94 protein-coding genes and 1 pseudogene (2 of these 95 cut by a window edge) are annotated in these 115,343 nt (G+C 66.7%); 58 read left to right on the forward strand and 37 right to left on the reverse strand.

Annotated elements, in window-relative coordinates; genetic code table 11:
• The 5 genes and pseudogenes from PWS46_RS00215 to PWS46_RS00235 form a co-directional block, all read right to left on the reverse strand.
• Positions 1 to 7,228 carry the 5' portion of a hypothetical protein gene (locus tag PWS46_RS00215; RefSeq protein ID WP_434616466.1) on the reverse strand. The gene continues 2,111 nt to the left of window position 1, outside the view, so 7,228 of the gene's 9,339 nt are visible here — the first part of the coding sequence; it begins with the start codon at positions 7,226 to 7,228; its stop codon lies off the left edge, out of view.
• Positions 7,222 to 8,535: a hypothetical protein gene (locus tag PWS46_RS00220; protein ID WP_434616469.1), complete on the reverse strand. Its 1,314-nt coding sequence runs from the start codon at positions 8,533 to 8,535 to the stop codon at positions 7,222 to 7,224. The genes PWS46_RS00215 and PWS46_RS00220 overlap by 7 nt, the downstream gene beginning before the upstream one ends.
• Positions 8,536 to 9,153: 618 nt before the next feature.
• Positions 9,154 to 9,627 (reverse strand): annotated as a pseudogene (locus PWS46_RS00225) (tyrosine-type recombinase/integrase); the annotation flags it as partial.
• An 18-nt stretch (positions 9,628 to 9,645) separates the two neighbouring features.
• Complete coding sequence (locus tag PWS46_RS00230) at positions 9,646 to 10,389, reverse strand: tyrosine-type recombinase/integrase (protein ID WP_434616472.1); 744 nt, start codon at positions 10,387 to 10,389, stop codon at positions 9,646 to 9,648.
• A 697-nt stretch (positions 10,390 to 11,086) separates the two neighbouring features.
• Positions 11,087 to 11,626: a hypothetical protein gene (locus PWS46_RS00235; protein WP_434616475.1), complete on the reverse strand. Its 540-nt coding sequence runs from the start codon at positions 11,624 to 11,626 to the stop codon at positions 11,087 to 11,089.
• Between the two features lie 1,067 nt (positions 11,627 to 12,693).
• Here PWS46_RS00235 and PWS46_RS00240 point away from each other — a divergent pair.
• Positions 12,694 to 14,553 (forward strand): MobA/MobL family protein, encoded by a 1,860-nt coding sequence (locus tag PWS46_RS00240; RefSeq protein WP_434616478.1) that lies wholly within the window; start codon positions 12,694 to 12,696, stop codon positions 14,551 to 14,553.
• Positions 14,554 to 14,942: 389 nt separating this feature from the next.
• Here the strand turns inward: PWS46_RS00240 and PWS46_RS00245 are convergent, their stop codons facing one another.
• A complete protein-coding gene (locus PWS46_RS00245; RefSeq protein ID WP_434616481.1) occupies positions 14,943 to 15,356 on the reverse strand; it encodes a helix-turn-helix domain-containing protein in 414 nt (137 codons plus the stop codon).
• A gap of 602 nt (positions 15,357 to 15,958) precedes the next feature.
• On the opposite strand from PWS46_RS00245, the gene PWS46_RS00250 reads away from it, so the two are divergent.
• From PWS46_RS00250 to PWS46_RS00290, 9 genes are all read left to right on the forward strand, one after another.
• Positions 15,959 to 16,861, forward strand: coding sequence for a hypothetical protein (locus tag PWS46_RS00250; RefSeq protein WP_434616483.1), 903 nt, complete (start codon positions 15,959 to 15,961; stop codon positions 16,859 to 16,861).
• A gap of 157 nt (positions 16,862 to 17,018) precedes the next feature.
• A complete protein-coding gene (locus PWS46_RS00255) occupies positions 17,019 to 17,381 on the forward strand; it encodes a hypothetical protein (protein WP_434616485.1) in 363 nt (120 codons plus the stop codon).
• An 841-nt stretch (positions 17,382 to 18,222) separates the two neighbouring features.
• Positions 18,223 to 19,251: an SIR2 family protein gene (locus PWS46_RS00260; RefSeq protein WP_211099679.1), complete on the forward strand. Its 1,029-nt coding sequence runs from the start codon at positions 18,223 to 18,225 to the stop codon at positions 19,249 to 19,251.
• A 10-nt stretch (positions 19,252 to 19,261) separates the two neighbouring features.
• Positions 19,262 to 21,025, forward strand: coding sequence for an ATP-binding protein (locus PWS46_RS00265; RefSeq protein WP_434616488.1), 1,764 nt, complete (start codon positions 19,262 to 19,264; stop codon positions 21,023 to 21,025).
• A gap of 90 nt (positions 21,026 to 21,115) precedes the next feature.
• Entirely contained in the window at positions 21,116 to 22,732 is a 1,617-nt protein-coding gene (locus tag PWS46_RS00270; protein WP_434616491.1) for a Shedu immune nuclease family protein, read from the forward strand.
• Positions 22,733 to 23,147: 415 nt separating this feature from the next.
• Positions 23,148 to 24,212, forward strand: a complete 1,065-nt coding sequence (locus PWS46_RS00275) for an ABC-three component system protein (protein ID WP_434616494.1) — start codon at positions 23,148 to 23,150, stop codon at positions 24,210 to 24,212.
• The gene (locus PWS46_RS00280; RefSeq protein WP_085555898.1) at positions 24,205 to 24,696 is read left to right on the forward strand and encodes an ABC-three component system middle component 2; all 492 of its coding nucleotides are present in this window, start codon (positions 24,205 to 24,207) and stop codon (positions 24,694 to 24,696) included. Before PWS46_RS00275 ends, PWS46_RS00280 begins: the two co-directional genes overlap by 8 nt.
• Positions 24,693 to 26,585, forward strand: coding sequence for an AAA family ATPase (locus PWS46_RS00285; protein WP_434616498.1), 1,893 nt, complete (start codon positions 24,693 to 24,695; stop codon positions 26,583 to 26,585). Before PWS46_RS00280 ends, PWS46_RS00285 begins: the two co-directional genes overlap by 4 nt.
• A 216-nt stretch (positions 26,586 to 26,801) precedes the next feature.
• Positions 26,802 to 27,188 carry a hypothetical protein gene (locus tag PWS46_RS00290; RefSeq protein WP_434616501.1) on the forward strand — a complete coding sequence of 129 codons (387 nt, stop codon included), beginning with the start codon at positions 26,802 to 26,804 and terminating at the stop codon, positions 27,186 to 27,188.
• A 405-nt stretch (positions 27,189 to 27,593) separates the two neighbouring features.
• Here the strand turns inward: PWS46_RS00290 and PWS46_RS00295 are convergent, their stop codons facing one another.
• On the reverse strand, positions 27,594 to 29,579 hold the full coding sequence (locus PWS46_RS00295; protein ID WP_434616504.1) for a DUF6538 domain-containing protein: 1,986 nt from the start codon (positions 29,577 to 29,579) through the stop codon (positions 27,594 to 27,596).
• A gap of 507 nt (positions 29,580 to 30,086) precedes the next feature.
• Here PWS46_RS00295 and PWS46_RS00300 point away from each other — a divergent pair.
• From PWS46_RS00300 to PWS46_RS00320, 5 genes are read left to right on the forward strand one after another with little or no spacing between them, the layout of a single operon-like run.
• A complete protein-coding gene (locus tag PWS46_RS00300; RefSeq protein ID WP_434616507.1) occupies positions 30,087 to 30,623 on the forward strand; it encodes a hypothetical protein in 537 nt (178 codons plus the stop codon).
• Positions 30,620 to 31,117, forward strand: a complete 498-nt coding sequence (locus PWS46_RS00305) for a hypothetical protein (RefSeq protein ID WP_434616510.1) — start codon at positions 30,620 to 30,622, stop codon at positions 31,115 to 31,117. The genes PWS46_RS00300 and PWS46_RS00305 overlap by 4 nt, the downstream gene beginning before the upstream one ends.
• A gap of 24 nt (positions 31,118 to 31,141) precedes the next feature.
• Positions 31,142 to 31,609 (forward strand): hypothetical protein, encoded by a 468-nt coding sequence (locus PWS46_RS00310; protein WP_434616513.1) that lies wholly within the window; start codon positions 31,142 to 31,144, stop codon positions 31,607 to 31,609.
• A 13-nt stretch (positions 31,610 to 31,622) separates the two neighbouring features.
• The gene (locus PWS46_RS00315) at positions 31,623 to 32,177 is read left to right on the forward strand and encodes a hypothetical protein (protein WP_434616516.1); all 555 of its coding nucleotides are present in this window, start codon (positions 31,623 to 31,625) and stop codon (positions 32,175 to 32,177) included.
• A complete protein-coding gene (locus PWS46_RS00320) occupies positions 32,174 to 32,623 on the forward strand; it encodes a hypothetical protein (protein WP_434616518.1) in 450 nt (149 codons plus the stop codon). Before PWS46_RS00315 ends, PWS46_RS00320 begins: the two co-directional genes overlap by 4 nt.
• Positions 32,624 to 32,783: 160 nt before the next feature.
• On the opposite strand, the gene PWS46_RS00325 is transcribed toward PWS46_RS00320, so the two are convergent.
• The gene (locus PWS46_RS00325; RefSeq protein ID WP_434616521.1) at positions 32,784 to 34,790 is read right to left on the reverse strand and encodes a PPC domain-containing protein; all 2,007 of its coding nucleotides are present in this window, start codon (positions 34,788 to 34,790) and stop codon (positions 32,784 to 32,786) included.
• A 279-nt stretch (positions 34,791 to 35,069) separates the two neighbouring features.
• The gene (locus tag PWS46_RS00330; RefSeq protein WP_244560711.1) at positions 35,070 to 35,564 is read right to left on the reverse strand and encodes a MarR family winged helix-turn-helix transcriptional regulator; all 495 of its coding nucleotides are present in this window, start codon (positions 35,562 to 35,564) and stop codon (positions 35,070 to 35,072) included.
• Positions 35,565 to 35,965: 401 nt separating this feature from the next.
• On the opposite strand from PWS46_RS00330, the gene PWS46_RS00335 reads away from it, so the two are divergent.
• A complete protein-coding gene (locus PWS46_RS00335) occupies positions 35,966 to 36,649 on the forward strand; it encodes a fumarylacetoacetate hydrolase family protein (protein ID WP_434616524.1) in 684 nt (227 codons plus the stop codon).
• Positions 36,650 to 36,660: 11 nt separating this feature from the next.
• Entirely contained in the window at positions 36,661 to 37,455 is a 795-nt protein-coding gene (xth, locus tag PWS46_RS00340; RefSeq protein ID WP_434616527.1) for an exodeoxyribonuclease III, read from the forward strand.
• A gap of 23 nt (positions 37,456 to 37,478) precedes the next feature.
• Here xth and PWS46_RS00345 read toward each other — a convergent pair whose 3' ends face one another.
• From PWS46_RS00345 to PWS46_RS00355, 3 genes are all read right to left on the reverse strand, one after another.
• Positions 37,479 to 38,060 (reverse strand): histidine phosphatase family protein, encoded by a 582-nt coding sequence (locus tag PWS46_RS00345; protein WP_434616530.1) that lies wholly within the window; start codon positions 38,058 to 38,060, stop codon positions 37,479 to 37,481.
• A gap of 39 nt (positions 38,061 to 38,099) precedes the next feature.
• Positions 38,100 to 38,933 (reverse strand): YcbK family protein, encoded by an 834-nt coding sequence (locus PWS46_RS00350; protein ID WP_434616533.1) that lies wholly within the window; start codon positions 38,931 to 38,933, stop codon positions 38,100 to 38,102.
• A 204-nt stretch (positions 38,934 to 39,137) separates the two neighbouring features.
• Complete coding sequence (locus tag PWS46_RS00355) at positions 39,138 to 40,025, reverse strand: MBL fold metallo-hydrolase (protein WP_434616536.1); 888 nt, start codon at positions 40,023 to 40,025, stop codon at positions 39,138 to 39,140.
• A 259-nt stretch (positions 40,026 to 40,284) separates the two neighbouring features.
• On the opposite strand from PWS46_RS00355, the gene PWS46_RS00360 reads away from it, so the two are divergent.
• Positions 40,285 to 41,076, forward strand: coding sequence for a hypothetical protein (locus PWS46_RS00360; protein WP_434616539.1), 792 nt, complete (start codon positions 40,285 to 40,287; stop codon positions 41,074 to 41,076).
• Positions 41,077 to 41,085: 9 nt separating this feature from the next.
• Here the strand turns inward: PWS46_RS00360 and PWS46_RS00365 are convergent, their stop codons facing one another.
• Together PWS46_RS00365 and PWS46_RS00370 are read right to left on the reverse strand one after the other, a co-directional pair.
• On the reverse strand, positions 41,086 to 41,790 hold the full coding sequence (locus tag PWS46_RS00365) for a response regulator transcription factor (RefSeq protein ID WP_434616542.1): 705 nt from the start codon (positions 41,788 to 41,790) through the stop codon (positions 41,086 to 41,088).
• Between the two features lie 137 nt (positions 41,791 to 41,927).
• Positions 41,928 to 42,458, reverse strand: coding sequence for a glycosyl transferase (locus PWS46_RS00370; RefSeq protein WP_434616545.1), 531 nt, complete (start codon positions 42,456 to 42,458; stop codon positions 41,928 to 41,930).
• Between the two features lie 293 nt (positions 42,459 to 42,751).
• Between PWS46_RS00370 and ribA the strand changes: the two genes are divergently transcribed.
• The 3 genes from ribA (at position 42,752) to PWS46_RS00385 (ending at position 45,752) form a co-directional block, all read left to right on the forward strand.
• Positions 42,752 to 44,014, forward strand: coding sequence for a GTP cyclohydrolase II (gene ribA / locus PWS46_RS00375; RefSeq protein ID WP_434620029.1), 1,263 nt, complete (start codon positions 42,752 to 42,754; stop codon positions 44,012 to 44,014).
• 215 nt (positions 44,015 to 44,229) lie between these two features.
• Positions 44,230 to 45,198 carry a hypothetical protein gene (locus PWS46_RS00380; RefSeq protein ID WP_434616548.1) on the forward strand — a complete coding sequence of 323 codons (969 nt, stop codon included), beginning with the start codon at positions 44,230 to 44,232 and terminating at the stop codon, positions 45,196 to 45,198.
• Positions 45,195 to 45,752 carry a L,D-transpeptidase family protein gene (locus PWS46_RS00385; protein WP_434616551.1) on the forward strand — a complete coding sequence of 186 codons (558 nt, stop codon included), beginning with the start codon at positions 45,195 to 45,197 and terminating at the stop codon, positions 45,750 to 45,752. Before PWS46_RS00380 ends, PWS46_RS00385 begins: the two co-directional genes overlap by 4 nt.
• A 29-nt stretch (positions 45,753 to 45,781) precedes the next feature.
• Here the strand turns inward: PWS46_RS00385 and PWS46_RS00390 are convergent, their stop codons facing one another.
• Positions 45,782 to 46,525, reverse strand: coding sequence for a YggS family pyridoxal phosphate-dependent enzyme (locus tag PWS46_RS00390; RefSeq protein WP_434616554.1), 744 nt, complete (start codon positions 46,523 to 46,525; stop codon positions 45,782 to 45,784).
• Between the two features lie 159 nt (positions 46,526 to 46,684).
• Between PWS46_RS00390 and PWS46_RS00395 the strand changes: the two genes are divergently transcribed.
• Entirely contained in the window at positions 46,685 to 47,272 is a 588-nt protein-coding gene (locus PWS46_RS00395; protein ID WP_434616557.1) for a hypothetical protein, read from the forward strand.
• A gap of 76 nt (positions 47,273 to 47,348) precedes the next feature.
• On the opposite strand, the gene PWS46_RS00400 is transcribed toward PWS46_RS00395, so the two are convergent.
• The 3 genes from PWS46_RS00400 to PWS46_RS00410 form a co-directional block, all read right to left on the reverse strand.
• Positions 47,349 to 48,437, reverse strand: a complete 1,089-nt coding sequence (locus PWS46_RS00400; RefSeq protein ID WP_434616560.1) for a porin — start codon at positions 48,435 to 48,437, stop codon at positions 47,349 to 47,351.
• 351 nt (positions 48,438 to 48,788) lie between these two features.
• Positions 48,789 to 49,883 carry a porin gene (locus PWS46_RS00405; RefSeq protein WP_434616563.1) on the reverse strand — a complete coding sequence of 365 codons (1,095 nt, stop codon included), beginning with the start codon at positions 49,881 to 49,883 and terminating at the stop codon, positions 48,789 to 48,791.
• Positions 49,884 to 50,236: 353 nt separating this feature from the next.
• Complete coding sequence (locus PWS46_RS00410) at positions 50,237 to 51,397, reverse strand: porin (protein WP_434616566.1); 1,161 nt, start codon at positions 51,395 to 51,397, stop codon at positions 50,237 to 50,239.
• A gap of 334 nt (positions 51,398 to 51,731) precedes the next feature.
• On the opposite strand from PWS46_RS00410, the gene PWS46_RS00415 reads away from it, so the two are divergent.
• From PWS46_RS00415 to PWS46_RS00440, 6 genes are all read left to right on the forward strand, one after another.
• On the forward strand, positions 51,732 to 52,271 hold the full coding sequence (locus PWS46_RS00415) for a DUF3576 domain-containing protein (protein ID WP_434616569.1): 540 nt from the start codon (positions 51,732 to 51,734) through the stop codon (positions 52,269 to 52,271).
• 91 nt (positions 52,272 to 52,362) lie between these two features.
• Positions 52,363 to 54,933: a leucine--tRNA ligase gene (leuS, locus tag PWS46_RS00420; RefSeq protein WP_434616572.1), complete on the forward strand. Its 2,571-nt coding sequence runs from the start codon at positions 52,363 to 52,365 to the stop codon at positions 54,931 to 54,933.
• Complete coding sequence (locus tag PWS46_RS00425) at positions 54,920 to 55,462, forward strand: LPS assembly lipoprotein LptE (RefSeq protein WP_434616575.1); 543 nt, start codon at positions 54,920 to 54,922, stop codon at positions 55,460 to 55,462. Before leuS ends, PWS46_RS00425 begins: the two co-directional genes overlap by 14 nt.
• Before the next feature lie 18 nt (positions 55,463 to 55,480).
• Positions 55,481 to 56,506 carry a DNA polymerase III subunit delta gene (holA, locus tag PWS46_RS00430; RefSeq protein ID WP_434616578.1) on the forward strand — a complete coding sequence of 342 codons (1,026 nt, stop codon included), beginning with the start codon at positions 55,481 to 55,483 and terminating at the stop codon, positions 56,504 to 56,506.
• A gap of 36 nt (positions 56,507 to 56,542) precedes the next feature.
• Entirely contained in the window at positions 56,543 to 57,073 is a 531-nt protein-coding gene (locus PWS46_RS00435) for a tryptophan-rich sensory protein (protein ID WP_434616581.1), read from the forward strand.
• An 80-nt stretch (positions 57,074 to 57,153) separates the two neighbouring features.
• Positions 57,154 to 57,492, forward strand: a complete 339-nt coding sequence (locus PWS46_RS00440) for a GIY-YIG nuclease family protein (protein WP_434616584.1) — start codon at positions 57,154 to 57,156, stop codon at positions 57,490 to 57,492.
• A 10-nt stretch (positions 57,493 to 57,502) separates the two neighbouring features.
• On the opposite strand, the gene PWS46_RS00445 is transcribed toward PWS46_RS00440, so the two are convergent.
• A complete protein-coding gene (locus tag PWS46_RS00445) occupies positions 57,503 to 58,540 on the reverse strand; it encodes a lysine-2,3-aminomutase-like protein (protein ID WP_434616587.1) in 1,038 nt (345 codons plus the stop codon).
• A 66-nt stretch (positions 58,541 to 58,606) separates the two neighbouring features.
• On the opposite strand from PWS46_RS00445, the gene PWS46_RS00450 reads away from it, so the two are divergent.
• The 3 genes from PWS46_RS00450 (at position 58,607) to irrA (ending at position 61,647) form a co-directional block, all read left to right on the forward strand.
• Positions 58,607 to 59,350 (forward strand): glycerophosphoryl diester phosphodiesterase, encoded by a 744-nt coding sequence (locus tag PWS46_RS00450; protein WP_434616590.1) that lies wholly within the window; start codon positions 58,607 to 58,609, stop codon positions 59,348 to 59,350.
• Positions 59,351 to 59,604: 254 nt separating this feature from the next.
• A complete protein-coding gene (locus tag PWS46_RS00455; protein ID WP_434616593.1) occupies positions 59,605 to 61,002 on the forward strand; it encodes an NAD(P)H-dependent flavin oxidoreductase in 1,398 nt (465 codons plus the stop codon).
• Positions 61,003 to 61,224: 222 nt separating this feature from the next.
• Positions 61,225 to 61,647, forward strand: a complete 423-nt coding sequence (gene irrA / locus PWS46_RS00460) for an iron response transcriptional regulator IrrA (protein WP_434620031.1) — start codon at positions 61,225 to 61,227, stop codon at positions 61,645 to 61,647.
• 28 nt (positions 61,648 to 61,675) lie between these two features.
• On the opposite strand, the gene PWS46_RS00465 is transcribed toward irrA, so the two are convergent.
• Together PWS46_RS00465 and PWS46_RS00470 are read right to left on the reverse strand one after the other, a co-directional pair.
• Positions 61,676 to 61,918, reverse strand: coding sequence for a hypothetical protein (locus PWS46_RS00465; protein WP_434616596.1), 243 nt, complete (start codon positions 61,916 to 61,918; stop codon positions 61,676 to 61,678).
• The gene (locus PWS46_RS00470; protein ID WP_434616599.1) at positions 61,915 to 62,157 is read right to left on the reverse strand and encodes a hypothetical protein; all 243 of its coding nucleotides are present in this window, start codon (positions 62,155 to 62,157) and stop codon (positions 61,915 to 61,917) included. Before PWS46_RS00470 ends, PWS46_RS00465 begins: the two co-directional genes overlap by 4 nt.
• A 306-nt stretch (positions 62,158 to 62,463) precedes the next feature.
• On the opposite strand from PWS46_RS00470, the gene PWS46_RS00475 reads away from it, so the two are divergent.
• Both PWS46_RS00475 and PWS46_RS00480 read left to right on the forward strand, forming a co-directional pair.
• On the forward strand, positions 62,464 to 64,503 hold the full coding sequence (locus PWS46_RS00475; RefSeq protein ID WP_434616602.1) for an ATP-binding protein: 2,040 nt from the start codon (positions 62,464 to 62,466) through the stop codon (positions 64,501 to 64,503).
• A gap of 53 nt (positions 64,504 to 64,556) precedes the next feature.
• A complete protein-coding gene (locus PWS46_RS00480; protein ID WP_434616605.1) occupies positions 64,557 to 64,778 on the forward strand; it encodes a hypothetical protein in 222 nt (73 codons plus the stop codon).
• Positions 64,779 to 64,840: 62 nt separating this feature from the next.
• Here PWS46_RS00480 and PWS46_RS00485 read toward each other — a convergent pair whose 3' ends face one another.
• Positions 64,841 to 66,523: a cation acetate symporter gene (locus PWS46_RS00485; RefSeq protein ID WP_434616608.1), complete on the reverse strand. Its 1,683-nt coding sequence runs from the start codon at positions 66,521 to 66,523 to the stop codon at positions 64,841 to 64,843.
• Positions 66,520 to 66,843 (reverse strand): DUF485 domain-containing protein, encoded by a 324-nt coding sequence (locus PWS46_RS00490; protein WP_434616611.1) that lies wholly within the window; start codon positions 66,841 to 66,843, stop codon positions 66,520 to 66,522. Before PWS46_RS00490 ends, PWS46_RS00485 begins: the two co-directional genes overlap by 4 nt.
• A 217-nt stretch (positions 66,844 to 67,060) precedes the next feature.
• Between PWS46_RS00490 and PWS46_RS00495 the strand changes: the two genes are divergently transcribed.
• From PWS46_RS00495 to PWS46_RS00520, 6 genes are all read left to right on the forward strand, one after another.
• Entirely contained in the window at positions 67,061 to 69,850 is a 2,790-nt protein-coding gene (locus tag PWS46_RS00495; RefSeq protein WP_434616614.1) for a cache domain-containing protein, read from the forward strand.
• A gap of 78 nt (positions 69,851 to 69,928) precedes the next feature.
• Positions 69,929 to 70,651, forward strand: coding sequence for a response regulator transcription factor (locus tag PWS46_RS00500; RefSeq protein ID WP_434616617.1), 723 nt, complete (start codon positions 69,929 to 69,931; stop codon positions 70,649 to 70,651).
• Positions 70,652 to 70,821: 170 nt separating this feature from the next.
• Positions 70,822 to 72,471, forward strand: coding sequence for an acyl-CoA synthetase (locus PWS46_RS00505; protein WP_434616620.1), 1,650 nt, complete (start codon positions 70,822 to 70,824; stop codon positions 72,469 to 72,471).
• A gap of 207 nt (positions 72,472 to 72,678) precedes the next feature.
• On the forward strand, positions 72,679 to 73,428 hold the full coding sequence (locus PWS46_RS00510; protein WP_434616623.1) for an electron transfer flavoprotein subunit beta/FixA family protein: 750 nt from the start codon (positions 72,679 to 72,681) through the stop codon (positions 73,426 to 73,428).
• A gap of 169 nt (positions 73,429 to 73,597) precedes the next feature.
• On the forward strand, positions 73,598 to 74,524 hold the full coding sequence (locus tag PWS46_RS00515) for an electron transfer flavoprotein subunit alpha/FixB family protein (RefSeq protein WP_434616626.1): 927 nt from the start codon (positions 73,598 to 73,600) through the stop codon (positions 74,522 to 74,524).
• Between the two features lie 37 nt (positions 74,525 to 74,561).
• The gene (locus PWS46_RS00520) at positions 74,562 to 76,382 is read left to right on the forward strand and encodes an acyl-CoA dehydrogenase C-terminal domain-containing protein (RefSeq protein ID WP_434616629.1); all 1,821 of its coding nucleotides are present in this window, start codon (positions 74,562 to 74,564) and stop codon (positions 76,380 to 76,382) included.
• Here PWS46_RS00520 and PWS46_RS00525 read toward each other — a convergent pair.
• Positions 76,324 to 76,983, reverse strand: a complete 660-nt coding sequence (locus tag PWS46_RS00525; RefSeq protein WP_434616632.1) for a pseudouridine synthase — start codon at positions 76,981 to 76,983, stop codon at positions 76,324 to 76,326. The two genes, PWS46_RS00520 and PWS46_RS00525, sit on opposite strands and share 59 nt — an antisense overlap.
• A gap of 80 nt (positions 76,984 to 77,063) precedes the next feature.
• On the opposite strand from PWS46_RS00525, the gene PWS46_RS00530 reads away from it, so the two are divergent.
• Positions 77,064 to 77,990 carry a 2-hydroxyacid dehydrogenase gene (locus PWS46_RS00530; RefSeq protein ID WP_434616635.1) on the forward strand — a complete coding sequence of 309 codons (927 nt, stop codon included), beginning with the start codon at positions 77,064 to 77,066 and terminating at the stop codon, positions 77,988 to 77,990.
• A 76-nt stretch (positions 77,991 to 78,066) separates the two neighbouring features.
• Here the strand turns inward: PWS46_RS00530 and ubiB are convergent, their stop codons facing one another.
• Complete coding sequence (ubiB, locus tag PWS46_RS00535; protein WP_434616638.1) at positions 78,067 to 79,605, reverse strand: 2-polyprenylphenol 6-hydroxylase; 1,539 nt, start codon at positions 79,603 to 79,605, stop codon at positions 78,067 to 78,069.
• Positions 79,606 to 79,611: 6 nt separating this feature from the next.
• The gene (locus PWS46_RS00540; protein WP_434616641.1) at positions 79,612 to 80,415 is read right to left on the reverse strand and encodes a class I SAM-dependent methyltransferase; all 804 of its coding nucleotides are present in this window, start codon (positions 80,413 to 80,415) and stop codon (positions 79,612 to 79,614) included.
• 463 nt (positions 80,416 to 80,878) lie between these two features.
• On the opposite strand from PWS46_RS00540, the gene PWS46_RS00545 reads away from it, so the two are divergent.
• From PWS46_RS00545 to PWS46_RS00580, 8 genes are all read left to right on the forward strand, one after another.
• On the forward strand, positions 80,879 to 81,838 hold the full coding sequence (locus PWS46_RS00545) for a tyrosine-type recombinase/integrase (protein ID WP_434616644.1): 960 nt from the start codon (positions 80,879 to 80,881) through the stop codon (positions 81,836 to 81,838).
• 36 nt (positions 81,839 to 81,874) lie between these two features.
• Positions 81,875 to 82,870: a hypothetical protein gene (locus PWS46_RS00550; RefSeq protein WP_434616647.1), complete on the forward strand. Its 996-nt coding sequence runs from the start codon at positions 81,875 to 81,877 to the stop codon at positions 82,868 to 82,870.
• A gap of 1,337 nt (positions 82,871 to 84,207) precedes the next feature.
• Positions 84,208 to 84,408: a 50S ribosomal protein L35 gene (gene rpmI, locus PWS46_RS00555; RefSeq protein WP_012975158.1), complete on the forward strand. Its 201-nt coding sequence runs from the start codon at positions 84,208 to 84,210 to the stop codon at positions 84,406 to 84,408.
• A gap of 35 nt (positions 84,409 to 84,443) precedes the next feature.
• On the forward strand, positions 84,444 to 84,815 hold the full coding sequence (gene rplT, locus PWS46_RS00560) for a 50S ribosomal protein L20 (protein ID WP_012975157.1): 372 nt from the start codon (positions 84,444 to 84,446) through the stop codon (positions 84,813 to 84,815).
• 133 nt (positions 84,816 to 84,948) lie between these two features.
• Positions 84,949 to 86,016, forward strand: coding sequence for a phenylalanine--tRNA ligase subunit alpha (pheS, locus tag PWS46_RS00565; protein ID WP_434616652.1), 1,068 nt, complete (start codon positions 84,949 to 84,951; stop codon positions 86,014 to 86,016).
• 38 nt (positions 86,017 to 86,054) lie between these two features.
• Positions 86,055 to 86,624 (forward strand): hypothetical protein, encoded by a 570-nt coding sequence (locus PWS46_RS00570; protein ID WP_434616655.1) that lies wholly within the window; start codon positions 86,055 to 86,057, stop codon positions 86,622 to 86,624.
• Between the two features lie 22 nt (positions 86,625 to 86,646).
• A complete protein-coding gene (gene pheT, locus PWS46_RS00575) occupies positions 86,647 to 89,058 on the forward strand; it encodes a phenylalanine--tRNA ligase subunit beta (RefSeq protein ID WP_434620035.1) in 2,412 nt (803 codons plus the stop codon).
• A gap of 370 nt (positions 89,059 to 89,428) precedes the next feature.
• Complete coding sequence (locus tag PWS46_RS00580) at positions 89,429 to 89,842, forward strand: response regulator (RefSeq protein WP_434616658.1); 414 nt, start codon at positions 89,429 to 89,431, stop codon at positions 89,840 to 89,842.
• A 45-nt stretch (positions 89,843 to 89,887) separates the two neighbouring features.
• Here PWS46_RS00580 and PWS46_RS00585 read toward each other — a convergent pair whose 3' ends face one another.
• The 3 genes from PWS46_RS00585 to PWS46_RS00595 all read right to left on the reverse strand — a co-directional run bounded on the left by PWS46_RS00585 (position 89,888) and on the right by PWS46_RS00595 (position 93,601).
• Complete coding sequence (locus PWS46_RS00585) at positions 89,888 to 91,636, reverse strand: DUF3369 domain-containing protein (protein ID WP_434616661.1); 1,749 nt, start codon at positions 91,634 to 91,636, stop codon at positions 89,888 to 89,890.
• Between the two features lie 61 nt (positions 91,637 to 91,697).
• Complete coding sequence (locus PWS46_RS00590; protein ID WP_434616663.1) at positions 91,698 to 92,663, reverse strand: SH3 domain-containing protein; 966 nt, start codon at positions 92,661 to 92,663, stop codon at positions 91,698 to 91,700.
• The gene (locus PWS46_RS00595; RefSeq protein ID WP_434616666.1) at positions 92,660 to 93,601 is read right to left on the reverse strand and encodes a LysR substrate-binding domain-containing protein; all 942 of its coding nucleotides are present in this window, start codon (positions 93,599 to 93,601) and stop codon (positions 92,660 to 92,662) included. Before PWS46_RS00595 ends, PWS46_RS00590 begins: the two co-directional genes overlap by 4 nt.
• A gap of 174 nt (positions 93,602 to 93,775) precedes the next feature.
• Between PWS46_RS00595 and PWS46_RS00600 the strand changes: the two genes are divergently transcribed.
• Together PWS46_RS00600 and PWS46_RS00605 are read left to right on the forward strand one after the other, a co-directional pair.
• A complete protein-coding gene (locus PWS46_RS00600; RefSeq protein ID WP_434616669.1) occupies positions 93,776 to 93,982 on the forward strand; it encodes a hypothetical protein in 207 nt (68 codons plus the stop codon).
• Between the two features lie 51 nt (positions 93,983 to 94,033).
• The gene (locus tag PWS46_RS00605) at positions 94,034 to 95,122 is read left to right on the forward strand and encodes an asparaginase (RefSeq protein ID WP_434616672.1); all 1,089 of its coding nucleotides are present in this window, start codon (positions 94,034 to 94,036) and stop codon (positions 95,120 to 95,122) included.
• Between the two features lie 54 nt (positions 95,123 to 95,176).
• Here PWS46_RS00605 and PWS46_RS00610 read toward each other — a convergent pair whose 3' ends face one another.
• Positions 95,177 to 95,812 carry a hypothetical protein gene (locus PWS46_RS00610; protein WP_434616675.1) on the reverse strand — a complete coding sequence of 212 codons (636 nt, stop codon included), beginning with the start codon at positions 95,810 to 95,812 and terminating at the stop codon, positions 95,177 to 95,179.
• A 242-nt stretch (positions 95,813 to 96,054) separates the two neighbouring features.
• Between PWS46_RS00610 and PWS46_RS00615 the strand changes: the two genes are divergently transcribed.
• Positions 96,055 to 96,657 carry a hypothetical protein gene (locus PWS46_RS00615; RefSeq protein WP_434616678.1) on the forward strand — a complete coding sequence of 201 codons (603 nt, stop codon included), beginning with the start codon at positions 96,055 to 96,057 and terminating at the stop codon, positions 96,655 to 96,657.
• 53 nt (positions 96,658 to 96,710) lie between these two features.
• Here the strand turns inward: PWS46_RS00615 and lepA are convergent, their stop codons facing one another.
• Positions 96,711 to 98,513, reverse strand: coding sequence for a translation elongation factor 4 (gene lepA, locus PWS46_RS00620; protein ID WP_434616681.1), 1,803 nt, complete (start codon positions 98,511 to 98,513; stop codon positions 96,711 to 96,713).
• Positions 98,514 to 98,714: 201 nt separating this feature from the next.
• Between lepA and PWS46_RS00625 the strand changes: the two genes are divergently transcribed.
• Positions 98,715 to 99,269, forward strand: coding sequence for a DUF4760 domain-containing protein (locus PWS46_RS00625; RefSeq protein ID WP_434616684.1), 555 nt, complete (start codon positions 98,715 to 98,717; stop codon positions 99,267 to 99,269).
• A 15-nt stretch (positions 99,270 to 99,284) separates the two neighbouring features.
• On the opposite strand, the gene glgA is transcribed toward PWS46_RS00625, so the two are convergent.
• Both glgA and glgC read right to left on the reverse strand, forming a co-directional pair.
• Positions 99,285 to 100,805, reverse strand: coding sequence for a glycogen synthase GlgA (gene glgA / locus PWS46_RS00630; protein ID WP_434616687.1), 1,521 nt, complete (start codon positions 100,803 to 100,805; stop codon positions 99,285 to 99,287).
• A 136-nt stretch (positions 100,806 to 100,941) separates the two neighbouring features.
• Entirely contained in the window at positions 100,942 to 102,213 is a 1,272-nt protein-coding gene (glgC, locus tag PWS46_RS00635) for a glucose-1-phosphate adenylyltransferase (RefSeq protein WP_434616690.1), read from the reverse strand.
• Between the two features lie 649 nt (positions 102,214 to 102,862).
• Here glgC and PWS46_RS00640 point away from each other — a divergent pair.
• From PWS46_RS00640 to PWS46_RS00650, 3 genes are all read left to right on the forward strand, one after another.
• On the forward strand, positions 102,863 to 104,272 hold the full coding sequence (locus PWS46_RS00640; RefSeq protein WP_434616693.1) for an ammonium transporter: 1,410 nt from the start codon (positions 102,863 to 102,865) through the stop codon (positions 104,270 to 104,272).
• Between the two features lie 177 nt (positions 104,273 to 104,449).
• Positions 104,450 to 105,307 (forward strand): pirin family protein, encoded by an 858-nt coding sequence (locus PWS46_RS00645; protein ID WP_434616696.1) that lies wholly within the window; start codon positions 104,450 to 104,452, stop codon positions 105,305 to 105,307.
• A gap of 126 nt (positions 105,308 to 105,433) precedes the next feature.
• Positions 105,434 to 105,979 carry a hypothetical protein gene (locus PWS46_RS00650; RefSeq protein ID WP_434616699.1) on the forward strand — a complete coding sequence of 182 codons (546 nt, stop codon included), beginning with the start codon at positions 105,434 to 105,436 and terminating at the stop codon, positions 105,977 to 105,979.
• 98 nt (positions 105,980 to 106,077) lie between these two features.
• Here the strand turns inward: PWS46_RS00650 and PWS46_RS00655 are convergent, their stop codons facing one another.
• Positions 106,078 to 107,217, reverse strand: a complete 1,140-nt coding sequence (locus PWS46_RS00655) for a catalase family protein (RefSeq protein WP_434616702.1) — start codon at positions 107,215 to 107,217, stop codon at positions 106,078 to 106,080.
• A 371-nt stretch (positions 107,218 to 107,588) separates the two neighbouring features.
• Here PWS46_RS00655 and PWS46_RS00660 point away from each other — a divergent pair, with 371 nt between their 5' ends.
• Positions 107,589 to 110,618: an EAL domain-containing protein gene (locus PWS46_RS00660; RefSeq protein WP_434616705.1), complete on the forward strand. Its 3,030-nt coding sequence runs from the start codon at positions 107,589 to 107,591 to the stop codon at positions 110,616 to 110,618.
• Positions 110,619 to 110,651: 33 nt separating this feature from the next.
• On the opposite strand, the gene PWS46_RS00665 is transcribed toward PWS46_RS00660, so the two are convergent.
• The 3 genes from PWS46_RS00665 to PWS46_RS00675 all read right to left on the reverse strand — a co-directional run bounded on the left by PWS46_RS00665 (position 110,652) and on the right by PWS46_RS00675 (position 113,885).
• Positions 110,652 to 112,169 carry a diguanylate cyclase domain-containing protein gene (locus tag PWS46_RS00665; protein ID WP_434616708.1) on the reverse strand — a complete coding sequence of 506 codons (1,518 nt, stop codon included), beginning with the start codon at positions 112,167 to 112,169 and terminating at the stop codon, positions 110,652 to 110,654.
• A 269-nt stretch (positions 112,170 to 112,438) separates the two neighbouring features.
• Positions 112,439 to 112,855, reverse strand: a complete 417-nt coding sequence (locus tag PWS46_RS00670; protein WP_109448598.1) for a hypothetical protein — start codon at positions 112,853 to 112,855, stop codon at positions 112,439 to 112,441.
• 115 nt (positions 112,856 to 112,970) lie between these two features.
• Positions 112,971 to 113,885, reverse strand: coding sequence for a pseudouridine-5'-phosphate glycosidase (locus PWS46_RS00675; RefSeq protein ID WP_434616711.1), 915 nt, complete (start codon positions 113,883 to 113,885; stop codon positions 112,971 to 112,973).
• 39 nt (positions 113,886 to 113,924) lie between these two features.
• Here PWS46_RS00675 and PWS46_RS00680 point away from each other — a divergent pair, with 39 nt between their 5' ends.
• Both PWS46_RS00680 and PWS46_RS00685 read left to right on the forward strand, forming a co-directional pair.
• On the forward strand, positions 113,925 to 115,001 hold the full coding sequence (locus PWS46_RS00680; protein WP_434616714.1) for a ligase-associated DNA damage response exonuclease: 1,077 nt from the start codon (positions 113,925 to 113,927) through the stop codon (positions 114,999 to 115,001).
• Positions 114,998 to 115,343: the beginning of a cisplatin damage response ATP-dependent DNA ligase gene (locus PWS46_RS00685; RefSeq protein ID WP_434616717.1), read on the forward strand. It continues 1,244 nt past the right edge of the window; 346 of the gene's 1,590 nt are visible here — the first part of the coding sequence; its start codon is at positions 114,998 to 115,000; the stop codon falls past the right edge of the window. Before PWS46_RS00680 ends, PWS46_RS00685 begins: the two co-directional genes overlap by 4 nt.

The following is a 115,343-nucleotide window of genomic DNA, read 5'->3' on the forward strand; positions in this document are numbered from 1 at the left end:
CGACGGCGCGGGCGATCCTTATGCCGGCCACGGTCGTCTCGAAGGCTTCGGCGAACCGGCGCCAAGCATCGTCCGTATCCCCGGTGACCGCGGGGGACACCACCGACGCGACGGCGTGGACCTTCGTCGCGCCCACCGCCGTCGCTTCCGGGTGCACAAGCTCCGGCCGGCGGTTCACCAAGACGGTGGCGACCAAGGCGGACACCGGTCGTCCGACGCCGGCAAGGGCGCTCACATCCACGGACGCGCACACCGGCGGTGGGGCGTGTCCCGATCCCAGGGCCGCGATCACGCCTTCCACAAACGTCACCAGCGTGTTTATTGGAATTGGCGCCGACGCCCTGAGGACATCCTTGCCGTCGAACAGGTCCTGCGCCCGAACCTCGGCCGCAACGCTCACCCCGGGAGCCCGCAGGACGTGCACGACGTGCCGCAGCGATCCGATGGCAGCCTCGATGCGGGCCAGACGAGCCCGCGGGTCGGGCTCGCCGGCCGGGGGATCCGCCCAGCCTTTGGCGAACGCGAGGCAAACCTCGATCCGCCCGGCGCGCGCTGGGTCGGGCCGGTAGGACAGGGCGACCGCGGGCCATTCCGCCGGGGCGGGGATCTCGTCGGTGTACAGAACGGTGATGGTGGTTGTGGCCGTCGCGTCGGCGATGTCCAGCCGGTTGCCGTAGCAATCCCGCAGCCCCAACCGGATGGTCGCCGTCTCGCCGATGGCCGCGTAGGGCGACACGTCGGCACGCGGCTTCCCGGCGTTCGCTGCGGCAAAGCGGTAGAGCGGGATGGACAGCCGGTAGCGCCAGCGGCCCGCGGCCGGAGGTCCGGCATCGGTCGGGCCGAACGGCAGGATCTCATCGGGCGGGACCGCCTGGAAGGCGGCGCTGCCTGCGATCGCGAAGTCGAGGAGGTTGAACTGCGCCGCGAGCGCCTCGTTCTCCGATGCGGCCGGATTGGGCTCGGTCCGCTCGACCCTGAGGGTGAGGCACCCCGGTTCCACCGCCGCCGCACTGGTGCTCTGCTCGGGCAGAACCGCGACGAGCGACCGTCCGGCGTCGGGCTCTGCGGCGAACACCGCGTCGAAGACGCCGCGCGCCCGCTCGGTTCCGCCGGCGTACTCGATGAGAAGCTGGATGGAGGCGCGCTCGCCCCCGGCATCCCGCAGCAGGTCGTCGAGCGGTGTCGTGCCGCGTACCGCATAGCGGAGGGTGAAGCCCGGTGCGTTGGTGACGCTGCATTCCCGAACCAGCCTCAAGAAGCCGGCGGCCGAGGTGATCGCCGCCGCGTCGTCCGCCGCGTCCACGGCGGCGAACCCCGGCGCGCCGGTGTCGACCGGCGGCAGGGTCTTCGGCGAAAGGTTCGTCTTGACCAGCAGAACGCCGGGATCCGCGTCATCGACCGTGAGCTGCGTGTCCTTGGCTTTTCGATAGGCCACCCGCAGCGTCGCGTCCTGGAGCAGCGCGCGGTCCTCGCCGAGGAGGCGCTCCAGAACGAGCCGGCTGCGCGTGTCGGTCCCGACGAGTTCGTACAGGCCGGGGAGCGCGCGCCGCGTGCCGGTCTCGGGAGCGTTGCCGAACACCGGCCGCACCCCGAGTTCGATCCGCGTTGCCCAGGTCCAGCCTCCGACCACCACGGCGCGTTCCGGCGCGCCCGGCCGGGCGTGTTCGACGGCGGTCAACTGGAACGCCGTGCCCGACCAGCCGGTTCGCAGTTCCTCGACCAGCGGAGCCGGCAACGGCCACAGGCTCCGTCCCGACGGTACCCCCGCGGTCTGCAGCCTGTCCCGCATCGCCAAGCGCACGCTGCGAGGGCGCGTCTCGAACACGGGCAGAGGTGCGAAGACCTTGATTCCGGGATCCGGCGCGAGCGCCTGGGCGGCGGCGATCTTGGCGACCTCGACCGTATGGACGAGGGGTCCGGCGGTGCGGAACCAGCCAACCCCGTGTCGTGCCTCCAGGCGCACGTCGTACGCCGTGTCGCCAGCGGGAAGCGTGCGTGGGACGCCGGGGATCTGTTGGCCCAGGAGATCGAACAGCGCCGCGCACCCGGGTGCTCCGTCCCTCGGCGGCCGCAGCCCGTGCAGGAAGAAGCGGGCCGCCATGTCCAGCAGGGCGCCGGCTTCCGCATCGCCGATCTTTCCCATGATCTCGCCGAGCGGGGCGGCTGTGCGCCGCCAGTCGCCGCCGGCGGTGGTCTGGGCTTCCAGGATGGAGCGCGCCCGGTCCACCACGCCCTTCACCAGCATGGCGACCCAGTCTTCGAAGGCGATCGTGGCCAGTGTCCTTCTGCTGCTGACCGCCGCCATCGCCGGGTGGGCCCGCAGTTCCAGGGTCGTCATCATCTTCTGGAAGAAGTCGCGCACTTGGCGCTCGTAACCGTCGTCGTGCGTGGGGGTGTGGCCGTCATCCCAGAAGGCGACGCTCTGCAGGACGCTCGCGGGGTCGCCGTCGCGGCTCAGGACCAGGGTGGCGTCCGGGAGCATCGGCACGAAGGTGCCCAGGTGCTTGCCCTCCCGGGGTGTCGGCGCCACCGAGACGTCGAAGTTGTCGGCCAGGAAGGCGGTGATCCGCCCGTAGTCGAGCGGCGCCAGCCCGGCGCGGGACAGCGAGCCGGCGTCCAGCCTTTCGGCCAGCCGTGCAAGCTGCCCGCCCGTGACCGTCCAGTCGAGCGGGGAGTGCCCCTGGTCGCCGATCCCCATGGCGACAGCAAAGGCTAGTAGCGCGTGGACCAAGTCGCGCTCGGCCGCGCGGGGGCCGTCGGCAGGGCGCAACAGGACCAGCAGGGGCACGACGCGCGATTCGATCCGTCCGCTCTCCGTCGCCTGGGTGACGTCGAGGGTGAAGGCGAGGGACAGGGCCGCCTTGGGCCTTCCAATCTTTTGGAAATAGGGGAAGGCGCCCCACGCGATCACGTCGGACGCCGCGGCCAGGGCCGCCCCGCGTTCGGGCAGCTCCCAGCGGTAGCTGATCTGGGTCGAGAAGCCGAAGCTGATGCTGATCTCGATGGTGGCGCCCCAGATGCGGATGCGGCCAATCACCACCGTGACCGACACGCTGACGCCCGCCTCGATCCAGAGAACGAGCGAGCGGTTCTGTTCGTAATCGACGCCGATTTCCGCGAAGGCGCGCGCCACGACGGCGGCCTTGATGATCCCGAAATCGACCGCGCCGAAGATCTCTGCCAACACGCCGGCGCGACCGATCAGGCGGAAGTGGGTCTGCGACCCCGCGGCCTCGCGGGCGAACGCCCCCTCGAGGACGCCGTAGACGGTCAGCGAGGCGCCGGCGTGGAAGGGGCCGCGCCGGATCTCCTTGCCGAGCCCAACCCGAAACGCCAGCCCGACCTCGATGACCGGATCGTACCCTGGCTTGGTGATCAGGGCCGAGGTCGCCGACGTTTTCCGCGCGAAGTAGGCGCCGCCGTAGCCGATGAACGGCAGCACCTGGACGTTGAAGGAGCGTGAGAAATCCTGCCCCTTTGGGAAGCCCAGTTCCAGCTTCCAGTTGCCGTTGGAGTAGGCCTCGATGCCGAGATTGCCGAGGATCACCGACGCCGCGCCCAGTTCGAGCGTCCGGAACGTGTCCGGGGGCTGGATGTCCGCGGCGAAGACGCCGATCTCGTCGGTGATGCGGCGGTAGATGACATCGATGTCGAACAGCGCCGGGGCGCCCTCTCCCGGAATTCGGACGCGCAGACCGTAGAGCGCCGGCGGGCGGTCGATCAGAACGAGCTCGACGGTTGCCGCTGTGCCGAGCGCGGCGCTGAGCGCCACGGTCCATCCGGCGTCGGCGTCGAACTTGATCTTATCGGGCGTGATGTCCTTGGCCGCCTTGATCTCGCCAAAGGCCTTGCGCATGGCCGCCACCACCGCGTGGGTGGATCCGGTGAACTCACGTTTCGGATCGGGATCGACCCGCTGGCCCAGCGCCAGATAGTCGAGGCGGAGCGGCGCCCCTCCGGCGCCCAGAAGGCTGCCGAACCAGCCGAACTTTTCCGGCTGCTTGGGCGGGGCGAAGAAGATCACGTTGAGCGTGCCGGCCTCGGGCAGCTTCCGCCCGAGCGCTTCCAGGACGCAATCCACCAGCACGAGCCGGTAGTCCGAGCCGCCGGTGTCGAGCAAGACGTCACGGGCGCTCAGCTTCAGGATACCCTGCAGCCCGATGTCCAGCGGCCCCGAACCGCCGTCGAGCTTGAAGCCCAACGCCAAGGGGAATCCGCTCGGCACGGGTGGCTTGTTGAAGTCCGGCCAGCCGATCACCACGCGGGCGCCGAGGCGCTTGGCGGCGCTGATCAGGCTGCCGAGCGACCCGAGATCCAGCTTGAACTCAAGCCCGAAATGGAAGGCCGGGACCTCCGGCAAGCCGAAGCCCAACGGTACGTAGCCGAGATCGGGCATGGTGAGGCGGCCGTCCCCCGCGCCCGGCCACAGGAAGCCGCTCAATTTGAAAGGGAGCCTGGACAACAGGCCATCGCGCAGGTCGCCGACCTGCGCGTCCACCGACATGGAGGCCAGATCGACCCCGAACGTCAGCCCCTTTACCGCCTTGCCGCTGACGGTGAAGCCGGCGGTGACGGCGGCATCGCCGAACGTCAGGGACTTGAGCGACAACAGATCGGCCGACGGACCGCCCAGTTGGCTGAATTCAATCCCCCCCCAAAGCCCGAACCGGGCCTTCACGGACTGCTCCTCGCCTGTCGGGCCGGGCGTCACGACCGCGCCGAGCTGGAGGCGCGACACGGTAAGCGCTTTTATGACCGGAAAGCTCTTGAAGGTGACCGTGTGCGGCTGCTCGTTGAGGAAGGTGTAGGTGCCGGTTCCGCCCCGATCCTCGTAGTATCCCTTCAGCAGGAGCCGCGATGTTTCCGCGCTCGTGCGGCCCCCAAAGATCGAGCCAATGTGGAATTCAATCTCGCTGTCGAATTTGACGATCTTCGAGTTGTCGAGCAGCACCGAAAGGTAGGTGACCACGTACTCGTAGTCGCCGGTCGGCGGTGGGCGGTTCTCCGGCGCCCTGTAGTGGATCAACCCGAAAAGGGAGCTGCGCTCCATGTCGAGGCTGCCTTCGGCGCGGATGCGGTTGTAGTCAACACCGAAGTAGCGGCAGCGGAAGCGGTCCAGTTCCTTGAGGCCGGCAGCCAGGACGACGGCCTCCTTGGGGAAGCCCGATGGCTCGACGTTGAGTGCCAGCACGCCGTTCCACGCGGGATCCTCCAGCCGGTCGAACAGCGGCGCGTAGATGGCGGCCGGTCCATCCGCTTTGTACCGGTCGAGCAGCGCCTGGATCGAGGCCGCCTGGGCTTCGGGGGAGTCGTTGAAGCTCTTCGCCCGCGCCCATGTCGCTGGGTCGTTCAGCAGATCGCGCGCCGCGCCGTCGCGGAACTTGAACACCAGCGTGGGAGCCACGGCGACGCCAGTCCCGGTTCCTCCAGCCGAACCAAGGTCGATCTTGACCCTCCACCCCGCGACGGTGGTTTCCAGGTAGACGGTGCCGAGGTCTTCTGCTTTCAAGCGCGAGACGACCAGGAAGACCCGGTCCCGCTGAAGCGCGTCCTCCAGGATCCAGTCCGTGACCGGCGGGCGCTCGATCCGCAGAAACGAACGCCTGTCCGTGTTCGCGTCCGTGTTCGCCGCCTGGTCGGGCTCGCCCACGGCGATTTTGATCTCTTGCCAGCGGTTGTCCACGATCCGGACGAGGAAGCCCTGCGGCGTGGTGACCCAGCGCCCCGTCTCCGCGGCGAAACCCGGTTGCGAGGCACGGTTTGCCGCGCGCATCAACTTGCGGCGTGCGCCGGCGAGGACCGAGCGCTCCCACCGCACGGCCTCCTCGAAGCGCGCCGCCGCCCCGGCGACGGACGCGAGCGGAAGAAGTGGCACCAGGGGCGTGCTCGTCGGGCTCTGCAGGAGCGGCACCTTCGAGAACGGCAGCAGCGCCGGGCCTTCCGCGGCCAGTCCGGGACCTTCGGCGTGACCGAACAGCGGCGCGTCCTCGGGCTGGGCCACGTAGGCCGCCTTGCGGCTGCCATGGCGCTGCAGCCCCGCCCAGGCCGTGCGGGCGATCCCGGACAGCGCGGTGCCGGGGGCATTCGGATCGTCGTCCGAAGCGAGCGCCGGCAGGCTCGGGTCGGAGTCGCGCAGGAACGCCGGATTGTTGGGGTCGAAGACAAGGTGATCGCCCGGCGCGTCGGGGCGCTCCGGGACAAAGGGCATGAATTCCGTCCCGAGGTTGCCGGTGACGAGCAGGTGCTCCTCCGGCCATCCCGGGCTCCCGTCGTCGCCCGGTACGTGCAGAGCGAAGGCCCCGCTGAACGTGGCAGCGAATCCGGGGCGGTCAACCGGCTGTGCGGTCGAGGCTTTGTAGGTGCGCAGCGACGGCACGAAGACGATGGCGCTGCCGTCGTCCACGGACCGCAGGTTGACCCGGTGCCCGTGCGCCGTCGCAAAGGCGGTCGGCACGCCCGAATCGTCCTTGGCGTGCACCAGGCGCAATCGCGAGCGCGCGTGGTCCTCGACATCCAGCGGGTCCAGGACCGCCTGGACGTCGAGACTCGCGGTGGCGTCCAGCACCGGAAAGCGCAGGGCCCTGGCGCGGGCGATGCGTGGATCATCGATGTCGCTGCCGTGCTTCACGAAATAGCGGATGTCGATGCGCAGGGCGGTGAGAGCGTCAGCGTCCAGTGTCGCCCTGAAGGCGCAGCAGCCGGCCATCGGCCCGTCGGCCAGAATCTCCAGCCCCACCGCCCCGGTGTCGGTCTGCAGATCGATGCGGCTTTCGACGCCGGTATCGTCCCCGCCGGCGATCAGGCGCACGGCGCCGAAGGTGGGCGTCGCCGGGTCCTGCGTGAACCGGATGCGGTCGTCGAGAACCTCCACGCGGGCGCGGTCGCCCAGGTACAGAGAGAGATTGCGCATGGCCAGGACGGCGTCGGTCGCGGTCCGGTCCGCCTGCGGCGTCAGGAGGAGCTCGGCCAGACGGCTGTCGTCGCGCGCGAACCAGCGCAGGCTGGATTTGCGGTCCGGGCGCGGCGGCCCCATCAGCCCCTCGATCTGCGCGGGCGTTCGCCCCTCGGCGCGCGGCCGGACGACGGCGTAGCGCCCCTTTCCCGCCGTGTCTTTCAGGGACAGGGAACTGGGTGGGGCGTCGGCGTCGTGAATGAAGTAGAAGCGCGGGGCGGTGGCGCCGTCCGCGGCAAACACGCGGCTGGTGCCGAGCTTGACGAGCGTCACCATGCGACGTCATCGCCAATGGCGAGTGGCAGCGCCAGAATGGCGAGCGCGCGCGCGCGGGCCGCCTCTGGCGTGAGGTCGACGGTGTCCGGGGCAAGGCGGGTTTCGCCGAACGGCGTCCGCCGGGTGAGCGTAACGCGCGACAAGTCCTCGACCGCCGAGCCGTGCAGGACGCCAGCACGCTCCAGCAGGTGGCCCAGGCGTTCTCCCGCGGCCGCCATTTCACTACGCCCCTGAACCCGGATCGGGATGCGCACGAGCGGGACGGCGCGTGGCGGCAAGTAGATGCATTCCCGGAAGGCGGTGCAGGAGTTGCCAACGGCCGGCGCCTGGCAGATCTGTGTGAGGCTGTCGCGGCTGCGGTTCGACGCGTCATCGAGCGTCGTCCGGGACCCCGCGAAGACCAGCACGGCTTGCGATACCGCGGACGGTGGGGGCGCTGGATCGGGGACGGGGGTGCGGTCTGGGATGGAGGTCGGATAGAACAGCCGGCCATGACGGCGGCACGGCTGGTCGCCGAGCAGATCCACCAGATGCGTCAACTCCACTCCTTGGCTCTTCGCGGCCGCCACGTCGGTGGATCGGCTCACCGCAACACCCAAGGTGTCCAGCACCGGCTGGAAGCTGAGATAGGGTTCTTCCCCCGGAAGGGAGGAGACGTGGAAACTTTGCGGCGCGGCGGCCACGTACACCAGCTCGCTGGCACTCCGGCCAATCGTCGCGCCGGCGATCAGCATTTCCATCCCCGGCGCGAGATCGACCTGACCGCGAGCCGAGCCGCCGAGGACGGGGCCTCCAGTCAGGCCGAACCGCATCTTCAGGTCGGCGCTTGGGGACCTGGGGAGCGCCGCCACCACCGCTGCGGCCGCCTCGGCGCGCAGCCGCTCGTCCGGAATGCAGGCCTCCAGGTTATCTTTAAAACCGTCGGCCACGAACCGCACCGCCTCGGTTGGCTCCGGAGGGGCGGTCCAGTCCACCCGGACGGCCAGCGGCCGGTCGCCGTCGCCAATCCGCACCCACGTAACCCGATTCAGTTCAATGGTGAGGTCTCCTGGTGCCTCCTGGTCCTCTGATGCTTTCTGGTCCTTCGGCGCGATGGTCTGGCCCGTTGGGCAGCGATCCATGTTCAGGCTTGACCAATCCACGGGGAGCACGATCGAGACGGAGGAACGATCAGGCCTTCCCGCGAACGCCGGCACGCGCTTTGGCACGATGGGGTAGATCAAGGGCTCTCCCCTAGCTGGCACGACGTCGAGCACCTTCGGCGCGGCGTGCTGACAACCGGGCAGCGCGGCGGCGAGAAGCAGCATGGAAATTGCGCGAGTGCGACGTCTCCCTGGACGCATATCGAGCTCCGGCTCGGTTGGGCGCAGTAAGAAGAGCCATGCAAGGCGCAATCAATCGGACCGGCCTGCGTGGCTGGTGTCAGTCGATACGAGAGTTATCGATGCAGTCGGGCGCCTTTGGCCAGGAGCCCGTGAGTCATCATGGGAACATCGTCAGGTATGCGAACTATCTCATCGATGACCGATGTGTTCAATACTCTTTTTTGTCGCCATATGCCATGAGCCAAGCAAACTAATACCAATGGGTGAGCTGAGAACAGGCAATTTAATTGCGCGACTTGTGATGCATACTGGAGTATGTGTGGATCGTAGCCGCTCGATCTCATTTGGTTGCTTAAAAAAGCATTGCTGCGTACTTGCTTCGTGGCCGACCGGTAATGATGCCACGGCTGGTCATTCGGATCGACTGGGCTCGGCGCGACATCGAAATCAAGGGTCGTGGCGGATGGTGCCGTGCTGAGGCATTTCCCGGCGGGGCGTGGCTCTGCGTGCGCGCCAAGAGGTCGGGTCTCCAGCTCGGCGATCCCTGCCGCGTGCAACCGGGCCGTCACTCGCCGTGCCGCCACGCTAGTGGGGCGGCGTTCACGGCCGTCCGTTCAGCTTGCTCCCTGCCGGTTGGTCCTTTGCGGGGATCGCGGCACCGGCGCAATGTATCGCCCACTGTTCCATAAGTGTGCGCCGCTTTTCCAGGAGGTCCGAGCGCCGGTAGGCGGCCTCGACCTTGCTCTCCAGCGCGTGGGCCAGGGCGGCTTCAGCGACCTCGCGTGGCGCGTCGGTCGTCTCGGCGCACCAGTCGCGGAAGGTGGAGCGGAAGCCGTGCACGGTGGCGTTCACCGCGAGGCGCCGCAGCACCATGGTCAGCGTCATGTCGGACATCGGCCTGCCCGAGCGTTCACCGGGAAACACCAGGGCCGCTGGGTCGCTGCTGGTGCGCGCGCGGGCGGCCTCGGCCAGCACGGCAAGGGCGCGCGGGGCGAGCGGCACCGCGTGCGGCTTGCCCGTCTTCATCCGCTCGGCTGGGACCGTCCACAGCGTCGCGGCAAGGTCGAACTCGCTCCACCGCGCGCCGCGGGCCTAGCCGCTGCGCACCGCGGTCAGCACGACGAACTCGAGGAGCCGCTTGACCGTGGGACTGATCATCGCCGAGTCGCGCAGCCGGGCGAGGAATGCGGGAACCTCGGCGTAGGGCAGCGCCGCGAAATGCGTCGTCTGGTTCTTCTGCTTGGGCAGGCCCTTGGTGACGGAGCGTACCGGGTTCTCGCCCTCGCGGAACCCCTTGGCCGCCGCCCAGTCCAGCACGGTCCCGATCCGCTGGCGCACCCGGCGGGCGGTCTCCGGCTTCTCGAGCCAGATCGGCAACAGGCAATCGCGCACCTCCGGCGTGCCGATCCGGTCCACCGTCAGGGTGCCGATGACCGGGAAGACGTGGGCGTCCAGGGTGGCGAGCCATTGGTCCGCGTGCTTGCCGTTCTTCCAGGAGTCCTTGTGCTCGGCGTGGCAGGTGCGCGCCGCGGTCTCGAAGGTCGGCACGACGCGCTGGGCCTTGCGCCGCTCAGCTAGGGGATCCCCGCCGGCGCGCGCCACCTTGCGCATGGCGAGCGCCGTGTCGCGCGCCTCGGCCAGCGACACCAGCGCGGTGGAGCCAAGCCCAATGTCATGCCGCTTGCCCTGGATCACCAGGCGCAGCAGCCAGCGCCGCGCGCCGGATGGGTCCACCACCAGGTACAGGCCGTTGCCGTCCGCGTGCCGGCCGGGCTTGGCAGTGCGCACGAAGACGGCGGACAGTGCTTTCTCCGGGTGCCGGCCAGTTCGCTTCACCAGTTCTAATCCCTGTCTTTCTCACCCCACACCTCACCCCACATCATATATTGGGTGGAGGCGAAAGACAACGGACGTTGGTGAATGTTGATGGATTGATGATGTATGTGTATCAATGAGATAGCGGACGGTGCCGAACAGTAAAAACGCTGGCGAATACTTGTTCGATTCCCTCTCCCTCCGCCATATATCTTAGGGCCAGCTATCTGGCCCCTTCCGCCGGCGGCGGAAACAGTGTCCAAAGCCAGTGTGTACTGGATCTGTGTGCCGACGCAAGCCCAAGTCATGACGGGCGTTTGTCGCGGTTCAGTTGCAGAGCAGTCCACCGCTCTTCCGAAGCATTCTCGCTATTCGTTAGTGGCTTGATGTCGCCGGCATCGTAAGGTGCCGGTCCACGCCGATCCCTTACCAATCGCGGGGGCGTCGCCAAGCGGGACGTCAGAGCGAAGGGTGACCACATGCCGCGCGTGGCGCCCCGGCGCGCCGGCTCTCATTTGCACTCAGCACGGATTCAGTACCGGCCGACGATCGCGGCTGCTCGGTCCTGTGTACACCCCGCTTTGCAGGCGCCCGAGGTGGTCGGCGACCAACGCTTACCACGGTGAAACGATCCACCGGGTCCGCTCCGACCAGAGCCCCGAGGACAAATGGTTTGACGGCCGATTTGCGGCGCCGCAAGTCGGCCGGCGCGTCAGCTTCAATCGTTCATGTCGCGCAACAGCGACCCCATGAGCGGCCCCATAACGTCGCGTGCGTGACGGTGAGCGTGCCTCTCCAGGCGCTGCCACTCGACAGCCGTCAGCGGCCGGCCGATCAAGCGTTCGAGCTGCTTACGGATGTTCGGCACGACGGACGCAGACACGGGAGCACCGGCGTCCGCCAAGGCCTTGTCGGAGGAGAGCGCTGCCCAGAGCCGGTGCAGCGTGCCGCGCGGGCCGTCGAGAAGGCCGGCGATTTCATAGCCGAGGTCGCGCTGCGATGCGTTCCAGCCGTCCAGGATCTCGTCGAGCTGCGGGGACCAGCGCTTACGCTCCTCGATCAGGGCGACGGCGTCCTGATGCAGGTCGTCGAGAATGTCGGGCGTCATGGACGCATGGCAGGCCTGCTCCCACGTTTTGACAGCCGCATCCAGGCGCGTCTGAGCGTCCGGTGCGTCGGGATGATCGATCTGATGGACAAAGGCGTCGATGACACCAGCGACGACGTCGTCATTGATGCGCAGGATGTCGTCGATCATCTTCATCACGCCGAGCGAATGAGCGCTCTCAGGGTGGTCGACGGATCCTTCGATAGCGCGTTCGAAAATATTCTCTGACTGCCTACCTGCCATTATGTCCTCCTGGTGTGTGGCCTCCCCGTCTATATGGTCCACTTCCGGACAACTCTGACAAAATCTGCAGCAGGCCGTGTGAGATGGCGATGGCCGGAGACCTCGTGGTCGTCCGCTGGCGGGTGCAGCCGGGCGACGGCGTGCCCGGAGCGTCAGCGCCAAGATGACAGGTCCAATGGTCGACTTGCGGCGCCACAAGTGACGTGCCGGTGTGATCGCGCGCGAATCCTCATGGCGTGAGCCGACGGCGGCCCGCCGCACCGATGTCCTGGGCAGCGCCTCCGTAGTGGACCCGGCCGGCTGCGGGCAAGAGGATGCCGTGTGCGCCCGCGCGGTACGCATGGCGCTCAAGGGTTGTGATACGGAAGTGATCCGATCGACCGATTCACGCGACCAGCGGCCGGTCAGCGGATCTTAGTGAGGGTCTTCGCCTGCACGGGAACTCACCGAAGCGGATGTTCGGGCGCTATGGGGGCCGCCGCGCCCGAGCCAGTTGCGCGGCGAAGCCGCGCCGGATCGTAGCGTTGAGGGGATGCGGAGCATCCCCCGGAACGTTGCATCAAGAGGGGTGAGGAAGACACTGCGACCCGCAGGGCGGGGAGCCGAACGGCCGCCGCAGGGCGCCGACTGCGCCAATCGGGAGCGTGATAGTCGGCCGACCGGAGGGAGGCCGGCGCGCCGTTCCGGCGCCGGAGCCTGGGGTGTGATCCCTGAATCTGTTCTTGATGCGGGCCTGCGGCGCTCTCCGATCCGCCCCTCTCCTGAAAACTTTCCCGCCGTGATCTGTTGGCTGACCCCTTGTTATAACCTCTGATTGCGAACAGTCTCCTCTTTGTGAGCGCACCCTATCGACATGTTGTTACTTGGGGTTGCGCACTTAGCCGATAAGCCCCCCGCTTGCGGGGGGACGTGGCCCTCCGGGCCACTCTTATCGGCGACCGACGAGCCTTGTCCCGTCCGGGAAGGAGACCCAGATGAGCCCTCCGCGCACCCTCTGGCTGAGCTTCAAGATCAGCGCGTTCGACGGCGCCCCACAGGCGCTCGAGCACCTCAAATACAACACCCGCGCTGACGCCGTGCAGGGCGCCGACCTGATGCACGTCGGGTTCGACGTGCCCGCCGAGGCGCCGCGCGAGACGGTGCTGGCGACCGCGCGGAAGGCGATCCGCGACGAGTTCGCCCCGCTCGACGCAAAGGACGAGGAGGAGCGACGCGGCCTAGTCCGCCAGCTGATCATCGCGCTGCCCCGGGGCATCTCCGAGGAGCAGCAGCGTGAACTCGTGCGGCGCTACATCGGCGACCTTACGAAGGGGCGCGCCCGCGCCATCGTCGGCATCCACCGCGACAGCGCTGCAAAGGACGGGTTGGGCAATCCGCACGCCCACATCCTCTTGATCGACCGGCAGGAAACCGAGCACTTGGCGAAGAAGCGCGCCGCCGAGCGGGCCAGGGAAACCGGCAAGAAGACCCGAGCTAGGCGTGAGTATGTGATGCAGATCTTCACCGCGCGAGAGGGCAAGCGCGCCGTGCGGCGGCACTGGCGCGACTTGGCCAATGGCTATCTGGAGGCGGTCGGTGCGCCAGTGCGGCTGGAGGTGGACTCCTTCCGGTCGCTGGGCATCGAGCGCGAGGCGACGATGCATGAGGGGCCGGGGCGGGCGCAGGCTGCGGCGGCGGGCCGGCCGTACAAGGGCAAGGACAAGCCGCCGCCCGAGCGCGTCAACGAGCGTATACGCCGGATCAACGAGCGGGCCGAGGAGGTCGACCACCTGATGACGGAGGTGGCCCGCCTTGAGGGCGAGAACCGCGACCTGCAGCGGGCGTTGGAGATCGACCGCACACAGCTGCAGCGTGACATCGAGGAGAACGACGCCGCGATGGAGCGCATGGCTACCGAACGCGACTTGGCGAAGGTCCGCGCGGCGACCGCTGAGAAGGCGATCGCCGGCTACCAGCAGTCTGCGCTCGACGCGACCGCCCGGGCCAACGCGGCTGATGCGGCGCTGGAGCCGACCAAGCGCCGGGCCGACGACCTGGAGCGCGCCGTTGCGGACATCGAGCGCTACCTGGAGGTCGAGCTGGGCCCGGACCTGTCGGTGGCCAAGCGTGTCGAGACGCTGCGCGAGGCGGCCGAGCGCCGGCGCCGGGAGGACGCCGAGGACTCGCGGAAGGAGATCGACCAGCTGACCACGGCGCTGACCGCAGCCCAGGATCTGGCGGAGAAGGAGGCGAAGCGCGCCGACGGCGAGAGGAAGCGGGCGGACGCGGCCGAGGCCCTGCTGCGGCGCAGTTGGGATCTGGCGCGGCGCGTGGCGCTCGCCCTGGCCGAGCGTGTCGAGGCGATGGTGAAGGGCGGAATCCTGGCGCTTGTCGGTAAGATCCTGCCGCAGGAGCCCGAGGCGATCCGGCCGAATGTCGAAGATGGCGTTCAGAAGCTGCGGAAGCTGCTCGCCCAGGAGGGCGCTGCGGAAGAGGCGCGCACCAAGCAGCCAACTCCGCCGGCACCCCGGCCGAAGCTGGCCCCCGCCCCAATCAACGTCGTTCCGCTCGACGCGGAAGAGCGCCGCTTGGAGGCCGCGGCGAAGATGCCGCCTCGCGTGCCAGAGACAGTGATCGTGCGCTTCGCGAACAAAGGCGAGGTGTTCGGGTCCATTGAGGAGGCCGAGCTGTGGGTGCATCGGCAAGTCAAGCAGCACGGATCGATCGCCAAGTACGCTGTCGAGTACGGCCGCGGCGGCGGCGTCAGCAAGCACACCGACTTGGCGGCGGCGCGGGCCGAGCGGGCGTACCGCGACCGGCCGTTGGGGCTGCCGGATATCATCGCGGTCCGCTGACCGACAGCCAGCGCAACAACGACAGAAGGCTACCGTATGGAGAACTGGACAAGCCGCGTAGACCCTGTGGTCCTCTGGGCTCGGGGGCGCGTGGCCTGCTCTCCAACCAGCCAGCGGCATAGGTCACCGACCTTGCCGCGACTGGTGCCAAGCGGCGGATCGCACCCTAGAACATCGCCATCGGACCGAGATGGCGGGCGTCATGCTCCTTCAACCCGACCGCGCGCCCGATGGGCGCGCGCATTACCTGTTGCGTTCTGTTCAGTGGGTTCTTGTCCTGATATGTCTTTCGGATGGCGTGTCCGCCAAGGCCCCCCGTGTCTGCGGCACTATGGCGGGCTTGTTTGCCTAGGCAAGAGGGGGATGTCGCGTGAGACAACCGGAGTCGCCTAAGCCGCGACGTCCTCATCGTTGACGGCGGCGGTCGCGGCCGCCGTGATCCGCGCGGTTTCCCGCGTTGCCCCCTCGACGCTCCGGATTCTCTGCGCTTCGGCTTGGAAGCGCTCGCGCTGATCTGGATTGAAGTTCACCCTGTAGAGCCTGCGGTCTTCGCCGATGTTTTTCTTGTGCGTCTGCCGCTTAGAGACGAGCACGCCCGCTGCTTCGAGCTCGTGGAGTGCGCGCGTGAGGTTCGAGCGGTCGATACCCCAGTCCCGCGCCATGCGGCCGAGCGACGGCCATGCCTGCTCGTCCCGATTGAGATGAGCGCAGATCTCGATCAGCAACCGCCAAGCGGTGGCTGTGAGCTTCAAAGTGGCGACCCAGGCTGGAACACGGGCAAAGCGGTTTGGTGCCTTCGTCATTCGTGAACTCCGCTGGAGGATGTGGCCCAATATCTGGACCTCGCCGCCAGACGAGGAAGGCTTGAATCGAGCCTTTGTACACAGCGGTGTGGTTTTCCCGACCCCAATCCGCTCGATACCGGCCGAAGCAGGGCTGGAGAAGGCGCCCATCGTGCCGGTTGGGACCGTCACCGTGAAGCTGAGCGCACTTCCTACGTCCCTTGGAATCCCGAGACGCTGCGAGTGTCAACGTAGAGACACTGACGGGTTCGTCACGCTCCGGCGCGCGTTGAACCGTGGGGCACGACCTGGGTCTGGGATGCGGAGGTAGAGCGGCGTCGGCGTGCTAGTGGCAACAGGGAAGCCGGCAACCCCTGCGCGTCAAGCGCATGGCTGATCTGCGCTGGTTAGTGTTGCTTGGGATGGGGTTGAGCCAAATCCGACCGTGGCGGCGCGCGGTGCCTGCCCTGGTCCTGATGACCGGCAACAACGAGTAGGAAAGCCCCGTTCAGCATGCACCTCCTGATTCCGATTGTCGTGACGTACCTCGTTTACGGCGCGCCCACCCGCTCGGCTCTCCAGTACCCCGTCGCCGCGGCCGACACCCTGTTCAACAACGCGGCGTGAGCATCGCCATGAAGCCGACACATGCCCACCATCTCTGCGATGCCCTGCTTCAGGCGTCGAAGCGAATGATCAACGCCTCTAAGTTGAACGATCAGTACTTCCTGCTCGAGAGCACGGTCCTAGGCTACACCTTTTGGGAAAGGCCGCTGTACGTGCTGCAGGATGACCTCGGCGCCTGTTGGGACCCCGCGCTTTTTGAGACGGCGATGGAGATGCAGAAGGTTGGCCAGTTGCGGCTGCCCTATCCTTCGATGCTCATCGAAGTCGCCGAGTCCGACTTGGCCGATCGGTCTGCCGGTGAGGCGGACATCATCTACATCATCCATGCAACGCAGGCGTCCGAAACGGGGGACATCAGATTTACCGTTTACACGGCCACCACCGACGAACTCGACAAGTGGGTCGGTGGCTTCGGCGCAGGTGAGATGAAGATGGGCGAGCAGGATGTTGAACTCTGGGGGCCGCCGAATGACGCGCCCAAGAGCGACGCCTGTTATCGCTTGCTGTCAATCGCTGCCCGCTTCTTGGCTGTGCTGCTGGCCGCGATCAACTCACCGGCCATCGAGCGGGAGCGCGTCGCGGCACCCCGAGCAATCAACAAGGCGCGGATGATGCGCGGTGAAGCTCCCATCCAAACCTACGAGGCGGTACGGCTGCGGCTGCCCAAGACGGTGGTGGAGCGAACTGTCAGAGATGGTGATGAACTGACCGGTACTGACGGGCGGGTGCACCGGACGCCGAAGCCCCACTGGCGCCGCGGACACCTGCGTCATTACCGGTCTGGCAAGGTCACGGCGATCTCCGCCACCACGGTTGCTTGGTCGGGTGAGGGCGAGCCGCCGGCTCCGGTTGTCCAAGTGACCGTTGGGAGCAACAGGCGCGCTGGCAGGATGAACTGACAGGGGCGCAGCCGCGCTGTCGGAAGGCCTGCCGCTGATGGTCCTCAATGGGTGGGCCGGTGTGGCGCCAGCGGTGTGCCGTACCCAGCCGCCGCCCGCTGCGACGGCTGGCCCTGCGGGCCGCCGCAGCGGGCGGCGGCACGACAGAGGACCCCCCATGATTCACATCGTTCGCAGTGCCCAGCAACTGATTGGCCTAATCGAGGAGGACGCGGTGATCACGGTGCTGCAGCCGGACACCGCGTACTTGACAAACCGCCTATGCCGGGAGTTGCGCGACGCGGTGCACGCCTGGTCGCAGGGCGATCGATCGCCCGCCGCGCGCCAGCAGATCGAGGATCTGGTCTCGGTGCTGGGTTCGATGAACCTGCAGGTGGCCATCGGGGCCACGGACATTTTCGACTTCGTGCACGATCTGGACGCGGCGCAGCGGGACGGACTGGCTCTGCTGCCCGGTTGCGATCGGCCGGTGCTGCGCTTGGCGCTCCAGCCCAAGACCGCCACTGCGGCTTGGTTCTGAGCATAAGGGCATGTCAGCATGATCTGGACCGAGACCAGCAGTTGCGGTGGCTTGTTTTCCGGCGAGAGCGCGCAAACCGGCCCATGGGCGCTCTGCATTTGGCAGTCATGGCGGGGCTGGGGATGGCGTGTGTCGGCCCCCAGGAGGCTCCCGGCTGATGGGATGGAGAACTCCCCGGCGGCGGCGCGCGCTGCCGCGGCCGCTGCCGTCCTCGCACGGGCGGCCGAGGGCGATCTGACCGCGCACGAGCGCGCGGCGCTGGCCGTCACTGCTCTGCAACCGGACTGACGTCCAGCGTCCGCCGACGGTGACAGGGCCTCCATGGGCCTGATACACGGCAGTGTGTACCGCTGGGGTGTGCTGCGGTTCGACGGTGCGAACGGAAAAGCCGGCTCCTTGCGCGGCGGCGCGGGCGCCACTGCTTGGTAGGCTTGTGGGAAGAGACGAATGTCCATCGCCGGATGGCGCATGACGATCCGCTTCAGGGCACCGCCGGGGGCCGTTTGGGTGTGGTTCGACGGTCCAGTTATCCGTTGATGCCCGTGTCGTCTGCGTTGGATGCGCATGCACGGTATCACAGCGCCTTCCTGTCGCGGCCCGTCAAGCGATGCGGCGTCACCGCATCCCGATTCGCCGGGAACGGAGAAGTCGATCATCGTCCACAATTAGCCCGCGGCGCCCACCGATGACATCCGTGGGGAACAAAAAGCCAACTCGCATACCGTCGTATGGTGGTTGTCGCGGCAACGGTGTTCGGCACCGGCTGGTGGCAAATTTGGAATAAATTGTTAAGAATTCGATGATGCCATCGTCTCTATGGCTGGAGATTGGAGGCGTCGCGGTGACGGCATTCAAGCTTGCATTGGAGATCGCCCAGGAATGCGTGCAACGCGCGCCCGTGATCGTGCTCGGCAGCGGCGCGTCGGCCGCGCACCGCCTCCCAGGCATGCCCCAGCTGCGTGACCATCTCGTGGCCAGTACGTTGCCGGTCGGTCTTGAAGCGCGCGAACGCGATCTCTGGCAGGATTTTCTAAATGCAGCGGCGACCCTCGATCTTGAGGAGGCGCTGACTGCAGTGGCGCTGACGGAAACGCTCACCGCCCACGTTGTCGCCGCGACCTGGGATCTGCTGGCGCCGGCGGACATGGCGGTGTTCGACCAAGTGGTGCGCAACCGTCACCATTTGCCGCTGACGCGGCTGTTCCAACACCTTCTGAAGAGCACCCACAACGAAATCAACGTGGTCACACCCAACTACGACCGGCTCGCCGAGTACGCCGCCGACGCTGGCGCCCTATGTCATCACACCGGTTTCGGTCACGGATACCTGCGGCTGCGCCAAACGGACCACCCACTGAAATTCAAGCAGAACAATCGCCCGGTGCGCACCGTCAACGTCTGGAAGGTACATGGGTCGCTCGACTGGTTCCGTGACCCTCAAGGCACCACCGTTGGATTGCCGATCCTGCCGAGCCGGCCAGCCGGCATGACGCCGGTCATCGTGACGCCCGGTGTCGAAAAGTACCGGATCACGCACGATGAGCCGTTCCGCACCATCCTGGCGGGTGCGGACACCGCACTCGCGACGGCGCAGGCGTACCTTTGCATCGGCTACGGGTTCAACGACACGCACATTCAGCCGAAGCTGGTGGAGCGCTGCCGGGCCCAGCCGGTGCCCTTGGTACTGATCACCAAGGCCGTGTCGCCCACGGCCAAGGACTTCCTGCTCAAGGGAGGATGCCGGCGCTTCATGGCGCTGGAGGAGAGTGGCACTGGTTCGCGCCTCTACAGCGCGGAGTACCCCAACGGCGTCGACATTCCGGATCGCCCGGTCTGGCGCCTGGACGAGTTTCTTGGGATGGTGATGTAGGGAGAGCATTGTGAGCATCTTCGACTTCAGAGACTCCGAAGCTCTCGGCAGCGTGCTGTCAGTGGACACGACCGTTGTGGTCGTCAGAGTCGCCGACATCGACCGCCTTCGGCAATTGCAGGTGAACCGCTTGGCCGTGCTGGAGAGCACGCGGCCCGGACAGCACCTGGTGGGCATCATCCAGAAGATCACGCGCAGCGCCGCCGCGCCGCGTGCCCGGAGCGAAGGCGAGATCGGCGTCGGCGCCGAAGAGGACGAGGCTGCGCCGGAACTGAACCTTGTGCGCATCGCGCTGATCGGCACCCTGGTCGACCGGCTCGGCGAGCAGCGCAACGTGTTCTTGCGCACTCTGGAGACCGTCCCTGAAATTGACGCGAACTGTTACGCCGTTGAAGGCGAGCGCCTGACCAACTTCATGCGGGTGATCGCCAGCATCGCCAGCGACGGCCAGCGCCTGTCGCTGGGCTGCTACACCCTGGACGACCGCGCGGAAGCCTTCCTGAACGGCAACAAATTCTTCCAACGGCACGCCGTCATCGTCGGCAGCACGGGCTCGGGCAAGTCTTGGACCACGGCGCGCATGCTCGAGCAGGTGGCGGCGCTGCCCAACGCGAACGCCATCGTGTTCGACATTCACGGCGAGTACCAGACGCTGCAGGCCGACGGCATTCGGCATTTCCGGATAGCCGGGCCGGGCGATCTCGACCAAGCAGCGTCGCTGGCGGAAGGCGTCCTCTACCTGCCGTACTGGCTGCTCGGCTACGAGGCGCTGGTCACCATGTTCGTCGATCGTAGCGACCAGAACGCGCCCAACCAGACCATGGTCATGCAGCGCGCCGTCACTGGCGCCAAGCGCGCCTACTTGGAACGCGGCGAGCACCAGGACATCCTCGACAACTTCACCATCGACAGTCCGGTTCCGTTCGACCTGGAGGAAGTCTTTGGCGATCTGAACAAGCTCAACACCGAAATGGTCCCTGGGGCTAAGCAGGAGAAGCAGGGGGACTACCACGGCAAGCTGAGCCGCCTCATCGCCCGCCTAGAGAACAAGCGGTCGGATCGGCGCCTTGGCTTCCTGTTCCGCCCGGGCGCCGACACAATGGCGTTCGATTGGTTGGAGCGGCTGGTATCGGCGCTGCTTGCGGGCAGCCAGGACCAAGCGGACGCCAAGGGCGGCTTGAAGATCATCGACTTCTCCGAGGTGCCCTCCGACATCCTGCCGCTCATCGTGAGCCTTGTTGCCAAGCTCGCCTTCTCCGTACAGCAGTGGACTGCGCCCGGGCGTCGGCATCCGATCGCCCTGTTCTGCGACGAGGCGCATCTCTACATTCCCGAGCGCGCGGGCGCTGGGGCGGCGGACGACATCTCTGTGGGGATCTTCGAGCGGATTGCCAAGGAGGGTCGCAAGTACGGCGTGGGGTTGGTGGTGATCAGCCAGCGGCCGTCGGAGGTCAACCGGACGGTGCTCAGCCAGTGCAACAACGTGGTGGCCATGCGTCTGACCAACGGTGAGGACCAGAGCGTGATCAAGCGCCTGTTGCCGGACAGCCTAGGTAGCTTCGGCGATCTGTTGCCGATCTTGGACACCGGTGAGGCGCTGGTGGTCGGCGATGCCAGCCTCCTGCCGAGCCGTATCCGCATCGCCAAGCCGTCCCACACGCCCAACAGCGGTACAATCGACTTCTGGGACAAATGGGCGGATGCAACGCCAGTGGGCGCCGCCGCCGAGGCGGTCAGCGGATGGCGGCGGCAGACACAAGGCGCTGCGGCGTGACCCATCCCGTCCAGCGCGGTCCAAGACCGACGCTGGGCGCGGTGGAGCGTCGCTCCAGCCCCTGGACCCTGGTAGTTTGGACAACCAAAAATGGCATTAAATCCATACCGTAGTACCAAGCGCGCTGAGGCTGCCGATTATGGCGATCTCATTTTCAAAGGAGCTGGTAAAAAGAAGTGGACGATCAGCTTTCAGCCCAATCAGCGCGGTCTCGAGGTGGCGTCATATCAGCGCACTTCAAATGACTTTAGTGATATTGCTGATGACTTGCTAGGCGCTGTCAATTCTCCGCGCCAAGGGAGCGTTGTTGGGGTGCCATCTTCGTCACGTCATGATGTGGCCACGCCATCCGTTGGACCAATCCTGCTGGTCTCTGCAGATGTTGATGCAAAGATACTTGATGTCTTTCCTGTGAATACCACAAGCGGCAGCCGTGGACTGTTCGATCCAAAGTACAAGAATGTAAAGTCGATTCGTTTTGAAGGATTGAATCTGTTTAGAGTGGAAGACATTGAGGGTGCGTTGAGAGAACTCAATGGGCTACCCATGGGATTTGTGCGTTCGCCTCAGTATGGAATGGGCATTGACTACGAATTGAGTGCAATCACGGATACTTTGGGTGGCTTAGACGTCGACAGGATTGTCGTGCGATCTGGTCATCGAAAGGGTCTGCCCAAAGTGGAGGGCCGTAGCTACATACTGGCAAAGGTGCAGTTCGACGAACTTCGGCGGGCGATCCGGCGCGTCCACGAGAAAGCACTAGACCAAGCGGGGGATGAAAAATATCGCATTTCGCACAATCATTTGCTGTCTGTTGTTGATCCGGTTGGCCATCCCGAGCAACCCCCGATTTACCGTAAGGATGGCGTAACCGCGGTGATCGCTTCTCGATCGGGCGACAGTTTGTCGGAGGCGGACCAACGCACCGTCATCGCCGCAGCGCGCTCTGCAGCGAAGCCAGCCGCCAAGAGAGAGTCGCAAGCTTTGCTTCAGTTGAGCCGGGAAATCGAGGTGGTTACCCTCGAGGGGTTGATCGAGAGGCTGAAAAAGCTCATTGAAAAAAAGACGAAGGAAAATGGCTGGCAAAAATTCTTCGAGAACAATCCTTTTGTGCTGCGTTTAGCTTTTGGATTTCCGGTTGTGCAAATGCAGGAGCAGTTTTCTGTTGGTGGTGGTAAATTCAACAAGACTGGTGAGAAAATATCGGATTTTGCTTTGAAGGCTGCTGCGACTGGAAACCTCTTGTTGGTCGAGATAAAAACTGCAGAGACTCCGTTGTTTGACAATGATCCATATCGTGGTGGGGTCTATGCACCAAGTCGCCATCTTTCTGGATCTGTAAACCAAATCCTTGATCAGCGTTTGCAGCTTCAGACGCATTTGGCAGTTTTGAAGCATAGCTCCGGTATCCATGACGTGGAGAGCTACGCCGTGCAGGGGATCGTGATTATTGGTAGAGCACCAAATGATCGTGATCAGAAGAAATCCCTAGAGCTGTTTAGGCATGGCCTGAAATCAGTTTTGGTTATCACATTCGATGAAATGCTTGCAAAACTGGAAGATCTTGTCGGATTTTTGCGGACGCCTGATGCCGAGAACTCTTCCAGCAGTATAGCAGCTAATACTTCGAATGGGACGGCTGCCGCCGCACCGGAAGCGGCGGCCATCCCGTCGACTCGTCGGCGACCAAAGGGGGCGTCTGCCTAGCCAGATGCTGCTGAGGCATTGGTGCCGGTATCCTCCATCCTCCCTTCAAGCCACATCTTCATTTCCAATCCATCCTGTACACCTACCAGCGGCACCATTGAATTCTGGGAAATGTGGACGGATGCAACGTCCGTTGCCGGCGCCGCCAAGACGGTGAACGGATGATGGCAGATGCACGGCGCCGCGTGACCGCGCCGTCACGTCCGTTGCACCATGACGGAAGCACGGCCGGTTCCGCAGATGTAGGGACAGCGCGGCTCGGACAGTGGGTGTGGCAATTTCCCTCTTCCATCCGTGGCTGTGCCCATGGCAATAGAATCGCGCGCGTGTTGGGACCGCTCCTGGTGGTGTTCCTCACGGTCGCGCCGCGCCGTCAGCCATGCCGTCCCGAATGACACGCCCGCCAAGCGCCGAGTTGACCCTGCCGAGGCCGCCGTTCCTGGCCGACCCTCTCGAACTCCGGTCTGGCCGTGCCATTCCGCCGATTCGGCTCATCCAGATCTTCTCACCCGAGGAGTGGGAGGAGCTCATCGCCGAGTGGGCCTGGACCTTGAAGTCCGACTACAGCTTGGTGACCCGGTGCGGCGGCGCCGGCGACATGGGCTGCGACGTGATCGCCTCGGTCGACGCCGACCGGCCCGACGCAGTGTGGGACAACTTCCAGTGCAAGCACTACGACCATCCGCTGGTGCCCAGCGACATCTGGGTCGAGCTCGGAAAGCTCTGCCACTACACCCACACCGGCAGCATCTCCGTACCGCGGCGGTACCGGTTCGTGGCGCCGCGCGGCGTCGGCACGAAGCTCAATCGCCTGCTCCGACAACCGGATGAGCTGAAGCGCCAGCTCATTGAGGTGTGGCCCGCGAAGTGCGAGCATGGCATCTCCGACGGCGTTGCCATTCCTTTGGTCGGCGCCCTACGGGCGCACGTCGAGGCGTTCGACTTCTCCATCGTCGGCCACGTGCCGCCGCTGCAGGTGATCGAACAGCACAGCCGCTCGCCGCACCACCTCGTTCGCTTCGGGGGCGGACTCCCGCCCCGTCCGGACGCCGAGACGCCGCCGCCGGCCATCGCCGACGCGGAGAGCCGCTACGTGCGCAAGCTCTTCGACGCCTATGCCGAGAACCAGGGGCGGCCGGTCGGCGACGTCTCCGGGCTGGTCGACCGCCACGCCGCGCACTTCCGCCGGCAACGCCAAGCGTTCTACTGCGCCGAGTCGTTGCGCGCGTTCTCACGCGACACCCTACCCGAGGGCGCGTTTGAGCGCCTGCAAAATCAAGTCTACACCGGCGTCATCGAAACGCATGAGGCGCCCCACCCGAACGGCTTGGCCCGTTTGCGCGAAACGGTGCGCCACACGACGACGCTGCAGCTGACGAGTTCGCCTCTGCTCGGGCGCACGGAGCCGATCGATCTGCATGGCATCTGCCATCAGCTCGCCAACGAGGACCGGATGACATGGGTGGGCGACGATGAGTGACGCCAAGGCGCTCAGCCCGTTCAACAGCGCGCTGGAAACCGGGGTGCGGGCCTTGGTGCTTCTGGCCGAAGCATACCCGCGGGTCGTCGATCTGCAGCGCTTGCTGATGTTCGACTATCTGGTGGTGCACACGGGCGACGCCGAAGGCCCCGAGAGCCTGCATCCCGATCTGCCGCTGCGCAACGGGGAGCTGCTGGTCCGCCGCCATCTGGTCGAGCGTGGCGTTCTCCTGATGGTGAGCCGCCGCCTCGTCGATCGGCTGGCGGCCGACAGCGGCATCGGCTACGTGGCTGCGGAAGGCGCCGAGCCGTATCTGGACCAGCTGCGGGCGCCCTACACGCGGCGGCTTCGCGAACGCGCGGCGTGGGTCATCACGCGCTTCGCGGATCATAACGACGCGTCCTTGAAGCGGTTCTTCGATGCCAACTTCGAACGCTGGACGCGCGAGTTCCAATCCGTCCAGACCCCGGGGGGCGTGCCGTGAGTGGCCACCATGGTTTCCAGTTCCGCGAGTTGCGCGTCGAGGGGCCCGGCGTGGAGCCCGCCACGCTTCCCTTCGGCCCTGGTCTCAACGTGTTGTCGGGCGCGTCGGACACCGGCAAATCCTACGCGGTCGATTGCTTCAACTTCGTGCTGGGCGGCAAGCATCCGCCGCGGCCGGTGCCCGAGAGCCAGGGCTACGACCGGGTCAGCGTGACGATCGAGGCCGCCGACGGCACGCGCTACCGGATCGAGCGGCCGCTCGCCGGCGGCGATCTGCGCCTGTTCGATCTCAGCCGGGGCGACGAGGGCTTGGCGCTGGGCGCGCGTCATGCCGACGGCGAGGACACCGTGTCGGGGTTCCTTCTGCGGCTGTCCGGGCTGTCCGGACGACGCGTGCGCAAGAACGCTCTGAACAAGACGCAGAGCCTCAGCTTCCGCAACCTCGTCCATCTGCTTCTGGTCGATGAGGAGGCGATCATCCGCAAGGGATCGCCTCTGCACAGCGGTGAATCCACCCAGAAGACGGCAGAGGCCAGTGTGTTCCGCCTGCTGCTCACCGGACACGACGACAGCGGGCTGGTGGAGAGTAAGAAGCCGGTCATCGCGCGCGCGGAGTTGGACGCGCAGGACGCGCTGCTTGAGCAGCTCATCGGCGAATTTGAGGCGGACTTGGCCCGCCTGACCGACCGGCCGGAGGACCTGGGCGAGCAACTGGACCGACTGGACCGCGCGGTGGCCGAGGGGGAGGAGGCGTTGCATTCGCTGAGGCGCGACTACGTCGAACAAGACGAGAGGCGCCGCGAAGTCTGGACCCGCCTGAGCCAGGCAACCGGACGGCAGGCCGAAGTCGAGGCGCTGCTGGAGCGTTTCGAGGTGCTCGACGCGCAGTACCGGACCGATCTCGATCGCCTCGAGGCCGTCGCGGAAGCCGGAGGGGCCTTCCTGCTGCTGGAGACCGATCGTTGCCCCCTGTGTGGAGCGGCGGCGGGAGAGCACACCCATGACGGCGTCCCCGCCGACGCCGACGTCGTGACCCTTGCGGCCGCCTGCCGCAAGGAGGCGGCGAAGATCGAGCTCTTGCGTGGCGAGCTGATCGCCACCGTTGGCGACCTGCAAGACGAGCGGCGGTCACTCGCGGAGGCCGTCCAGGAACTGCGCGCGGAGTACGCGAAGGCGGAGGCGGAGCTCGCCGAGTCCTTGGCGCCGGCGGTGGCGCAGGCACAGGTGTCCCACCGCGCTCTGATGGAGCGCCGGAGCGACGTGAAGGAAGCGATCAGCCTGCATGAACGGCTTGTCGGTCTTCGTCAGCGGCGGCTGAGCATTGAGGAGGCGCGCGGCGACGTCGGCGCCACCGCCGACGTCCGGCCGGAGATGCCGCCCGCGGCGCTGTCGGCCTTCGCCGGTCATGTGAAGACGCTTCTCGAGGCGTGGCGTTTTCCCGATGCGGACCCGGTGTGGTTCGACGAGCGCGAGCAGGATCTGGTGATCGGCAACCGTCGGCGCGGTAGCCAGGGAAAGGGCCTGCGCGCCCTATCCCACAGCGCTTTCACGTTGGGGCTGATGAACACTTGTCTGGCGGCTGGCCATCCGCACCCGGGCTTCGTCATCTTGGATTCGCCGCTCCTGAACTTCCGGCCGCCGAAAGCGGGCGAGGTGGAGGAATCAGACACCGGCGCGGAGCCCCTGGGCGAAGAGGTCAAGCAGCTGTTTTATGCGAGTTTGGCTACACTGCCGGCTGATCGGCAGGTCATCATCATTGAGAACGTCGATCCGGCGGCGGAACTGCGCGCGCACATGACCAGTGAGATCTTCACCAAGACCTCGGTGGACCGGTATGGGTTCTTCCCGCGGGGCGCGGGGGGCTTGCGGGAGAGCCTGTTGAAACGGTGACTTAATATTGCGCCAGAGGTGCACCACCATCCGCAGAACCACTAGCTACGGTGGTGGTGTGTTCGGGTGCCCATCAAGACGGGTTGGCGTGCGGAATAGGGTCCGCGCCCAGCGGCTGGTGGTCCTCCTCGACGCCTGCCACTCTGGCGGCGCGGGAGCCTCAAGGGACCTAACGACGGTCTCGTCCCGGGTTACACCGAGAAGGCGCTCAGCCGCTTGGCGACGGGTACGGGTCGGGTCATCATCGCCTCGTCGCGCGTGGACGCGGCTTCCCTCGTGTTCCCAGGGGCCAAGAACAGCCTGTTCACCCAGCATCTCGTCGACGTTCTGCGTGGCGCGGCGCGCACGCAGGGCGACGGGGTGATCCGCGTTTTCGACGTCTTCAGCCACGTCGGTCCGAAGGTCGGCAGCGACTCCAACGGCCGTCAGCACCCGGTCAAGGTGAGCCATATGGAGGACAACTTCCCCGTCGCCCTCGACCGCGGCGGGGCGAAGTCCGCCACGCCCGCTCCGGCGCCGCACGCACCTGCCGACGACTGGAAGCGGATTGAGGACATCCTGGTCGACCTCTATCCGGCCAGTCCGCAGGACCAGGAGATCTGAGCGCGCGCCGGAGGCGAAGTATCGCGCCTGTGCCTGACCGGCCGGGGCCGGGTAGACTGGTTCGCCGCGCTCCGGACCCTGCGCCAGGGCGGCGGCGGCGCGCGCATCTCGGCGGACGCGCTTATCCGCGCCGGCCTCGACGATTTCCCCCACCATAGGGATCTGCAGGGCCTGCTCGGCGCCCTGTGAGCCAAGGCCGCTGGCGTCCGGTCTTGGCTCACACGCCAGCGCAGCGAGATGGTCGCCTTCATCAATGGCGAGAGGGGGGCTGCTGCCCCTCCGTCCCGCGAAGACCGACCAGTACGGCGCCGGCGAGGAGGTCTGCCTTTGCGGCTTCGCCCGCTTTAAGGCCGCGCCAACGGTGACTACCCATCCAGATCGCTGAAGGAGCGCGTCTATGCCGATTCAGGAGGGAGACGGCTCCAGCAACTGCTGCGCCTGCCTATGGTAGCTGGGGGCAGGCGCGCTACTAGCGCGCTCGTGACGAACAGCGCTGGACGTCTCCTCCTCGATCCACACTCGGTCGCCCACGTGAACGGTCATCGACCCGACTCGGTAGGTCCTATACTGAACCGCGGACCTCGGCTGGATGTGGTCCAAAGTGATGCCATCAAGATCAAGCCCAATGACCGCTCGTACGAGCCCCACGTACATTTCCCGCGATCCATAAATCCCAGCAACAGTGCTGTCTTCATGTCCCATCAGCAGGTTCTGTTGATCGTCTCGTAGCTCGCTGCGTCGCAGCGTGTTCTTGTAGCTGTGGCGCAAGGAGTAGAGTGCATGGCGCCGCGACTTGACGCCGATCCGCTTCAGATACCCACCGTCACGATTGAATACCTTCGAGGACGTCATTGAGTATGTTCCGTCACAGCCCGGCTTCCAATCACTGAAGATCCGGGCTTCTCCCTTGTTCCTCTGCCGATCAATGTGCTCCAGGAAGCCGAGGCGAAGCAGTTCGGGATGGATCGGCAGCGTCCGCTCACCGGCGGCGGACTTCACGCGTTTCCCAGGGCTGTCGTCGTCATCCTCATCGCCTGCGACATCGGTCGTGACGCGCAGACACGGCCATCCGAACGCATACGTAACGTCGCCCACCTCCGCCTGCCCCAGTTCGTTGGGGCGGAGCCCCATGAGGAACATGACCAGGGGCAACCAGAAGCGCCAGCCAGCTTCAAGATGGTCACCCTCAAGAAACAGCCGCTTCGCGGACTTGGTGCCGGTGAACAGCGGTGAGGTGAACAGCGTCACCAGCGCTTCATGGGCAAAGGGCAGACGCTTGTCGGCCTTGTGCTCCTTGCTTTTGCTGCCTGTTGTCGCGGCTCGTACGTTGGCGGCGACGTTGATCCTGTTGGGCGTGGCCCTGTTTCCAGCGGCGTAACCGAAGATCTGGCGCAGCGGAGACAGGTAATTCGAGTTGATGGTTTTGGTCGACATCGGGGGCAACGGCTTCGGCTGGCCGGAGTCGATCCGGTGTGCATCGCAGCGGTGCCGGTTCTCCTCGGCGGCTTCGTGGATGGAAATGAACTTGTGCTGCGTGTTGAACCGAGCGGGAGTGTTGAGCAGGGTATCCTTGAGCTGCAGGATGTCCTCCTCGGTGTACTGCCACACGGGCTTACGGTCGACGACGTCGATCAGGGCGCGCGCAGCCGCGCGGTACTTCCCGGCCATCTTGTCGGCAAGGCGCTTCTCCGCGATAGCCGCTTCGGCGATCGCTTCAACGTCAAGCTCCGCCTTCGGCCCGAGCCCGGCAGGGCGCCCGGCGCTCGGTGTCGGCGCGCAAGACACCTCGGGCGCCGCGGACGGCATGGCGACCGGGATGGCAGGCTTCTGGAAAAGGGGATCGTTGGGCTCGCCCCAGTAGACACCCTGGTCGCGTTCGACCGCGCGCTGCAGCGCCTCGACCTCCGCGCGAAGCAGATGCTCGCAAAGGACGGCGAGCTGCCGCGAGCCGTCCTCCGTGGCGCCGCCGAGATCGGCAAGGATGGTCTTGGCCCGCGGCAGAATGTCGCGGTGGTCGCCGTAGGCGAGTTGGCGGCGCGTGCGATCGAGACGAGCTGCATGATTGATCGGGTAGGCGGGGGCATCGTCGACGGCATGAGCACGGCCGAAGGCGAACCGCGCGTCGCGGTCCTCCTCCAGTCGCAGCGCGTAGAACGCGCGTGCCATCGCCTCGATGTCGTCCCGTCCCAGCATCGGGTCCTGTCGGATCGTGTCGAACAGCGACAGGGCCATCTGAACCAGTCGCAGGCTCCGGCGCCGGGCGATCGCCTCGTCGGTGGTGCCCAAGCTGCGCTTGAGCTCTGTCCGACCGAGGCGCTCGCGAACGTCACGCGGGACCCGAATTCGTATCTGGAACTTTTTTCCGATTCTCATAACGTACGGCACACGCATGATCGAATGGCCCCGTCCTGGCGCCGCCGTCACTCGCCCCTTGCTTGCAGGCGTGTGACCAGCGCTGTGTACCAGTCCGGGACTCCGGGCGTGGCGGTCGCTGGAAAAGCCAACGGGCGCGACGCGTTAGGGCGAACATGGCAGAGGGTCCCTCTCCCTCCGCCACGAATTCAGGCCAGAGCGTTGATTTTCTCAGAAAATCCGCTCTGGCCTTTTTCTTTTCCATACAGTTTTCCTTACTACCGTTTCTTTGACCGGACACACCGGGCGTAGCGCGCCAACTCCGTGGCTGGCGGCAGTATTACGCCCGAATGTCGTGGGCGGATGCGTCAACGATGCAGTTGCGGTCTTGCCGGATAATCCAATTGCCGCCGGAACAACCAACACGGCTCGGATTCGAACGAATTAATCCGTATGTGTTTCCACTTGCAACAAAACCCTACTTTCGGTTTTATGGATCTATGGTTTAGATGTGCTGTCGAGGTTCGCGTGCGTGGACACATTGGATTGGCTGCGGCCATTCTTGCTGCTGGTGTGCTGTCCGCATGCCAGACAATGAATGATGTGGCGAAAACGGTCGGCAAGCCGCCGGAGAAAGCGCTTGAAATGCGCGCGCTCCAGACGCGCCGTTTCGACAGCGAGAACGAGAAGCTTCTGCTCGAGGCGGGAACCCAGACCCTTCAGGATCTCGGCTTCACCATCTCCGAGGCGTCGAGCGATGTCGGCGTGGTGGTGGCATCCAAGCAGCGGAATGCGGAAGAGGGCGGTCAGGTCGCGGCACAGATCGGCCTGACGATCGCAATGGCTCTCCTTGGCGTGGCAAACAATCCCACCTGGGACCAGGAGCAGACCATTCGGGTGACGTTTATCGCCAACCCGGTGTCGGGCGGCCGCCAGACCGAAGTGCGCACCACTTTCGACCGAATACTCATCAACAATCATGGACACGCCTGGAAGGCGGAGTTGCTGATGGAACCGCAACTCTACCAGGAGTTCTTTGAAAAGCTCTCCGCCAGCGCGTTCCTTGAGGCTCACAAGATATGACACTGAGCAAGAGCATCCGCTTTGCGATCTTCGGCGCTTTGGCGCTGACCGTCGCAGGTTGCCAGACCAACAATCAGTCGCAGGTCGTCCTCAGCAAGAAGAGCCCCGTCGAGCTGAGGGCCATGCAGGCGCGTGCCTTCGAAACCTCCGATCGGAACAAGACTCTGCGAACGGTGATCGCCACGTTCCAGGATCTTGGCTATGGGATCGACAAGGTCGAACCGGCTGCCGGAACGGTTTCGGCAACCAAGCTGGCCAAGCTCCGCATGACCGCCACGGTTTATCCGCGCGGTCCTTCGCGCATGATCGTGCGCTCCAATGCCTTGGTCATGAATCCTGGGATGGAAAGTCAGGTGGACGATCCGGCATTTTACAAGGACTTGTTCTTTGAACCTTTGTCCAAGGCAATGTTCCTGACGGCCCTGGACCTGGGAAGTGAAGAGGATGTTCCGCCGGTTCCGGACGCTGCATCGAAGACGACTGCCAAGCCGTAATCCTATTCAGATCGAGGTCTTTCCATGTTCTTCAAGAATTTCTCATTGGCCGCGATGGGGCTTGCCTCGGTGCTGCTCGCCGGTTGCCAGACGGCGGGAGAGCATGCTGCGGCCGTCCGTCAGGCACAGGATGCGGACCGCCTGACCGTCGGTAAGGTGCAGCGCGAGATCCGCATCGGCATGACGAGTGCCGAAGTCGTGGAGGTGCTTGGTTCGCCCAACATGGTGACGACGGATGACCGTCGGCGCGAGAACTGGGTCTATGACAAGATCTCGACGGAAACGGCCTACTCTTCCAGCAGCGGCGGCGTGAACGCATTGATCCTGGGCGGCGGTCCGATCGGCGCCGGCATTGGCGGCGCCTTGGGCGGCGCCGGCGTCAGCGGCTCCGCTGGCGCGCGCAGCACCTCACAGCGGACGTTGACCGTGATCGTCAAGTTCGACGAGGGCAGCCGGGTCCGCGATTTCTCGTACCGCTCCAGCAGCTTCTGACGGGAGTTGCAGCATGAAATGCCGGGTTGTCGTATCCGCCCTGATCCTGACGGCGTTGGTGGGCTGCCAGCAGACTCCGGGAGCGCAGCAGCAGGCCGCTGCGCTCACCCTGGCGGCTGAAAGCCTTGGGCAGCGTCAGATGCAAACCCGGCGTTTCGACACGAACGATGAACAAGCGATCCTCGCGGCATCCGCCGGCGTATTGCAGGACCTGGGATTTACCACCGAGGAGACCAACCTCAAGGCTGGGCTGATCGTCGCTTCCAAGGACCGCGATGCAGTCGAATCGGGGCAGGTTGCCGGACAGGTCTTTTTTGCTCTCCTGGTCGCGGCCATGGGAGGACGTGCCGATCCGGTGTGGGACGCCAATCAGAAAATCAGGATCTCCATCGTCACGCGCCCTACGGCCGATCGGAGCGGCATCATCGTCCGCGCGACATTCCAGCGCGTGATCTGGAACACGAAGAACCAAGTCTCGCGCGTCGAGACGATCGACAAGCCTGAAATCCATCAGCAGTTCTTCGAAAAGCTTTCACAATCCGTTTTTCTTGAGGCGCACCAGATATGAGCATGCCCGATTGCCGCACTCTGTCGGTCCGCGGCTGGGCCATGGCGCTCGCCCTGGCATTTCTTCCGCTCGGCGGGTGTCAAACGGATTCCAAGCAACAGGTGATGGCTGTCGACAAGAGCCAGGTCGAATTGCGTGCGATCCAGACGCGTGCATTCGATACCAGTGACCGCAACCTGACGATCCGCACCGTCATCAGCAGTCTTCAGGATCTGGGCTTCGTCATCGATAAAGCCGATGAGCAGTTGGGGATCATCAGCGGAACCAAGCTGTCCGGCTATGCCATGCGCATGACGGTTACCGTTCGCCCGCGTGGTAAGGCCCAAATGTCGGTGCGCGCGAGCGCGCAATACAATCTGGTCGCGGTGTCGGATGCGGAGCCTTACCAGCAGTTCTTTGCTGCCCTTTCGAAGGCAATGTTCCTGACCGCCAACGAAGTCGACTGAGGCCTTCCTCACGCCATGGATAGGCCCGCCCTGCATCCGGCGATTGCCGGTGCGGGGCGCGGGCTGTCAGTCGTTTCCGGTGCCCGGAACGGAAGGGACGACGTCCCTGGCTGCGACCGCGACACGCGGCGCTCCCGGATGGGGCGCCGCGTGTTGGCGGTCAGCCAATCTGATGGGCGCTGACCGTATAGCCGGCCAGATCCGTCCCGCTTCCGGCCATCAGCGCGTTCACCGTGAGGTAATGGGTACCTGACCGCGTCGCGGTGTAGAGCAGGCTGTCGTTGCCCCAGGTGTAGTTCCAGAAATCGACGCTGGTGCCGCCGGACACGGCATTGCCCTGCTGATCGCGCAGGATCAGGCCGGCGCCGTCACCGTTCCTCTTGAGGTCGAATTCATAGGTCTGGCCGGCCTGGAGCGACACCGCGAACCAGTCGCTGTCCCCGTTCAAGGCACCGCCGGTCGGGCGGTAATCGATGTGCCCCGTGGCGCTGCCGCCGACCGCCAGTCCCGCGGTCGTGCTCGCGTCGTTGGCGATGTCGTCGACCATGCCGTTGTCGGTGGCCTTGAGGGAGTAAGGGCCGACGTCGTTGCCCGACAGTTTGATGCGGTAGGTTTCGGTCTTGTTGGCCGTATAGCTGTAGAAGCGATGGCCGTCCCTGGAGGTGTAATAGGAGATGCCGGCGCTGTCGTCCGCCGGTCCCAGCCAGCCGTCATTGCCGAGCGCGTCGTTGATCGCCAGGTTGAACGCCTGACCCGGCGTGGTCACGTCGAATGTGTAGCTGTGGCCCTGCTGCAGGGACAAGGCGATGTAATCCTCATCCCACGTCTGGTTGATGGCGCCCATGATCGTCTCGCCGACCGACATCCGACCGGCCGTGCCCGGCGAGTCGCCGAATTCGTCGGAAAATGCGGAATCGGTCGCCACCTTCTGCGCCCAGACCGTGTAGGGAACCGCACTCCTGGCGCCGGGCCCGAGCACGAAATCATGTTCCAGATAATAGGTACCGGTGGTCGCCACCGTGATTTCCGGCGTGGATGTCATGCTCTCCCCGCCCGGCATGTAGGACCGCGTGGTCATCCGATAGCCCGCGGCGTCATAGAGCCTGAGCGTCGGACGCGAGCCGCCGGTGCCGACGCTGGTGCCGAACCGGTACACCGATCCGCGCTCCAGCGTCACGGCGAACCAATCCTTATCGAAATCCTTCTCCGCCAAGCCGCTGGCGGTGCCGCCGACCGTAAGCCGCCCCGTGGTCCAGATGTTGTCGGAGAAATCATCCGACAGCGTGACCGGGGTGGTGGTGGTGATCGTCGTCGTGTTCGTGACGTCACCGCCGGTCATGGCGATCGAATAGCGTCCGGTGCTGAAACCGCTCACCGCCGCGTAGACGGAGCCGCTCGTGTTGGGCGTGTAGGTGATTGTGTGGACGCCATCGCCGTTGGGGTCGCTGTCGTTCGCCAGGATGGTGCCGCGCTCGTCGATGAGCGCGAAGTCGTGGGTTCCCTTGCCGGGAAAGGTCACGGACAGCGTGTAGGTCGTGCCGGCATTGAGCGTCGTCTTGAACCAATCGACGTCATAGGCCCGCTCGATCATGCCGGTGGCGGCGGTCCCGCTGCTGACGCGGCCAATCGTCGTGGTGTTCTCGGCATAGTCGTCGATGGGGATCGTCCGTCCCTCGCGGAAGCCGTTCTGGATATAGTGGCGTTGCGCGGCGGTCATGTCGGTGCCGAAGGCCGCCCGCAGGTCGGCGTTCGCGGACAGATAGCCGGCGGTGTTGAAATAGGTGTTGCGGCCCTCGCGCAGGCCGAATTCGATGTAGTGCCGCGTCGCGGCGGCGGTGTCGGTGCCGAAGGCGGCAAGAAGGTCGGGGTTGGCGGCCACGTAGCTCAAGGCATCGAATGTGGTCGTCCGCCCCTCCTTGAGGCCGAATTCGATGTAATGCCGCGTGGCGGCGACGGTGTCGGTGCCGAAGGCGGCCGGCAGGTCGGGATTGGCGGCCTCGTAGCTCAGGGCGTCGAATGTGGTCGAGCGGCCTTCGGCGATCCCGTGGGTGGAGTAGTGCTGCGCGGCTGCGGTGGTGTCGACGCCGAAGGCCCGGATCAGGTCGGGGTTCGCGGCGAGGTAGCTCAGCGCGTCGAAACCCGCTTGGTTGCTGGGAGTTGACGTCATGGTGCGCCCCGTTCTTGCCGGTGGTATTGGATTTTATAAAAATACCAAAAGGTACTGGATGGCTATCTGATACACGTATTTATGGTATGCGATAGATATGATCGCCTGAAAAGGTGCTTTCTTGCCGCGGCTTTGTGCAAATGATGCGTGGATAGCGCAGGCTCTACCCAGGGCATGCAGGGCGCCCAAAGAGAAAAGCCCGCCCTGCATCCGGCGATTGCCGGTGCGGGGCGGGCTGTCAGTCGTTTCCGGTGCCTGGAACGGAAGGGGCGGCGCCCCTTACTTCGACCGCGACACGCGGCGCAGGAAGTCGATGAACTGCGCCTGCTCTTCCGGTGACAGGTCCTTGACCATGCCCTGGTCGTGCGCCTGGACGCGCGGGATCAGGTCGTCCATCAGCGTCTGGCCTTCCGGCGACAGGCGCAGCGCGTAGGAGCGGCGGTCGTTGGGCGAGGGCGCGCGCACGACGAGGCCGCGCGACTCGAGACGGTCGATCACAGCGACCATGGTCGACCGGTCGATGCCGACCGCCGTGCCCAGGTCGGACTGCGACAGGCCCTCGTTCTCCCGGATCATGATCAGCACGCCGAACTGGCCGGGCGTGATGTCATGCGGAGCGACCGCATTCTGAAAGCTCTGGAACACCGCAACCTGAGCCTTGCGCAGGTTGTAACCCACCAGCTCCGGAAGGGGGCCAAGGGCGAGCTTGCCGTTCTTGCCGGGCCGCAGACGCGACCGCCGGTCGGCGGGGGTGGAACGCTCGTTGTCAGTCACCGTGGATGCCATATTTTGGATGAATTATCGGATGAACGGATAAAATGCGGGCAAGGCTTTCGTTTGTCAGCAAGAACCGCACAGCGAAAGGCTGACGCATACCAGATATGCGTGAAACGTATTGGTGAGAGGGCATACAAATTCCATCTTGAAGAGTCAAGAAGTGATCGACGCCGATTCGACGCCGATCGCCCGCCCAGCGGTTTCCCCTGCCGCGCGCGGGTTCCCGAATCGGAGCTTCCGACGCCCGGTCCCCCCCAGACCGGGCGTCTTCGTTTCTGGCCGATCCCTGTGTGGAGCGCTGGAACGATTTGCAGGGCAGGGCGGATGGTTGGACGCTTGGTCCGTTGCCGGCTTTCGGGTTAGCTGTGGGGAAGCCTTCCAACCAGAGAGCCGATGCCATGGCCTTCGCCATTCCCCTGTGGTCCCAGCCGGCCGTCCCCGTCGCGGGCGGCGATCCGTTTCCGGTGCGCCGCATCTATTGCGTCGGCCGCAACTATGCCGCCCATGCGCGCGAGATGGGCGCCGATCCCGACCGCGAGCCGCCCTTCTTCTTCATGAAGCCGGCCGACGCCATCGTCGCCGACGGCGCCACCGTCCCCTATCCGCCGAAGACCGCCAACCTGCATCACGAGATCGAGCTGGTGGTGGCCATTGGCAGCGGCGGGCGCGACATTCCGGTCGACCGCGCTCTGGACCATGTGTTCGGCTATGCCGTCGGGCTCGACATGACCCGGCGCGACCTGCAGAACGCCGCCAAGAAGGAAGGCAAGCCCTGGGACATGGGCAAGGGATTCGACCAGTCGGCGCCCTGTTCCGAGATCCGCACCGTCGCCGATATCGGCCATCCGGCCAAGGGCGCGGTCACCCTGGACGTGAACGGCGTGCAGCGGCAGAAGGGCGACCTGTCCGACCTGATCTGGTCGGTGGCGGAGACGATCTCCTACCTGTCCGGCTTCGTCGAACTGCAGCCCGGCGACCTGATCTACACCGGCACGCCGGAAGGCGTCGGTGCGGTGGTGGCCGGCGACGTGCTGACCGGCGCGGTCGAAGGCGTCGGCACCCTGACCCTGACCATCGCCTGAGCCGCCGCCAAATGCGCATCGCGACCTGGAACATCAATTCGGTCCGCATGCGTCTGGACCTCCTCCTCCGCCTGATGGAGGAGGAGCGGCCGGACGTGATCTGCCTGCAGGAAACCAAGGTGGTGGACGCCGACTTCCCGCTCGGCCCGCTGGCGGAGCGCGGCTATGTCCACGCCCACATCCACGGGATGAAGAGCTACAACGGCGTCGCCATCCTGTCGCGCCTGCCGTTCGAGTCGCACGACGTCCAGCACTGGTGCGGCAAGCAGGACTGTCGCCACGCGCTGGCCCATCTGCCGGGCGGGATCGAGCTGCACTGCGTCTATATCCCCGCCGGCGGCGACATCCCCGACCCGGCGGTGAACGACAAGTTTGCCCACAAGCTCCAGTTCCTGGACGAGATGACCCACTGGCTGGGCACGGAGCGGACGCCCGACCGGCCGATGGTGCTGGTCGGCGACCTGAACATCGCGCCGCTGGAACAGGACGTGTGGAGCCACAAGGAGCTGCTGTCCGTCGTCTCCCACACGCCGGTCGAGGTGGAAAAGCTGGCGGCGATGCAGGCGTCGGCCGGCTGGGTCGACGCCATGCGCCGCTTCGTTCCGCCGGAGGAGAAGCTCTACACCTGGTGGAGCTACCGGGCGAAGGACTGGGCCGCCTCCAATCGCGGCCGGCGCCTGGACCACATCTGGGTGACCCCGCCGCTGGAAGGCGCGCTGACGGGCGTCAAGGTGCTGCGCGACGCCCGCGGCTGGGAGCCCAAGCCGTCGGACCATGTGCCGGTGATCGTCGATCTGGCCATCTGAGGGGGAGGGGGCGTCGTGCCCCCTTACTCCAGCAGGTTGATGTTCAGCCGCACCAGTTCCGGCGCGCCGCCTTGCGTGATGCGGAACAGGTGGGCGCAGCCGTTGCGCAGTTCCTCCGCCGGGTCGGCGCGCATGTCCCAGCCGGTGGCGAGCGAATAGAGCGCACGCAGGATGCCGTTGTGGGCGACGGCGCCGGTGGGGCGCCTCTCCGCCGCGAGGTCGGCGAGCCAGGAGCGCAGACGGGCCTGAACCTCGCGCGGGCTTTCGCCGCCGGGCGCCTTGAAGTCCAGCCCCAGCCGGTCGTGGCGGGCCGGCATGCGGCCGTCGGCGCGCAGATCCTCGGTGCGTTCGCCCTCCCACTCGCCCCAGTCCATTTCGACGATCCGCGGCTCCGGCGTGGGATCGAGGCCGAGCAGGAGGGCGGTCTCCCAGGCCCGGCGCTTAGGGCTGGCGACCCAGTGCAGACCGGCCGACTCGGGCGGCAGGCGATAGCGGGCGACCCGTGCGCGGCCGGCGTCGGACAGCGGCTCGTCGATGCTGCCCTGGATGCGCCCTTCGGCGTTCCAGGCGGTCGGGCCGTGGCGGAGGATCAGCAGGCTGGTCATGACAGTACCGGTGCGCGGGGGACGGGATGCGCCGGGAGCTTACCGTTTCGCCGTCTTCTGCACCGGCATTTCCTTCACCTGGGCCAGCGCCACGCGGACGCGCGACAGATCGGGCGCCGCCGCCCGGACGGCGGATTTGGCCGGAGCCTTGGCGGGCTTCGCCGGCGGCTTGGCCGGTTTGACCGCCTTCGCCGCCGCCTCGGCCACCTGCACGCGGCCCTTGCCGCCGCCATGCTTCATGGCGAGCGTCTGGGCCTTGGCGCGGGCGCGGGCCTGCGCCTCCAGGATCTGCGGCGCGCGCGGTTCGCCGGTCTTCGGCGTCCAGGTGCGGAAGGGGCCGGTGTCGACATGGACATGGCCGGTGTGGGCGTACATGGCGTAGCCGCCGCGCTGCATCGCCGCCGCCTCCTCCGCCAGCCGCGAGGGCGGGATGCCGGCGATGGAGAAGTCCGCCGCCTGACCGCGCATGTGATAGGAATTCTCGGCGACGTTCGGATTCGACCGGGCGAGGCTGGCGTTGGTGGCGCGCGACCGGTAGCCGGAGGTGAGGCGAATCGGCGAGTCCGGTGACGCGCCGACGCGCTGGCGCAGTTCCACCAGCATGTCGACCAGGGCCGGATCGACCGGGATCACCTCGTCGCTGCGGCGGTCGCGGAACAGGACGGCGATCTCGCGCATCGCGGCCGGGTCATACCCGTCGCCGGGGCGCCAGTAGGTGACGGACGCCGTCTCGCCGCTGGCGGGATGCTGCAGGACCACGCTGCGCGGTTCGCCGCCCAGCCCGGCGCTGTCCAGCGGCGGCGCGGTGGCGCAGCCGCCAAGCTGCGTCGCGACGGTCAGCACGGCAAGGATACCCAAGGCACGACCGGTCATGCGCATCGCTCTTCCCCCCAAGCTTTGCACGCATCAACGACCCCGCCCGCCCCAATCGTGGCGGGGTTGCACCCCGATCTAATACCAAGATTGTCACAGGAGACCAGTGTGACAAAGCAACCTGTGGCGTAATGAACACGCACAAGCGCTTTTGCTCAGTGGAACCGATTGTTCGGGATTCAACCGGTGCGGACGGCGCCGATCCTACAGGGACAGCTCCATCCCTTCATAGGCCACCAGCGATCCGGGGCGCATCGCCGCCGCCTCCGCCGCGATGGCGTCCAGCGCGTCGTCGGTGCGGGCCGGGTCGTGGTGGAAGATCACCGCGCGGCCGACTCCGGCGGCCTCGGCCAGCCGCAGGCATTCCTGCCAGGTCGAATGGCCCCAGCCGACGCGCGTCGGGTATTCGGCGTCGGTGTAGGTGCTGTCATACACCATCACGTCGGCACCGCGCAGCAGGTCCAGGATCACCGGATCGCGCCCTTCGGCCGGATGTTCGGTGTCGGTCAGGACGCAAAGGCTGCGGCCGCCATGCTCCACCCGGTAGCCGGTGGCGCCGTCGGGATGGTTCAGGCGGCAGGTGCGCACCACGACATCCGGCGCCAGTTCCAGCGTCTGGCCAGCCTGGAAATCGCGGTATTGGCAGTCGGCCCGGAAGATCTCGACCGGCACCGGGAACAGCGGGGCCGTCATCATGTCGGCCAGCACGGTGCGGAAGGGCCGCTCCGGCGGCAGATGCCCGGACCACAGCCGCAGCCGGCTGGCCGGATCGAAAGCCGGCGCGAAGAAGGGCAGGCCGCTGATATGGTCGAGATGGCTGTGGGTCAGCAGCAGGTCGATGTCGACCGGCCCGCCGTCGCGCGCCAGCGACTCGCCCAGCGGCCGGATGCCGGTGCCACAGTCGAAGACGATGTGGGCGCCGCCGCAGCGCACCTCGATGCAGGCGGTGTTGCCGCCATAGCGCACGGTGGCCGGGCCGGGCGCCGCGATGCTGCCGCGCACGCCCCAGAAGCGCACGGTGAAGGAGGACCCGCCGCCGGACTCTTCAGGAGAGGGCGGTCGCGCGGGATCGGTGGTCGAACGAACGGTCATGACGGCGCCATCGTGGCGGCCCCGCTTGCCCAAGTCTAGCAAATCTCTCCCCCGCGCATCTCTTCCGGGCAGATCCCTCGGGTCGGGGGACAAGACTTCCGAACGGGCCGTGTCACGAGTCGTCACCCTACGAAGGGCATCTGTCCAAACCCATAAGATGTGGTAGGTTGGGGCTCGTCGCGCATTGCGCGGCCTGACTCGATGATTTCCCAAGGGTCCCCGCGCGGGTGGGGACCGGCTCCGGCGGAACCCGACGCGGATGGATCCTGACAAGCTCGCCAAAGTCCTCGCCATGGCCGAGTCGGAGCATCAGGGCGAGGCGCTGTCCGCCCTGCGCGCCGCCCGCATCATGCTGTCCCGTGCCGGCCTGTCCTTCCGCGATCTGGCGGAGCGCGCCCGCAATCCGGCACCGCCCGCGGCCGAGCCGCCGCCTGCCGCCCAGCCTGCCGAACCCGCCGGTGCGCCGGCCCCGCCGCCGCCGCCGGACGAACTTGTCCGCGGCCTGCGGCGGCAGGTGAAGGACCTGGAACTGGAACTCGCCACCCTGCGGCGGCAACTGGACAAGGCGGCGGGCGATGCCGACCGCCAGCGCGAGGAGGCCGACCGCTGGCGCACTCTGGCGCGCGAAACGGCGGAAAAGCTGTGGGACATGGGCAAGGCGCTGGAGCGCAAGCACTCCCGCCATGCCGACAGCGACAAGCGCCGCGCCGTGCTGGACCTGCTGCAGGACCCCGGCAGCGCGCTGCTGTCCGACCGCGAGATCGCCCGGCGTGTCGGCGTGTCGCCGCACGACGTCGGGCACTGGCGCCGCCGGATGGCCATCGTCGGCCGCAAGCTGCGGCTGCTGCCGGTGGTGCCGCGGGGGCGCGGCCTGTGGGTCGGGCCTTCGGCCTGTGGCCTGGGCGCGGCCCGGCTGGGCAAGCTTTCGGGCGGGCCGAAAATGGGTGGACCGCAGTCGGGCGGGCGTCACCGCTGGCTTGGCTTCGCCGGCGAGGTCACCATCGCCGAACGGGGCAGCCGCCGCGAACTGGCCTCGGTCGGCCGGCGCTGATCTGGCGGCTCAGGGCACCAGCCGGTAGCCGCCGGGTTCCGTCACCAGGATGCGGGCGTTGGACGGATCGGCCTCGATCTTCTGGCGCAGGCGGTAGACGTGGGTCTCCAGCGTGTGGGTGGTGACCGCCGCGTTGTAGCCCCAGACCTCGCCCAGCAGGGTTTCGCGACCGACCACCAGATCGCCGGCCCGGTACAGGTATTTCAGGATCGCCGTTTCCTTCTCGGTCAGGCGGATCTTGCGGTTGGTGGCCTCCTCCAGCAGCAGCTTGGCGCCGGGGCGGAAGCTGTAGGGGCCGATGGCGAAGACCGCGTCCTCCGTCTGCTCGAACTGCCGCAGCTGGGCGCGCAGCCGGGCGATCAGCACCCCCAGGCGGAAGGGCTTGGTCACATAGTCGCTGGCGCCGGATTCCAACCCCAGGATGGTGTCGGCATCGCTGGCCGACGCCGTCAACATGATGATGGGGCAGCGCACCCCTTCGCGCCGCAGCAGCTTGCAGACGTCGCGCCCGTCCATGTCCGGCAGTCCGACGTCGAGCAGGATGGCGGAGAAGCCGGTTCCCGTCTCGCTCGCCTTGCGGACCGCATTCAGCGCGCCGGCGCCGTCGCCGGCCTCCTCCGTCTCCAGCTCCTCCAGCAGGCGAAGCTGTTCGGCCAGCGACTGGCGCAGGGCGGTGTCGTCGTCGACCAGGAGGATGTGCTTTGCGATGGTCATGGTCCGCGGCACGAAGTCGGAAGTCGGGAATCGGGGGCCGCCGCCGTCAGGGCCGGGGGCGGCGCCTTAGTAGCATGGCGCCGGTGGATTGTCGTGATGGCTTGTGGCGAAGAGGACGGGCTATCCAGAGGGGTCTTCTACAGCACCGCCAGCAGCGCCGCCGCCCCATCGGCGTCCGCGGCGGCAAGGACGATCCGCTCGGGCCGCAAGCCGAGGTCCCGCAAGGCGGCGGCGACGGTCTCGTCCGGCACCGCGACATGGCGCATCAGGGCCAGCGCCCCCTGTTCCAGATTGCGGCGCACCGCGGCCTCCTCGGTGGTCAGACCCGGCTCGGTCCAGTGCAGGCGTTCGACCAGCGCGGTGAAGCGCAGGCGGCGGCTGTCGGCCGGCAGGCTGGCGGCGAGGTTGGGCAGGGCGTTGCCGTCCAGTAGGACCGGCGCGCCGTCGGGCAGCCGCGACAGCGCGACGTCGGCGGCCAGGATCGCCGACGGATCGACCCGCGGGTGCGGGCCGGGCAGGGCGTGCAGCATGATGCCGGCCCCGGCGGCGCGCAACGCCTCGGCCATGCGGCGGGCATAGGCGTCGGCGAGGGTATCGGCAGCGAGATCGGCCGGCATCACCAGATGCACGGGTGCGGTCGGATCGGGGGATGTCGAACGGGTGGTCACGGGGGAAAGGCTCCCGGTTGAAGGGCTGCGGCGGCCATCCCGGCGCCCATGGTCAAGGCGGCGGGGCGGGCCGTAGAAGGTGCCGGCTCCGCTCGGTCGGCGGGCCGGCCTGCGGCGCGGGATGGTCCCCGCGCCGGGCAGGCTAGCCGGATCGTTGTGTCCCCGGCAACGGTGTGGCGCGCGGGAATTGCTGGACAGGGGCGCGCCACCTGCGCTTTGCTTCGCCCGCCGAACGCACCATGTCCCGTTTTACGCGCCCCATCCGGCGCACCCGCTACGCAAAGCCGCTGACGATGCAAGCCGAACGCACCTCCGCCACCACCACGGTCACCCTGTCCACCCCCGCGGCAGCCGTCGCGGCGGCGCCCATCGACGAGGCCGCCGTGCGCGCCGTCGACCGGGCGCTGGCCGCCCTGCGCCGGGGCGAGGTGGTGGCGATCGAGACCGCCGACGGCACGGTCGGCGCCGCGGTGTCGGTGGAGTCGGTGGCGCTCGACGCCGTGGAGCGGCTGAAGGCGCTGACCGGCGGCACCCCGCGGCTGGTGGTCACCCGTCGCCGCGCCGTGGTTCTGGGGCTGGCCGACGCCGAGGCGGCGCAGCCGGTCAGCGACATCACCGACGATCAGGCGCCAGGCGCCGCGGCGGAGGCGTTCGGCGCCATGACGCTCGACCGGCCCGGCGGGCTGACCGCCGACCAGGCCCATGCGCTCGCCGATCCCGAACAGCATCCGCAGGCCCAGGATGCGCTGCCGCCCGGCCTGGCCGCCGTCGAGGCCTGCCCCGGCAGCCGCGAGGCCGCGGCGGTGGACCTCGCCCGGCTGGCCCGCCTGCTGCCCGCCGCCATCACCGCCGACCTGCCGTCGTCGCCCCGGAAGAGCGCCCCGACGAGCGCCAAGGAGTGGGCGGCGGAGCATGACCTGCTGCTGGTGCGTGCATCGGACGTTGCCGATTACCGGGTGCATGTGGTGCGGACGCTGCGCCGCGTCGCCGACGCGCGGGTGCCGTTGGTCGGGTCGGAAAACACGCGCATCTACGCCTTCCGCCCTGCCGACGGCGGGCCGGAGCATCTGGCCATCGTCATCGGCGATCCCGATCCGCAGCAACCGGTGCTGGCCCGCCTGCATTCGGAATGCTTCACCGGGGACCTGCTGGGGTCGCTGCGCTGCGACTGCGGCGACCAGCTGCGCGGCGCCATTGCCGAGATCGCCCGGCAGGGCAGCGGCGTGCTGCTGTATCTGGCGCAGGAGGGCCGCGGCATCGGGCTGGTCAACAAGCTGCGCGCCTACCGCATCCAGGACCGCGGCTTCGACACGGTGGACGCCAACGAGATCCTCGGCTTCGAGGCGGACGAGCGCGTCTATCTGCCGGCGGCGGAGATGCTGCGGCAGCTTGGCTTCGAGTCCGTGCGGCTGATGACCAACAACCCGGAGAAGCTGCGCCAGCTCGCCCGCTGCGGCATCGCGGTGGTGGAGCGGGTGGCCCACATCTTCCCGGCCAACGGCCACAACGAGGCCTATCTCCGCACCAAGGCGGAACGCAGCGGCCACATGTTCTGACCCTGCCGCCGCGTTTCGGGAAGCTGAAGCGGGGCAAGGCAGGAATCGCCGCGCCGGCCCGGCAGTTCTTGCCGACCGAACTGCGGTGGGAATCGGATTCCGGGTGATGAGCGTCCGGATCCTCCCGAATCGATCGAATCCGGGTAGGATCGGTCGCCCCGGCTTGGCACGCCGCTTGCTGTATCTGTCGTGACCACCGAGCCGGGAGACCGCCCATGGCCATCGACGCCACCACCATCGACAGCAGCGCCGTCCAGCGTCCGGCGCCGCGCGAAAAGGCGTCGCCGGTCATCAGCGACGGCCACAACGGCGGCCCGGTGGAAATCCAGGGCGAGATGTCCTTCTGGGACTTCCTGGACATCATCAACCCGCTGCAGCACATCCCGATCGTCAGCACCATCTATCGCGAGATCACCGGCGACACCATCCAGCCGTCCATGCGGATCATGGGCGACATGCTGTATGGCGGTGTGATCGGCGGCATGGCCTCCATCGCCAACGCGGTGGTCGAGCAGGCGACGGGTCAGGATGTCGGCGAGACGGTCATGGCCTCGCTCGGCTTTGGGGACGGTGACCATCCCACCGCCTCCACCGCCGTCGCGGACGCCTCGGGGGGGCCGGCGGCGTCCGGCTCCCCCGCGGAGCCGCCCGCGCAGCCACAGCAGGCGCAGCAGTCTGCCGCCGGCGGGCTTGCCGCCGCGCTGGCCGCCGCCAAGCCCGCCGATCTCGGGTCGGCGCAGCAGCCGGCGGCCGGGCAGCCGGTCCGGCTTGCGGCCGCCACCTCCGCCGCCAAATCCGCGGATGCCTCGCCGGTCCTGACCGCACAGCTCGCGGCCGGGGCGGTTCCCCATCCCAGCAAGATGCCGGCGCGCGACACGCCGCTGGCCAGCTCCGCTCTGGCGAAGCACAGCGCGCCGCGCTATGCCGCGACGATCCCCGGAGCGGTGACGGCGAATGCGCGCGCCGCCGGTGCGGCGGCGGTTAATGGCAATGGCGGCGGCCAGCCCCAGACCGCCGCCGGGCAGGCGGCCGCCCAGCCAGCCGAAGCAGCCCCGGCGGCCGGGCCGACTCCGGTTCCGCCGGACATGCTGTCGGAGACGATGATGCGCAACCTCGCCAAGTATGAGCAGTCGCGCAAGGCGGCGCAGGGTGCCGCGAGCAGCACCACGCGGGTGTCGGGATGAGCATCGAGATCACGGTGACGCCGGATGACGGCGGCAAAGATGGCGGCAATGACGGCGGGCCGGTCACCACCGGCCGGCTGCGCTGGCCGGGCGGGGAGGTGCCCTGTGTGCTGGGCCGCGGCGGCGTCCGTGCCGACAAGCGGGAGGGCGACGGCGCCACCCCCGTCGGCCGTTTCCCGCTGCGCCGCGTGCTGTGGCGTGCCGACCGGCTGGCTCCGCCGGAGACCGGGCTGCCGCTCCAGCCCATCGCCGAGCATGACGGCTGGTGCGACGCGCCGGAGGACCCCGCCTACAACCGTCCGGTCATCCGGCCCTATCCCGCCAGCCACGAGGAGATGTGGCGGGACGATCACGTCTACGACGTCGTGGTGGTGATGGGGCACAATGACGACCCGGTGGTGCCGGGGATGGGCAGCGCCGTGTTCCTGCACCTCGTCCGCCCGGACCGGGCGCCGACCGCCGGCTGCGTCGCGCTGGCGCCCGACGACATGCTGCGCCTGCTGAAGGACTGCGGGCCGGGAAGCGCGCTGAGCGTCGCTGGCCCACCCGCCTGATGACGCCGCTGGTTACTGGGCCGGGCCGATTATTGGGCAGGGTAGGGGCGTGCTCCGAAAATCGCCGTGCCGACCCGCACATGGGTGGCGCCGAAGCGGACGGCGGTCTCGTAATCGCCGCTCATGCCCATGCTGATTTCCGACAGCCCCAGCCGGCGGGCCATCTCCGCCAGCAGGGCGAAATGCATCGCCGGCTCCTCGTCCACCGGCGGAATGCACATCAGCCCGGTGACGGGCAGCCCCAGCCGGTCGCGGCAGTCGGCCAGGAAGGCCTCCACCTCCGCCGGGGCGATGCCGGCCTTCTGCGGTTCCTCGCCGGTGTTGACCTCGATCAGGCAGCGCGGACGGCGGCCGGATTTCGCCATTTCCTCCGCCAGCGCCTCCGCCAGCTTCGGGCGGTCCAGCGTCTGGATCACGTCGAACAGGGCGACGGCTTCCCGGACCTTGTTGGTCTGCAGCGGACCGATCAGGTGCAGCTCCAGCTCCGGAAAGCGCTCCTTCAGCGCCGGGAACTTGGCCTTGGCCTCCTGCACCCGGTTCTCGCCGAACACGCGCTGGCCCGTGGCGAGCGCCTCCTCCACCGCTTCGGCCGGATGGGTCTTCGACACGGCGACCAAGGTCACCGAACCGTCGCCGCGCCCGCAGGCCGATGCGGTTTCCGCGATGGCGCGTCGCACCGAGTCGAGCCGTGCCGCCACGCTGTCCGCGCCGGCGGAACCGCCTGCTTCGGCGCCGGTTTGCGTATCTCTGCCAGTGCCCTGCGTCGTCGTCATGGCCGCCCCCAATCCGGTCGCTGCGGGTGTACAGCGCTTCCGCGGCGTGTTAGCGGACGGTTCGCGGAAACGCAAGCGCCCCAAGCGACCATGCCCTTTGCGTCCGGATCGCCGGTGCGGGGGATCGTCATCGTTTTTGCACATCGAGGAGACCTCCGCATGCGGAGTCCGTTTCGTTCCCTGCTCTCCGTCCTGACGTCGGCGGCCCCCGCCGGCCTCCTTGCCGCCGCGCTCGCCGTCTGGTCCGTCGCCACCCCCGCCCACGCCGAAGACCATGGGAAGCCGGCCGCCAAGGCTGATGCCAAAGCGAAGCCCGGCGCCAAGAACGGCAAGGCCAAGCTGATGCTCGGCTCGCCGATGACCAAGGTGCGCTTCAGCGAGCCGGCCTTTCCGCTGACGGACGACGGCACCTATCGCAGCTTCATGGACAGGATTCTGGACGAATACGGCCGCCGCTGTGTGCGGCAGGAGCAGTTCGGCTGGGAAATCGCGAAGGACGATCAGGAACGGCTCGATTATATCTTCCAGGGGACGATGGCGAATTACGGCCGGCTCGGCTACCTGCTGGGGGAAATCCATCCCAAGTCGGTGACCGATCCGGAAACCCTCGCCTTCCTCGCCGACCGCAACAAGGAGCGCTACCTGCTGGTCTGGACGCCGCTGGAGTCGTCGGTGCTGTTCATGATGTGCGACACCGCGGCCAAGGACGCCAAGGCCGACCAGCCAAAATCCGCCCCGAAGAAATAAGGCGGTTCGGAACAACGAAAAGGCGGCGGATTTCTCCGCCGCCTTTCGCGTTCGTGCCGTCCGGGATCGCGCGCGCTCAGAAAGCGAAGCGGGTATCCCACAGGACGATGTTGGCGTCGTTCTTCACGCCGCCGACCTTGTTGTCGAGATAGCTGTATTCCAGACCCGTGGTCAGGCCCGGCGCCACGGTGTAGGTCACGCCGGCCTGCCAGACATGGGCGCGGGAGTTCAGGCCGGCGAAGTTGCCGTCGATGCCCTTGGCGTCGGTGTAGGTTGCGGCCAGGATGACCGGACCCAGCGTGTAGTTGGCGCCGACGATCCACAGCTGCTGATCGTCCACGCCGCGGGTGCCGGTGGCATAGCCGCTGTCGCCGCTGAAGGCGTAGCTGCCGCCGATCTTGAAGTCGGCATAGGACACATTGGCGCCGACATGGACCGAGGACAGATCCTCCAGCCCGCTGGCCGCCTTGGCGAACTGGTAGGCGGCGCTCGCCTCCACGCCGAAACCGCCGAACGCGCCCTTGTAGGTGGCCTGGACCTCGCCCATGTCGCGATAGGCGGTGGTGTTCTTGCGGCGGTTCACGTCGGTGTTGCTGCTGCCGTACACCGGGGTGTAGGCGGCGCCGACCTGGAACCCGGCGACGCTCGGCGTCAGGTAGACGATCTTGGTGCTGGCGTCGCCCGACTCCAGCGTGCGCAGGCTGCCCAGCACATAGGGGGCGCCGGTGGCGTTCACGTAGTAGTTCAGGAACTGGGCGTCGGGCGAGCCCTCGATGCCTTCGACGTTCGGGCCGATGATGCCGTATTCGTCCGACAGGCCGTTGATCACGCCGGCCTGCACCGTGCCGAAGCCGCCATTCACGAAGATGTAGGCGCGGTCGCTGTCGGTGCTGCGGTTGTTGGCGGTGCCGCCGGAGGCGCGCAGGCGCAGGCGGGCGCCGTATTCCAGGCCGTTGTCGGCCTTGGCCGTCGGCGTGATGTTGAGGCGGAAGCGGTTGGCGAACTCGGTCTGGCGCAGCCCGGTGTCATTGTCCTGGTCGACATAGGCGCCCTGGAACCAGGCGTCGCCACCCAACAGGATATCGAACTTGGCCTGGGCCGAGGCGGTGCCGCAGCCGGCGGCGAGGGCGACGGCTGCACAGCCGATGACGAGAGAGCGCTTCATGGAGTGTCATCCTGGATGCATGCGCCCAATGGGAAGCGGGGCGCGAGCGGTGTCTTGTGCTCCAAGACTTAATCCCGTCCCCCGGCGACCGACAAGTGGCGGCGATGGGGGAAGTCCCCGCATCCCAAGGACAGTGGCGGGAAAAACACGCACTCCCGGATCATGTAAATTCATATACTAAGTATTTGGCGAATTGCTTGGATTTGCTTGTAAAGCGACTCGCTGTCTTTGACCCTAAAGGGGTAACCCTTTTGGCGAGGGTTCGGGTGGCGGTCCGGCAGGCCGGCAGGACAAAAAAAGAGGCGGCGGATTTCTCCGCCGCCTTCGCGTCTGCTGCCAGGAGCCTGCTTCTTAGAAAGCGAAGCGGGTGTCCCACAGAACGATGTTGGCATCGTTGTTGACGCCGCCCGACTTGTTGTCGACGTAGCTGTACTCCAGGCCCGTGGTCAGGCCGGGGGCGACGGTGTAGGTCACGCCGGCCTGATAGATGTGGGCGCGGGCATAGTCGGCGGCGGTGGCGGCACCGGTGCCGACATTGGCGCCCTTGGCGTCGGTGTAGGTGGCGGCCAGGATCACCGGACCCAGGGTGTACTGGGCACCGACCAGCCAGACCTGGTTGTCGTCGACGCCGCGATGGCCCTTGGCATAGCCGCTGTCGCCGCTGAAGGCATAGCTGCCGCCGAGGGCGAAGGCGCCGTAGGAGATGGTGGCGCCGGTGTGGATCGACGACAGGTCTTCGAAGCCGGTCGGGGCCTGGGCGAACTGGTAGGCGACGCTGGCTTCCAGGCCGACGCCGCTGAAGGCGCCCTTATAGTAGGCCTGGATTTCACCCATGTCGTTGTAGGTGACGTTCTTGCGGCGGTTCACGTCGGTGCCGCTGCTGCCGTAGGTCGGGGTGTAGGCGGCCGACAGCTTGAAGCCGGCGAAGCTCGGGGTCGAGTAGACGATCTTGGTGCTGGCGTCGCCCGACTCGAGCGTGCGCAGCGAACCCGTCACGTACGGCAGCGAGGTGACGCCGTAGTAGAGGCCGTAGAAGCCGTCCGGGCTGCCCGAGATGCCGTCGACGTTCGGGCCGATGACGCCCGAGTCGTCCGACGGGCCGTTGGTCACGCCGGCCTGCACCGAACCGAAGGTGCCGTTCACGAAGATGTAGGCGCGGTCGTAGTCGGTGCTGCGGGCGTTGTTGGTGCCGTTGCTGGCACGCAGACGCAGGCGGGCGCCGTATTCCAGACCGTTGTCGGCCTTGGCCGTCGGGGTGACGGTCAGACGGAAGCGGTTGGCGAACTCGGTCTTGCGCAGGCCGTTGTCGTTGTCCTGGTCGACATAGGCGCCCTGGAAGAAGGCATCGCCGCCCAGCAGGACGTCGAACTTGGACTGGGCCGAGGCGGTGCCGCAGCCGGCGGCGAGGGCGACGGCTGCACAGCCGATGACGAGAGAGCGCTTCATGGATTGTCCATCCTTGTGCATACGCCCCGTTTGACCGGGAGCGGCGGTTGTGCTTTCGGCCGTGACCGTCGGGTCAGGGACCTTATGCGTATGACTTAATCGCGAGTTGTTTGGCCCGACAAGGGGGAAACTGACGTGCCTTCACGCATCCGCAACACAGTTGCGGGAAAAGCACACAGGTAACTCGCTGAAAAGAAAGAAGAAATTGGATTTGCCGCTTTTTTGGCGCATGTGCGGCCCAGCTTTTGGGCGTTCTGCCCGCGCCGCGGGCACAGGTTTGGGCACAAAAAAAGAGCGGTGGCCGAAGCCACCGCCCTCTCTTTCCGTTTCCGGACGTTTGATCGGAGGACCGATTAGAACGCCAGGATCGAACGGACCAGCACGACGTTGCCCTTGTCGCTGAGGGCCGCGGTCTCGGCATCCAGCTTGAAGTAGTCGTACTGAGCCTGCAGGGTCAGGCCCGGAGCGACGGTGTAGCCGACGCCGATTTCGTAGACCTGCAGCTCGCGATCGCCGGAGATGGCAACCGAGCCGGCGTCCTTGCCGTTCTTGTAGTTGGCGCCGACGACGATCGGGCCGGTGGTGTACTGAGCGCCGACAACCCAGTTGCGGGTGTTCTCGGTGAACAGGCCGGTACGGTCGTTCAGGCCCGACTTGCCGAAGTCGGTGTAGCTGCCGCCGACGGCGAAGCCGGCGTAGCCGACGCTGGCGCCAACCTGCCAGGCGTTCAGGTCCTTGTAGTTCGAACCGGCGACGTTGTCGACGGCCTGGCCCCAGAAGTAGCCGGCGCTGCCCTTGACGGTCACGCCGCCGAAGGTGTTGTTGTAGTTCGCGCCGACTTCGACCATGTCGGTGTAGGTGCCGTTGCCGCCGCCAGCGAAGGTGCCGACCGGCTTAGTGCGGTTGACGTCCGTGCCCGAGCTGTCGTTACGCGGGGTGTAGCTGGCGCCCAGCTGCAGACCGGCGAAACGCGGGGAGAAGTAAACGATCTTGGTCGAGTTGCCGTCCGGGTTCAGCGACGGCCAAATGATGCTGTTGCCGGTAACGGTCGCGGCCGGGCCGTTGCCACCGATGTTGGTGTTCGGGCCGAAGTAGTTCTGGACCTGATCGACCAGCGCCAGCGGCAGGTAGTCGGTCGGGGCCGAAACGTAGGTCTCGTCGTTGAACGAGTTGGTCACGCCCATGCGGACCTGACCGAAGGTGCCCTGCGCGAAGATGTAAGCGCGGTCAGCGTCGGTGGTACGGGCGTTGTTGGCGCCGGAGTTGGCGCGGATGCGCATGCGGGCACCGTACTCCAGGCCGTTGTCGGCCTTGGCGGACGGGATGATGTTGATGCGCATGCGGTTGCGGAATTCGGTCGAACGCAGGCCGGAGTCGCGATCCTGATCGACGTAGCCGGCTTCGAAGTAGGCGTCGCCGCCGACCTTGACTTCGAACTTGGCCTGGGCATTGGCGGCGCCAGCGCCGAGGGCGAGAGCGGCGGCGGCAGCGCCGGCCAGCAGATAACGGTTCATGATTGTTGCCTCCATCCTGGCAGCAGATGTTTCAGCCTGGTTGACGTCCTGGCTGAGACTTTCGTACGCACCCCGGCCCTTGCCAGCAAGCGGCAAATCTCCCCGATTGCTGCATTGGGGGGACAGTGTGTCGCACGGAGCACACTAAGAAGGCCCCCCTGTCCGCCCCGCCACAGTCGAAGCCGGCAGACCCCGCCTGTTGTCGCCCTGTTGTCGCGAGGCGGGGCAAAGACGCTTCCGCTGTTGCGTGGGGCCGTCCACTTATGGTCTGTTCACCGGCATTCCGCGCGTGACTCGCGCGCGGCAACCCCATTTCTGAACCGGGTTCCCGACCATGCGCCGTTCGACCGCCCTTCGCCTTGTCCCTGTACTGCTCGCGGCTTCCGTCTCGATCGCCGGCTGCGCAAGCTGGGGCGGCAAGACCGAAACCGTCGAAGAGCAGATGAAGAACAAGGACTACAAGTTCGGCAGCCTGCTCGGCACCGACGGCGGCCTGAACCTGTTCGGCAAGAACAAGCGCGGCGGCGACCAGGACAGCGCCGGCGGCATCGGCGTCAACAGCTTCCTGTGGCGCGCCTCGCTCGACACGCTGTCCTTCATGCCGATCGCCTCGGCCGATCCGTTCGGCGGCGTGATCCTGACCGACTGGTACACCCCGCCCGAGTCGCCGAACGAGCGCTTCAAGGTCAACCTCTACATCATGGACCGCCAGCTGCGCGCCGACGGCGTGCGGGTGTCGGTGTTCCGCCAGCAGCGGGCCGGCAACGACTGGCGCGAGGTCGCGGTCGGGCCGGAGACCGCCGGCCAGCTGGAGGATGCGGTGCTGACCCGCGCCCGCCAGCTTCGCGTGTCGCAGAACGCCGCCGCCCGCTGACGCGGCGGCCTCCGCCGGCCTTCCCGGGCCGGTGGGGGCAGGTCAGGCAAGCATCCGGTCATCTGGTACAACGGAAAACGGCGTCGCGCTCATGTCGCGTTACAATGTCAAGGAAACCGAGGCGAAGTGGCAGGGCGTGTGGGACGGCAAGGGCTGTTTCACCGCGCGCGAGGACGCCTCCCGGCCCAAATACTATGTGTTGGAGATGTTCCCCTATCCGTCGGGGCGCATCCACATGGGCCACGTCCGCAACTACACCATCGGCGACGTGATCGCGCGCTTCAAGCGCGCCAAGGGCTTCAACGTCCTGCACCCGATGGGCTGGGACGCCTTCGGCCTGCCGGCCGAGAACGCCGCGCTGGAGAAGAAGGTCCACCCGGCCGCCTGGACGCGCGAGAACATCGCGACCATGCGCGGGCAGCTGAAGACGATGGGCCTGTCCATCGACTGGGACCGCGAGATCGCCACCTGCGACGTGGAGTATTACCGCCACGAGCAGAAGATGTTCCTGGATTTCCTGAAGGCGGGCCTGGCCTACCGCAAGGAATCCTGGGTGAACTGGGATCCGGTGGACAACACCGTTCTCGCCAACGAGCAGGTGATCGACGGCCGCGGCTGGCGCACCGGCGCGCTGGTGGAAAAGCGCAAGCTGTCGCAGTGGTTTCTGAAGATCACCGCCTATGCCGAAGACCTGCTGAAGGGCCTGGAGTCGCTGGACCGCTGGCCCGAGCGCGTCCGCATCATGCAGGAGAACTGGATCGGCAAGTCCACCGGCGTCCGCTTCCGCTTCAAGATCAAGGGGCGCGAGGAGGAGCTGGAGGTCTTTACCACCCGGCCCGACACGCTGTTCGGCGCCTCCTTCGCCGCGATCTCCCCGAATCACCCGCTGGCCGCCGAACTGGCCGCCTCCAGCCCGGAACTGGCCGAGTTCATCGCCGAGTGCAACCGGCTGGGCACCAGCGAGGAAGCGATCGAGACGGCGGAGAAGCGCGGCTTCGACACCGGCCTGAAGGTCGTGCATCCCTTCGATCCGTCGTGGGAGCTGCCGGTCTATGTCGCCAACTTCGTGCTGATGGAATACGGCACGGGCGCGATCTTCGCCTGCCCGGCGCATGACCAGCGCGACCTGGATTTCGCCCGCAAGTATGGCCTGCCGGTGCGTCCGGTGGTGATCCCGGCCGACGCCGATCCGGCGGCCTTCGAGGTCGGGACCGAGGCCTACACCGGTCCCGGCGTGCTGCGGAACTCCGCCTTCCTCGACGGGCTCGACACCGAGTCGGCCAAGGACGAGGCCGGCAAGCGGCTGGAGGCGGCGGGCCAGGGCGAGCGCACCACCCAGTACCGCCTGCGCGACTGGGGCGTGTCGCGCCAGCGCTATTGGGGCTGCCCGATCCCGGTCATCCATTGCGAGTCGTGTGGCATCGTCCCGGTTCCGGACGACCAGCTGCCGGTCGTGCTGCCGGAGGACGTGACCTTCGACAAGCCCGGCAACCCGCTGGCCCACCACCCGACCTGGAAGCACACGACCTGCCCGACCTGCGGCAAGCCGGCGGTGCGGGAGACCGACACCTTCGACACCTTCATCGAGTCGTCGTGGTATTTCGCCCGCTTCTGCTCGCCGAAGACCGAGGATGCGGCCTTCACCCGCGACTCGGTCGATTACTGGCTGGGCGTCGACCAGTATATCGGCGGCATCGAGCATGCGGTCCTGCACCTGCTCTACAGCCGCTTTTGGACGCGCGCGCTGAAGACCTGCGGCTATCTGGATCTGGAAGAGCCGTTCACCGGCCTGTTCACCCAGGGCATGGTCAATCACGAGACCTACAAGGACGCCGGCACCGGCGCCTGGCTGGCCCCGACCGACCTGACCAGGAACGACAAGGGCGAGTGGGTCCGGGCCGACAGCGGCGCGCCGGTCACCGTCGGCCGCGTCGAGAAGATGTCGAAGTCCAAGAAGAACGTGGTGGACCCGGCGCACATCATCGGCACCTATGGTGCCGACGCCGCCCGCCTGTTCATGCTGTCGGACAGCCCGCCGGAACGCGATCTGGAATGGACCGAGGCCGGCATCGACGGCGCCTGGCGCTACATCAACCGCCTGTGGCGGATGGTGACCGAGGCGCCGGTGGAGTTGCCCGCCGCCGGCGCTCCTAGCCCCGAGTCGTTCGGCCCGAAGGCCGAGGCCGCCCGCCGTCTGGTCCACAAGACCATCTCCGGCGTGTCGGAGGATCTCGACAAGTTCCGCTTCAACAAGGCGGTCGCCCGCGTCCGCGAGCTGTCCAACGCGCTGGGCGAGCTGGACGGCAAGGGCGAGGGCGAGGCCTGGGTCCTGCGCGAGGGCTTCGAGTCGCTGGTCCGTCTCGTCGGTCCGATGATGCCGCATCTGGGCGAGGAGCTGTGGGCGCAGCTGGGGCACACCACCCTGCTGGCCGATCAGCCCTGGCCGGAAGCCGACCCCGCCCTGGTGGTGGAGGACAGCGTCAAGGTCGCGGTCCAGGTCAACGGCAAGCTGCGCGCCACGCTGGAGCTGCCGCGAGACATGAACAAGGACGCGGCGGAGCAGGCGGCGCTTGCCGACGCCAACGTCCAGCGCGCCATGGACGGCAAGCCGGCGCGCAAGGTCATCGTCGTCCCGAACCGGGTGATCAATGTCGTCGTCTGATACCAGACCGTTCCGTCAGGCCATGGCGCGGGGGCTGTTCGCCCTCGCGCTCGGTCTGTCCGCCCTGTCGCTGACGGGTTGCGGTTTCCAGCCGCTCTACGGCGGCAAGGGTGTCGGAGCCGCCGCGGCCGACCGGTTGATGGAGGTCGACATCGCGTCGATCCCCAACCGGGAGGGACAGAAGCTCCGCAACCTGCTGATCGACAACTTCTATCCGTCGGAGCGGCCGAGCAATCCGCGCTACCGGCTGGATGTGGCGCTGTCGGCGTCGGAGCAGAAGCTTGCGTTGCAGAAGGACGCCACCGCGGTGCGCGCCCAGCTGCTGGTCAACGCCCCCTATCGGCTGACCGACACCCAGACCGGGCAGGTGGTGTTCCAGTCCAGCTCGCGCTCGATGGTCAGCTACAACACGCTGGAGCAGCATTACGCCGCCATCGTGACGGTGCAGAGCGCCTATGACCGGGCACTCGAGGACATTTCCAACGACATCACCACCCGCGTCGCCATGTATCTCGGCCGCGGGTCCTGACCGGCCGGAGATGCAAGGGTGAAGCTCCAGCCCAAGGCGATCGACGGTTTTCTGCGCAGCCCGGACCGCAAGGTCCGGGCGGTGCTGCTTTATGGCCCCGACTCGGGTCTCGTGCGCGACCGCGCCCAGACGCTGGGCAAGACGGTGGTGCAGGACCTGTCCGATCCGTTCCGCGTCGCCGAGTTCCTGGGTCGCGCGATTGCCGACGATCCGGCGCGGCTGGCGGACGAGGCGGCGGCGATCTCCTTCACCGGCGGCCGGCGCCTGATCCGCGTCCGCGACGCGGAGGACAACTGCACCGCCGCCTTCACCGCCTTCTTCGAGACTCTGCCGCCGGGCGACAGTCTGGTGGTCGTCGAGTCGGGTGACCTGTCGGCCCGCTCCAAGCTGCGGCTTCTGTTCGAGGGGGCGGATGCCGGCGCCGCGATCCCCTGTTATGTCGAGGAGGAGGCTTCGCTCGGCCGCGTCATCGCCGACATCCTGCATGGTCACGGGCTGACCGCCGACCCCGACGTGCTGAGCTTCCTGGCCGCCAACCTCGTCGGCGACCGCATGGTGGCGCGCGGCGAGGCCGAGAAGCTGGCGCTCTATATGGGCAAGGAAAAGCGCGTGCGGCTGGAGGATGCCCAGGCCTGCATCGGCGACAGCGCCGCCCTGTCGATGGACGAGCCGGTGTGGGCGGCGGCGGAGGGCGATTTCGCCACGCTCGACCGCTCGTTGGCGCGGCTGTTTGCCGAGGGCACCTCGCCGGTGCCGATCCTGCGCGGCGCCCAGCGCCATTTCCAGCGCCTGCAGCTGCTGACCGCCCAGGTCGCCGCCGGCAAGTCGCCGGAGGCCGCCGTCGAGTCGCTGCGCCCGCCGGTCTTCTTCAAGCTGAAGACCCGGCTGGTCAGACAGGCGCGCCACTGGTCGCCCAACCATGTCCGACAGGCGCTGGAACGGCTGGTCGATGCCGAGGCCGACTGCAAGCGCACCAACATGCCGGACGAGACGCTGTGCGCCCGCGTGCTGTTCCAACTGGCGTCCCTGGGCGCCCGGCGCTGACTTGACCATTGGGACGCCCGCGCTATCTGGCGGGGCATGAGCGACGCCACATACTCCGCGCCACCGCCCGCCCCCTTCCGGGTGCGCTGGTGGCAACCCCTGCTGTTCTGGGTCATCGTCAACGCCTGGGGCTTCGTCGAACGCGGCGGCCAGCCCTTCGCCGGGCACCAGCCGTCCCCCCTGCAGCCGCCGGGATGGGTGTTCCCGGTCATGTGGTTCACGCTGAACGTCTTCCAGATCTGGGGCGACATCCGCCTGCTCGACCCGGCGCGGCGAATCCGCAGCCGTGGCCTGCTGATCGGGCTCCAAGCGGTGACCTGGGTGATCTACGCCACCTTCAGCCTCGTCTATTTCACGCTGGGCAGCTCGGTCCTTGCCGCGGCCTGGACGGTGTCCTTCTTCGTCATCACGTCCGTCTGTATCGCGCTGGTGGCGCGGGACGACCGCAGCATCGCGCTGATCTGGACGCCGCTGATCCTGTGGACCGGCTTCGCGTCGGTGGTCGGCATCCACAACGCGCTGATCAACCCCGACCCGCTGTTCGGCACGCCGGCCCTCTGGGGATAACACCCGGATAAAACCCTTGCAGCGAATATCACCCGGGTATAATCAGACGGGAACGATGTTGCCTGCGGGGAGGTTTGGGCGTGGTTGGCAAAGAGGATCGCAAGGCGGCGGTGGCCGCCTACAAGGAGCGCAAGAGCGTGGCCGGCGTGTTCGCCGTCCGCTGTGGCGCTGCCGGTATGGTGTGGGTGGGCGGCGCGCCCGATCTCGACAAGATCCAGAACCGGCTGTGGTTCCAGCTGAAGATGGGCGGCTGTCCGCACCGCAGCCTCCAGGCGGCGTGGAACGCCCATGGCTCCGAGTCGCTGGCCTTCGAGATCGTCGAGCGGCTGGAGGATGAGGACCTCGCCTTCGCCCGCACCGCCGCGCTGAAGGCGCGGGTTGCCCATTGGGTGGCGGCGATGGGGGCCGCGGTGATCTGAGGGCGGGCGCTCAGCCCCGGTAGTCGTGAACCCGGCCGGTGAAGTCGGTGACGCGATAGCGGTCCTCGCCCTCCTCCTCGATCCAGGCCGCGGCGGCGGGGGCCTTGCCGTGGCCGCCGGGAATGTCGAGGACATAGGTGGGCTGGCACAGGCCGGACAGCTTTCCGCGCAGGCCGGTCACCAGCGCCTGCCCCTCGGCCAGCGTCGGGCGGAAATGGCTGGTGCCGGCTGCGAGGTCGGGATGGTGCAGGTAATAGGGCTTGACCCGGTTGCGCACCATGCCGCGGAACAGAGCCTCCAGCGCCGCATGGCTGTCGTTGATGCCCTTCAGCAGCACGGTCTGGCCGACCAGCGGGATGCCGGCCTCCACCAGCCGGGCGAGGGATGCCCGCACCGGCGGGGTCAGTTCGTCGGCATGGTTGATGTGGACGGCGACCCAGGTGGCGAGGTCGGGGGCGGTCAGCGCCTCCAAAAGGTCCGGGGTGATGCGGTCGGGATCGGCGGCGGGGATGCGGCTGTGCAGGCGGACGATGCCGACATGCGGCATGGCCGACAGCGCCTGGACGATTCCGCGCAGCCGGCGCGGCGACAGCAGCAGCGGATCGCCGCCGGTGATGACGACCTCCCACACCTCCTCATGGTCGCGGATGTAGGCGAGTGCCGCCTCCATCTCGTCGGCGGTCAGCGCCTCGCCGCCGGGACCGACCATCTCGCGGCGGAAGCAGAAGCGGCAATAGACGGCGCAGGCATGCAGCGGCTTCAGCAGCACCCGATCGGGATAACGATGGACGATGCCCTTCACCGGGCTGCGCGCGCCGTCGCCGATCGGGTCCTCGCGCTCCTCCGGCGTGCTGTACGCCTCGGCGGGGGAGGGGACGTACTGGGCATAGAGCGGATCCTGCGGATCCGTACGTCCGGCCAGCGTCTCGCGCAGGTACGGGGTCAGCGCCACGGCATAGCGGTCGGCGACCGTACGCACGGCCTCGCCCGCCTCCGGCGTCATCAGCCCGGCGGCCACCAGATCGGAAACGCTGTGCAGGGCCTTCATCGCTCTTTCCCGCTTCGACGGAATGGGTCATGTAGGAAAGCGACCGCTCTTACTCCTGCGAGACCCATGCTGTCGACTCTTCCCCGCCTGATCGGCCACCGCGGCGCCAAGGAAAGCGCTCCGGAAAACACCCTCGCCTCGATCCGCGAAGCCGCCCGCCAGGGCGCCCGCTGGGTGGAGGTGGATGTCATGCTGACCCGCGACCAGCGGCCGGTGCTGATCCATGACGACACGCTGGACCGCACCACCACCGGCACCGGCCCGGTGCCGCTGCTCGATCTGGCAGAGCTTCAGCAGCTCGACGCCGGGCGCTGGTTCGATGCCGCCTTCGTCGGCGAACGGGTGCCGACGCTGGAAGAAGCGGTGGATCTGATCCGCGAGCTGGGCCTCGGGCTGAACCTGGAGATCAAGCCCTATCCGGGGCAGGAGGAGGTCACGGCGGAGGTGGCGCTGAACGTTCTGCGCCCGCTGTGGCCGTCCGACCGGTCGCTCCTGCTGTCCAGCTTCGAGGTGCCCTGCCTGGAGGTGGCGCAGCGGCTGTGGCCGGAGATCCCGCGCGGCTATCTGTTGTGGGATCCGCCGGCCGATTGGGCCGCCATCGCCGACCGCATCGGGGCCGCCACCCTGAACGTCGACCAGAGCCGCCAGACCGCCGACAGCATCGCGGAATACCGGGCCACCGGCCGGCCGGTGCTGTCCTACACCGTCAACGACGCCGGGCGCGCCCGGACGCTGTTCGGCTGGGGCGTGTCCGCGGTCTTCACCGACGCGCCGGGACGGCTGGCGCGGGAACTGGGGCCGCTCGCCTGATCGGGTGCCTGATGATGTGCCGGAGGAGCGGTCGACACGCTGACGCTTCCGTTCGCGACTGCGGCAAATCGTGAACGTTTTTTGCGCGGGGGGATGAATCCGCTCGTAGGGCGCGCCAATTCCTCATATATAGAACCGCACTGGCGATCCCGCCGGAACCCACGCGGATTCCGGCGGAGCCTTTCGTCGTCTGGTAGTCCGCCGCTTTGGTCCGGCGTCCCACGGGATGCCACGTTCGGTCTTTGGAGGGTTCGTTGAAGGCGTTGAAGCCGTTGCCGATGTCCGGCCGGGAGGTTCTGCCGCTCGTCGAGGGTGGCAAGGGTATTGCCGTTTCCAACGGCGAAAGCTCCGGCGCCTGGGCGGCTGCCGGCGGGATTGGCACCTTCTCGGGTGTCAACGCCGACAGCTATGATGAGAACGGCAACCTTCTGCCGCAGATCTACAAGGGCAAGACCCGGCGCGAGCGCCATAACGAGCTGATCGCCTTCGGCATCGAGGGCGGCATCGCCCAGGCGCGCATCGCGCACGAGACGTCGAACGGCAACGGCCGCATCCACATGAACGTCCTGTGGGAGATGGGCGGCGCCGAGCACATCCTGCACGGCGTGCTGGAAGGCGCCCAGGGTCTGATCCACGGCGTCACCTGCGGCGCCGGCATGCCCTACAAGGTGGCCGAGATCGCCGTGCGCTACGGCGTCCATTACTACCCGATCGTCTCGTCGGCCCGCGCCTTCCGCGCGCTGTGGCTGCGCGCGTACCACAAGTTCCGTGAGCATCTGGGCGGCGTGGTGTACGAGGATCCGTGGCTGGCCGGCGGCCACAACGGCCTGTCCAACTCGGAAGACCCGCAGAAGCCGGAGGATCCGTTCCCCCGCGTCCTGGCCCTGCGCCAGATGATGAACAGCTTCGGCCTGAACGACACCCCCATCGTGATGGCGGGCGGCGTCTGGTGGCTGTCGGAGTGGGAGGACTGGATCGACAACCCGGACCTGGGTCCGGTCGCCTTCCAGTTCGGCACCCGTCCGCTGCTGACCCAGGAGAGCCCGATCTCCATGGCGTGGAAGCGCAAGCTGGTCGCGCTGCAGCCGGGCGACGTCTTCCTGAACCGCTTCTCTCCCACCGGATTCTATTCGTCGGCGGTGAAGAACCCGTTCCTGCTGGACCTGATGGCGCGCTCCGAGCGTCAGGTCGCCTATCTGTCCAAGCCGGTGGGCGAGCATTCGGCCGAATTCCCGGTCGGTCCGCGCGGCCGTCCGGTCTACGTCACCGAAAGCGACAAGCAGCGCGCCGAGGGCTGGCTGTCCCAGGGCTTCACCACCGCCCTGAAGACGCCGGACAGCACGCTGGTCTTCGTCACGCCCCAGCAGTCGGAGAAGATCCTGCACGATCAGGTCGACTGCATGGGCTGCCTGTCGGCCTGCGGCTTCTCCAACTGGGCGCAGAACGAGGAGGGGACGACGGGCAAGCGCGCCGATCCGCGCTCCTTCTGCATCCAGAAGACGCTCCAGGCGGTCAGCCACACCGACGACTGCGAAAACCAGCTGATGTTCGCCGGGCACAACGCCTACCGCTTCGCCAGCGATCCCTACTACAAGGACGGCTTCATCCCCACGGTGAAGCAGTTGTTTGAACGGATCGCCTCCGGTTACTGACCGGGCGCATCATCGGACGGGCAAGGCCGTCGGCGGGAGACCGCCGGCGGCCTTTGCAATTCCCAGCGGCGCTTGTGCCGTCCGGTTGACGTCGGTGCGACAATAACTTGCGCGGCCTTTCCGAATGGTTTTACAGTTATACGGATTGCGGCCATGGGCCGCGGTTCAGTGTTGGACCTGATGTTCGATCCCGAATTCGACAGCACGGGGGCCACGCCCATGATGACCGCCGAACGCCCCTTCAAGCGAGTCCTCGACCAGCTGACCGGTGCCGGCCTGCGCCCGACCCGCCAGCGCCTCGGCCTTGCCCGGCTGCTGTTCGAAGGGTGCGACCGGCACGTCACCGCGGAACAACTGCATGGCGAGGCGCTGTCTGCCGACCTGCCGGTTTCGCTGGCGACGGTCTACAACACGCTGAACCAGTTCACCGCCGCCGGCCTGCTGCGCGAGGTGGTGGTGGAGGCGGGAAAGTCCTATTTCGACACCAACACCAGCGATCACCACCATTTCTTCGTCGAATCCACCGGCCGGCTGGAGGACATCCCCGCCGACAGGCTGGTGGTGCAGAACCTGCCGGCCGCTCCGGCCGGCACCCGCGTCGCCCGCGTCGACGTGATCGTCCGCCTGATCCAGGACGATTGCTGAACCCGATTTTACTGAAGCCGTTTCGCGCTCAGTTCCCGTCGGCCGGGCCCGGTTCGGCGGGGCTCGGCGCGCGGTCGACGAAGGGCCAGCGCATGAAGGCGAAGGCCCAGACCGCCAGGACGTTGATGTAGGGGAACAGCAGCAGCAGGATCCACAGCGGGCTGCGTCCGGCCTTGGCCAGGACCCAGCCGCCGGCGATCAGCATGTACATCGTGACGATCGAGCCGATCAGCAGTTCCCAGAAGCCCAGATGGATCACGGTCTCCGTCATGCCGTCCTCCGTGCCTTGACCTTGCGCGCCTGACGCGCCGGCAGGACCGGCCAGCGGCTGTGCGCCATCACGCCGATGGGAACGACATGCCCGAGCGGAACCAGCGAGAACAGGGCCCACAGCGGCGAGAAGCCGGCCCGCCGCAGAATGCGCGACAAGGGCCAGACGATGGCGATCTGGAACAGCATCAGCCCCAAGAACGGCCCCTGAGACAGGCCATCGAAGAAATCCTGCAGCATGCCGGTCCGGACCCTCCTCCACATCATCGACGGGCAGAGAAGCGCGGGCGGGCGGCTTTGTCGAGCCAAACTTTTCCCGAACCGGGCATCATGCACGGCGTTGCAACTTCTGCACGGATCAGGGGTATGCGAACGTGAAATGTCCCGCACCGGCATGCTACAGTTCGCCGCGTCCGGCCTTTCCGGCTTGACGTCGTTTCAGAATTCAGATGCGGCGGGCCATTCTCTTTGACGGATCTCTCCGAACCGGACAGCGGCGCACGCGGGAGACGGTGGCGCCTGTCGTCCCTGCCGCCGGTTGCCGCGTTGCGCATCGGACTGCTTGTGGCGGTGATCGCCGGCTTCTGGCTGGTCGCCTATGCCGACCTCGACCGTGCGCGCGACCGGGCGATCCAGGACGGTCTGCGCCAGACCGTCAACCTGTCGATCCTTCTGGAGGAGGATGCCCGCCGCGTCATCGTCGTTGCCGGCTACACCCTGCATTCGATGGCGGAAAGCGGACGGATCACCGCTCATCTGCTGAGCGACACGGCGGAGCCGCCGGGCGTGGAGTCCGGCCCCGGCCCGGCCCTGCGGAGCATGCTGATCGTGGAGCCGGACGGGCGGGTGCGGCAGGCCGCCGGGCTGGACGATCCGGCCTCGGTCGCCGGTACCCCGCTGGGCGACGCGGTGCGCGACGGTTCGGCGGCCTTCGTCGGGCCCTACCGGACGGCCGACGGCGGCTGGCGGGCGGCCATGATCCGGCCCCTGACGGACGGCAGCGGCATGGCGGTGGCGGTGCTCGACCTCGACCGCTTCACCCGGCTCTATGCCAGCCAGACCATCGGGCCGCTCAGCATCATCCTGCTTTACCGTGAGAACGGCACGGTCCTGGCCTATTCGCGGACCGGCCTGCGATTGGACCAGGACCGCTCCGCCTTCGCCGCCTTTCTGCCGCGGCTGCCCGCCGGGGAGGCTGCGCGGACGCTGTCCGGTTTTGACCCGGCGGAAGGGCGCGAGCGCATCGGCACGGTCCGCCGGGTGGCGGGGTTGCCGCTGTACGTCTATGTCCGCATCCGCACCGACGACGTGCTGGCCGGCTGGTACAACGACCGCTGGAAACGCATCCTGGAAACCGCGGCGGTTTCGGTGGTGGTGCTGCTGCTGGCCCTGCTGGCCCTGCGACAGCTCGGGCGGCTGGAGACGACGACGCAGGCGTTGCGGGCCAGCGACCGGCGGTCGCAGGCGCTGTTCGACAGCAGTTTCCAGATCATGGGGTTGCTGTCGCCCGACGGACGGGTTCTGGCGCTGAACCAGCCGGCCTGCGCGCTGGCCGGGCTGCCGGCCGAAGCCCTGGTCGGCCACCGCGCCTGGGAGTTCCGCGGCTGGGCCCGCACCGACGAGCTGGCGGCGGGATTCCGGCAGTCCATCGAAAAGGCGGCATCGGGACGGCTCGTCCGCTATGAGACCGACGTGGTCACCGACGGCGCGACCCGCGTGATGGACGTGACGATCAAGCCGGTGTTCGACGACCGGGGGGCGGTGACGGTGCTGGTGGTCGAGGCGCACGACATCACCGAACGGGTGGAGGCGGCGGCGCGCCTCGCCGCGGCGCTCGATCAGGCGGAGGCCGCCAACCGCGCCAAGAGCGCCTTCCTGGCGACCATGAGCCACGAGCTGCGCACCCCGCTGAACGCCATCATCGGCTTTTCCGACATCATGCTGCACGAGCTGTTCGGCCCGCTGGGCAGCCCGCGCTACCGCGACTATGCCCGCCATGTGCAGAACAGCGGCCGGCACCTGCTCGACCTCATCAACGACGTTCTGGACATGTCCAAGCTGGAGGCCGGGCGCTACACGCTGGATGAAAGCTGGCTGGAGCCGGCCGGGACAATCGAGAATTGCCGGGCGCTGGCCGCGGTGCCGGCCGATGCCGGCGGCGTGCTGCTGACGGTCGACGGCGCCCCCGGCCTGCCCCACCTGCTGGCCGACGAGCGCGCATTGCGGCAGGTGCTGCTGAACCTGCTGTCGAACGCGGTGAAGTTCACCCCGCGCGGCGGCCGGGTGACGGTGGGCGCGGTGCAGGAGGAGGATGGCGGCATCGCCATCGCCGTGCGCGACACCGGCATCGGAATTCCGGCCGAAGCGCTGACCCGTATCCTGGAGCCGTTCCAGCAGGCAGACAGCAGCATCCCCGGACGGTTCGGCGGCACCGGGCTGGGGCTGTCGATCTGCCGCGATCTGATGACCCTGCATGGTGGATGCCTGAGCATCGACAGCGAACCGGGCCGCGGCACCACCGTCACCATCCGCTTCCCGGCGACCCGCGTCGGCCCGCCGGTTGCGGCGGACGGATTGCCGGCGTAAGCCTGTCGGCAATCAGGCCTGTCGGCTTTGATGCGGATCGAAAGGCGGACGAGATGATCGGGAATGACGGGAAGCCGGTATCGAAGGAGGAGCTTCGCAATCACATCGCCGCCTACAACGGCCAGTCGCGCGGCTCCAAGGAATTCGCGGCGATCCCGCGGGCGCTGGTGACCATCCTGGACGGGCTGAAGCCGGGCAAGACCGGCTACGTCAAATGCCTGGACGGACAGGTGCAGCTGTCGCGCCGCAAGGACAACAGCGTTTCGGCGGGCTGACAAACGGAAAGCGCCCCTCCCCCAGGTCGGGGAAGGGCGCTTTTCTTAGTGGTTCCAGGCTGTCAGTGCTTGGCCGCGGCGGCGGCACCGATGCCGGTCTGGGAGCGGACGAACTGGTCCTCGAAGGCGTCGCGCTCGGCGCGGGCCGACGCGCTGCTGTCCAGCTTCGACACGATGATGGTGACGAGGAAGGCCAGCGTCATCGAGAACAGGGCCGGCTGCTCGTAGGGGAAGATCGGCTTCGGGTTGTTCAGCACCACGACCCACACGGCGTTCGACAGGATCACCAGCGTGACCGCGGAGACCAGGCCGGCGATGCCGCCCGCCAGCGCGCCGCGGGTGGTCAGGCCCTTCCAGTACATCGACAGGATCAGCACCGGGAAGTTCACCGACGCCGCGACGCCGAAGGTCAGGCCGACCAGGAAGGCGACGTTCTGCTTCTCGAAGGCGATGCCCAGCACCACGGCCAGCACGCCCAGCACCAGCGACGCGATCTTGGAGACGCGCATCTCCTCGCGCTCCGTCGCCTCGCCCTTGCGGATGACGCGCGCATAGAGGTCGTGGGCGATTGCCGAGGCGCCGGCCAGGGCGAGGCCCGACACCACCGCCAGGATGGTGGCGAAGGCGACCGCCGACAGGAAGCCCAGGAACAGGTCGCCGCCCAGCGCCTTGGCCAGATGCATCACCGGCATGTTGCCGCCGCCGATCAGCTTGCCGCCGACCTTGCCGCCTTCGAAGAACTGCGGATCGGTGCCGACGATGGTGATCGCCGCCATGCCCAGGATGCAGACGATCAGGAAGAAGAAGCCGATGAAGCCCGAGGCGTAGAAGACCGACTTGCGGGCCTCGCGCGCGTTGGGGACGGTGAAGAAGCGCATCATGATGTGCGGCAGGGCGGCGGTGCCGAACAGCAGGCCCAGCGACAGCGACACTGCCGAGACCGGGTCGGCCAGCAGCGTGCCCGGCCCCATGATCTTCACGCCGTCCTTGTGCGCGGCGATGGCGCTCTTGGCGATGGCCTCCAGGCTGAAGCCGAAGCGCGACAGCGCCAGGAAGGCCAGCAGGATGCCGCCGCCCAGCAGCAGCACCGCCTTGATGATCTGCACCCAGGTGGTGGCGATCATGCCGCCGAAGGTGACATAGACCACCATCAGCACGCCGACCACGACGACCGCGACGTTGTAGTCCAGCCCGAACAGCAGCTTGATCAGCTGTCCGGCGCCGACCATCTGGACGATCAGGTAGAAGCACACCACCGTCAGCGAGCCGATGGCGGCGAAGGTGCGGATCTTGCCCTGGTCCAGCCGGTAGGAGGCGATGTCGGCGAAGGTGAAGTGGCCGAGGTTGCGCAGCCGCTCCGCCAGCAGGAACAGGATGATCGGCCAGCCGACGAAGAAGCTGATGGTGTAGACGAAGCCGTCATAGCCCTTGGCGAACACCAGGCTCGACAGGCCCAGCAGCGTCGCGGCCGACATATAGTCGCCGGCGATGGCCAGACCGTTCTGGAAGCCGGTGATGCCGCCGCCGGCGGTGTAGAAATCGGACGTGGAGCGGGTGCGGCTGGCCGCCCAATAGGTGATGCCCAGCGTCATCAGCACGAAGGCGATGAACATGCCGATGGCCGACAGGTTGATCGGCTGCTTTTCCAGCTGCCCGACATCGCCGGCGGCCAGCGCCGGCACGGCGGCCAGGGTGGCGAACAGCGTGGCGGCAGCCGCCGTGTGGAGGATGCGGCGGGCGGTCATTGCAGCGTCTCCCGCGTGATCTCGTCGGTCAGGTCCTGGAAACGGCCGTTGGCGAAGTGGGAGTAGACGCCGGTTAGCAGCCAGGACAGGATGATGATCCCCGCCCCGATGGGGAAGCCGATGCTGAGCGACGAGTCGTCGGACATCGGCTTGTGCAGCAGGTCCGGCGCGAAGGCGACCACCATCATGAAGCTGTAGTAGCCGACCAGCACGATGGCCGACAGGATCAGGGCGAGCCGGCTGCGCTGGCGCACCAGTTCCTGGAATTTCGGGTTCCGGCGGACCCTCTCGTAAACCGGGTTGTTCGCGGGGGAGTGCATGTTTCCTCCAGACGCTGGACGTCCTTGGTTTGCCTCGAATGGGCTTATGTCCTTCCGGCTAACAAAACACTGTTTCGCAAATTTCCCGGAAATATGACGAATTGTTTCAGCGCAATTCAGGCAACAATCGCACCGATTCGCGTTGAGGCGCGGCGGCGAAGCTGGGATGATGGCGGCGCCTCCCCAATCCCCGAATCCTGCCGCCCCCGCCCGGAAAATGATCCGCTCGCCCCTTTTCCTCCGGCTGTTCTCGGCGATCCTGATCTCGCTCGGGCTGTTCTCCGCCGCGGCCTATGTCTTCTCAGTCCCCTTCATCGAGGAGAAGGCCTACGAGATCGAGCGCGACGCCAGCCGCACCATCCTCGACAACGTGTTCGAACTGGTCAGCCGCATCCGCGTCGGGCTGGAGGAACAGCGGACGGCCACGGTGGAGTCCTACAAGACCCGCCTGCGCGACGTGCTGGAACTGGCGGTCGGCTACATCGAGCATGTCTATGCCCGCGCCGACCGTGGCGAGATCACCATGGAGCAGGCCCGGCGCGAGGCGATGGAGGGGCTGCACGCCTTCCGCTACGGCAACGGCGACTATGTCTGGGCCATCGGCTACGATTCGGTGATCCTGTCGCATCCGTCGCCGGACTATGAGGGGCGGAAGGCCGACGATCTGCGCGACAATCTGGGTCGCCACATCCTGCCCACCATCGTCGCCACCGCCAAGCGCGAGGGGGAGGGGTTCCAGACCTATCCGTGGTGGCGGCCCAACGGCGACGAGCGGGCGCCGAAGCTCAGCTTCTTCAAGGATCTGTCGAGGCGCGGCATCATCGTCGGCACCGGCGCCTATCTGGCCGACGTCGACGCCGAGGTGGAGCGGCGCAAGGCCCAGGCCATCGAGGATCTGCGCCAGGCCCTGCGCAAGCTGCGCATTGCCCGCACCGGCTATCTCTACATCTTCGATTCGGCAAACCGGATGATCATCCACCCGAATTCGAACATCGAGGGTACGGCCTTCGGCGACCGGCTGAATTCGGCCACCGGGCGCCCGATCGCCGAGGATTTGAAGGCTGCGGCGGCCAAGGGGGTGCCGCTGACCTACCTGTGGGACAAGCCCGACGATCCCGGCAATTATGCGTATGAGAAGATCAGCTGGGTCCGGCATTTCGAGGGATTCGACTGGTACATCGCCTCGTCGGTCTATGTGGACGAGCTGCGGCGGTCGTCGGTGGTGCTGGGCAACCGCATCCTCGCCATCGGCATGGCGCTGATGGCGGCGGGCAGCCTGCTGGGCTACATCGCGGTCGGCCGGCTGGTCCGGCCGCTGCGCCGTCTGGCCGACACGGCGGCGCAGGTGCGCGCCGGCGACCTCGACGCCCAGAGCGGCATCCGCCGCGGCGACGAGATCGGGCTGCTGGGAACCGCCTTCGACGGCATGGTCCGGCAGTTGCGCGACACCGTCGCCACGCTGGACAGCCGGGTGCGCGACCGCACCGCCGCGCTGGCGGAGGCGGAGAGCCGGCAGCGCGTGATTCTGGACGCGATTCCCGCCTGCATCGCCGGGCTGGACCGCGACGGCCGGCTGACCTTCGCCAACCTGCGCTGGGCCGAGCTGGTCGGGCGCGACAAGGCCGAGGTGATCGGCCGCGACCTTGCCGCCGTGGTCGGCCGGCGCGCGATGGCGGCGCTCGGTCCGCATCTCGACCGCTGCCTGTCGGGGAGCGTGGTGACCTTCGAATACGCCTTCCCGCGCGACGGTCGCGACATCGTGACCAAGACGACGCTGATCCCGCATCGCGGCGAGGGCGGACTGGAGGAGGGCGCGGTCACCGGCCTGTTCGTCCTGACGCTGGACATCACCGACGAGAAGCATACCGAACGGCAACTGGTGGAGGCGCAGCGGCTGAAGGCGGTCGGGCAGCTGTCGGGCGGGCTGGCGCACGACTTCAACAATCTGCTGTCGATCATCATCGGCAACCTGTCGGCGGCGCGGGACCGCTACGCCGCGGTGGAGGGGCTGGACGCCTATCTGGAGCCGGCCCAGCGCGCCGGCCGCCGCGGCGCCGACATCACCGCCCGGCTGCTCGCCTTCTCGCGCCAGCAGCCGCTGAAGCCGCAACCGATCGAGCTGTGCGGCCTGCTGCGCGACATGGCGGTGCTGCTGCGCCGCTCCTTCCCCAGTTCCATCGCCATCGGCGTGCCGGAGGAGGGGCGGGAGTGCTGGACCATCGCCGATCAGACCCAGTTGGAGAACGCGCTGGTCAACCTCGCCATCAACGCGCGCGACGCCATGGCCGGCGGCGGGCGGCTCGACATCGCGGTGGGCATCCGCAGGGTGGAGGGCGACCAGTCCTTCGACGAGCCGGTCCGGCCCGACGATTATCTGGAAATCCGCGTCAGCGACACCGGCACCGGCTTCACGTCGGAGGCGCTGGCCCGTGCGGTGGAGCCCTTCTTCACGACGAAGGCGCTGGGGTCGGGGCTGGGTCTGTCGATGGTCTACGGCTTCGTCAAGCAGTCGCGCGGGTACCTGCGCATCGATAGTCGGCGGGGGGAGGGGACCGCCGTCACCCTGCTGCTGCCGCGCGCCGAGCCGGTGGCGCGCCTGCCGGACGCCGATCCGGCTTCGGCCGAACCGCAGATTGGCGGCTGGTCCGGCCAACTGGCGCTGGTGGCGGAGGACAATGACGACGTGCGGCAGGTGATGCGCCAGCAGCTGGTCGACCTCGGCTTTTCTGTCGTGGAGGCGGCGAGCGGCGACGAGGCGGCGGAACTGGTGGAACAGATCGACGGGTTGTCGCTGCTGGTCTCCGACATCGTCATGCCCGGCCTGTCGGGGGTGGAGCTGGCGCGGCGCGCCCGGCTGCTGCGGCCGGCCATGCGGGTGGTTCTGGTCAGCGGATTCGCCGTCGAGTATGGCGACGTGCCCGCCGATGCCGTCATACTGCGCAAGCCATGGGACAAGCGGGACCTGGTGGCGGCCATCGGCCACGCCGCCGAACCCGCGCCGGCCTGATAGGATCGCGCTCAGAGAACGCACCTAATAGAACGCACCTGGAAAAATCAGGGCGACGAGTGCCGAGGGGAAACGCGCGTGGGACAGAAGAAGCGCATCTATGTGATCGAGGACGAGGCCGACATCCGCCGGCTGGTGACGGAGGTGCTGGAGGGCTACGGCTATGACGTGTCCTGCTGGGCCAGCGGGCGCGAGGCGCGGGCGGCGATCCAGCGTCAGGCCCCCGACCTGTGCCTGATGGACCTCGGCCTGCCGGACATGGACGGGCTGACCCTGGTGCGCGAGCTGTGGGAGGATGTGCGGTTCGGCGTCATCATCCTGTCCGGGCGCGGCGGCACCTCCGACCGCGTGCTGGGGCTGGAGCTGGGAGCCGACGACTACATCGTCAAGCCGTTCGAACCGCGCGAACTGGTCGCCCGCGTCAACAGCGCCATCCGCCGCCGCGAACAGCTGTCGGGCGCTACCGCCGCCGCGGAGACGGCGCGGGCGCGCTTCGGCCCCTGGGTGTTCGATCTGGGCAACCTGACGCTGACCGCCGACGACGGCCGGCAGGAAAGCCTGACGGCGGCGGAGGCCTCGCTTCTGCTGATGCTGCTGAAGGCGCCCAAGCGCGTGCTGTCGCGCGAGCATCTGCAGGGCCCGGATCAGGACCGCGACGATTTCCCCTATGACCGCAGCATCGACGTCCGCATCTCGCGCATCCGCAAGAAGATCGAGGAGGATCCGCGCGCGCCGCGGCTGATCAAGACGGTCTACGGCGCCGGATACCTGTTCGCGGGAGACGTGACGTGGTTGCGATGACCGGGGTGCGATGACGGGGGCACCCCCACTGCGCCCTGGCGAAACAGTGCCAATAACAATTGGTCATAATCCTGAGAAAGTTGCGCAAAGCTGATCTGGTACAGGCTGTTTCCAACACCGCCGCGCCCGATGTCGGCGCGCAACAAAGAACCCCTGGGGAGAACGGTCCGATGAGTGAATCCGCCGCCGCCGATGTCCGCGCCAATCCGTACGAGCGCGATCTCGACCGCAACGCCGCCAATTTCGTCGCGCTGACGCCGCTGACCTTCCTGGAACGCGCCGCCGCGGTGTGGCCCGACCGGCTGGCCGTCGTCCATGGCCCGGTCCGCCGGACCTGGGCGGAAACCTTCGTCCGCGTGCGCCGTCTGGCCGCGGCGCTGGCGAATGTGGGGATCGGCACCGGCGACACCGTCGCCATGTTGGCCGCCAACACGCCGGAATTGTTCGAGGCGCATTTCGGCGTGCCCCTGGCCGGCGCCGTGCTGAACGCCATCAACACCCGCCTGGATGCCGAGGCCATCGCCTTCATCCTGAAGCATGGCGAGGCGAAGATCCTGATCGTCGACCGCGAGTTCTCCGGCGTCGCCAAGAAGGCGCTGGCCCTGCTGGACTCGCCGATCCCGGTGGTGGACATCGACGACCCGACCTACACCGGCGGCGAGCTGATCGGCGACCGCGACTATGAGGCCTTCATCAGCGATGTCGGCACCGAGCATGCCTGGACCCCGCCGGCCGACGAATGGCAGGCCATCGCGCTGAACTACACCTCCGGCACCACCGGCAACCCGAAGGGCGTCGTCTATCACCACCGCGGCGCCTACCTGAACGCGGTGTCGAACGCGCTGTCCTGGAACATGGGCGACGCGCCCGTGTATCTGTGGACGCTGCCGATGTTCCACTGCAACGGCTGGTGCTTCCCCTGGACCATCGCGGTTACCGCCGGCACCGCCGTCTGCCTGCGTCAGGTCCGCCCGGATGCCGTGCTGAACCTGATCCGCGAGGAGCGGGTGACCAACTTCTGCGGCGCGCCCATCGTCCTGAACATGCTGAACAATGCCCCGGCCGAGCTGAAGCAGGGCATCGAGCAGAAGGTGAAGGTGATGGTAGCCGGCGCCGCCCCGCCCGCCGCCGTTATCGCCGGCATGGAGCGCATGGGCTGGGAAGTCACCCACGTCTACGGCCTGACCGAATGCTACGGCCCGACCGTGGTCTGCGTCTGGCACGACCGCTGGGACGGCCTGACGCTGGACGAGAAGGCGGCGATCAAGGCCCGACAGGGCGTGCGCGGCCCGATGCTGGAGGCGGTGATCGTCGCCGATCCCTTCACGCTGGAGCCGATGCCGAAGGACGGCCGCAGCATGGGCGAGATCATGATGCGCGGCAACAACGTCATGAAGGGCTATCTGAAGAACCCCAAGGCGACGGAAGAGGCCTTCGCCGGCGGCTGGTTCCACACCGGCGACCTCGCCGTCTGGCATGAGGACGGCTACGTCGAGATCAAGGACCGCTCCAAGGACATCATCATCTCCGGCGGCGAGAACATCTCGTCGATCGAGGTGGAGGATGTGCTCTACAAGCATCCGGAGGTGCTGGAGGCCGCGGTCGTCGCCCGTCATGACGAGAAGTGGGGCGAGACGCCCTGCGCCTTCGTCACCCTGAAGGACGGCGCCACCGCGACCGAGGCCGACATCATCGCCTTCTGCCGCTCGCACATGGCCCACTTCAAGTGCCCGCGCACGGTGGTGTTCGGCCCGTTGCCGAAGACCTCCACCGGCAAGATCCAGAAATACGTCCTGCGCAAGCAGACCGAGGGGCTGTAAGGGGCGCTTTGCCCCCTCCCTGACCCTCCCCCTTATCGGACCGGCCTGCGGCCGGCCGAGGGGAGAGGGGACTGCCGCCGCTTTGGCAATCACGTCACACGCGACAAGCGTCCAGCCCCCTCTCCCACCGAAGGTGGGGGAGGGATGGGGAGGGGGCCAACGCCCTCCCATGCCTACACGCTGCCCAATCCTTAGGGGACCCGCGCCATGAAGATCCTCTGCGCCGTGAAGCGCGTCGTCGATTACAACGTCAAGATCCGGGTGAAGACCGACCAGTCCGGCGTCGAGACGTCCAACGTGAAATTCTCGATGAACCCCTTCGACGAGATCGCCGTCGAGGAAGCCGTCCGTCTGAAGGAAGCCGGTGCGGCGACCGAGATCGTCGTGGTCTCCGTCGGCCCGTCCCAGGCCCAGGAGACGCTGCGCACGGCGCTGGCGATGGGAGCGGATCGCGCCATCCTGGTGCAGACCGATGTCGAGACGCAGCCGCTCGCCGTCGCCAAGCTGCTGAAGGCGCTGGTCGAGAAGGAGGCGCCGGGGATGGTGATCCTCGGCAAGCAGGCCATCGACGACGACTGCAACCAGACCGGCCAGATGCTGGCGGCGCTGCTCGGCTGGGGCCAGGGCACCTTCGCCTCGAAGGTCGCCGCCGCCGACGGCAAAGTCGCGGTCACCCGTGAGATCGACGGCGGGTTGGAGACGGTGGAGTTGAAGCTGCCAGCGGTGGTCACCGCCGATCTGCGGCTGAACGAGCCGCGCTATGCGAGCCTGCCGAACATCATGAAGGCGAAGAAGAAGCCGCTGGAAACCGTCACCCCGGACGCGCTGGGCGTCGATGTGACGCCGCGGCTGACCACGGTGAAGGTGGCCGAGCCGGCCAAGCGTCAGGCCGGCATCAAGGTTCCCGACGTCGCCACGCTGGTCGACAAGCTGAAGAACGAGGCGCGGGTGATCTGAGGAAGCGCCTGTCCGGTGCCCCCACCCTAACCCTCCCCCGCTTCGCAGGGGAGGGAACTCCGCCGCTCTCCCGTATCAGCACTTTCCCCCTCCCCCGCCCAGCGGGGGAGGGTCGGGGTGGGGGCAAGTGTCTGCACTCCCCGCACTCCGCCCGCCAGAGGAATCCGCCATGCCCATCCTGATCCTCGCCGACCACGACAACGCCACCCTCAAGCCAGCCACCGCCCATGCGGTCACCGCCGCGAGCAAGCTGGGCGGCGACATCAACATCCTCGTCGCCGGCCGCAACGCCGCCCCGGCCGCCGAACAGGCCGCCAAGCTGGCCGGCGTCGCCAAGGTGCTGCTCGCCGACGATGCCGCCTACGAGCACGCCCTGGCCGAACCGGTCGCGGCGCTGCTGGTCTCGCTCGCCCCCGGCTACAGCCATGTCCTCGCCGCCGCCACCTCCGTCGGCAAGAATGTGCTGCCGCGCGTCGCGGCGCTGCTCGACGTGGCGATGATCTCCGACATCACCGGCGTGGTCTCCGCCGACACCTTCGAGCGGCCGATCTACGCCGGCAACGCCATCGCCACCGTGCAGTCGGCCGATGCGGTGAAAATCGTCACCGTCCGCACCACCGCCTTCGAGGCCGCCGCCGCCACCAACAGCGCCCCGGTCGAGAGCGTCGCCGCCGTGGCCGATCCCGCGTTGTCGAGCTTCGTTTCGGCGGAGCTGTCGAAGTCGGAGCGGCCGGAGCTGACCTCCGCCCGCATCGTGATTTCCGGCGGGCGCGGCATGCAGTCGGGCGACAATTTCCACCTGCTGGAGGCCATCGCCGACAAGCTGGGTGCCGCCGTGGGCGCCAGCCGGGCCGCGGTCGATGCCGGCTTCGTGCCGAACGACTATCAGGTCGGGCAGACTGGCAAGATCGTGGCGCCGGACCTCTATGTCGCCGTCGGCATCTCCGGCGCCATTCAGCACCTCGCCGGCATGAAGGACAGCAAGGTGATCGTCGCCATCAACAAGGACGAGGAGGCGCCGATCTTCCAGGTCGCCGACTACGGCCTCGTCGCCGACCTGTTCAAGGCGCTGCCGGAGCTGCAGCAGGCCGTCTGATCCCGTTCATTTTCTCCGTTACCCGAAGAGGTCCCCCATGACCGCCGCCGCGATCCCCTACACCCCGCCGCTGAAAGAGATCCGCTTCGTCCTCGACCACCTCGCCGGCATGGCCGACGTGGCGGCTCTGCCGGGCTTCGAGGATGCCAGCCCCGACATGGTGGACAGCATCCTGGGCGAGGCGGCGAAGATCGCCGAGAACATCCTGGCTCCGCTGAACCGTATCGGCGATGTCCAGGGGGCCAAGCTCGGCGCCGACGGCATTGCCCGCACGGCGGAGGGCTGGGGGGCGGCTTGGCAGGCGCTGGTCGAAGGCGGCTGGAACGGGCTGCCCTTCGACCCGGAGCGCGGCGGCATGGGGCTGCCCAACCTGCTGAACACCGCCGTGCAGGAGATGTGGCATTCCGCCAACATGGCCTTCGCGCTCTGCCCGATGCTGACGCAAGGGGCGGTGAACGCGGTGCAGCTCTATGGCTCCGAGGAACTGAAAGACATCTACCTGCCCAAGATGATCTCGGGCGAGTGGACCGGCACCATGAACATCACCGAGCCGCAGGCGGGCAGCGACCTTGCCGCCACGCGGTCGCGCGCGGTGCCGAACGGCGACCATTACCTCGTCAGCGGCCAGAAGATCTTCATCACCTATGGCGACCATGACCTGACGGAGAACATCGTTCATCTGGTGCTGGCCCGCCTGCCCGATGCGCCTCCGGGCGTGAAGGGCATCAGCCTGTTCGTCGTGCCGAAGTTCCTGGTCAATGCCGACGGCAGCCTGGGCGCCCGCAATCAGGTGAAGTGCGTGTCGCTGGAGCACAAGCTGGGCATCCACGGCAGCCCGACCGCCGTGCTGTCCTTCGGCGACGAGGGCGGGGCGACCGGCTTCCTGGTTGGCGAGCCGAACCGCGGCCTGGAATACATGTTCACCATGATGAACCACGCCCGGCTGAACGTCGCCATGCAGGGCCTGTCGATCGCCGAGCGCGCTTACCAGCAGGCGCTGGCCTATGCCCGCGACCGCGTGCAGGGCAAGCCGCAGGGCTGGACCGAGGGCCAGTCGAAGGGCATCGTCAACCACCCCGACGTCCGCCGCCTGCTGATGGGCATGAAGGCGCGGATCGAGGCGATGCGCGGCATCCTCTACACCGCCGCCGCCGCGGTGGACGTGGCGCACCATCATGCCGACGAGGCGGCGCGCGGCCGGGCCGCCCTGCTGGTCGATTTGCTGACCCCCATCGCCAAGGGCTGGTGCACCGAGACCGGCCAGCAGCTTGCCTCGGACGGCGTGCAGGTCCATGGCGGCATGGGCTTCATCGAGGAGACCGGAGCCGCCCAGCATCTGCGCGACGCCCGCATCACCACGATCTATGAGGGCACCACCGCCATCCAGGCCAACGATCTGATCAACCGCAAGATCCTGCGCGACGGCGGGGCGACGGCCAACGGGCTTCTGGACGAGATCGCGGCGCTTGGCGGCGAGCTGTCCGGCCATGCTGATGACGCGTTGCGGGTGACCGGTGCCGAACTGGTCGGGGCGGTTCACGAGGCCAAGCAGGCGGTGGCCTGGGTGCTGGGCGTGGCGAAACAGGACCCGCGCCTGCCGGCCGCCGCGTCGGTGACTCTGTTGGAGCTGATGGGCGTGGTCGCCGGCGGCTGGCAGCTGGCCCGCGCCGCCAAGGTGGCAGCGGAGCGGCTGGCGGAGGGCGATGCCGACACCGTCTTCCTGTCGGCCAAGCCGCTGACCGCCCGCTTCTACGCCACCCATGTGCTGCCGAAGGCGGCGGCGCTGCGGGCGACCGTCGTCAACGGCTCCGCGAGCGTGATGGCGCTGAGCGAGGAGCAACTGTTCGGCGCGGCTTGACGGGGCCGTGCTTGCCGGTTGGTGCCGGGGCCTTTGGCCCCTTGCTGGGTGTCGCGGGCGGTTGGGGGACCTCCCGCCACTGCCCCGGCGCCAGCCCGTCCAATGTCCAGTCGCCGATCGCCCAGCGGATCAGCCGCAGGGTGGGGAAGCCGACCGCCGCAGTCATGCGGCGGACCTGCCGGTTGCGTCCCTCGCGTATAGTCAGCGCGATCCAACTGGTGGGGATGGCGGCGCGGTAGCGCACCGGCGGATCGCGCGGCCACAGCGACTCCGGCTCCTCCATCCGCCGCACCTCGGCGGGCAGGGTGGGGCCGTCCTTCAGCGTGACGCCGCGGCGCAGAGCCTCCAGCGCCTCGTCGGTCGGGATACCCTCCACCTGCACCCAATAGGTCTTGGGCATCTTGTTGGCCGGCGAGGCGATGCGGGCGATCAGCGGGCCGTCGTCGCTGAGCGCCAGCAGCCCCTCGCTGTCGCGGTCGAGCCGGCCGGCGGCATAGACGTCCTTCACCGGCACCAGATCCGCCAGGGTCGGGCGGCCCTGGTCGTCGGTGAATTGCGGCAGCACGCCATAGGGCTTGTTCAGCAGGATCAGGCGCGGCACGGGCTTGCTTCCTTGCGCGGTTCGGGAAAGGCGCTATCGTTCGCACCCCAACATGATCTCTTGATAGCAGGGGTTCGGCCGTGACGCTTCTGTTCTGCTCCGCCAGCGACAGCGCCGAGGATTGGCGCCGGGAAATCGCCCGCCATCTTCCCGGCGTGGAGATGCGCGTCTGGCCCGAGACCGGCGACGCCGCCGACATCGATGTCGCTGTGGTGTGGAAGCCGCCGGCCGGCATGCTGGCGACGCTGCCCAACCTGAAGCTGATCGTCTCGCTGGGTGCCGGGGTGGAGCCGATCCTGCAGGATCAGACCCTGCCCGAGGTGCCGCTGGTCCGCATGGTGGCGGACGGGCTGACGGTCGACATGGCCGGCTATGTGGCCTTCCAGGTTCTGTATTGGCACCGGTTGATGGACGGCTATGCCGCTCTCCAGGCCGAGGCGCGCTGGGAACAGCGGGACCATCGCCCGGCCTCCGAGGTGACGGTCGGCTTCCTGGGGCTGGGCGAGCTGGGGGCGGCGTCGGCCCGCACGTTGCGGACGCTGGAGTACCGGCTGATGGGGTGGAGCCGCAGCCCGAAGAACATCGACGGGGTGGAGAGCTTCTCCGGTCCCGACGGGCTGGCGGCGATGCTGCCGCAGTGCGATTTTCTCGTCTGCCTGCTGCCGCTGACCGACGAGACGCGCGGGATCATGGATGCGTCGCTGTTCGCCGCCTTGCCCAAGGGGGCGGTGGTCATCAACGCCGCCCGCGGCGGGCATCTGGTCGAGTCGGATCTGCTCGACGCGCTGGAGAGCGGGCATCTGCACGGCGCCAGCCTGGATGTCTTCGTGACGGAGCCGCTGCCGGCCGATCATCCGCTCTGGCGTCATCCCAAGGTCCGCATCACCCCCCATGTCGCCGGGATCACCCACCCGTCGCGCTGTGCGGTGCAGGTGGCCGACGCGGTAAAGGCGCTCCGCGACGGCCGGCCGCTGCCCAATCTGGTGGACCGCAGCCGGGGGTATTGAGGAAAAAGCCACTCTCTCGGCCGTCATCCCCGCGGCCGACAAAAGTGCCGTTGGGGCGTTGGTGCAGTCGCGGCCCTTACAGCATCTGCACCGCGATCACCGCCAGCAGGGCCGCGATCACCCACAGGGCGATGCGGTCCGAGCGGCGGCGGGACTCCCAGCCGTTCAGCATCTGGCGGACGGTCTGCGGGTGCAGGCGCACGCCACCCTCCGCGATGTCGCGGGTCACCCGCTCCGCCTCGCCGACCAGGGCGGGGATGCGGCGGACGGTGGACAGGATGGCGCCGGCATCGTTGATGAACTGCGCCTCCGGCCCGCGATTCTCGCGCATCCATTCCTCGATCAGCGGGCGGGCCAATTCCCACATGTTGATGTTGGGGTTCAGCAGCCGGCCGACGCCCTCGGCCGTCAGCATGCTCTTCTGCAGGAGGAGCAGCTGCGGCTGGGTTTCCATCTCGAACTGTTCGGTGACGGCGAACAGTTGGGCCAGCAGCCGGCCGACCGAGATGTCGGCCAGCGGCTTGTTCTGCAACGGCTCGCCGATGGCGCGGCAGGCCTGGGTGAAGATCTCGATCGACTGGTGGCGCGGGACGTAGCCGGCCTCGAAATGCACGATGGCGACGCGGCGGTAGTCGCCGGTCAGGAAGCCGATCAGCATGTCGGCGAGATAATAGCGCGTCTCGCGGTCCAGCCGGCCCATGATGCCGAAATCGACGGCGGTGATGGTGCCCCGTTCGTTGATGAACAGGTTGCCGGGATGCAGGTCGGCGTGGAAGAAGCCGTCGCGGAAGACCTGGTTGAAGAAGCTGGCCGAGGCCATCGCCAGGATCTCGTCGCGGTCGAAACCGGCGGCGGAGATGCGGGCCGGCTCGTCCACCTTGAAGCCGCGGATGCGCTCCAGCGTCAGCACCCGGCCGCCGGTGCGCTCCCAATCGACCTTCGGCACGTTGAAGGTTTCATCGTCCTTGAAGTTCGACGCCAGCTCCGACGCGGCGGCGGCTTCCATCCGAAGGTCCATCTCCAGCCGGGAGGTGCGGGCGAAGGTGTCGACGATTTCGGTCAGGCGCAGCCGCTTCAGCCGGGGCAGCACCCATTGGGCGAGCGCCGCCAGCCGGTAGAACAGGTCGATGTCGCGCTCGAAGGCCTGCTCGATCCCCGGACGCAGCACCTTGACCGCCACCTCCTGCCCGTCGGCGGTGACGGCGAAATGCACCTGCGCGATGGAGGCGGCGGCGACCGGCTTGTCGTCGAAGCTCTGGAACAGGGCATGGACCGGCTGGCCGAACTCCGCCTCGATGATGGCGCGGGCCTGATGGGCGGGGAAGGGCGGCAGCTTGTCCTGCAGTTCGGCCAGATCGACGGCCATCCGCTCGCCGACCAGATCGGAGCGAGTGGACAGCAGCTGCCCCAGCTTGATGTAGGTCGGGCCGAGTTCGGCCAGGGCGCGGGCCAGCCGCTCGCCCTCGCGGCCGGGCACGTCCTTGCGGGCGACGCGGCGCCACAGCCACAGCAGGCCGGGGGCGGTGCCGAGCAGGCTGGTGGGCAGGGCATCGTGACGGGCGACCGTCCGGCCGATCACGGCCATCCGGATCAGGTTGCGCAGGATGCGGAACACGGGATCTTAAATCCGCCAGCCGGAATGGATGGCGGCGATTCCGCCCGACAGGTTGCGCACGCGCACGGCGCCGAAGCCGGCGGCCTCGATCCGCTTCGCCAGATCGGCCTGCTGCGGGAAGCGGCGGATGCTCTCGGCCAGATAGCGGTAGCTCGCCTCGTCCTTCGCCACCACGCGGCCCATGAAGGGCAGAACCTGGAAGGAATAGACGTCGTACAGTTCGCGCAGCACCGGCAGGACGACGTGGCTGAACTCCAGGCAATAGAACTTGCCGCCCGGCTTCAGGACGCGGTGGGCCTCCTTGATCGCCTCGTCGATGCGGGTGACGTTGCGCAGGCCGAAGGCGATGGTATAGGCGTCGACCGAGCGCGGGGCGATGGGCAGCCGTTCCGCGTCGCCGACCGTCCATTGCACGCCGGACAGGATGTTGCGGTCGATGGCGCGGTCGCGGCCGACCCGGACCATCGCCTCGGTGATGTCGCAGACCACCGCCGCCCCGCCGCCCTTCTTCAGGAAGCGGAAGGCGATGTCGCCGGTGCCGCCGGCCACGTCCAGCAGGGTCATGTCCGGCTTCGGCGCCACCATCTCCATCAGCGTGTCCTTCCACAGCCGATGGATGCCGCCCGACATCAGGTCGTTCATCAGGTCGTAGTTGGTCGCCACGCTGTCGAAGACGGCGCGGACCAGCCCGGACTTGGCGGACGGATCGACGGGGGTGAAGCCGAACCAGTTGCCTTCGGCACCGGACGCGGGGGCACCGGAGACAGGCTTTTGCGGGTCGGCGGAGGATGGGGGGGTGCGGTCGCTCATGGCCGGGAAGATAGCGCGGGCAGGGGCCATGCGCCAGCGGGGGCGTGCAATGCGGAAGGCGCTGCGGCGAATGGCGTAGGACGGGTGGGGCCGGTTGTGGGGGAGGCGGAGGATGGAACATCTTGGAACAGGTTTCGGAGACTGTTCCATGGGGTGCGGTTCGGCGGCAGGTCGGCGGTCTGCCGGGTGATGGAACAGGGTGAAACAGTTTCCCGGTGATGTTCCATCGCCGTTGAGATCTCCTGGGGGTGTAGGCAATCAATCCTATCACGGGGGCGGCCGACGGGAAAGGATGGGGCGAATTCCGGACTGTGCGGCTTCGTTATCATGCAGGCCGATGAGCCTGGAGGCGCCGGCCGTGCTTGCCATTCACCGGGGGCTGGCCTACTGACTGCCGGGAATAACATACGCCCGTATTCCTGTGGCTGTCGTGGCCGTGGGTGGGAGCCTCTGGTGGATCGGCATGACTCTTGCTGAAGCTTGCGCCGAATTCCTGACCCATTGCCGGGTTGCCAAGAACCTGTCGCCCCACAGCCTGCGCGCCTACACCATCGATCTGGCCGAGTTCGAGCGGTTTGCCAGCCCCGCGACGGCGGTGGCGGTCGTGGACCGCCCATTGCTGCGCCGCTATCTCAGCCACCTGTTCGAGGTGCGGCGGCTGAAGGAAACCAGCGTCAAACGGCGGATCGCCTGCCTCAAGGTGATGTTCCGCTGGCTTGAGCTGGACGAGGTGATCGAGATCAGCCCCTTCCACCGGCTGGACGCCCGCATCCGCCTGCCGCGCCGCCTGCCGCGCAACCTGACCGACGACGAGGTGCGCCGCCTGCGGGCCGCCGCTCTCGCCGGGGCGGGGATCGCCGGGCGGGTTACCGAAGTGAAGGCTCTGCGTGCCGCCCGCAAGGCCGACCATGACGCCTTCACGGCGCTGGTGGCGGTGGAGGTGTTGCTGGCCACGGGGTTGCGCGTGGGGGAACTGGCCGGCATGCGGGTGGAGGATGTGGACCTGACCGGCCGCGTCATCACCATCGTCGGCAAGGGCAGCCGCCAGCGGCGGGTGTTCCTGCCCGACGACGCGGTGACGGCGCTGGTGACGGCTTATCAGGGTGTGACGGGCGCGCGGCGGCGTGACCACGACCGGTTCCTGATGACGGGAACGGGCGGGCCGGCGTCCACCCAGCATCTCCGCTTGTTGATTCGTCAGATCGGCGAGGAGGCGCAACTGTCCCGCCGCGTCACTCCGCACATGCTGCGCCACACGGCGGCGACGCGGCTGCTGGAGAACGGAGTCGACATCCGCTTCGTCCAGCGCCTGCTGGGGCACCAGAGCATTTCGACGACGGAAATCTACACGACGGTGACGGATGCCAGCCTGCGGGCGGCGGTGGTCAGGGCAGCGGAGGGGATGCGGGCGCTACGACGATAACTAGGAATTATGAGAATTGAGCGAATCGAGGTTGGATTGCCAACCTCACTGATTTCGAATGCAGACGTATTTGAATTGCTGAACGCGAATTCAAAAAAACTGCCTAGCTCAATGCAGGAAGAAATTGAGAGCTTTTTCGATGCGTCAGGCGCAGTTCAACGATTTTGGCGGGCAACCGATAGAGAGCCTCAGCACGTCCTTCAAGAGACTGCCGCCCGAATGTTTCGCCATATCGATAGAAGAGACATAAAAATCGTAATATATTGTAGTGCTTCAAAGTACTTCGCCGAACCAGCCCATGCATCAATATTTTGTGGAATTAACAATGTTGCGCCAGAGTACGCCTTTGACATATCAGACGGGTGTATGGGGTGGCTAACCTCGTTGAATATTATTGAAAAATTTTGCCTAAATAAACAAGAGGGGTACGCCCTTATTATATCCCATGAATTTCCGATGGGAAGGAATGGGGCTGTCTATCCGAAATGCTTTAATATCTCAAGCCACACCCAGCTAAAATATAAACTTCCAGCTCTAACTCTCGGAGAGGCTTGCACCCTAACTCTGGTAAAAATGGATGCGCCCTCTACTCAAGGCATCAGGGTGGAGTTGCCTAGCGGAGCAGAGCTCTGCACCGTGCCATATAGAAATTATAATAACTTCCTATGGAACTCATCGTTTATCTTTGATGAGGAAGAGTTTCATGCTCATTATAATGAAATGTCAAAAGTTGCCGCCTTGAAAAGCATATCAATTTTAAATAAATTTTTAAAAGGGAAAAGAATTAATCTTGTGCCGCATTCGTACACGCGATCTTTTGAGAAACTAAGCGACCTGTTGAGCTTCCACCCCAAAATTGTAAATTACTTCGGTGAATATGGAAACACCGCAACATCATCAATTCCACTCAATATAGAGATCGCTCGTAGGCGAGGCGCGCTCGATCATTCAAGGCCGACTTACGCTTGGTGCGCAAGCGCCGGAATCAAAGTCTGTATAGCAGAACTTAAATTGAATTTAAGCATCAACTAACAGCGTTTTTCAAGAATAGTAGTATTATCGGAGAAAATGAGCTAGCAAACAGTGAGGACTTACGCTTTATCATAAAATGAATGCTCATCAATGCCCTTACGTCTGCAAGCCTTCTCGTGTCAATTATGATATCCACACTCCTGGACGCTTTTGATATTCTAATGGAAACCATTGCATAAGAAACAAGGAGAACTGATAACAAAATGAGGAAATATACAATACACCACATTGAGAATACAGAGTTTACCAAGTTAGAATACTGAAATGATAATTTCTCATTGATCGATGCATAGGAGGTTCTCAGATATAAATAAGTAGCTATTGAAGATGATATCAGTATGGATACCATCATATAATAAACAATGTCAAAATTTTTCAGAAATGATTCTGCAATCTCTTCTATATTGAGTTTTGGATTGACATCCATCTTCGCAACCATGTGCGGGACGGTCATCATTATGGCAGACGCTGGAAGAAAAGCTGCTACAACCAATGATATGGGGATAATGTTGAATATCTTGAAATCGATATATAAATAAGAAAATTTGATTTGAAAAATACTTTCGAACAATATGCTATTTGAAGATATGCGGTTAAGCCCGATCCATAAAATGTCGCATGATAGTATTTTTAAAGGTGTATCGAAAAAAATTACTATTGCTGAAAAAATGAGTGATGCAGATAAGAATGAAGCAGAATGATTTTTAATAAAACTTCTGTAGATAAATACGCTTGAAGAATTTCTCATGATGTCATAGACATAAAATGTAACAGAAATGCACAATATTACATGCATTGTCCCAAATGAAAAATATGAAAATATGTAGGACATATCATCATATGATCTAAAGGAGACATGGCTAGAAAGCTCATTTATTGACAAGCCGTCAATAGATAATCCGGCGGAAACCGAAAAAATGATAGGAATCACGGCCGCAAGTGTGACCATGCCCCATCCGTAAGAAAATGGCTTATTAAGCATAATTCCTAGTTATCATCTAGAGAGTTAAAGAGAAAAATGTGCCAACGCACATTACCTTACGGTATGCTGCCAGAAATCTGATGTATCCTCAAGGGCTAACATCTGTTGATACTCTTCGCTCCTAGGTGTGTCTTTTTCGCCAAATGGACCGGCTTTCCGCCGCCTGCCGAACCCTTGGCACCTCCTGAAGTTTCCGTGGGTATCAGGAAAAACTCAGCCCACATCCCCCTTGCATCCCGCCGTCCCCGCGCGTATAAGCGCATCCTTCCACGGGCGGCGAGGCCGGGCCGTATGGCTCAGGGCATGCCCAACCGTCCGCTGGAAATTCCGCCTCATTTCCACCTAGGAAACGAAAATGCCCAAGCTGAAGACGAAGAGCGGCGCCAAGAAGCGCTTCAAGGTGACCGCCACGGGTAAGGTCCGCGCTCAGGCCGCCTACAAGCGCCACTGCCTGGAACAGAAGTCCCCGAACATGAAGCGCAACGCGCGCGGCATGATGACCCTGTGCGACTCCAACGCCCGCACGGTGCTGAAGAACTGGCTGCGCAACGCCTGATCTCGGCACATCGAAGAATTCGGAAGGACTGAACCATGGCTCGTGTTAAGCGCGGCGTCACGACGCACGCCCGTCACCGCAAGATCCTGAAGCTCGCCAAGGGCTACCGGGGTCGCAATTCCAAGAATTTCCGCATTGCGATCGAGAAGGTCGAAAAGGCGCTTCGTTACGCCTACCGCGACCGCCGCAATAAGAAGCGCGATTTCCGCGGCCTGTGGATCCAGCGCATCAACGCCGGCGTCCGTCAGTACGGCCTGACCTACTCGCGCTTCATCAACGGCATCAAGCTGGCCGGCATCGAGATCGACCGCAAGGTCCTGTCCGATCTGGCCGCGCGCGAGCCGGAGGCCTTTAAGACCCTGGTGGACAAGGCCCAGGCCGCGCTCGCCTCCAAGGCCGCCGCGTAACGCCTCGCGCTTCCCTGTCATAAGGGAACGCTTGCCGTCACGGCGTCAGTTGTAAGAGAAGGGAGCCGGGCCGCTGGGCCGGCTCCCTTTTTCTGTTTGCACCGATTTTTCCCCACGCTTGCCGGGAACCGCCATGCTCGACGCGCTGAAAGACGAACTTCTGTCGCAGGTCAACGCCGCCGCCGACCTTTCGGCGCTGGACGAGGTGCGGGTCTCCGCGCTCGGCAAGAAGGGGCGCATCACCGGCTTCATGAAGGAGCTGGGGAACCTCACCCCCGACGAGCGCAAGGAGCGCGGTCAGGCGCTGAACGCGCTGAAGGACGAGATCGCCGCCGCCATCGACGCGCGCAAGGCCGACCTCGCCGCCGCCCACCTGAAGGCGCGGCTGGAGGCCGAACGGGTCGACGTCACCCTGCCGGTGCGTCCGGAAACCGAAGGGCGCATCCATCCGATCAGCCAGACGATGGACGAGATGATCGCCATCTTCGCCGAGATGGGATTCTCGGTCGCCGAAGGGCCGGACATCGAGGACGATTTCCACAATTTCACCGCCCTGAACTTCCCGCCCGGCCACCCGGCGCGCGACATGCACGACACCTTCTATCTGCCCGACGCGGATGAGAAGAAGATGCTGCTGCGCACCCACACCAGCCCGGTGCAGGTCCGCACCATGCTGAACAACAAGCCGCCGATCCGCATCATCGCGCCGGGGCGCACCTACCGCTCCGACTACGACATGACCCACACCCCGATGTTCCACCAGATCGAGGGGCTGGTCATTGACGAGGCGACCAACATGGGGCACCTGAAGGGCTGCCTCGTGGAGTTCTGCCGCGCCTTCTTCGACGTGGACGACCTGCCGCTGCGCTTCCGCCCCAGCTTCTTCCCCTTCACCGAACCGTCGGCGGAGGTCGATATCGGCTGCTCGCGCAAGGGCGGCGAGCTGAAGCTGGGCAATTACGGCGACTGGCTGGAGATCCTCGGCTGCGGCATGGTCCACCCGAATGTGCTGGAAGCCTGCGGCATCGACAGCACCAAGTATCAGGGCTTCGCCTTCGGCATGGGGGTCGAGCGCGTCGCCATGCTGAAATACGGCATCCCCGACCTGCGCACCTTCTTCGACGCCGACCTGCGCTGGCTGAAGCATTACGGCTTCGCCTCCCTCGACATTCCCAACATCGCCCACGGCCTGACGCGCTGAGAGCAGTGTGAGACATTGAAGTGCCTGGGGGGCGCATTATGAGTGATGAGAGCAAAAAATCGTCAGCGGAATTGGAAGCGGAATTAAGAAAAGAGCTTTGGGAGGCAAAAAGATTTTTTCTCGAGGATTATGCAAAATCGATGAGAGAGAAGGAATCTTCCAGAAGCTTATTCTGGCAAAATTCCTTTAAGACGACATTCATCATGAATGGCGCGGGAGTTGTTTCCCTTCTGACATTTTCTGCATCTCTGATCAAAGATCACTCGGTAAACGTTTCGGTTATTTCTCACTCGCTGACTTTGTCGATGCAGCTCTTTTGTTGGGGCTGCGTCATAGTGGCTCTGGCTACCTTTTTCGCATGGATTTCTCACCAGACATCGACGGAGCGGTACAAAAATTTAATGGAAAAGGCGCTTAGAGCAAAAGATTTTTCTGAGATAGAAAAAATACATACGGAGTATTGTAAGGGCTTGGATGACGGAGTTAGTAATCGGTCTGGGATTATTATGATGGTCACTTTGATTTTTCAGTTCGTTCCGATTTTGTTGTTTGGATTTGGAGCGTATTCCGCGACAGATGTGTTCGTGCTTCTTGGGAGCGTCAAGTAATGTGCGCATCGGGAGATCAATGATGAAGTTCACGCTGTCCTGGCTGAAGGACCATCTGGAGACCGACGCGTCGCTCGACCAGATCACGGAGAAGCTGACCGCCCTCGGGCTGGAGGTGGAAGGCGTCCATGACCGGTCGAAGGAACTGGCGCCCTTCCGCGTCGCCCATGTCGTCTCGGCCGAGAAGCACCCGGACGCCGACAAGCTGCGCGTGCTGATGGTCGATACCGGCGCCGGCATCCTGCAGGTGGTCTGCGGCGCCCCCAACGCGCGGGCCGGCATGAAGGGCGTCTTCGCGCCGGAGGGGACCTATGTCCCCGGTTCCGACATCACGCTGAAGAAGGGCGTCATCCGTGGCGTCGAGTCGAACGGCATGATGTGCTCCAAGCGCGAGCTGAAGCTGTCGGACGAGCATGAGGGCATCATCGAGCTGCCGGACGACGCCCCCGTCGGCGCCGGCTTCGCCGACTATGCCGGGCTGAACGATCCGGTCATCGACATCAACCTGACGCCCGACCGCGCCGACTGCGCCGGGGTACGCGGCATCGCCCGCGACCTTGCCGCCGCCGGCATGGGCACGCTGAAGCCGCTGACCGCCGGGCATCTCGACACCACCCCGGTCGCGGGGGCCTTCGCCAGCCCGGTCGGGGTGAGCATCGATGTGCCCGAGGCCTGCCCGCTGTTCGTTGGCCGCTTCATCCGCGGCGTGAAGAACGGCCCGTCGCCGAAGTGGCTGCAGGACAAGCTGGTGTCGATCGGCCTGCGCCCGATCTCGGCGCTGGTCGACATCACCAACTACCTGACCTTCGACGCCGCCCGTCCGCTGCACGTCTTCGACGCCGACACGGTCAAGGGCAACATCACCGTCCGCATGGGGCGCGAGGGTGAGACGCTGGCGGCGCTGAACGGCAAGGAATACGCGTTGGACGGCGCCATGACCGTGGTGGCCGACGACGAGCGGGCGGAGGCTCTGGCCGGCATCGTCGGCGGCGAGCCGACCGGCTGCACCGAGGCGACCGTCAACGTCTTCGTCGAGGCCGCGCTGTTCGATCCGGTGCGCACGGCGCAGACCGGCCGCCGGCTGGGCATCGATTCGGATGCGCGCTACCGCTTCGAGCGCGGCGTCGATCCGGCGGCGGTCTTCGCCGGCATGGAGCGCGCCACCCGCCTGATCCTGGAACTGTGCGGCGGCGAGCCGTCGGAACTGGTGGTCGCCGGGGCGGAACCGGAGTGGAAGCGCAGCCTGACCCTGCGTGCCGGCCGGGTCGCGGCGCTGGGCGGCGTCGATCTGCCGCGCGACCGTCAAGTGCAGATCCTGATGGATCTGGGCTTCACCATCGAGGGCGAGGACGAGGAGGGCCGGCTGCGCGTCGGCGTTCCGTCCTGGCGCGCCGATGTCCATGGCGAGGCCGATCTGGTCGAGGAGGTGCTGCGCGTCCACGGCTTCGACGCCATCCCGGCGACGCCGCTGCCGCGCGAGACGGTGCTGACCCGGCCGGCCCTGACGCTGAAGCAGCGCCGCGTCGCGCTGGCCAAGCGGACGCTGGCCGCCCGCGGCCTGTCGGAGGCGGTGACCTGGTCCTTCCTGTCCGGCACGGTCGCCGAACTGTTCGGCGGCGGCGAGGCCGGCCTGCGGCTGGTCAACCCGATCAGCAGCGACCTGGACGTCATGCGTCCGTCGATCCTGCCCAACCTGATCCAGGCCGCCGGCCGCAACGCCGACCGCGGCTATGCCGACGTGCGGCTGTTCGAAGTCGGCGCCGCCTTCCGCAGCCCGGCGCCGGACGGGCAGGATACGGTCGCGGCCGGCATCCGCGCCGGGGCGGCGGTGCCGCGCCATTGGGCGGAGAAGGCGCGCGGCGTCGACGTGTTCGACGCCAAGGCCGACGCACTGGCGGTTCTGGAGTCGGTCGGCGCCCCCGCCGGCAACCTGCAGGTCACCACCGACGCGCCGGGCTGGTACCATCCCGGCCGTTCCGGCGTGTTGCGACTCGGCCCCACCGTGATGGCCCGCTTCGGCGAGATCCATCCGTCGGTGCTGGAGACGCTGGGCGTCAAGGGTCCGGTCGTCGGCTTCGAGGTGATGCTGGACGCCGTGCCGCTGCCCAAGAAGAAGGGCGGCACCGCCAAGCCGATGGTCCAGCTCTCCGCCTTCCAGCCGGTGGAGCGCGATTTCGCCTTCGTCGTCGACCGCAAGGTGGAGGCCGACAAGATCCTCCGCGCCGTGAAGGGTGCCGACAAGGCGCTGGTCAAGGATGTCGCGGTGTTCGACGTCTATGAGGGGCCGGGCGTGGGTGAGGGGCGGAAGTCGGTCGCCGTGTCGGTCACTTACCAGCCGACAACCGCAACCTTGACCGATGAGGCGATCGAGGCTGTCGGCCAGAAAATCGTCGCGGCGGTGGTCAAGGCGACCGGCGGAAATCTTCGCGCCTGAGAAAATCGCCCGAAAGTAGAAATTCTTTGCATTCAGGAAGTGAGCCTCCGCTCGGCGGAGGCTCTTTTTTTTGTCCTCGCCGAAGGAGTCACGAAAGGGCCTTTTCAAACCGCCGATTGCCCAATCATATGATGAATCGCTGATTGAAGAGTCTCGAGTGCATTCGCTAAGGGAAAGTCCTGATGCTAATTGTCCCAATTCAGTGTTTGACGGCGGCGCAATATTTTGTGGGAAGATTGGACCTTGAGATTGTTTGCCTCAGGTGAGCCCATGATGCGTCCGATGTCACGGTTAGGCCACAGGCGGCGCTTGCATTGCCTTGGCATGTCCGATGTCCAATCTGGTGCAAGCGACGGAGCGGGAGAAATCAATGGCTGATCCTACAGACGGTCTGGCAACCAAACCGGAGTCCGTCAGGCCACTGATCCTGGTGATTGACGACGACCGCTCGATTGTCGAGGGGCTGGCGATCCTGTTGGACGGCTGGGGCTACGAGGTGGTGAAGGCGCTGAGCGCCGCGGCGCTGGAGGCCCAGCTCGGCGGTCTGGACCGGGCACCGAACCTGATCATCGCCGACCATTACCTGCCGGCCGGCCGTACCGGGCGGGAGGTGGTGGAGCGCGTCCGTGCCGAAACCGGGCAGCAGATCCCGGCGATCATCCTGACCGGCGACAGCACGCCCGAACGGCGCGACGAGGCCGAGCTTATGGGCTGCCAGCTGCTGCTGAAGCCGGTGCAGGTCGGGCCGCTGCGCGAGGCGGTCGAGGCGCTTTGCAGCCGGTAACGCTGCAGGAGTAGGGTTGCGGCAACTCGCCCGTCAGGCCGCCCGTCAGACCGCCGTGCCTGCCCCGGAACCGGGCCCGTCGATCTCCGGCAATACGGCGAGAAAGGCATCGACCACCGCCGGATCGAAGCGCAGGCCGGCCAGCCGGCGGATTTCCTCCACGGCTTGGGCACGGCCCAGGGCCGGACGATAGGGACGGTCGCGCGTCATCGCGTCATAGGCGTCGGCAACGGCGACGATGCGGGCGCACAGCGGGATCGCCGCCCCGGTGCGGCCGTCGGGATAGCCGGTGCCGTCCCAGTTCTCGTGATGCCAGCGCGCCACCGCCGCCCCCAGATGCAGATGAGTCGGGCCGTCGGCCAGATGGCTGGCCTGGTGCAGCAGGGCGGCGCCGGCCAGCGTGTGGGTCTGCATGGCGCTGCGTTCCGCCGGGTCGAGCGGGCCGGGCTTCGCCAGGATGTCCGGATCGACCGCGGCGTTGCCGATGTCGTGCAGGATGGCGGCAAGCCCGATGATCTCCAGCGTCGATTCGTCCAGCGACTCGGGGAACAGGCCGTCGGCATGCAGGCGTCGGGCGATCCGTTCGGTGATCGCGGCGATGCGCAGCGAGCGGCTGAAGCGCTCCCCTTCCGCCGCCTTCTCCGCTGCCGGGCCGTCCGTGCCCAGCGCGCCGCGGCCGCGTTCGGCCAGATCGGCCAGCGCTGCCAGCGTGCCCTGCTGGGCGCGGTAGAGCTGTTCGTAATGGTGCAGGTTGTCGAAACCGACGGAGATCTTGCCGCAGAACACCTCGATCAGCTTGCGGTCGAGGTCGGACAGCGGCCGGTTGGAGCGCAGATAGACCACCGTCTCGCGGTCGTTCGGGGTGCGGATGTAGAGCGTGCAATGGTCGCCGGCATAGCCATGCGCCTGTTTTTCCAGGCAGGCGGTCACCGCGTCCAGCACCGCCGGGTCGACATGGCCGGCGGCTGGTTCGTTGATGAGCGCCTCGAACCGCCCGGACCCGGCCAGCACATAGAGGCCGTCGGCGCTTGCCGACGGGGCGCACCCCGACGGCGTGCAGCCGGCCGCGCCGGCGCCGCCGCGCTGCACGCAGAGGATGGCGTCCGGCCCCACCCCCAGCAGGCCCGACAGCTGTGTCAGCACGCCCGCCGCGAACAGCTTCATCGAGCGGGCGCGGAACAGCGACGACGACGCCTCGATGATCTTCTCCAGCCCGCGGCGGTTGGCGTCGATGGTGACGATGTCCTCGTAGGAGCGCAGGGCCGCGACCGTGGTGGTGAACAGCTGCTGGGCGGTCAGCTGGGTCTTCGCCTTGTAGTCGTTGATGTCATAGTCGAGGATCACCGCCCGTTCCGGCGCCTGCCCCGGCTGGCCGGTGCGCAGGATGATGCGGACGTTGCGGTTGCGCAGCTCCTCGCGGATGTGGTGGACCAGCCGCAGGCCGGCGTCCTCCGTCTCCATCACCACGTCGAGCAGGATCAGGGCGATGTCGCTTTCCCGCGCCAGGATGCGCCGCGCCTCCGCCGCCGAATGGGCGGAGAGGAAGCGCGCCTTGCGGCCCTTGTAGGCGAAGTCGGACAGGACGAGCTTGGTGATCGCATGGACCTCCGGCTCGTCGTCGACGATCAGCATGGTCCATCGGCTGCCGGGCTGTTCCTCCGCACACCGCTCCCCGTCCGGGGCGGTCCCATCCGGAGCGCTGTCGTCGAGGAACACCAGATCCTCGTCACCGCTTTCCGGTGCCGGATCGGCTCGGGCCTCGTCCTCTGGTCCAGTCGGGTCGGCGTCGGTCATGGCTCTTCGATCGTGAAAGGGTCATGAGGAAGGGCGCGGCCGGCCCACGGGTGCAAGGCTATCAGAATGTATCCAGCTCGATCACCGTGCAATCGAGTCCGCGTTGCGCCAACGTGCCGCAGGCGGTGTCGACCTGCAGCCGGGTGAAGGGCGCCACCCCGACCTCGTACAGCAGGCGGCCCTTGCGGAACACCGGCCAGACCATCGGCGGCAGGTCGCGATAGGCGCTGCCCGGTCCGGCGGTGAACTCTCTCCAGGCGCGCAGACCCTCGGAATAGCTGACATATTCGCCCAGCTTGATGCCGTAGAGCATGCCCGGTTCCACCGGCGGCATGCCGGGCAGCGGATAGGGCGCCACCACCCCGACCAGCCCCTGCACCGGCGCCAGCGCGCGGGTGCCGGCGGGCAGGGCCAGAGTCGCCTCGCCGTTGGCGGCGCCGATCAGCGCCACCACGTCGCCCTGGCGCAGGGTGAAGGGGCGCCGCTTGCGGTTGCTCAGGATCTCGGTGGCGTGGATCGGGCCGGCGGCGACGACATAGCCCTCCGCCGGGGTCTGCGCCGCCTTGTCCCAGGCGGCGCGCGGTACGACGGCGGCGCTGCGGTGGGGCGGGGGAGCGTCGGCCGGCGGTTTGCCGGAGTCGGGCTTGGTGCCGGGCTTGTGCGCCCGCGGCCCTTCGCCGCCGATGGCCGGGCGGCCGGTGACCATCAGCGCCGGGTCCAGCGAATCGGCGGGAACATAGCCGATGGGCTGGCCGCCGATGGCGACCTCCGTCCAATAGGTGCCGCGCGGGGTGCCGAGCGCGTTCAGCGCCTTGCCCTGCTTCAGCGTCATGACGATGCGCGCGTCCTCGCTGGGGCCGATCCGCACCTCGATGTCGCGGTTCAGCACCACCTCGCCGGTCAGGGGCGCGCCGATGGCGACCGGGCTCTGCGCCCGCACCGGCGGGGTTGCCGCAACCGTGCCTGCACAGCCGAGGAGAATGGCGAGCACCGGCAGCAGCGGGCGGAACGGGGACGCGGCGGTCATTCGGCGGCTTCCTTCGCGGACGTCGGGGAAACCGGCTCCGGCTTTCGGCGGCCCAGCAGCTGACGGCCGACGAGGTCGTGGATGGCGTCGGCCAGCAGCCGCACCGGCTTGGGCGCCGTGCCGCGGGCGCGGTGCAGGGCGATGTCGACGTCCGGCAGGCCGGGAAACCCCTCGGCGGCGCCGATGCGGCGCAGGCTGGGCGGCACGGTGCAGGTTTCCATCGCCGTCACCCCCAGCCCGCCCATCACCGCGCCATGGACGGCGACGACGCTCTTGCTGGTGAAGGCGACGCGCCAGTCGCGGCCGATGCCGTCGAGCGCGGCGACCGCGAGGTCGCGCACGACGCAGCCCTTGGGGAACAGCGCCAGCGGCAGCGGGTCCAGGCTCTCCACCGGGCGATGCCCCGGCGGCGGAACGGGGTCGAGCGGCGGGGCGACCCAGGCCACCGGCTCCCGCCGCACCAGCTCGCCGCCGGCCTCGCCGGCATGGCGGGTGACGAGCGCGAGGTCGTAACGGCCCTTGTCGATCTCCGCCACCAGATCGGGGCTGTTGTCGCAGACGACCTCGACCATCACGTCGGGATAGGCGGCGTTGAAGCGGGCCAGGATTTCCGGCAGCAGCATGGTGGCGTAATCGTCGGGCGTGCCGATGCGGACGCTGGCCACCGTCGGGCTGCGGTGCATCAGCGCCAGCACCTCGTCGTTCAGGGTCAGCATGCGCCGCGCATAGGCCAGCAGCACCTCGCCGTCGCGGGTCATGCGCACGCCGTGGGTGTCGCGTTCGAACACGCGCTTGCCGACCGTGTCCTCCAGCCGACGCACCTGCTGGCTGACCGCCGCCTGGGTGCGGCCCAGCCTTTCGCCGGCACGGGTGAAGCTGGCGCTGTCGGCGACGGCGACGAAGGCGCGCAGCAGGTCGGTGTCGAGATTGGCGGGCATGGCGGGGAACCGGAAGTTGCCGCTTATTCAAGCAGAGCGCCCGGTCCTCCGCAATGGCCCCATCCGCACCAGCAGGGTCATTACGAATCGTGATGACGGCATAATGCCTATTCGTTTCCAAGGGAATGGCGGGCGCCCCATTGTCGGTCTCCGATCCATTTGGAGTGTCCGATCATGTCGCTGTTCGCCGCCTGGACCGGTGCGGTCCTTGGAGCCGCCCGGATGGAGTTGCCGGTCATGCCCGCGCCGGCGGTGCCGGAGCCCCGGCGCTTCCGTCTCGCCTACAACCCGGTGCCGGCCGCCGTTGCGGGCTTCGGCCGTCCGCTGGTGGCGGAGCCAGCGCCGGCATCGGTGCGGGACCGGCTGTGGCTTGAGAAATAGGCGGGCGGCAGCCTATCCTGCCGCCGATAAGAAAGCCGGGAGGAACGGGCGATGTCGCGGGTCTATGTGCTGTATACCGGGGGCACCATCGGGTGCGTGACCAATCCCGACGGGGCGCTGGCCCCGGTGCCGGGGGCGGAGTTCGAAAAGCTGGCGCTGGCGGTGCCCGGCCTTTCGGATCATCGGGTGCGGGATTACCCGGATCTGGGCTGGACCATGGACTGGTTCGACCGCACGCTCGACAGCTCCAACATGACCCCGGCGGACTGGGTCGCGATCGCCCGGCGGCTGCTGTCGGTCTATGACCAGTATGACGGTTTCGTCGTGCTGCACGGCACCGACAGCATGGCCTACAGCGCGTCGGCCCTGTCCTTCCTGCTGCCCGGCCTGTCGAAGCCGGTGGTGTTCAGCGGGTCGCAGGTGCCGCTGTCCTTCACGCTGAGCGACGCGCCGGCCAATCTGGTCGGCGCCATCGTGGTGGCGGGAACCCTGCCGGTGCCGGAGGTCTGCGTCTATTTCGACACCAAGCTGCTGCGCGGCAACCGGTCGTCGAAGGTCGACGCCAACCGCTTCGCCGGCTTCGATTCGCCGAATTTCCCGCCGCTCGCCACCGTCGGCAGCGTGGTCGCCCGCAACGAACCCCATTGGCTGCCGATGCCGGATGCCGCGGTTTCGCTGGCCGAGCCGGACAACCGGTCCAGGCGGCTGGCGGCGCTGGATGCCCTGCTGGCGGCGCTGGCGGGGTTCTCCGTCGTCATGCTGTGGCTCTATCCCGGCATCCGCGCCAGCACGGTGTCGGCGATGCTGACCGGCACCAGCCCGGCGGCGAAGGGGGCGGTGCTGCTGGCCTTCGGCGAGGGCAACGGCCCGACCGATCCGGACTTCCTCGACGCGCTGTCGGCGGCGGTGAAGGCCGGGGTCGTGCTGATGGACAACACCCAGGTGCAGCGCGGCGCCGTGCTGCCCGGCGCCTATGCAACCGGGTTGGGCGCCGTGGGTGCGGTCGGCGCCTATGACATGACGCCGGAAGCGAGCTACGCCAAGCTGGTCTGCCTGCTGGCCGGCGGTCTGGACGCCGCAGCGGTCAGGGCGGCGATGCCGGTGCCGCAGGCGGGCGAGCTGACGGTGATCGGGGATTGAGTTTCTGACCGGAGGCGGGGGGCGCCGGTTGGACCCTCCGCCTCCGGCAGGTTGTTACTGGCCCATGCCGGGCTGGTTCGGCGACATGGTGCTGCGGTTCATCGTGCCGTTGCCCATGGTGCCCTGATTCATCGAGCCCTGATTCATGGAACCTTGGTTCATCGAACCGCGGTTCATGGCCCCCCGGTTCATCGAATCGTTGTCCATGGTCCCATGGTTCATGGCGCCGGAGCCCATATTGCCCATGGAGCCACCCATCTGGCCGCCCATGGTTCCGTCGGTCGAGCTGCCGTAGCCGGTGTTGGCCTGATTGCTGTACTGGGCGAGCTGCTGCAGTTCGCGGGCGTCCTGCATGACGATGACCCGGTTGCCGCGCCGTTCGAAGGAGGCCGGCGGCAGCATGATGGTCTGGCCGGACTTGGCGAGCTTCAGCTCGACCATCGTCTGGCCCTGGGCATCGGTGGTGACGTTCTGGACGGTGCCGGCGACCGGCCCGCCATGGCGGTGGACCACCCGTTTACCGATCATGGCGCGGCTGGCCTGGACGTCGCGGGCGCCGCTGTCCATCGTGCCGTTGGTGGCGGCGCCCGACCGGTTGTAGCTGCCCTGGGACCCGCTCTGGGCATGGCCCGGCGCGGCGGCGGCCATCAGCATCAGGGCCGGAACCGCAGCGGCGAGAAACTTGCGCATGTCATCCTCCCGGAATTGAACCGAATGTGGGGAGACCGCTGCCGCCGGCGGCGGCATGTGATCCACCTTCGCAGGAGATGACACCTCAGCCGTAGGTTTGTTTCGCCGGTAAGCCGCTATTTCTCAGGTCTGTCATCAGATAGACAGTTCGGTCGCAGGGCTGAAACCACAGTTCGCTTTAAATGCGAACTAATTTCTGAGAGTCTCCTTCTCGCAGAATCGGCAGTCGCGAGGCTTCAGTCATGGCGTCCCTTTCCCCGGCTTATCGTCCCGGCGACATCATCATCGCCGATGGAACGGTGTCGCACTGCGCCATCGTGATCGGCGAGAAGGTCAGATACAGCAGCGGTGTGCGGACCGACTGGATGGTGCTCCATGCCACCGGCTTCGGCAGCGAACAGCCGCGCGACGGCATCAAGAAGTCCGACGTCATCAATATGGGGGCCGGGCGGCTGTTTCGCCCGCGCGCGATGAGCGACGCCCAAGCCCAGACGGTACAGGACACCGCGCTGAGGCTGCACAAGGCCTCCTCCTCCTACGGTACGGCCAGGGCGGTGTTCGCCTGGGCGGGAAGCACCGGCTTCGGCACCGGCGCCTTCGGGCGGCTGCAGAAATACAAGGAGCGGCTGTCGCACACCGAACATCAGGGGGCGGTGAAGAACGTCTTCTGTTCGGAATTCGTGATCCTCTGCTACCAGCTTGCCTTTCTCGACGAGGCGCAGAAGACGCGGCAGACCAATCCGCTGTTCATCAACCTCGACGCCAAGCACAGCTATCCCAAGCACCTCCGCCAGTATCTGCGGACCAACGCCACGGTCTGGGAGGAGGGCGATTTCCCGCCCTGAACGGCCCCTGCCGTCAAACAAAAAGGCGGGCTTGAGCCCGCCTTTCCGTATCCTTACTCGTCGCCCATCTTGAGCGCGGCGATGAAGGCGCTCTGCGGGATTTCGACCTGGCCGAACTGGCGCATGCGCTTCTTGCCTTCCTTCTGCTTGTCCAGCAGCTTGCGCTTGCGGCTGATGTCGCCGCCGTAGCACTTGGCGGTCACGTCCTTGCGCATGGCGCTGATGCTCTCGCGGGCGATGATCTTGCCGCCGATGGCGGCCTGCACGGCGATCTTGAACAGCTGGCGCGGGATCAGCTCCTTCAGGCGTTCGCAAAGCTGGCGGCCGCGGCGTTCGGACTGGCTGCGGTGGACGATCATCGACAGGGCGTCCACCGGCTCGGCATTCACCAGGATCGACAGCTTCACGAGGTCGCCTTCCTCATAGCTGTCCATCTGGTAGTCGAAGCTGGCATAGCCGCGGCTGATCGACTTCAGCCGGTCGTAGAAGTCGAACACCACCTCGTTCAGCGGCAGCCGGTAGACCAGCATGGCGCGGGCGCCGGCATAGGTCAGCTCGATCTGCTGGCCGCGCCGCTCGGTGCAAAGCTGCAGGACGCCGCCGAGATACTCGTCGGGCAGCATGATCGTCGCCTTGATCCACGGCTCGTCGATGTGGTCGATCCGCATCACGTCGGGCATGTCGGCCGGGTTGTGCAGGTCCCGCACCGTCCCGTCGGTCATCGTCAGCTTGTAGACCACCGACGGCGCGGTGGTGATGAGGTCGAGGTTGAACTCGCGCTCCAGCCGCTCCTGGATGATCTCCAGATGCAAGAGGCCGAGGAAGCCGCAGCGGAAGCCGAAGCCCAGCGCCGCCGACGTCTCCGCCTCGTAATGGAAGCTGGCGTCGTTCAGCTTCAGCTTGCCCAGGCTGTCGCGCAGCCGCTCGAAATCGGCGGCGTCGACCGGGAACAGGCCGCACCACACCACGGGGATGGACGGCTTGAAGCCGGACAGCGCTTCGGTCGCCGGCTTGCGCTCGTCGGTGATGGTGTCGCCGACCTTGGTCTGGGTGATGTCCTTGATCGCGGCGGTGATGAAGCCCATCTCGCCCGGCCGCAGCTCGCCGGTCAGCAGCGCCTTCGGGGTGAAGACGCCGACGCGGTCGACGTCGTGGGCGGAGCCGGCGGCCATGAAGCGCACCTTCTGCCCGACCTTCAGCACGCCGTCGACGATGCGGACCAGAATGACGACGCCGAGATAGGGGTCGTACCAGCTGTCGACCAGCAGCGCCTTCAGCGGCGCGTCGGCATCGCCCTTGGGCGGCGGCAGGCGCTTGACCACCGCCTCCAGCACCGCGCCGATGTTGAGGCCGGACTTTGCCGAGATCTCGACCGCGTCGGAGGCGTCGAGGCCGATCACGTCCTCGATCTGCTGCTTGATCCGCTCCGGCTCGGCGGCGGGCAGGTCGATCTTGTTGAGGACCGGGATGATCTCGTGGTTGTTGTCGATCGCCTGATAGACGTTTGCGAGCGTCTGCGCCTCGACCCCCTGGGAGGCATCGACCACCAGGATCGAGCCCTCGCAGGCGGCCAAGGACCGGCTGACCTCATAGGCGAAGTCGACGTGGCCGGGGGTGTCCATCAGGTTCAGCGTGTACTGCTTGCCGTCCTCGGCCTTGTAGAGCAGGCGGACGGTCTGGGCCTTGATGGTGATGCCGCGCTCGCGCTCGATGTCCATGCTGTCGAGCACCTGTTCGCGCATCTCGCGCGCGTCGAGGCCGCCGCACTGCTGGATCAACCGGTCGGCAAGCGTCGACTTGCCATGGTCGATGTGGGCGATGATCGAGAAATTGCGGATGTGCGAGAGGTCAGTCATCGGAAAGCGCGCGTCCCAAGGTTTCCCGCGGAACATAAGGCGGACGCTTGGCGCGCGCAACGGCGATGGGCTAGGGAAACGCCAGTCGACGATATGCAGACCTGTTGGAGAAGGGAGCCGTTGTCGCACGGGTCGATTTTCCCTGGTCGCAACTCCCTTGAACCGATATATATTAGAAAAATGTTTCCCAAGGGCATCGCTATGGATGCAATCATTGTTTCGTCTATCGCTTCAGTTGTTAGCGTGGTCGTTGGCTTCGGTGCCATGCTGCTGGTGTTGAAGCAAACAACCCTTAATGCCGAGCAGGTTAGAATAATGCGCGACGCTTATCTTGCCGACCACGAGCGTCGGAAGAAGCAGTCGACCATCGAGTATGTCAACAGCATCAGAGATAAGTATCGGCCAATTGTTGAGAGGCTTGAGGATAAATTTGGAAAAGATCTTGTCATCAATATGCCCGATATCGATCAGGAAGAGCGGCGTGATATAAAAGAACTTCTATCGATAATCGAGCACATGGCTGTTGGTGTCGAGACGGAGGTTTATGATATCGATATTATAGACAGAATGTCCGGATCATATTTTCTCCGAATCAGGCGCATACTTGATCCTTACATCAGTGATGCGCAGAAGCGGAACTCCAATAACTATATAGAATTCGATCAGATGTGCGACCGCATCCGCGCAAAACGAAAGCCTCTCAACAACAAAGGGAGGTTGGAACTGCCGGCGGAACGGAAGAGGGTGCCGGCATAACGCCCGGATAGGGCGTCAACCGCGCCCCCCAATCCCCCGATACAGCTCCATATATTCCTCCGCCGGGCCGTGCCAGCCGAAGTCTCGCGTCATGGCGCGGCGTTGCATCGCGTGCCAGCGCTCCGGCTTGCGGTAGACGCTCATCGCGCGGCGCAACGCCCACACCAACTCCTGCCCCGTGGCGTTGACGAACTGGAAGCCGGTGGCGCTGCCGTCGGCGCTGGCGGCCGGGTTGGCGTCGATCACCGTGTCGGCTAGGCCGCCGGTGCGGCGGACAAGCGGCAGGGTGCCGTATTTCAGGGCGTAGAGCTGGGTCAGGCCGCAGGGCTCGGAGCGCGAGGGCACCAGGAACAGGTCGGAACCGGCCTGGATGCGGTGGGACAGCGGCTCGTCATAGCCGACGCGGACGCCGATCGATTGCGGATGCCATTGGGCGAGCTGGCGGAAACCGGCCTCGCTGGAGGCGTCGCCGCTGCCGAGAACCACCAGCTGGCCGCCCCAGGACACCCATTGGCCGGCGGCCTCCAGCACGAGGTCCAGGCCCTTGTGCCAGGTCAGGCGGCTGACCACGGCGGCCAGCGGCGCGTCGGGGCGGCGGTCCAGGCCGAAGGCGGATTGCAGGTCGGCCTTGCAGGCGTCCTTGCCGCCCAGATCGTCGGGGGTGTAGCGGGCGGGCAGATGCGGGTCGGTCGCCGGGTCCCACACCGCGTAATCGACGCCGTTCAGGATGCCGGTCAGCACGTCGGAGCGGGTGGCGAGCAGGCCCTGCAGGCCGGTGCCGTGCTCCGCCGTCTGGATCTCGTTGGCGTAGGTCGGGCTGACCGTGGTCAGGCGGTCGGCGTAGAAGCAACCCGCCTTCAGGAAACTGATGTTGCCGTAATACTCGACGCCGTCGATGCGGAAGCTGGAGGAGGGCAGGCCGATGTCGCCCATCATCCAGGGGCCGAAGATGCCCTGATAGGCGATGTTGTGGATGGTCAGCACGGTGCCCGGCCGGAAGGGGCCGGCGAAGCGGTCGGGGCGCAGCGCCAGATAGGCGGGGATCAGCCCGGCCTGCCAGTCGTGGCCGTGCAGGATGTCGGGCCGCCACCAGGGATCGTAGGAGACCTCCGCCGCGAAGCCGGCGGCGACCCAGGCGAGCGCGGCGAATCGCAGGGCGTTGTCGGCCCAATCCTTGCCGTCCGGCCCGAGATAGGGGTTGCCGGGACGGTCGTACAGCGACGGCGCCTTCAGCGCATAGGCGAGGACGCCGTCGGCGGTGCGGCCGATGCACAGCTGGGCGCGGTCGCAGCCGGGCAGATCGGTGATCAGGTCGCCGACCTCGTGCAGGTTCTGCAGGCTGTTGAGAACGGCGGGGTAGCCCGGCAACAGCAGGCGGACATCGGCGCCGGCGGCGTTCAGGGCCGGCGGCAGGGCGGCGGACACGTCCGCCAGCCCCCCCGTCTTGACCATCGGGTAGCATTCGGACGTGACGTAGAGGACGCGCATCGGGAAGGCACTCGGATGAAAGGCGGGAGGGGCGGGGCTGGTGCTCACACTGCCGTCATCCCCGCGGAGGCGGGGATCCAGGCTGTTCCGAAGACTCGGATTCGGGATCGCTGGATTCCCGCCTTCGCGGGAATGACGGCTGAGGGGGTGAGGGGCCGGCTTCGGTCGGAGGAGGAGGAGGGTCCTACTCCTTCGGCAGCTTCTCGATCATCTCGCGGGTGATGAGGACGACGCCGCCTTCCGAGCGGTAGAAGCGCTTGGCGTCCAGTTCCGCATCCTCGCCGACGACGAGACCGTTGGGGATGCTGACGCCGCGGTCGATCACCACCTTCTTCAGGCGGCAATGGCGGCCGATGTCGCATTCCGGCAGGACCACCGCCTCGTGCAGCTCGCTGTAGGAGTTGACGCGGACCGAGCTGAACAGCAGCGACCGCCGCACGGTGGAACCGGAGATGATGCAGCCGCCCGACACCAGACTGTCGATCGCCGCGCCGCGGCGGTCGTTGTCGTCGAAGACGAACTTCGCCGGCGGAAGCTGTTCCTGATAGGTGAAGATCGGCCAGTCGCGGTTGTACATGTTCAACTGCGGCGTGACGTGGCAGAGGTCCAGGTTGGCTTCCCAATAGGCGTCGATGGTGCCGACGTCGCGCCAGTAGGGAGCGTCGTCCGGCGCGTCGATGATGGCGCTGTCGGCATAGTCGTGGGCGATGATCCGCGCCCCCGCCTTCACCAGATGCGGGATGATGTCCTTGCCGAAATCGCGGCTGGAGCCGGGGGTGGCGACGTCGCGCTCCAGCTGGTCGTAGAGGAACTGGGCGTTGAAGACGTAGATGCCCATGCTGGCCAGCGCCATGTCGGGGCGGCCGGGCATCGGCGGCGGGTCGGCCGGCTTCTCCACGAAGTCGATGATGCGGCGGTCATCGTCGATGTGCATCACGCCGAAGCCGCTCGCCTGTTCGCGCGGAACCGCGATGCAGGGGACGGTGACGTCGGCCTTGCGGTCGATGTGGTCGAGCAGCAGCGCGCCGTAATCCATCTTGTAGATGTGGTCGCCGGCCAGGATCAGGACATATTCCGGCTCGTGGTCGCGCAGGATGTCCAGGTTCTGGTACACGGCGTCGGCGGTGCCCTGATACCATTCCGTCTCGTTGAGACGCTGCTGCGCCGGCAGCAGGTCGCAGAACTCGTTCATCTCGCCGCGGAACACGTTCCAGCCGCGCTGGAGATGGCGCAGAAGGCTGTGCGACTTGTACTGCGTCAGCACGCCGATGCGGCGGAAACCGGAATTGACGCAGTTGGACAGCGCGAAGTCGATGATGCGGTACTTGCCGCCGAAATAGGTCGCCGGCTTCGCCCGGCGGTCGGTCAGCTGCTTCAGACGGCTTCCGCGTCCCCCGGCCAGCACCAGCGCCACCGCACGTCGCGGTGCAAGGCGCAGATCTCGCTTGTCGAGCATGGCCGTTACCCCCTTTGCCTTATTCTTGCGGCCGCGGGTGAGCGGCCAATCCAATTGGAGGCGTTGACGGTGCCACATCTCGCCGCCATGTCCAATAGGCCCGGCGTCGGGTTCGCCTCGGCTTACCCGCCGGATCTCCAACCCGCGGTCCTAGGAGGAAAGCGGTGGAGAATGCGGGGCAAGCCGAATGGACTGGATGGAAGGGGTAGGGGCCGCCCGATGCCGTGCCGGTGACCATCGCAGCGGCCAATTGCTGCCCAATTTTTCATCATCTGCCGGAATGACAGCCAGAATGCCCGATGAAATCGAGGCGTCCGGCCCTGCCGATCGCTCGAAAGCCCGAAAATTGCGGGAGAATGTGCCCTCCGGAACCTGCCTGTTTTCTGTGCAGACACCGGGTGCGACTCGTACGGGGCTGCCCGTTCGGGGGTCCGGCCGTGGGACAACCCTGACGATTCCAAGCCGTTTTCGACTGGCACGCTTCTTGTAACGCTGGAGGCGTCCTTGGTCCCGTCCGCCGCCCCGTCTTTGCCGGGGACGGGGCGACCGGGACGGGGTCGCCCCAGTGCGGTGCCCAGTGCGCGGAACACCTCCGGTGCCGCGCCGGCCGTATCGGGGCGGGAGCGATTTTGGAGAAAGAGGAGCCTCGATGAACCGTCTGTTCCTTCTGGCCGCACCGATGATGGCGGTTGCTCTGGGCGCGGTCGGCATGCCGGCCGCAGCCCTTGCCCAGGACGCGGCTGCTGCCGCTGCTGCTGCCGCGCCGGCGGCTCCGGCGCTGAATGGCGGCGACACCGCCTGGATGCTTGTCTCCACCGCGCTGGTGCTGATGATGACCATCCCCGGCCTGGCGCTGTTCTACGGCGGCATGGTCCGCAAGATGAACGTGCTGGCGACGGTGATGCAGAGCTTCGCCATCACCTGCCTCGTCAGCGTCCTGTGGTACGTGATCGGCTACAGCCTGGCCTTCACCGGCACCGGCGCCTATGTCGGCGGTCTCGACCGGCTGTTCCTGAACGGGCTCGACTTCTCGAAGGCCTTCGTGCTGGGCGAGGCGACGGGTTCGGGCGTCGCGACGACGATCCCCGAGCCGGTCTTCATGATGTTCCAGATGACCTTCGCGATCATCACCCCGGCCCTGATCACCGGCGCCTTCGCCGACCGCATGAAGTTCTCCTCGCTGCTGGTCTTCACCGCCCTGTGGTCGATCGTGGTCTATGCGCCGATCGCCCACTGGGTCTGGTATCCGTCGGGCTTCCTGTTCGGCCTGGGCGTGCTGGACTTCGCCGGCGGCACGGTCGTGCACATCAACGCGGGTGTGGCCGGTCTGGTCGCCGCGCTGGTGATCGGCAAGCGCAAGGGCTACCCGAAGGAAGCCTTCATGCCGCACAACCTGGTGCTGTCGCTGATCGGCGCCTCGCTGCTGTGGGTTGGCTGGTTCGGCTTCAACGCCGGTTCGGCCCTGACCGCCGGTCCGCGCGCCGGCATGGCGCTGGCCGCCACGCACATCGCCACCGCCGGCGCCGCCATGGGCTGGCTGTTCGCGGAGTGGATCGTCAAGGGCAAGCCGTCGATCCTCGGCATCATCTCCGGCGCCGTCGCCGGTCTGGTCGCGGTGACCCCGGCCGCCGGCTTCGTCGATCCGACGGGCGCCATCATCATCGGCATCATCGCCGGCGTGGTCTGCTTCTGGTCGGCCACCAGCCTGAAGCACATGCTGGGCTATGACGACAGCCTGGACGCTTTCGGCGTGCACGGTGTCGGCGGTCTGGTCGGCGCCATCCTGACCGGCGTGTTCGCCAAGATGTCGGTGTCCAACAGCGAAGGCGGCTTCGCCTCCGTCCTGCAGGCCGACCCGTCGGCCACGCTGGGCCTGCTGGAAGGCAACGCCGCCGCCGTGTGGATCCAGGTCCAGGGCGTGCTCTACACCATGGTGTGGTGCGCCGTCGCCACCTTCGTCCTGCTGAAGGTCGTCGATGTGGTGATGGGCCTGCGCGTCGAAGAGGATGTGGAGCGCGACGGTCTCGACCTCGCCCTGCATGGCGAGAGCATCCACTAAGACAAAACCCTTTCCCACGGGTCTCTTGCGAAAGGCCGCCGGTTCTCCGGCGGCCTTTTTCCGTTTGGATTGTTGCATGGGGGGAAACGCTGTGGCGCGGCCGGGCCGGCTTCACGGCGGGGCCGGGGCGGACTACCTCTGGTGCAACGTCATTGTGCTTTGTCAGGAGTTGCCGCCATGTCCACCAAGCCCGCCACCCCCGGTGTCCGTCCGGTGCTCGCCGCCGTGGAGGGCATGGCCACCTCCGACGGGGCCGGGGTCAGCATGACCCGCATGCTGGGCACGCCCCGCCTGCGCACGCTCGACCCCTTCCTGATGCTGGACCTGTTCGGCTCCGACCAGCCGACCGACTATCTGGCCGGCTTCCCCGACCATCCCCACCGCGGCTTCGAGACGGTGACCTACATGCTGGCCGGCCGCATGCGCCATGCCGACAACCACGGGCATGAGGGCGTGATCGAGACCGGCGGCGTGCAGTGGATGACCGCCGGCCGCGGCCTGATCCATTCGGAGATGCCGGAGCAGACCGAAGGGCTGATGCGCGGCTTCCAGCTGTGGATCAACCTGCCGGCCCGGCTGAAGATGACCGACCCGCGCTATCAGGAATTCCCGGCCGCCTCCATCCCGGTGGAGACGCGCGAGGACGGGGCGACCGTCACCGTCATCGCCGGCGACACCGCCCGCGGCACCGCGGGGCCGGTGCGGGCCGAGGCGACCGACGCCCGCTATTTCGACGTGGCGCTGCCGCCGTCGGCGTCCTTCGCCGAGCCGCTGCCGGCCGGCCACACCGCCTTCCTGGTGCTGTTCGAAGGCACGCTGGACGTCGGCGGGGAGGGGCCGCTGTCGGGACCGCGGGTGATCGTGCTGGGCGACGGCGAGCGGGTGGAGGCGGTTGCCGGGCCGGAGGGCGCCCGCTTCCTGCTGCTGGCCGGCGAGCCGATCGGCGAGCCCATCGCCTGGGGCGGTCCCTTCGTCATGAACACGCGGGAAGAGGTGATGCAGGCCTTCCGCGACTTCGAGGAAGGGCGCATCTGACTGCCGGATGCCGCGCGGCGGGCCGTCCATGGCCCGAAGCGCGGCATCTCGTGCCTTGCACCCCCGCCATCCCCGGTTATCATGGCGCATCCATGTTAACACGAACGATGGTGGGGAGCCGGGGCGATGCGAGCAAAGGGTCTGATGGGTGGCTTCAGGGCGGCTGCGGCTGCGGCACTGCTGGCTCTGACGCTTGCCGGGGGGCTTTTCGCCGCCAAGCCGGCCGCCGCGGTGGACTTCTCCAAGGCCGCCGCCGATTTCGGGCCGGAAGGCGCCTGGACCAACCAGTGCGACATCGACCGGATGACCGACAGCAAGACCTGCCGGCTGATGATCTACCGCCTGTTCGACGACGGGAAGGATGTCGGCTTCATCGCGCTCAGCATCATTCCGACCGGCAACGACTTCCACCTGTTCCTGACCACCAGCCAGGGCCTGATCGACCGCTGCGCCATCCGCGTCGACCGCCAGCCGCGCATCGAATCGCATGTGGCGACGCTGAACATGTGCATGTTCCCGAACTTCGTGTCCGGCCGCGTCGCCGACCAGTTCCGCAACGGCTCGTCCATCCTGGTCCGCGTCAACTCCCCCCGCATCGGCAAGCGCGACATCGACTTTCCGCTGAACGGCTTCTCCCGCACCTTCGAGGAGATGCAGCGCAGCCTGCAGTGAGGGGGAGTGAGCGATACTTGAAGATCCTGGATGCGCGTCCCCCTCACCCTAACCCTCTCCCCGGGGGGGAGAGGGGATTTCAGGGGGAGTGCTGACTCTCACCCCGGCAACCGGTAGCCCGCTTCCGGTTCATGCATCGGGCAGCCGTTGCGTTGCATGCGGAATTCGGCGGAGCGGTCGTAGGCGAGGCGGCGGGCGCGCATGATCGAACCGAGCGGCCGGTGCGCCGCCAGACCGTGCCAGGGGCTGAAGGACAGACGGTCGTCGCCGGCGCGCGACCGTTCCTCGCTCCACGCCGTCTGCGGCGGCACGGTCAGGCGGGCGACGGTGCGGTAGGGGCTCAGCTCCTCCGGCCACAGCACGCTGGCATCCTCCACCGGCATGCGTTCCGCGTCGGTGCGCAGCTGGGCGCGCAGTTCCCAGACGGCCTCGTGATCGCGGAAGAACTCCACCACCGCCTCGCGCAGGCCGTCCGGCTTGCCGTTGACGGTCAGCGGCGCATCGGTCAGCGCGGTCAGGTCCGGCGAGACCGGAACGATCTGCAGCTTGGCGATATGGTCGCCGAAGCGCAGGGCCGCCTGGCTGTAGAAGGTCTCGCCCAGGATGTGGGTTGCCGGGTGGCCGCCCAGCGTCTTCAGCGTCGCGCTCTCGCCGCCGAAGGCCTCGACCACCCGTTCGGCGGCACGCAGGCCGGCGGACAGCACCTTCTTCGCCGTTTCCGCCCGGTCGGTGGTGGCGGCCAGCAGCTTCAGCGTCTTCAGGAACTGCCGGGCATCGGGGGCCGAGAAGACAGGGGCGTTGGCCATCACGAAATCCTGCGTGGCCTCGTTCTCCGAGCCCGGCATGCGGTCGCCGGACACGCCCAGCACCTTCACCGCCAGACCGCGCGGGGTCGACACGCTGTCGGGCAGGACGTCGCCCGGCGTGGTCGACAGCCGCAGGATCGCCGGATAGCTCTCCGCCCGCGCGAACAGGCCCTGGGCAAGCTCCGCCGGCAGATCGTCCAGCACGTCCAGCCGGCCGATCAGCAGCCCGTGGCTCTTGGCATGGACGCTGCGGTTGGCGTGCCCGCTGTCCTCGAAGGTCTTGGCGCTGATCGACAGCAGCGTCTCGGCGAGGTCTTCGAAGACTTGCGCTTCGTCGGGACCGGGGTTCTCGACCGAGGGCGTGTAGGGCAGGGCATTTGCACTTGGCTTTGCACTGGGCTGGGCATTGGGCCGGGCAGAGGCAGCGGACACGGGCGGGGCTCCGGATCGGTGAACGGGCGGGGTGCAGCCGGGACAACAGCCGGATTGTGTCGTCCGTTCCGCAACGATCCGCCGGAGCCTGTGGAGGTTATGACCAAGGCCTGGGGTTCGTATCTTCTGTTTGCATTGCAAAAAAAAAGAGTTGCGCCTTCAAATACTCAAGCACGACCCACACGCGTGTGGCTTGGGTAATTTCCAATCTTCTATGGAAATTAACCATAGCATCCGGAAAATCCCCTATCACAAGTCTATGGTACTGAGGTGTCTTCCCTGCTTATCCTTCGAGATGGGAGGGCCGGAGCTCTTCGATCATCTTGCGGAGTTCGAAGAGTCCGGCCGGAACGGCGACCGAAGGATGCGCAATGACCAGCTGGCCTGCGATAGGTCCCATCAGGTGGATGCGCGGCTGTGCCCTGCTGCTGGGGCTTCTGCTGGCGGCGGTGGCGCCGTCCGCCGCCGGAGGGGCGGCGGCGGTGCCGAACCGGACGGTGCTGATCCTGCATTCCAACCACCAAGGCTATGAGTGGACCGATCGGCAGGCCGCAGGCATAGCCGAGGTGCTGGCCGCTTCTGCGCCCGATGCCGTGGCCATCAGCTACTATCTGGACTGGAAGCGCTTTCCCGACCAGGCCGGGGTGGATCTGCTGCAGGCGCTGATCGCCCATCGCCATCCGCATGGACAGATCGATGTCATCGTCACCACCGACGATGCCGCCCTGCAGCTCGGCCTCAAGCTGCGCCGCGAGGTCTACGGCCCGATTCCGCTGGTGTATGACGGGGTGCAGGTGGATGTGGCGCGTGCGATGACGGCGGGAGATCCGGCGGTCACCGGCGTGGTGGAGTCCAGGGACGTGGCCGGCACCATCGACATGGCGCTGGCGGCCAATCCGGCCCTGCGGCATCTGTTCGTCGTGCGCGATCGCACCGAGTCGGGCACCGTGCTGGACGACGAAATCCGCGAGGCCGGGGCGGCCGGCCTGCTTCCGAGCGTGCGGGATCTGCGGATCCTGGAGGACATGCCCTTCGCCCGGCTGCAGGAGACCCTGTCGTCGCTGCCGCCGGACAGCGCCGTCCTGCTGGGCAATTATGCCACCGACTCCAATGGGGCCGTCCTGCCGCCGCAGCAGTATCTGGCGCTGATGAGCAAGGCGAGCAATGCGCCGATCTATGGGCTGGAGGACTATCTGCTCGGCCATGGGATCGTCGGCGGCAGCCTGAAGAGCGCCCATGAGCATGCCCGTGCGGTCGGCGTGCTGACGGCTAAGCTCGTCAACGGCGTGCCGGTGGCCGAGCTGCCGGTCGAGAGGCGCCGCTCGGTGGTCCGCGCGGTGGATTACCGGCAGGCGGAGCGGTATGGCATCGACGTCACGCGGTTCGGGCGGCTCGACCAGCTGATCAACAAGCCCTTCTCCTTCCTGGAGACCTACCGCTGGCTGGTGGTGACGGTCGGCGGCGTGATGGTGTTGCTGTTCGGCATGGTGCTGGTGCTGTCCTTCGCGCTGCGCGAACGCCGGATGGCCGAGGCGGCGTTGCGGGTCAGCAACGATGCGCTCAGCGATTCACGCCGGCAGCTGCAGGCCAAATTGGAGGAGCTGACCGCCAGCAAGGAGGCGCTGCGCGAGCGCGAGCGGTGGATGCGGCTGATCGCCGAGGCGTCGCGCGACATCATCTGGACCTGGGACATCGTCAAGGACCGCCGGGTGCTGTCCGGCCGGGTCGAGGAACTGCTGGGCGTGGATGCCCTCAGCATCGATTCGCTGGCGGCCTGGTTCGAGCGCGTCCACCCCGACGACCGTGCGCAGGCGGAAGAGGAGCTGTGCGCCCACCTGTCGGGCGAACGGCCGGAATACCGGGTGGAATACCGCGTCCGCCACCGCGACGGCCATTACCTGTGGCTGTACGCCACCGGCAAGGCGATGTTCGACGAGCAGGGGCATCCGACGATGATGGGCGGCTCCTACACCGACATCACCGCCCAGAAGCAGCAGCAGGCGCGGCTGGACCATCTGGCCCATTATGATTCGCTGACCGGGCTGCCAAACCGGCTGATGCTGGAACGCCATGTCGACCGGCTGATCGCCGGGAACCGGACTTGCGGACAGGCCGGGTCGCTGGCGCTGCTGTTCCTCGACATGGACAATTTCAAGTTCATCAACGACGGGTTCGGCCACAAGGCGGGCGACGAGCTGCTGGCGATGATGGGCCGGCGCATCAGCACGGGGGCCGGCGAGGGGCTGTTCGTCGCACGGCTGGGCGGCGACGAGTTCGTGGTTGTGGTCCAGGGCGGCGACGCCTGCGCCCCGGCGGAGGTGGCGCGGCGGGTGGAGCAGGCGCTGGCCGCGCCCTTCCTGGTCGAAGGGCAGCATTTCTACGTCTCCTGCAGCATCGGCATCGCCCGCTATCCCTGGGACGGCCGCTGCTTCGACGATCTGCTGCAGAACGCCGACACTGCCATGTACCGGGCCAAGGACAATGGGCGCGGAAGCATCTGCAGTTTCACCGCCGACATGAACCTGAACGTGGTGGAGCGCATGCAGCTGCTCAGCCGCGCCCGGCTGGCCTTCGACCGCCAGTCCTTCAGCCTGCAATACCAGCCCCAGGTCGCCACGGCCGACGGCCGGGTCCGCGGCTTCGAGGCGCTGGTCCGCTGGACCGACTCGGAACTGGGACCGGTGTCGCCCGACCGTTTCATTCCGGTGTGCGAGGATTCGGGCCTGATCGTCCCGCTCGGGCTGTGGGTGCTGGAGACTGCCTGCGTCGAGGCGGTGGGGCTGGGCTGCCGCGGGGCCGGCGACGTGACGATGAGCGTCAACATGTCGGCGGTCCAGCTGGCCCAGCATGATTTCGTGCCGCGGGTGCTGGAGATCCTGGCCCGTACCGGATTGCCGCCGCACCGGCTGGAGCTGGAGATCACCGAGTCGCAGATGATCGGCTCGCTCGACGCCGCCATCGGCAAGCTGAACGCGCTGCGGCAGGCCGGCATCCACATCGCGCTGGACGATTTCGGCACCGGCTATTCGTCGCTGACCTATCTGCGGACGCTGCCGATCAACACGCTGAAGCTGGACAAGGCCTTCATCAACGACGTCCACCGCCGCCCCGACGCGCGCAGCATGGTGTCGTCCATCTCGCGCATCGCCCACGATCTGAGCCGCAGCGTGGTGGCCGAAGGGGTGGAGGAGCTTGCCCAATGGGAGGCGTTGTCGCTGATGGGCTGCGACCTGATCCAGGGCTATTTCGTCAGCCGCCCGCTGCCGGCCGACCGCATCGACGCCTTCCTGGCGGCCTGGGAGGAGCGGCGGGCCAAGCTGCCGGTCGCCCGCGACCATGTGGTGGTCGGCATGCCCTCCGCCGCGGCGATCCGGCCGCCCAGCAGCCGCGAGCCGGTCTGAGCGGCACAGCCGCGGCCCGGAGGCCGTCCGGCGTCAGGCGACGATCTTGTTGTCGCAGGAAAGGCATGGCTCCTGCGCCGGCTCATGCATGGTCCAGACACCTTTTCCCCGCTGCTTGGCGCGGTACATCGCGGCGTCGGCCTGGCGCAGGCAACAGGACAGGTCGCCGCATCCGCCCGCGGTCAGCGCGATGCCGATGCTGCATCCCACGTCGGCATCGAGATCGCGGACCTGAGTGATGATGCGGGAGGCGACGCCGATGGCGACCGTCCTGATTTCGGGATCATACCCGGACAGGCAGATGACGAACTCGTCGCCGCCGACCCGGCCGATCAGGTCGCCGTCGCGGATCATCTTGCGCATGATCCCGGCAACCATCGTCAGGACATCGTCGCCGCGATGGTGGCCGTGCCGGTCGTTCACCGCCTTGAAGCCGTCGAGATCGATGTAGAGGAAGGCGAGGACCGATCCGCGTTTCCCGGCATTCAGGTGCATCCTGTCCGCCAGTTCGAGGAACAATCCGCGGGCGGGCAATCCGGTCAGGGGATCGCGCCGGGCCTGATGGAGTTCGGCATCCAGCTGGCGCGCGGCGTTCTCCGCTTCGAGCACACGCATCCGGACATGGTTCTCGCGCCGGATCATGCGGGCGCCCCACAGGAGCACGAGCAGCACGAGGATGGTCGCGATTCCCATCTCGGCGATGAACCAGAGCGATCGGATTCGCCATGCGGCGAAGGCCGACCGGCTCTCGATCCCGGCATGGACGATGAGGTTCAGGTCCGGGATCAGCCGGTAGGCGGCAAGCCGCTCCTTGCCGTCCAGCGTGGACCGTGACCAGTAGACCCCGACCGGCGAACGCGGAAGCTGCTCCCGGAAGAGATAGCCGTCCCGGTCGTTCCTGCCGACATGGCTGGACAGGTCCGGATTGCGGGCGACGATTTCGCCATCGGTCCGGAAGATGGTGATCGCCGTATCCAGCCCGAACGACATCAGGGCATAGAAATCGACCAGCCATTCGGTCTTCATCCCGGCGCTGGCGACGCCGATGATCTCGCCGGTCCAGTCGCGGATCGGCCGCGAGATGGTGAAGAGGATGCGGTCGTCCATACGGCTGCGCAGGGCCGGGCTGATCACGAACTCCGCCCCCGCCATTATTGCCTGAAAATGCGGGCGATCCGCGATGTTGAGCGGCCGGTCCATCTGCCGGCCGGTGCCGGCGATTCCGTTGCCCTTGGCATCGAACAGCCACAGGGTGTCCCCGCCGTCCAGATTGGCGAGAGCATCGCGCAGCCGGCGCCAGTAGGGCTTGTTCCGCACGGCTTCCAGGCTGCCGGCATCATCGACCAGCGAAGCCGCCTGATGCAGGGCGATGTCGGCGCCCTTGGTCGTGTGCAGGACATGGGCCTCGACCACCTTGGCCATGTCGGCGGCGAGCGCCTCCATCTGCGCGGCGGTGCTTTCCCGGTCCTGCCAGACGATGTGAACCGTCATGACCATCACCACGGCCAGGGCCAGTCCGGCGGCGAGCAGGGCGTTCAGGTGACGGGACATGGAAACTCCACTGCGATAGTGAGCCGGAGGGCCACGCCTGTCTCACGCAAGTAATATACCAAAGCGGAAGGGTCGGTTATGCGAGGGACAACCCTGATCGGCGCCCTCCGCCATCGCAAATTGCGTCTCAGAGTTGGAGCGGTGAACCGGAATGCATGGGGGCCGGATGATCCGGCCGGGACTGTCGGTCGGGCGGGCAACGCAAAACGCCCCGCAGGCGGGCTGCGGGGCGTTCTCGGAGGCTGGGCTGAGGACCGGAGGAGTCGCGCTCAGTGCCGCGTGCGGGCCGGGGTGATGTAGACGCCGTCCCAATCGACGCCGAACAGGGCGTCGTCGCCGGCCTCTTCCACCAGGTCGTCGTATTCGTGGGCTTCGATCAGCCCGAAGATGGAGGCGGTGCCGGAGGCGTCGAGGTCGCAGGTGACCACATGGCCGCCGACCTCGACGGAGGTGAAGAACACTTCCGGCAGTTCCATGCTGTCCAGGTCGGCGGTGACGGCGGCTTCGATCTCGTGGATCGAGCGGGCCGACAGCGACACGCGCAGCTTGGCCGCCTGGGAGGCCCAGACGATGCGCTTGACGTGGGCCGGCTCCTTCATCTCCGCGACGCCCGGCGCCTCGTCGCCTTGGCCGGCCATCGCGATCATCCGGGAAACCAGGGTCGAGGTGCTGCTGGGTGCGCGCATTGAAGCCTCCGCTCGTTCGATGACGACAGATTTGCGCGCAGGCGGTTAACGGGGTCTTAAGCCGGTACCGGGGCTAAAGCCTTACCCCCGCAGGAGTAGGCCTATCCGTTCGGTTCTAGGGGGCGGCGAGGGCGGCGGCGACCCCCGCCGCGACCCGCGCGTTGTTGCGGATCAGCGCGATGTTGGCGGTCAGGCTGCGCCCGCCGGTGATGCGCTCCAGCGCCGCCAGCAGGTGGGGGGTGATGTCCTTCCCCTTGATTTGCTTGGCTTCCGCGTCGGCCAGCGCCTGGGAGACCGCGGTTTCCATCGCGTCGGCGTCCAGTTCGTCGGCCGGCGGGATGGGGTTGGCGAGCAGGACGCCGCCTTCCAGGCCAAGCTGCCATTTCGCCCGCAGGATGTCTGCCACCTCAGTCACGTTGTCACAGCGATGATCGACGGGAAGGCCGCTGCGGCGGCTGTAGAAGGCGGGAAATTCGTCCGTGCCGAAGCCCAGCACCGGGACTCCGCGGGTTTCCAGCACCTCCAGCGTCTTGGGCAGGTCGAGAATCGACTTGGCGCCGGCGCAGACGACGCAGACCGACGTGCGGGCCAGCTCGTCGAGGTCGGCGGAGATGTCGAAGCTGGTCTCCGCCCCGCGATGGACGCCGCCGATGCCGCCGGTGGCGAAGACGGAGATGCCGGCCAGCCGCGCCCCGATCATCGTCGCCGCCACCGTGGTGGCGCCGATGCCGCCGCCGGCGAGCGCGATGGGCAGGTCGCGGCGGCTCAGCTTGCGCGCCTTGTGGCCGGCGGTCGCCAGCCGTTCCAATGCCTCGTCATCCAGCCCGATGCGGATGCGGCCGTCCAACACCGCGATGGTGGCGGGAATGGCGCCGGCGGCCCGCACCTCCGCCTCCAGCGCGCGGGCGGTCTCCAGATTCTGCGGATAGGGCATGCCGTGGGAGATCACCGTCGATTCCAGCGCCACCACCGGGCGGCTCGCGGCAAGCGCGTCGGCGATCTCTGGCGTCGGCAGCAGGATGGGGTGCATGCGCTGGGTCTCCGCTTGGAACGCCCTATATTAGGACGCATGTCCGCTGCACACCAATTCAATCCAGATCGCCCGCACCCCGACAAGTGGATCAAGGTCCTTCCCGAGGGGCTGTATGTGGAGCCGGGGGGTTTCTACATCGACCCGGTGCGCCCGGTGGAGCGCGCGGTCGTCACCCACGGCCATTCCGACCATGCAAGGCCCGGCAACCGCGCTGTGCTGGCGACGCCCGGCACGCTCGCCATCATGCGCCAGCGGATGGGCGAGGGGGTGGGGGGAAGCCTGCAGCCGCTGGAGTATGGCGAGGGGCTGACCATCGGCGACGTCAGGGTGCGGCTGGTGCCGGCCGGCCATGTGCTGGGCAGCGCCCAGGTGGTGCTGGAGCATGCCGGGTCGCGCGTGGTGGTGTCGGGGGACTACAAGCGCCGCCTCGACCGCACCTGCGCGGCCTTCGAGCCGGTGCCCTGCGACGTCTTCGTCACCGAGGCGACCTTCGGCCTGCCGGTGTTCCGCCACCCGCCCGACCTGGGGGAGGTGCAAAAGCTGCTGCATTCGATGGCGCTGTTCCCGGAGCGCAGCCATGCGGTCGGCGTCTATGCGCTCGGCAAATGCCAGCGGCTGATCACGCTGCTGCGGGCGGCGGGGTACGACCGGCCGATCTGGCTGCATGGCGCGCTGGAGCCGCTGTGCCGGCTCTACGCCAGTCTGGGGGTGGAGTTGGGCGAGCTGCGGCCGGCGACGGTGGCGGCGAAGGAGGATCTGAAGGGTGCGCTGGTGCTGGCCCCGCCGGCGGCGGTGGCCGACCGCTGGGCGCGGCGGCTGGCCGATCCGGTGGTGGCGGTGGCGTCGGGATGGATGCGGGTGCGCCAGCGTGCCCGCCAGCGCGGGGTGGAGCTGCCGCTGGTCATCTCCGACCATGCCGATTGGGACGAGCTTTGCCAAACGCTGGAGGATGTCGGCGCGCCGGAGGTCTGGGTGACCCATGGCCGGGAGGAGGCGCTGGTCCATTACGCCACCAGCCGCGGCATCCGCGCCCGCGCGCTGGCGCTGATCGGCTTCGAGGACGAGGATTCGGAAGGACTTACGGGTGGGGCTGCGGAAGGGGAGGCGTCGTGAACCGCTTTGCCGCGCTGATCGACGCGCTGGTCTTCATGCCGTCGCGCAACGGCAAGATCCGCCTGCTGGTCGAGCATTTCGCCACCGCGCCCGATCCCGAGCGCGGCTGGGCGCTGGCGGCGCTGACCGGAGCGCTGAGCTTCCGCGAGGCCAAGCCGGCGGCCATCCGCGAACTGGCGGCGACACGGGTCGATCCGGAACTGCTGGCGCTGTCCTACGACTATGTCGGCGATCTGGCGGAGACGGTGGCGCTGATCTGGCCGGAGCGGCCCGAAAGAGCGAACAGCCTGCCGCCCAGCCTGGACGAGGTGGTGGAGGGGCTGCGGGCCGCCAAGCGCGGGC

The sequence above is a fragment of the Azospirillum sp. B2RO_4 genome (genome assembly GCF_051124815.1).
Classification (GTDB): Bacteria; Pseudomonadota; Alphaproteobacteria; order Azospirillales; family Azospirillaceae; genus Azospirillum.

Excerpts from the sequence above, each read along its gene's own strand:
- PWS46_RS00395 (WP_434616557.1), top strand. The coding sequence starts at position 46,685 with ATGCGGAGTCCGTTTCGTTCCCTGCTCTCCGTCCTGACGTCGGCGGCC.
- PWS46_RS00445 (WP_434616587.1), bottom strand. The coding sequence starts at position 58,540 with ATGAAGGCCCTGCACAGCGTTTCCGATCTGGTGGCCGCCGGGCTGATG.
- PWS46_RS00320 (WP_434616518.1), top strand. The coding sequence starts at position 32,174 with ATGAGCATGCCCGATTGCCGCACTCTGTCGGTCCGCGGCTGGGCCATG.
- PWS46_RS00480 (WP_434616605.1), top strand. The coding sequence starts at position 64,557 with ATGATCGGGAATGACGGGAAGCCGGTATCGAAGGAGGAGCTTCGCAAT.
- PWS46_RS00650 (WP_434616699.1), top strand. The coding sequence starts at position 105,434 with ATGCGAGCAAAGGGTCTGATGGGTGGCTTCAGGGCGGCTGCGGCTGCG.
- PWS46_RS00345 (WP_434616530.1), bottom strand. The coding sequence starts at position 38,060 with ATGACCAGCCTGCTGATCCTCCGCCACGGCCCGACCGCCTGGAACGCC.
- PWS46_RS00415 (WP_434616569.1), top strand. The coding sequence starts at position 51,732 with ATGCGCCGTTCGACCGCCCTTCGCCTTGTCCCTGTACTGCTCGCGGCT.
- PWS46_RS00645 (WP_434616696.1), top strand. The coding sequence starts at position 104,450 with ATGTCCACCAAGCCCGCCACCCCCGGTGTCCGTCCGGTGCTCGCCGCC.
- PWS46_RS00485 (WP_434616608.1), bottom strand. The coding sequence starts at position 66,523 with ATGACCGCCCGCCGCATCCTCCACACGGCGGCTGCCGCCACGCTGTTC.
- PWS46_RS00590 (WP_434616663.1), bottom strand. The coding sequence starts at position 92,663 with ATGACCGCCGCGTCCCCGTTCCGCCCGCTGCTGCCGGTGCTCGCCATT.
- PWS46_RS00540 (WP_434616641.1), bottom strand. The coding sequence starts at position 80,415 with ATGAGCGACCGCACCCCCCCATCCTCCGCCGACCCGCAAAAGCCTGTC.
- PWS46_RS00405 (WP_434616563.1), bottom strand. The coding sequence starts at position 49,883 with ATGAAGCGCTCTCTCGTCATCGGCTGTGCAGCCGTCGCCCTCGCCGCC.
- glgC (WP_434616690.1), bottom strand. The coding sequence starts at position 102,213 with ATGCTCGACAAGCGAGATCTGCGCCTTGCACCGCGACGTGCGGTGGCG.
- ribA (WP_434620029.1), top strand. The coding sequence starts at position 42,752 with ATGCAAGCCGAACGCACCTCCGCCACCACCACGGTCACCCTGTCCACC.
- PWS46_RS00350 (WP_434616533.1), bottom strand. The coding sequence starts at position 38,933 with ATGACCGGTCGTGCCTTGGGTATCCTTGCCGTGCTGACCGTCGCGACG.
- PWS46_RS00520 (WP_434616629.1), top strand. The coding sequence starts at position 74,562 with ATGACCGCCGCCGCGATCCCCTACACCCCGCCGCTGAAAGAGATCCGC.
- PWS46_RS00625 (WP_434616684.1), top strand. The coding sequence starts at position 98,715 with ATGGATGCAATCATTGTTTCGTCTATCGCTTCAGTTGTTAGCGTGGTC.
- PWS46_RS00280 (WP_085555898.1), top strand. The coding sequence starts at position 24,205 with ATGAGTGACGCCAAGGCGCTCAGCCCGTTCAACAGCGCGCTGGAAACC.
- lepA (WP_434616681.1), bottom strand. The coding sequence starts at position 98,513 with ATGACTGACCTCTCGCACATCCGCAATTTCTCGATCATCGCCCACATC.
- PWS46_RS00675 (WP_434616711.1), bottom strand. The coding sequence starts at position 113,885 with ATGCACCCCATCCTGCTGCCGACGCCAGAGATCGCCGACGCGCTTGCC.
- PWS46_RS00515 (WP_434616626.1), top strand. The coding sequence starts at position 73,598 with ATGCCCATCCTGATCCTCGCCGACCACGACAACGCCACCCTCAAGCCA.
- PWS46_RS00505 (WP_434616620.1), top strand. The coding sequence starts at position 70,822 with ATGAGTGAATCCGCCGCCGCCGATGTCCGCGCCAATCCGTACGAGCGC.
- PWS46_RS00270 (WP_434616491.1), top strand. The coding sequence starts at position 21,116 with ATGGCATTAAATCCATACCGTAGTACCAAGCGCGCTGAGGCTGCCGAT.
- PWS46_RS00615 (WP_434616678.1), top strand. The coding sequence starts at position 96,055 with ATGGCGTCCCTTTCCCCGGCTTATCGTCCCGGCGACATCATCATCGCC.
- leuS (WP_434616572.1), top strand. The coding sequence starts at position 52,363 with ATGTCGCGTTACAATGTCAAGGAAACCGAGGCGAAGTGGCAGGGCGTG.
- PWS46_RS00425 (WP_434616575.1), top strand. The coding sequence starts at position 54,920 with ATGTCGTCGTCTGATACCAGACCGTTCCGTCAGGCCATGGCGCGGGGG.
- PWS46_RS00245 (WP_434616481.1), bottom strand. The coding sequence starts at position 15,356 with ATGACGAAGGCACCAAACCGCTTTGCCCGTGTTCCAGCCTGGGTCGCC.
- rplT (WP_012975157.1), top strand. The coding sequence starts at position 84,444 with ATGGCTCGTGTTAAGCGCGGCGTCACGACGCACGCCCGTCACCGCAAG.
- PWS46_RS00355 (WP_434616536.1), bottom strand. The coding sequence starts at position 40,025 with ATGACCGTTCGTTCGACCACCGATCCCGCGCGACCGCCCTCTCCTGAA.
- xth (WP_434616527.1), top strand. The coding sequence starts at position 36,661 with ATGCGCATCGCGACCTGGAACATCAATTCGGTCCGCATGCGTCTGGAC.
- PWS46_RS00580 (WP_434616658.1), top strand. The coding sequence starts at position 89,429 with ATGGCTGATCCTACAGACGGTCTGGCAACCAAACCGGAGTCCGTCAGG.
- PWS46_RS00220 (WP_434616469.1), bottom strand. The coding sequence starts at position 8,535 with ATGCTGCTTCTCGCCGCCGCGCTGCCCGGTTGTCAGCACGCCGCGCCG.
- pheT (WP_434620035.1), top strand. The coding sequence starts at position 86,647 with ATGAAGTTCACGCTGTCCTGGCTGAAGGACCATCTGGAGACCGACGCG.
- PWS46_RS00335 (WP_434616524.1), top strand. The coding sequence starts at position 35,966 with ATGGCCTTCGCCATTCCCCTGTGGTCCCAGCCGGCCGTCCCCGTCGCG.
- PWS46_RS00380 (WP_434616548.1), top strand. The coding sequence starts at position 44,230 with ATGGCCATCGACGCCACCACCATCGACAGCAGCGCCGTCCAGCGTCCG.
- PWS46_RS00495 (WP_434616614.1), top strand. The coding sequence starts at position 67,061 with ATGATCCGCTCGCCCCTTTTCCTCCGGCTGTTCTCGGCGATCCTGATC.
- PWS46_RS00365 (WP_434616542.1), bottom strand. The coding sequence starts at position 41,790 with ATGACCATCGCAAAGCACATCCTCCTGGTCGACGACGACACCGCCCTG.
- PWS46_RS00385 (WP_434616551.1), top strand. The coding sequence starts at position 45,195 with ATGAGCATCGAGATCACGGTGACGCCGGATGACGGCGGCAAAGATGGC.
- PWS46_RS00410 (WP_434616566.1), bottom strand. The coding sequence starts at position 51,397 with ATGAACCGTTATCTGCTGGCCGGCGCTGCCGCCGCCGCTCTCGCCCTC.
- PWS46_RS00255 (WP_434616485.1), top strand. The coding sequence starts at position 17,019 with ATGATTCACATCGTTCGCAGTGCCCAGCAACTGATTGGCCTAATCGAG.
- PWS46_RS00545 (WP_434616644.1), top strand. The coding sequence starts at position 80,879 with ATGACTCTTGCTGAAGCTTGCGCCGAATTCCTGACCCATTGCCGGGTT.
- PWS46_RS00470 (WP_434616599.1), bottom strand. The coding sequence starts at position 62,157 with ATGCTGCAGGATTTCTTCGATGGCCTGTCTCAGGGGCCGTTCTTGGGG.
- PWS46_RS00465 (WP_434616596.1), bottom strand. The coding sequence starts at position 61,918 with ATGACGGAGACCGTGATCCATCTGGGCTTCTGGGAACTGCTGATCGGC.
- PWS46_RS00600 (WP_434616669.1), top strand. The coding sequence starts at position 93,776 with ATGTCGCTGTTCGCCGCCTGGACCGGTGCGGTCCTTGGAGCCGCCCGG.
- PWS46_RS00510 (WP_434616623.1), top strand. The coding sequence starts at position 72,679 with ATGAAGATCCTCTGCGCCGTGAAGCGCGTCGTCGATTACAACGTCAAG.
- rpmI (WP_012975158.1), top strand. The coding sequence starts at position 84,208 with ATGCCCAAGCTGAAGACGAAGAGCGGCGCCAAGAAGCGCTTCAAGGTG.
- PWS46_RS00665 (WP_434616708.1), bottom strand. The coding sequence starts at position 112,169 with ATGTCCCGTCACCTGAACGCCCTGCTCGCCGCCGGACTGGCCCTGGCC.
- PWS46_RS00640 (WP_434616693.1), top strand. The coding sequence starts at position 102,863 with ATGAACCGTCTGTTCCTTCTGGCCGCACCGATGATGGCGGTTGCTCTG.
- PWS46_RS00680 (WP_434616714.1), top strand. The coding sequence starts at position 113,925 with ATGTCCGCTGCACACCAATTCAATCCAGATCGCCCGCACCCCGACAAG.
- PWS46_RS00240 (WP_434616478.1), top strand. The coding sequence starts at position 12,694 with ATGAGCCCTCCGCGCACCCTCTGGCTGAGCTTCAAGATCAGCGCGTTC.
- PWS46_RS00450 (WP_434616590.1), top strand. The coding sequence starts at position 58,607 with ATGCTGTCGACTCTTCCCCGCCTGATCGGCCACCGCGGCGCCAAGGAA.
- PWS46_RS00595 (WP_434616666.1), bottom strand. The coding sequence starts at position 93,601 with ATGCCCGCCAATCTCGACACCGACCTGCTGCGCGCCTTCGTCGCCGTC.
- irrA (WP_434620031.1), top strand. The coding sequence starts at position 61,225 with ATGACCGCCGAACGCCCCTTCAAGCGAGTCCTCGACCAGCTGACCGGT.
- PWS46_RS00235 (WP_434616475.1), bottom strand. The coding sequence starts at position 11,626 with ATGATCGACGACATCCTGCGCATCAATGACGACGTCGTCGCTGGTGTC.
- PWS46_RS00490 (WP_434616611.1), bottom strand. The coding sequence starts at position 66,843 with ATGCACTCCCCCGCGAACAACCCGGTTTACGAGAGGGTCCGCCGGAAC.
- PWS46_RS00390 (WP_434616554.1), bottom strand. The coding sequence starts at position 46,525 with ATGACGACGACGCAGGGCACTGGCAGAGATACGCAAACCGGCGCCGAA.
- PWS46_RS00660 (WP_434616705.1), top strand. The coding sequence starts at position 107,589 with ATGACCAGCTGGCCTGCGATAGGTCCCATCAGGTGGATGCGCGGCTGT.
- PWS46_RS00325 (WP_434616521.1), bottom strand. The coding sequence starts at position 34,790 with ATGACGTCAACTCCCAGCAACCAAGCGGGTTTCGACGCGCTGAGCTAC.
- PWS46_RS00360 (WP_434616539.1), top strand. The coding sequence starts at position 40,285 with ATGGATCCTGACAAGCTCGCCAAAGTCCTCGCCATGGCCGAGTCGGAG.
- PWS46_RS00670 (WP_109448598.1), bottom strand. The coding sequence starts at position 112,855 with ATGCGCGCACCCAGCAGCACCTCGACCCTGGTTTCCCGGATGATCGCG.
- PWS46_RS00585 (WP_434616661.1), bottom strand. The coding sequence starts at position 91,636 with ATGACCGACGCCGACCCGACTGGACCAGAGGACGAGGCCCGAGCCGAT.
- PWS46_RS00305 (WP_434616510.1), top strand. The coding sequence starts at position 30,620 with ATGACACTGAGCAAGAGCATCCGCTTTGCGATCTTCGGCGCTTTGGCG.
- pheS (WP_434616652.1), top strand. The coding sequence starts at position 84,949 with ATGCTCGACGCGCTGAAAGACGAACTTCTGTCGCAGGTCAACGCCGCC.
- PWS46_RS00315 (WP_434616516.1), top strand. The coding sequence starts at position 31,623 with ATGAAATGCCGGGTTGTCGTATCCGCCCTGATCCTGACGGCGTTGGTG.
- PWS46_RS00605 (WP_434616672.1), top strand. The coding sequence starts at position 94,034 with ATGTCGCGGGTCTATGTGCTGTATACCGGGGGCACCATCGGGTGCGTG.
- PWS46_RS00610 (WP_434616675.1), bottom strand. The coding sequence starts at position 95,812 with ATGCGCAAGTTTCTCGCCGCTGCGGTTCCGGCCCTGATGCTGATGGCC.
- PWS46_RS00570 (WP_434616655.1), top strand. The coding sequence starts at position 86,055 with ATGAGTGATGAGAGCAAAAAATCGTCAGCGGAATTGGAAGCGGAATTA.
- PWS46_RS00310 (WP_434616513.1), top strand. The coding sequence starts at position 31,142 with ATGTTCTTCAAGAATTTCTCATTGGCCGCGATGGGGCTTGCCTCGGTG.
- PWS46_RS00435 (WP_434616581.1), top strand. The coding sequence starts at position 56,543 with ATGAGCGACGCCACATACTCCGCGCCACCGCCCGCCCCCTTCCGGGTG.
- PWS46_RS00400 (WP_434616560.1), bottom strand. The coding sequence starts at position 48,437 with ATGAAGCGCTCTCTCGTCATCGGCTGTGCAGCCGTCGCCCTCGCCGCC.
- PWS46_RS00295 (WP_434616504.1), bottom strand. The coding sequence starts at position 29,579 with ATGCGTGTGCCGTACGTTATGAGAATCGGAAAAAAGTTCCAGATACGA.